The organism is Aeromonas sp. FDAARGOS 1402, from assembly GCF_019046925.1.
GTDB classification, from domain to species: domain Bacteria; phylum Pseudomonadota; class Gammaproteobacteria; order Enterobacterales; family Aeromonadaceae; genus Aeromonas; species Aeromonas caviae.
Genome location: NZ_CP077201.1, coordinates 846774 through 958267, shown reverse-complemented (window position 1 = coordinate 958267; position 111494 = coordinate 846774). Strand labels below are relative to the sequence as shown.

The 111494-nt window shown below is 61.5% G+C and carries 109 protein-coding genes, 11 tRNA genes and 1 pseudogene (2 of these 121 cut by a window edge); 82 read left to right on the top strand and 39 right to left on the bottom strand.

Annotation, left to right across the window (positions count from 1 at the left end):
- The 3 genes from I6L32_RS04600 to I6L32_RS04590 all read left to right on the top strand — a co-directional run.
- Window positions 1-2256, top strand: the 3' portion of a protein-coding gene (locus I6L32_RS04600; protein WP_041211778.1) for a patatin-like phospholipase family protein. It extends 48 nt beyond the left edge of the window; 2256 of the gene's 2304 nt are visible here — the last part of the coding sequence; its start codon lies beyond the left edge, outside the window; the stop codon is at window positions 2254-2256.
- 229 nt (window positions 2257-2485) lie between these two features.
- Complete coding sequence (acnB, locus tag I6L32_RS04595; RefSeq protein ID WP_119197031.1) at window positions 2486-5083, top strand: bifunctional aconitate hydratase 2/2-methylisocitrate dehydratase; 2598 nt, start codon at window positions 2486-2488, stop codon at window positions 5081-5083.
- Window positions 5084-5314: 231 nt separating this feature from the next.
- Window positions 5315-6886, top strand: coding sequence for a cyclic diguanylate phosphodiesterase (locus I6L32_RS04590; protein WP_041211776.1), 1572 nt, complete (start codon window positions 5315-5317; stop codon window positions 6884-6886).
- Here I6L32_RS04590 and I6L32_RS04585 read toward each other — a convergent pair.
- Window positions 6883-7800 (bottom strand): LysR family transcriptional regulator, encoded by a 918-nt coding sequence (locus I6L32_RS04585; RefSeq protein WP_045522142.1) that lies wholly within the window; start codon window positions 7798-7800, stop codon window positions 6883-6885. The two genes, I6L32_RS04590 and I6L32_RS04585, sit on opposite strands and share 4 nt — an antisense overlap.
- A gap of 76 nt (window positions 7801-7876) precedes the next feature.
- Here I6L32_RS04585 and I6L32_RS04580 point away from each other — a divergent pair, with 76 nt between their 5' ends.
- The 4 genes from I6L32_RS04580 (at window position 7877) to mdtD (ending at window position 12667) form a co-directional block, all read left to right on the top strand.
- Window positions 7877-8494 carry a LysE family transporter gene (locus tag I6L32_RS04580; protein WP_045522141.1) on the top strand — a complete coding sequence of 206 codons (618 nt, stop codon included), beginning with the start codon at window positions 7877-7879 and terminating at the stop codon, window positions 8492-8494.
- Window positions 8495-8611: 117 nt separating this feature from the next.
- Window positions 8612-10018 carry a D-arabinono-1,4-lactone oxidase gene (locus I6L32_RS04575; RefSeq protein WP_045522140.1) on the top strand — a complete coding sequence of 469 codons (1407 nt, stop codon included), beginning with the start codon at window positions 8612-8614 and terminating at the stop codon, window positions 10016-10018.
- Window positions 10019-10089: 71 nt separating this feature from the next.
- Window positions 10090-11217, top strand: coding sequence for a GTP-binding protein (locus I6L32_RS04570; RefSeq protein ID WP_029314837.1), 1128 nt, complete (start codon window positions 10090-10092; stop codon window positions 11215-11217).
- Between the two features lie 61 nt (window positions 11218-11278).
- The gene (gene mdtD / locus I6L32_RS04565; RefSeq protein ID WP_010675801.1) at window positions 11279-12667 is read left to right on the top strand and encodes a multidrug transporter subunit MdtD; all 1389 of its coding nucleotides are present in this window, start codon (window positions 11279-11281) and stop codon (window positions 12665-12667) included.
- 9 nt (window positions 12668-12676) lie between these two features.
- Here mdtD and I6L32_RS04560 read toward each other — a convergent pair whose 3' ends face one another.
- From I6L32_RS04560 to folB, 3 genes are all read right to left on the bottom strand, one after another.
- The gene (locus I6L32_RS04560) at window positions 12677-13159 is read right to left on the bottom strand and encodes a YbaK/EbsC family protein (RefSeq protein WP_042864868.1); all 483 of its coding nucleotides are present in this window, start codon (window positions 13157-13159) and stop codon (window positions 12677-12679) included.
- A 117-nt stretch (window positions 13160-13276) separates the two neighbouring features.
- A complete protein-coding gene (gene folK / locus I6L32_RS04555) occupies window positions 13277-13786 on the bottom strand; it encodes a 2-amino-4-hydroxy-6-hydroxymethyldihydropteridine diphosphokinase (protein WP_167826513.1) in 510 nt (169 codons plus the stop codon).
- A complete protein-coding gene (gene folB / locus I6L32_RS04550) occupies window positions 13786-14157 on the bottom strand; it encodes a dihydroneopterin aldolase (RefSeq protein WP_113069559.1) in 372 nt (123 codons plus the stop codon). The genes folK and folB overlap by 1 nt, the downstream gene beginning before the upstream one ends.
- Before the next feature lie 171 nt (window positions 14158-14328).
- On the opposite strand from folB, the gene plsY reads away from it, so the two are divergent.
- From plsY to I6L32_RS23040, 7 genes and pseudogenes are all read left to right on the top strand, one after another.
- Window positions 14329-14991 carry a glycerol-3-phosphate 1-O-acyltransferase PlsY gene (gene plsY / locus I6L32_RS04545; protein WP_053288103.1) on the top strand — a complete coding sequence of 221 codons (663 nt, stop codon included), beginning with the start codon at window positions 14329-14331 and terminating at the stop codon, window positions 14989-14991.
- 47 nt (window positions 14992-15038) lie between these two features.
- Window positions 15039-15114 (top strand) — tRNA-Phe (locus tag I6L32_RS04540).
- A gap of 52 nt (window positions 15115-15166) precedes the next feature.
- A tRNA-Thr gene (locus I6L32_RS04535) sits at window positions 15167-15242 on the top strand.
- A 3-nt stretch (window positions 15243-15245) separates the two neighbouring features.
- Window positions 15246-15321, top strand: a tRNA-Phe gene (locus tag I6L32_RS04530).
- Window positions 15322-15329: 8 nt separating this feature from the next.
- A tRNA-Asn gene (locus I6L32_RS04525) sits at window positions 15330-15405 on the top strand.
- Between the two features lie 98 nt (window positions 15406-15503).
- A pseudogene (locus tag I6L32_RS23045) lies at window positions 15504-15683 on the top strand (IS3 family transposase); the annotation flags it as partial.
- Between the two features lie 395 nt (window positions 15684-16078).
- The gene (locus tag I6L32_RS23040; protein ID WP_223937767.1) at window positions 16079-16447 is read left to right on the top strand and encodes a hypothetical protein; all 369 of its coding nucleotides are present in this window, start codon (window positions 16079-16081) and stop codon (window positions 16445-16447) included.
- A 267-nt stretch (window positions 16448-16714) separates the two neighbouring features.
- Here I6L32_RS23040 and I6L32_RS04515 read toward each other — a convergent pair whose 3' ends face one another.
- Window positions 16715-17194, bottom strand: coding sequence for a MarR family winged helix-turn-helix transcriptional regulator (locus I6L32_RS04515; RefSeq protein WP_010672813.1), 480 nt, complete (start codon window positions 17192-17194; stop codon window positions 16715-16717).
- Between the two features lie 163 nt (window positions 17195-17357).
- Here I6L32_RS04515 and I6L32_RS04510 point away from each other — a divergent pair, with 163 nt between their 5' ends.
- Both I6L32_RS04510 and I6L32_RS04505 read left to right on the top strand, forming a co-directional pair.
- Window positions 17358-17885 carry a hypothetical protein gene (locus I6L32_RS04510; RefSeq protein ID WP_010672814.1) on the top strand — a complete coding sequence of 176 codons (528 nt, stop codon included), beginning with the start codon at window positions 17358-17360 and terminating at the stop codon, window positions 17883-17885.
- Between the two features lie 9 nt (window positions 17886-17894).
- Complete coding sequence (locus I6L32_RS04505) at window positions 17895-19493, top strand: BCCT family transporter (RefSeq protein ID WP_010672815.1); 1599 nt, start codon at window positions 17895-17897, stop codon at window positions 19491-19493.
- Between the two features lie 75 nt (window positions 19494-19568).
- Here I6L32_RS04505 and mutS read toward each other — a convergent pair whose 3' ends face one another.
- Both mutS and I6L32_RS04495 read right to left on the bottom strand, forming a co-directional pair.
- Window positions 19569-22139, bottom strand: coding sequence for a DNA mismatch repair protein MutS (gene mutS, locus I6L32_RS04500; RefSeq protein ID WP_216944750.1), 2571 nt, complete (start codon window positions 22137-22139; stop codon window positions 19569-19571).
- 263 nt (window positions 22140-22402) lie between these two features.
- Window positions 22403-22810 (bottom strand): Spy/CpxP family protein refolding chaperone, encoded by a 408-nt coding sequence (locus tag I6L32_RS04495; RefSeq protein ID WP_052815400.1) that lies wholly within the window; start codon window positions 22808-22810, stop codon window positions 22403-22405.
- Between the two features lie 199 nt (window positions 22811-23009).
- On the opposite strand from I6L32_RS04495, the gene pncC reads away from it, so the two are divergent.
- From pncC to I6L32_RS04435, 12 genes are all read left to right on the top strand, one after another.
- A complete protein-coding gene (pncC, locus tag I6L32_RS04490; protein ID WP_029313644.1) occupies window positions 23010-23501 on the top strand; it encodes a nicotinamide-nucleotide amidase in 492 nt (163 codons plus the stop codon).
- 80 nt (window positions 23502-23581) lie between these two features.
- Window positions 23582-24646: a recombinase RecA gene (gene recA / locus I6L32_RS04485; protein WP_043154135.1), complete on the top strand. Its 1065-nt coding sequence runs from the start codon at window positions 23582-23584 to the stop codon at window positions 24644-24646.
- 41 nt (window positions 24647-24687) lie between these two features.
- Window positions 24688-25194 (top strand): regulatory protein RecX, encoded by a 507-nt coding sequence (locus I6L32_RS04480; RefSeq protein WP_216944749.1) that lies wholly within the window; start codon window positions 24688-24690, stop codon window positions 25192-25194.
- A 279-nt stretch (window positions 25195-25473) separates the two neighbouring features.
- Entirely contained in the window at window positions 25474-28098 is a 2625-nt protein-coding gene (gene alaS / locus I6L32_RS04475) for an alanine--tRNA ligase (RefSeq protein ID WP_041212325.1), read from the top strand.
- A 16-nt stretch (window positions 28099-28114) separates the two neighbouring features.
- Window positions 28115-29362, top strand: coding sequence for an aspartate kinase (locus I6L32_RS04470; protein ID WP_049636521.1), 1248 nt, complete (start codon window positions 28115-28117; stop codon window positions 29360-29362).
- A gap of 93 nt (window positions 29363-29455) precedes the next feature.
- A complete protein-coding gene (gene csrA, locus I6L32_RS04465; RefSeq protein WP_005315760.1) occupies window positions 29456-29644 on the top strand; it encodes a carbon storage regulator CsrA in 189 nt (62 codons plus the stop codon).
- A 212-nt stretch (window positions 29645-29856) separates the two neighbouring features.
- Window positions 29857-29949, top strand: a tRNA-Ser gene (locus I6L32_RS04460).
- Window positions 29950-29953: 4 nt separating this feature from the next.
- Window positions 29954-30030: transfer RNA gene (locus tag I6L32_RS04455), tRNA-Arg, on the top strand.
- Between the two features lie 94 nt (window positions 30031-30124).
- Window positions 30125-30201, top strand: a tRNA-Arg gene (locus I6L32_RS04450).
- Window positions 30202-30226: 25 nt separating this feature from the next.
- Window positions 30227-30303: transfer RNA gene (locus I6L32_RS04445), tRNA-Arg, on the top strand.
- A 27-nt stretch (window positions 30304-30330) separates the two neighbouring features.
- Window positions 30331-30407: transfer RNA gene (locus tag I6L32_RS04440), tRNA-Arg, on the top strand.
- Window positions 30408-30434: 27 nt separating this feature from the next.
- A tRNA-Arg gene (locus I6L32_RS04435) sits at window positions 30435-30511 on the top strand.
- A 330-nt stretch (window positions 30512-30841) separates the two neighbouring features.
- On the opposite strand, the gene pbpG is transcribed toward I6L32_RS04435, so the two are convergent.
- The 6 genes from pbpG to pepA all read right to left on the bottom strand — a co-directional run bounded on the left by pbpG (window position 30842) and on the right by pepA (window position 39044).
- Complete coding sequence (gene pbpG / locus I6L32_RS04430; protein ID WP_041214408.1) at window positions 30842-31669, bottom strand: D-alanyl-D-alanine endopeptidase; 828 nt, start codon at window positions 31667-31669, stop codon at window positions 30842-30844.
- A 136-nt stretch (window positions 31670-31805) separates the two neighbouring features.
- The gene (locus I6L32_RS04425) at window positions 31806-32471 is read right to left on the bottom strand and encodes a DedA family protein (RefSeq protein ID WP_216944748.1); all 666 of its coding nucleotides are present in this window, start codon (window positions 32469-32471) and stop codon (window positions 31806-31808) included.
- A gap of 18 nt (window positions 32472-32489) precedes the next feature.
- Window positions 32490-33782 carry a hemolysin family protein gene (locus I6L32_RS04420; RefSeq protein ID WP_216944747.1) on the bottom strand — a complete coding sequence of 431 codons (1293 nt, stop codon included), beginning with the start codon at window positions 33780-33782 and terminating at the stop codon, window positions 32490-32492.
- A 207-nt stretch (window positions 33783-33989) separates the two neighbouring features.
- Window positions 33990-36842: a valine--tRNA ligase gene (locus I6L32_RS04415; RefSeq protein ID WP_216944746.1), complete on the bottom strand. Its 2853-nt coding sequence runs from the start codon at window positions 36840-36842 to the stop codon at window positions 33990-33992.
- Between the two features lie 65 nt (window positions 36843-36907).
- Window positions 36908-37363, bottom strand: a complete 456-nt coding sequence (locus tag I6L32_RS04410; protein WP_010672959.1) for a DNA polymerase III subunit chi — start codon at window positions 37361-37363, stop codon at window positions 36908-36910.
- Window positions 37364-37532: 169 nt separating this feature from the next.
- On the bottom strand, window positions 37533-39044 hold the full coding sequence (pepA, locus tag I6L32_RS04405; protein ID WP_010672960.1) for a leucyl aminopeptidase: 1512 nt from the start codon (window positions 39042-39044) through the stop codon (window positions 37533-37535).
- 172 nt (window positions 39045-39216) lie between these two features.
- Here pepA and lptF point away from each other — a divergent pair, with 172 nt between their 5' ends.
- Window positions 39217-40329 (top strand): LPS export ABC transporter permease LptF, encoded by a 1113-nt coding sequence (lptF, locus tag I6L32_RS04400; RefSeq protein ID WP_029313726.1) that lies wholly within the window; start codon window positions 39217-39219, stop codon window positions 40327-40329.
- A 25-nt stretch (window positions 40330-40354) separates the two neighbouring features.
- Window positions 40355-41425 (top strand): LPS export ABC transporter permease LptG, encoded by a 1071-nt coding sequence (gene lptG, locus I6L32_RS04395; RefSeq protein ID WP_010672962.1) that lies wholly within the window; start codon window positions 40355-40357, stop codon window positions 41423-41425.
- Window positions 41426-41569: 144 nt separating this feature from the next.
- On the opposite strand, the gene I6L32_RS04390 is transcribed toward lptG, so the two are convergent.
- Window positions 41570-42082: an RDD family protein gene (locus tag I6L32_RS04390; RefSeq protein WP_043154146.1), complete on the bottom strand. Its 513-nt coding sequence runs from the start codon at window positions 42080-42082 to the stop codon at window positions 41570-41572.
- 143 nt (window positions 42083-42225) lie between these two features.
- On the opposite strand from I6L32_RS04390, the gene I6L32_RS04385 reads away from it, so the two are divergent.
- Window positions 42226-42310: transfer RNA gene (locus I6L32_RS04385), tRNA-Leu, on the top strand.
- Between the two features lie 169 nt (window positions 42311-42479).
- Here the strand turns inward: I6L32_RS04385 and I6L32_RS04380 are convergent.
- On the bottom strand, window positions 42480-42848 hold the full coding sequence (locus I6L32_RS04380; RefSeq protein ID WP_128341747.1) for a VOC family protein: 369 nt from the start codon (window positions 42846-42848) through the stop codon (window positions 42480-42482).
- Between the two features lie 533 nt (window positions 42849-43381).
- Here I6L32_RS04380 and amt point away from each other — a divergent pair.
- The 4 genes from amt to I6L32_RS04360 all read left to right on the top strand — a co-directional run bounded on the left by amt (window position 43382) and on the right by I6L32_RS04360 (window position 47342).
- On the top strand, window positions 43382-44809 hold the full coding sequence (gene amt / locus I6L32_RS04375; RefSeq protein WP_010673021.1) for an ammonium transporter: 1428 nt from the start codon (window positions 43382-43384) through the stop codon (window positions 44807-44809).
- Between the two features lie 231 nt (window positions 44810-45040).
- Entirely contained in the window at window positions 45041-46393 is a 1353-nt protein-coding gene (gene rlmD / locus I6L32_RS04370; RefSeq protein WP_049636483.1) for a 23S rRNA (uracil(1939)-C(5))-methyltransferase RlmD, read from the top strand.
- Window positions 46394-46580: 187 nt separating this feature from the next.
- On the top strand, window positions 46581-47090 hold the full coding sequence (locus I6L32_RS04365; protein ID WP_216944745.1) for a GNAT family N-acetyltransferase: 510 nt from the start codon (window positions 46581-46583) through the stop codon (window positions 47088-47090).
- A gap of 81 nt (window positions 47091-47171) precedes the next feature.
- Complete coding sequence (locus I6L32_RS04360; protein WP_185367286.1) at window positions 47172-47342, top strand: DUF5363 family protein; 171 nt, start codon at window positions 47172-47174, stop codon at window positions 47340-47342.
- Here I6L32_RS04360 and tppF read toward each other — a convergent pair.
- Entirely contained in the window at window positions 47311-47925 is a 615-nt protein-coding gene (gene tppF, locus I6L32_RS04355) for a type IVa pilus pseudopilin TppF (protein ID WP_029313748.1), read from the bottom strand. The two genes, I6L32_RS04360 and tppF, sit on opposite strands and share 32 nt — an antisense overlap.
- Before the next feature lie 40 nt (window positions 47926-47965).
- Between tppF and I6L32_RS04350 the strand changes: the two genes are divergently transcribed.
- The 7 genes from I6L32_RS04350 (at window position 47966) to deoD (ending at window position 55184) form a co-directional block, all read left to right on the top strand.
- On the top strand, window positions 47966-48754 hold the full coding sequence (locus I6L32_RS04350; protein WP_216944744.1) for a TatD family hydrolase: 789 nt from the start codon (window positions 47966-47968) through the stop codon (window positions 48752-48754).
- Window positions 48755-48967: 213 nt separating this feature from the next.
- A complete protein-coding gene (locus I6L32_RS04345) occupies window positions 48968-50242 on the top strand; it encodes a NupC/NupG family nucleoside CNT transporter (protein WP_010673026.1) in 1275 nt (424 codons plus the stop codon).
- Between the two features lie 123 nt (window positions 50243-50365).
- Window positions 50366-50536 carry a XapX domain-containing protein gene (locus tag I6L32_RS04340; protein ID WP_010673027.1) on the top strand — a complete coding sequence of 57 codons (171 nt, stop codon included), beginning with the start codon at window positions 50366-50368 and terminating at the stop codon, window positions 50534-50536.
- A 387-nt stretch (window positions 50537-50923) separates the two neighbouring features.
- Window positions 50924-51697, top strand: a complete 774-nt coding sequence (gene deoC / locus I6L32_RS04335; RefSeq protein ID WP_039039946.1) for a deoxyribose-phosphate aldolase — start codon at window positions 50924-50926, stop codon at window positions 51695-51697.
- A gap of 82 nt (window positions 51698-51779) precedes the next feature.
- Window positions 51780-53111: a thymidine phosphorylase gene (gene deoA, locus I6L32_RS04330; protein WP_043153005.1), complete on the top strand. Its 1332-nt coding sequence runs from the start codon at window positions 51780-51782 to the stop codon at window positions 53109-53111.
- Window positions 53112-53125: 14 nt separating this feature from the next.
- Window positions 53126-54334, top strand: a complete 1209-nt coding sequence (locus tag I6L32_RS04325) for a phosphopentomutase (protein ID WP_039039948.1) — start codon at window positions 53126-53128, stop codon at window positions 54332-54334.
- A 133-nt stretch (window positions 54335-54467) separates the two neighbouring features.
- Window positions 54468-55184 (top strand): purine-nucleoside phosphorylase, encoded by a 717-nt coding sequence (gene deoD, locus I6L32_RS04320; protein ID WP_203764115.1) that lies wholly within the window; start codon window positions 54468-54470, stop codon window positions 55182-55184.
- 63 nt (window positions 55185-55247) lie between these two features.
- Here the strand turns inward: deoD and I6L32_RS04315 are convergent, their stop codons facing one another.
- The gene (locus I6L32_RS04315; RefSeq protein WP_216944743.1) at window positions 55248-57494 is read right to left on the bottom strand and encodes a PAS domain S-box protein; all 2247 of its coding nucleotides are present in this window, start codon (window positions 57492-57494) and stop codon (window positions 55248-55250) included.
- Window positions 57495-57559: 65 nt separating this feature from the next.
- Window positions 57560-58168, bottom strand: a complete 609-nt coding sequence (locus tag I6L32_RS04310; RefSeq protein WP_010673032.1) for an AhpA/YtjB family protein — start codon at window positions 58166-58168, stop codon at window positions 57560-57562.
- Window positions 58169-58361: 193 nt separating this feature from the next.
- Between I6L32_RS04310 and serB the strand changes: the two genes are divergently transcribed.
- The gene (serB, locus tag I6L32_RS04305; RefSeq protein ID WP_216944742.1) at window positions 58362-59366 is read left to right on the top strand and encodes a phosphoserine phosphatase SerB; all 1005 of its coding nucleotides are present in this window, start codon (window positions 58362-58364) and stop codon (window positions 59364-59366) included.
- A gap of 28 nt (window positions 59367-59394) precedes the next feature.
- Window positions 59395-60300: an alpha/beta fold hydrolase gene (locus I6L32_RS04300; RefSeq protein ID WP_216944741.1), complete on the top strand. Its 906-nt coding sequence runs from the start codon at window positions 59395-59397 to the stop codon at window positions 60298-60300.
- 57 nt (window positions 60301-60357) lie between these two features.
- On the opposite strand, the gene I6L32_RS04295 is transcribed toward I6L32_RS04300, so the two are convergent.
- The gene (locus I6L32_RS04295) at window positions 60358-62733 is read right to left on the bottom strand and encodes a PilZ domain-containing protein (RefSeq protein WP_216944740.1); all 2376 of its coding nucleotides are present in this window, start codon (window positions 62731-62733) and stop codon (window positions 60358-60360) included.
- A 100-nt stretch (window positions 62734-62833) separates the two neighbouring features.
- Here I6L32_RS04295 and radA point away from each other — a divergent pair, with 100 nt between their 5' ends.
- Entirely contained in the window at window positions 62834-64198 is a 1365-nt protein-coding gene (radA, locus tag I6L32_RS04290) for a DNA repair protein RadA (protein ID WP_010673036.1), read from the top strand.
- 53 nt (window positions 64199-64251) lie between these two features.
- Here the strand turns inward: radA and I6L32_RS04285 are convergent, their stop codons facing one another.
- Window positions 64252-64638, bottom strand: coding sequence for a PilZ domain-containing protein (locus tag I6L32_RS04285; protein ID WP_029313755.1), 387 nt, complete (start codon window positions 64636-64638; stop codon window positions 64252-64254).
- A 102-nt stretch (window positions 64639-64740) separates the two neighbouring features.
- Entirely contained in the window at window positions 64741-65223 is a 483-nt protein-coding gene (gene rsd, locus I6L32_RS04280) for a sigma D regulator (RefSeq protein WP_216944739.1), read from the bottom strand.
- Window positions 65224-65561: 338 nt separating this feature from the next.
- Between rsd and hupA the strand changes: the two genes are divergently transcribed.
- The gene (gene hupA / locus I6L32_RS04275; RefSeq protein WP_005305063.1) at window positions 65562-65834 is read left to right on the top strand and encodes a nucleoid-associated protein HU-alpha; all 273 of its coding nucleotides are present in this window, start codon (window positions 65562-65564) and stop codon (window positions 65832-65834) included.
- Window positions 65835-65947: 113 nt separating this feature from the next.
- Entirely contained in the window at window positions 65948-66373 is a 426-nt protein-coding gene (locus tag I6L32_RS04270) for a hypothetical protein (protein ID WP_029313758.1), read from the top strand.
- 81 nt (window positions 66374-66454) lie between these two features.
- Here the strand turns inward: I6L32_RS04270 and I6L32_RS04265 are convergent, their stop codons facing one another.
- Both I6L32_RS04265 and dusA read right to left on the bottom strand, forming a co-directional pair.
- Window positions 66455-66604 carry a hypothetical protein gene (locus tag I6L32_RS04265; RefSeq protein ID WP_080944170.1) on the bottom strand — a complete coding sequence of 50 codons (150 nt, stop codon included), beginning with the start codon at window positions 66602-66604 and terminating at the stop codon, window positions 66455-66457.
- 2 nt (window positions 66605-66606) lie between these two features.
- Complete coding sequence (gene dusA / locus I6L32_RS04260; RefSeq protein WP_216944738.1) at window positions 66607-67593, bottom strand: tRNA dihydrouridine(20/20a) synthase DusA; 987 nt, start codon at window positions 67591-67593, stop codon at window positions 66607-66609.
- A 136-nt stretch (window positions 67594-67729) separates the two neighbouring features.
- On the opposite strand from dusA, the gene zur reads away from it, so the two are divergent.
- From zur to I6L32_RS04245, 3 genes are read left to right on the top strand one after another with little or no spacing between them, the layout of a single operon-like run.
- Window positions 67730-68188 (top strand): zinc uptake transcriptional repressor Zur, encoded by a 459-nt coding sequence (zur, locus tag I6L32_RS04255; RefSeq protein ID WP_039039955.1) that lies wholly within the window; start codon window positions 67730-67732, stop codon window positions 68186-68188.
- Window positions 68178-68639 (top strand): chemotaxis protein CheX, encoded by a 462-nt coding sequence (locus I6L32_RS04250; RefSeq protein ID WP_010673043.1) that lies wholly within the window; start codon window positions 68178-68180, stop codon window positions 68637-68639. The genes zur and I6L32_RS04250 overlap by 11 nt, the downstream gene beginning before the upstream one ends.
- A 5-nt stretch (window positions 68640-68644) precedes the next feature.
- Window positions 68645-68872 carry a hypothetical protein gene (locus I6L32_RS04245; RefSeq protein ID WP_039039956.1) on the top strand — a complete coding sequence of 76 codons (228 nt, stop codon included), beginning with the start codon at window positions 68645-68647 and terminating at the stop codon, window positions 68870-68872.
- Between the two features lie 89 nt (window positions 68873-68961).
- Here I6L32_RS04245 and brnQ read toward each other — a convergent pair whose 3' ends face one another.
- Together brnQ and I6L32_RS04235 are read right to left on the bottom strand one after the other, a co-directional pair.
- Entirely contained in the window at window positions 68962-70224 is a 1263-nt protein-coding gene (brnQ, locus tag I6L32_RS04240; protein ID WP_254203880.1) for a branched-chain amino acid transport system II carrier protein, read from the bottom strand.
- Window positions 70225-70459: 235 nt separating this feature from the next.
- Window positions 70460-71170 (bottom strand): tRNA1(Val) (adenine(37)-N6)-methyltransferase, encoded by a 711-nt coding sequence (locus I6L32_RS04235; protein ID WP_202040292.1) that lies wholly within the window; start codon window positions 71168-71170, stop codon window positions 70460-70462.
- A gap of 127 nt (window positions 71171-71297) precedes the next feature.
- Here I6L32_RS04235 and srmB point away from each other — a divergent pair, with 127 nt between their 5' ends.
- Complete coding sequence (srmB, locus tag I6L32_RS04230) at window positions 71298-72518, top strand: ATP-dependent RNA helicase SrmB (protein ID WP_041210934.1); 1221 nt, start codon at window positions 71298-71300, stop codon at window positions 72516-72518.
- 187 nt (window positions 72519-72705) lie between these two features.
- Here the strand turns inward: srmB and yaaA are convergent, their stop codons facing one another.
- The 3 genes from yaaA to tapT are packed head-to-tail and all read right to left on the bottom strand — an operon-like array spanning window position 72706 to window position 75679.
- Window positions 72706-73479 carry a peroxide stress protein YaaA gene (gene yaaA / locus I6L32_RS04225; protein ID WP_216944736.1) on the bottom strand — a complete coding sequence of 258 codons (774 nt, stop codon included), beginning with the start codon at window positions 73477-73479 and terminating at the stop codon, window positions 72706-72708.
- Window positions 73480-73511: 32 nt separating this feature from the next.
- Window positions 73512-74621, bottom strand: coding sequence for a PilT/PilU family type 4a pilus ATPase (locus I6L32_RS04220; protein ID WP_216944735.1), 1110 nt, complete (start codon window positions 74619-74621; stop codon window positions 73512-73514).
- A gap of 23 nt (window positions 74622-74644) precedes the next feature.
- Entirely contained in the window at window positions 74645-75679 is a 1035-nt protein-coding gene (gene tapT / locus I6L32_RS04215; RefSeq protein ID WP_010673050.1) for a type IVa pilus ATPase TapT, read from the bottom strand.
- A 39-nt stretch (window positions 75680-75718) separates the two neighbouring features.
- Here tapT and I6L32_RS04210 point away from each other — a divergent pair, with 39 nt between their 5' ends.
- From I6L32_RS04210 to I6L32_RS04190, 5 genes are all read left to right on the top strand, one after another.
- Complete coding sequence (locus I6L32_RS04210) at window positions 75719-76420, top strand: YggS family pyridoxal phosphate-dependent enzyme (protein WP_042014924.1); 702 nt, start codon at window positions 75719-75721, stop codon at window positions 76418-76420.
- 123 nt (window positions 76421-76543) lie between these two features.
- Entirely contained in the window at window positions 76544-77368 is an 825-nt protein-coding gene (proC, locus tag I6L32_RS04205) for a pyrroline-5-carboxylate reductase (protein WP_216944734.1), read from the top strand.
- A gap of 23 nt (window positions 77369-77391) precedes the next feature.
- Window positions 77392-77943, top strand: coding sequence for a YggT family protein (locus tag I6L32_RS04200; protein WP_042014922.1), 552 nt, complete (start codon window positions 77392-77394; stop codon window positions 77941-77943).
- The gene (gene yggU, locus I6L32_RS04195) at window positions 77943-78242 is read left to right on the top strand and encodes a DUF167 family protein YggU (RefSeq protein WP_010673054.1); all 300 of its coding nucleotides are present in this window, start codon (window positions 77943-77945) and stop codon (window positions 78240-78242) included. Before I6L32_RS04200 ends, yggU begins: the two co-directional genes overlap by 1 nt.
- 18 nt (window positions 78243-78260) lie before the next feature.
- Entirely contained in the window at window positions 78261-78680 is a 420-nt protein-coding gene (locus tag I6L32_RS04190) for a DUF4426 domain-containing protein (RefSeq protein WP_029313762.1), read from the top strand.
- Window positions 78681-78755: 75 nt separating this feature from the next.
- Here I6L32_RS04190 and I6L32_RS04185 read toward each other — a convergent pair whose 3' ends face one another.
- The 3 genes from I6L32_RS04185 to I6L32_RS04175 all read right to left on the bottom strand — a co-directional run bounded on the left by I6L32_RS04185 (window position 78756) and on the right by I6L32_RS04175 (window position 80472).
- Window positions 78756-79586, bottom strand: coding sequence for a CPBP family intramembrane glutamic endopeptidase (locus I6L32_RS04185; protein ID WP_216944733.1), 831 nt, complete (start codon window positions 79584-79586; stop codon window positions 78756-78758).
- A gap of 171 nt (window positions 79587-79757) precedes the next feature.
- Entirely contained in the window at window positions 79758-80048 is a 291-nt protein-coding gene (locus I6L32_RS04180) for a hypothetical protein (RefSeq protein ID WP_216944732.1), read from the bottom strand.
- A gap of 49 nt (window positions 80049-80097) precedes the next feature.
- Window positions 80098-80472, bottom strand: a complete 375-nt coding sequence (locus I6L32_RS04175) for a YacL family protein (RefSeq protein ID WP_039039964.1) — start codon at window positions 80470-80472, stop codon at window positions 80098-80100.
- Window positions 80473-80678: 206 nt separating this feature from the next.
- Here I6L32_RS04175 and I6L32_RS04170 point away from each other — a divergent pair, with 206 nt between their 5' ends.
- The 7 genes from I6L32_RS04170 to I6L32_RS04140 all read left to right on the top strand — a co-directional run bounded on the left by I6L32_RS04170 (window position 80679) and on the right by I6L32_RS04140 (window position 88136).
- Window positions 80679-81794: a sugar diacid recognition domain-containing protein gene (locus I6L32_RS04170; RefSeq protein WP_039039965.1), complete on the top strand. Its 1116-nt coding sequence runs from the start codon at window positions 80679-80681 to the stop codon at window positions 81792-81794.
- 119 nt (window positions 81795-81913) lie between these two features.
- Window positions 81914-83176, top strand: a complete 1263-nt coding sequence (locus tag I6L32_RS04165; protein WP_039039966.1) for a GntP family permease — start codon at window positions 81914-81916, stop codon at window positions 83174-83176.
- Between the two features lie 9 nt (window positions 83177-83185).
- Complete coding sequence (locus I6L32_RS04160; RefSeq protein ID WP_216944731.1) at window positions 83186-84319, top strand: glycerate kinase; 1134 nt, start codon at window positions 83186-83188, stop codon at window positions 84317-84319.
- A 260-nt stretch (window positions 84320-84579) separates the two neighbouring features.
- Window positions 84580-85143 (top strand): NnrU family protein, encoded by a 564-nt coding sequence (locus I6L32_RS04155; RefSeq protein WP_042864457.1) that lies wholly within the window; start codon window positions 84580-84582, stop codon window positions 85141-85143.
- Between the two features lie 59 nt (window positions 85144-85202).
- Window positions 85203-85739 (top strand): glutathione peroxidase, encoded by a 537-nt coding sequence (locus I6L32_RS04150; RefSeq protein WP_010673063.1) that lies wholly within the window; start codon window positions 85203-85205, stop codon window positions 85737-85739.
- Window positions 85740-85821: 82 nt separating this feature from the next.
- Window positions 85822-86757, top strand: a complete 936-nt coding sequence (locus tag I6L32_RS04145) for a LysR family transcriptional regulator (RefSeq protein WP_039039969.1) — start codon at window positions 85822-85824, stop codon at window positions 86755-86757.
- A 182-nt stretch (window positions 86758-86939) separates the two neighbouring features.
- Window positions 86940-88136 carry a NupC/NupG family nucleoside CNT transporter gene (locus tag I6L32_RS04140; RefSeq protein WP_216944730.1) on the top strand — a complete coding sequence of 399 codons (1197 nt, stop codon included), beginning with the start codon at window positions 86940-86942 and terminating at the stop codon, window positions 88134-88136.
- Between the two features lie 607 nt (window positions 88137-88743).
- Here the strand turns inward: I6L32_RS04140 and I6L32_RS04135 are convergent.
- Window positions 88744-89238, bottom strand: coding sequence for a methylated-DNA--[protein]-cysteine S-methyltransferase (locus tag I6L32_RS04135; protein ID WP_124813111.1), 495 nt, complete (start codon window positions 89236-89238; stop codon window positions 88744-88746).
- A gap of 26 nt (window positions 89239-89264) precedes the next feature.
- On the bottom strand, window positions 89265-89681 hold the full coding sequence (gene arfB, locus I6L32_RS04130; protein WP_010673067.1) for an alternative ribosome rescue aminoacyl-tRNA hydrolase ArfB: 417 nt from the start codon (window positions 89679-89681) through the stop codon (window positions 89265-89267).
- Window positions 89682-89882: 201 nt separating this feature from the next.
- On the opposite strand from arfB, the gene glnK reads away from it, so the two are divergent.
- From glnK to I6L32_RS04105, 5 genes are all read left to right on the top strand, one after another.
- Window positions 89883-90221, top strand: a complete 339-nt coding sequence (gene glnK / locus I6L32_RS04125; RefSeq protein ID WP_005332325.1) for a P-II family nitrogen regulator — start codon at window positions 89883-89885, stop codon at window positions 90219-90221.
- A 228-nt stretch (window positions 90222-90449) separates the two neighbouring features.
- Window positions 90450-91457 carry a Fe(3+) ABC transporter substrate-binding protein gene (locus I6L32_RS04120; protein WP_039039971.1) on the top strand — a complete coding sequence of 336 codons (1008 nt, stop codon included), beginning with the start codon at window positions 90450-90452 and terminating at the stop codon, window positions 91455-91457.
- A 39-nt stretch (window positions 91458-91496) separates the two neighbouring features.
- Entirely contained in the window at window positions 91497-93122 is a 1626-nt protein-coding gene (locus I6L32_RS04115; RefSeq protein WP_214003128.1) for an iron ABC transporter permease, read from the top strand.
- 40 nt (window positions 93123-93162) lie between these two features.
- Window positions 93163-94197 carry an ABC transporter ATP-binding protein gene (locus I6L32_RS04110; RefSeq protein WP_049636466.1) on the top strand — a complete coding sequence of 345 codons (1035 nt, stop codon included), beginning with the start codon at window positions 93163-93165 and terminating at the stop codon, window positions 94195-94197.
- A gap of 89 nt (window positions 94198-94286) precedes the next feature.
- Window positions 94287-95192, top strand: coding sequence for a Dyp-type peroxidase (locus I6L32_RS04105; RefSeq protein WP_049636465.1), 906 nt, complete (start codon window positions 94287-94289; stop codon window positions 95190-95192).
- Between the two features lie 79 nt (window positions 95193-95271).
- Here the strand turns inward: I6L32_RS04105 and argR are convergent, their stop codons facing one another.
- The gene (gene argR / locus I6L32_RS04100) at window positions 95272-95742 is read right to left on the bottom strand and encodes a transcriptional regulator ArgR (protein WP_005308670.1); all 471 of its coding nucleotides are present in this window, start codon (window positions 95740-95742) and stop codon (window positions 95272-95274) included.
- Window positions 95743-95942: 200 nt separating this feature from the next.
- Between argR and I6L32_RS04095 the strand changes: the two genes are divergently transcribed.
- The 6 genes from I6L32_RS04095 (at window position 95943) to I6L32_RS04070 (ending at window position 100998) form a co-directional block, all read left to right on the top strand.
- A complete protein-coding gene (locus tag I6L32_RS04095; protein WP_041214472.1) occupies window positions 95943-96683 on the top strand; it encodes an ATP-binding cassette domain-containing protein in 741 nt (246 codons plus the stop codon).
- 24 nt (window positions 96684-96707) lie between these two features.
- The gene (locus I6L32_RS04090; protein ID WP_010673073.1) at window positions 96708-97445 is read left to right on the top strand and encodes an arginine ABC transporter substrate-binding protein; all 738 of its coding nucleotides are present in this window, start codon (window positions 96708-96710) and stop codon (window positions 97443-97445) included.
- A 3-nt stretch (window positions 97446-97448) separates the two neighbouring features.
- Window positions 97449-98099 carry an arginine ABC transporter permease ArtQ gene (gene artQ, locus I6L32_RS04085; protein WP_042014905.1) on the top strand — a complete coding sequence of 217 codons (651 nt, stop codon included), beginning with the start codon at window positions 97449-97451 and terminating at the stop codon, window positions 98097-98099.
- A 2-nt stretch (window positions 98100-98101) separates the two neighbouring features.
- The gene (gene artM / locus I6L32_RS04080; protein WP_010673075.1) at window positions 98102-98764 is read left to right on the top strand and encodes an arginine ABC transporter permease ArtM; all 663 of its coding nucleotides are present in this window, start codon (window positions 98102-98104) and stop codon (window positions 98762-98764) included.
- Between the two features lie 242 nt (window positions 98765-99006).
- Complete coding sequence (mdh, locus tag I6L32_RS04075) at window positions 99007-99942, top strand: malate dehydrogenase (protein WP_010673076.1); 936 nt, start codon at window positions 99007-99009, stop codon at window positions 99940-99942.
- Between the two features lie 402 nt (window positions 99943-100344).
- Complete coding sequence (locus I6L32_RS04070; protein WP_223931817.1) at window positions 100345-100998, top strand: tetratricopeptide repeat protein; 654 nt, start codon at window positions 100345-100347, stop codon at window positions 100996-100998.
- Between the two features lie 82 nt (window positions 100999-101080).
- Here I6L32_RS04070 and hmpA read toward each other — a convergent pair whose 3' ends face one another.
- A complete protein-coding gene (gene hmpA / locus I6L32_RS04065; protein ID WP_216944729.1) occupies window positions 101081-102274 on the bottom strand; it encodes an NO-inducible flavohemoprotein in 1194 nt (397 codons plus the stop codon).
- A 111-nt stretch (window positions 102275-102385) separates the two neighbouring features.
- Between hmpA and I6L32_RS04060 the strand changes: the two genes are divergently transcribed.
- Window positions 102386-102853: an Rrf2 family transcriptional regulator gene (locus I6L32_RS04060; protein WP_039039978.1), complete on the top strand. Its 468-nt coding sequence runs from the start codon at window positions 102386-102388 to the stop codon at window positions 102851-102853.
- A 30-nt stretch (window positions 102854-102883) separates the two neighbouring features.
- Here the strand turns inward: I6L32_RS04060 and I6L32_RS04055 are convergent, their stop codons facing one another.
- Both I6L32_RS04055 and ccsA read right to left on the bottom strand, forming a co-directional pair.
- Complete coding sequence (locus I6L32_RS04055; protein ID WP_010673081.1) at window positions 102884-104164, bottom strand: HlyC/CorC family transporter; 1281 nt, start codon at window positions 104162-104164, stop codon at window positions 102884-102886.
- Window positions 104165-104202: 38 nt separating this feature from the next.
- On the bottom strand, window positions 104203-104994 hold the full coding sequence (ccsA, locus tag I6L32_RS04050; RefSeq protein ID WP_039040017.1) for an inner membrane protein YpjD: 792 nt from the start codon (window positions 104992-104994) through the stop codon (window positions 104203-104205).
- Between the two features lie 285 nt (window positions 104995-105279).
- Between ccsA and ffh the strand changes: the two genes are divergently transcribed.
- The 5 genes from ffh (at window position 105280) to rplS (ending at window position 108797) form a co-directional block, all read left to right on the top strand.
- A complete protein-coding gene (gene ffh, locus I6L32_RS04045) occupies window positions 105280-106659 on the top strand; it encodes a signal recognition particle protein (protein ID WP_010673083.1) in 1380 nt (459 codons plus the stop codon).
- Window positions 106660-106838: 179 nt separating this feature from the next.
- A complete protein-coding gene (rpsP, locus tag I6L32_RS04040) occupies window positions 106839-107087 on the top strand; it encodes a 30S ribosomal protein S16 (RefSeq protein ID WP_010673084.1) in 249 nt (82 codons plus the stop codon).
- A gap of 24 nt (window positions 107088-107111) precedes the next feature.
- Window positions 107112-107633 (top strand): ribosome maturation factor RimM, encoded by a 522-nt coding sequence (gene rimM, locus I6L32_RS04035; RefSeq protein ID WP_216944728.1) that lies wholly within the window; start codon window positions 107112-107114, stop codon window positions 107631-107633.
- A 34-nt stretch (window positions 107634-107667) separates the two neighbouring features.
- The gene (gene trmD / locus I6L32_RS04030; protein WP_010673086.1) at window positions 107668-108417 is read left to right on the top strand and encodes a tRNA (guanosine(37)-N1)-methyltransferase TrmD; all 750 of its coding nucleotides are present in this window, start codon (window positions 107668-107670) and stop codon (window positions 108415-108417) included.
- 32 nt (window positions 108418-108449) lie between these two features.
- Window positions 108450-108797 carry a 50S ribosomal protein L19 gene (gene rplS / locus I6L32_RS04025; protein WP_005313505.1) on the top strand — a complete coding sequence of 116 codons (348 nt, stop codon included), beginning with the start codon at window positions 108450-108452 and terminating at the stop codon, window positions 108795-108797.
- A gap of 102 nt (window positions 108798-108899) precedes the next feature.
- Here the strand turns inward: rplS and I6L32_RS04020 are convergent, their stop codons facing one another.
- Window positions 108900-109229: an isoamylase early set domain-containing protein gene (locus I6L32_RS04020; RefSeq protein ID WP_103260846.1), complete on the bottom strand. Its 330-nt coding sequence runs from the start codon at window positions 109227-109229 to the stop codon at window positions 108900-108902.
- An 83-nt stretch (window positions 109230-109312) separates the two neighbouring features.
- Window positions 109313-109987, bottom strand: a complete 675-nt coding sequence (mutH, locus tag I6L32_RS04015) for a DNA mismatch repair endonuclease MutH (RefSeq protein ID WP_216944727.1) — start codon at window positions 109985-109987, stop codon at window positions 109313-109315.
- 731 nt (window positions 109988-110718) lie between these two features.
- On the opposite strand from mutH, the gene rppH reads away from it, so the two are divergent.
- Window positions 110719-111246, top strand: a complete 528-nt coding sequence (gene rppH, locus I6L32_RS04010; RefSeq protein WP_010673089.1) for an RNA pyrophosphohydrolase — start codon at window positions 110719-110721, stop codon at window positions 111244-111246.
- Between the two features lie 13 nt (window positions 111247-111259).
- Window positions 111260-111494: the 5' portion of a phosphoenolpyruvate--protein phosphotransferase gene (gene ptsP, locus I6L32_RS04005; protein WP_041214477.1), read on the top strand. The gene runs 2045 nt beyond the window's last position; only the first 235 of its 2280 coding nucleotides appear in the window; it begins with the start codon at window positions 111260-111262; its stop codon lies beyond the right edge, outside the window.

Here is a 111494-nt window from a genome sequence, read left to right as displayed (position 1 = left end):
GCGACCCTGCCGTTCATGGCGGCGGCCGGAGCCAATGATCCCGCGCCTTCGGCCAGAAACCCGGGGGCAACCAAGATGGAGCGTCCGAGGATCGCCCTGGTACTGAGCGGCGGCGGTGCCAAGGGGTCGGCCCATATCGGGGTGCTCAAGGTGCTGGAGGCAAAGCACATCCCGGTGGACATCATCGTCGGGACCAGCATGGGCTCCTATGTGGCGGGCATGTATGCCATGGGGCTCAGCGCCGAGGAGGTGGAGCGCACGACGCTGGCCATCGACTGGAACAAGGGCTATCAGGACAAGGTGGGGCGCGACGAGCTCTCCCTGCGCAAGAAGCAGCAGACCGAGAAGTACCAGCTGCGCACCGACATCGGGGTCAACGGTGACCAGACCCAGCTGCCGGACGGCTTCTTCCAGGGACAGTCCATGGCCAGCCTGCTGCGCCACGCCACCTCCAACCTGCCGGCGCAAAAGAGCTTCGACAACCTGCCTATCCCCTATCGCGCGGTGGCGACCGACATGGAGACGGTGACCCCCTTCGTGCTGGATCACGGCAGCCTCGCCAAGGCGATGCAGGCCTCCATGTCCATTCCCGGTGCCCTCAAGCCGGTGGACTGGGACGGCCGCATCCTGGCCGATGGTGGCACGGTCAACAACATGCCGGTGGACGTGGCCAAGGCCATGGGGGCCGACGTGGTGATCGCGGTGGACATCAGCGCCAAGCTGCGTACCCGGGAGTCCCTCAAGTCGGGATTGGCCATGATCGATCAGCTCACCACCTACATGACCCAGGTGGGGACCGAAAAGCAGAAGGCGCTGCTCGGCCCCAGGGACATCCTGCTGACCCCCGAGTTCGGCAACATGGGGATCGCCGACTTCGCCCTGATGCCGGAGGGGATCAAGATCGGGGAGGCGGTCGCCAACAGTGCAGCGGCCCGGCTCGATGCGCTCTCTCTCTCGCCCGCCGCCTACGCCGACTATCGCAACGGCAAGCTGAGCCGGCGCGCCGAGCGCAGTGGCCAGCCCGCCTACTACATCGACAAGGTGGAGATCATCAACAAGTCGCGCCTCTCCGACGACACGGTGCGGGCCATGCTGAACGTGCGTCCGGACAAGGTGCAGACCTACGAGAGCCTGGAGGCGGGGATCCGTCGCCTCTACGCCCTGGAGTCGTTCGATCGCATCACCTACGAGGTGGAGGAGCGGGACGGGGAGAACGTGCTGGTGGTGGACGCCAGCGAGAAGAACTGGGGGCCAGGTTATCTCAACTTCCAGCTCGGTTTCTCCGATGACTTCGAGAGCAGCTCCAACTACAACGTCGGCATGTCCTACACCCTGACCAACGTGAACGACTGGGGAGGCGAGTGGCTGACCGAGGCGTCCCTCGGGACCGCCAAGCACCTCAAGACCGACTTCTACACCCCGCTGGAGCCCTCCCAGACCTACTTCGGCGAGACGAGCCTGGCCTACGACAAGACCCAGCGACGCGTCTTCTTCCCGGAAGAGAGCAGGTCCTCGTCCGGGGTCAGCTATCTGGACTCCGAGTACAGCTTCACCAGCGTGGATCTCGCCGTCGGCTGGAATCGCCAGCCCTGGAGTCGCTTCTCCCTTGGGCTGGAGGGCAAGATCGGCAGCGTGGAGATCCAGAACCTCACCAACGCGGATGCCGATGCCTCCGCCTGGGGCCCCTACATCCGCTTCGAGCACGACACCCTCGACAGCCGCTACTTCCCCTATCAGGGGGTCTACTGGGACATCAAGGGGGGCTACTCCTACGTCGATCTCGACCCCGCGGACGCGCCCTCCGAGCAGGCCGAGGGGGTGAATTACCGGCTGGTGATGATCAAGCCCTGGTCCTGGGACAGGCACAGCCTCAACCTGATGCTGGAAGGGGGCGGCTCAAGCTCCCAGGAGACGGTACCGCTGTTCGTGCAGGATCTGGGCGGGCTGTTCCGCATGTCCGGCTTCCAGCATTACCAGTTGAGCGGTCGCTACAGCCTGTTCGGCGGATTGCGCTACATCTACCGGGTGGCGGACAACGATTTCGGTGCCTTCAAGGCGCCCCTGTTCCTCGGGGGCTCCCTCGAGCAAGGGGGGGTCTGGGACAAGGGAGAGGACATCAGCATCGAATCCTCCTATACCTCGGGTTCCCTCTATATGGGGGTGGAGAGTTTCCTCGGTCCCATCTTCCTCGGCTATGGCGTGGCGGAGGGGGGGCACGACATGTTCTATCTGCAATTGGGCACTACGTTCCAATAAGGGCGAAATGCTGCCTTTTTGTTAACTCACCTTGGGTGGGCGGCTTGTCACTCTAAAAAAACCTAATGGGTTTATATGGTTATGCTGGTTTGATGAATAACTGCACAGGGTTTGGATTTTAATTAGTCGTTAAAACTTATATAGTGGGGGGCACCCTACGGGTGTCCCGCAAGGACGATCGCCGCGAGCTTGGGCGAACCCCAAAAAAAAGACCAAAGAGGAATTAGTCGTGCTTGAAACATACCGTAAACACGTCGCAGAACGTGCCGCCGAAGGCGTGGTTGCCAAACCTCTGGACGCAGAGCAGGTCGCCGCCCTGGTTGAGCTGATCAAGAATCCGCCCGCCGGCGAACAGGACTTTCTGAAAGAACTGTTGTCCTCCCGCATTCCCCCGGGTGTTGATGAAGCGGCCTATGTCAAAGCCGGCTTCCTGACCGCCGTCGCCAAGGGCGAGGCCCATTCCCCCATCCTGACTGCCGCCGAAGCCGTCGAGCTGCTCGGTACCATGCAGGGTGGTTACAACATTCAGCCGCTGATCGACCTGCTGGACGATGCGACCCTGGCTCCTCTTGCCGCTAAGGGCCTCTCCCACACCCTGCTGATGTTCGACTCCTTCCACGACGTGGAAGAGAAGGCCAAGGCGGGCAATGCCCACGCCAAGCAGGTGCTGCAATCCTGGGCCGACGCCGAGTGGTTCCTGAACCGCCCGGCCCTGGCCGAGAAGATCACCGTCACCGTGTTCAAGGTGACCGGCGAAACCAACACCGATGATCTGTCGCCGGCGCCGGACGCCTGGTCCCGCCCGGACATTCCGCTGCACGCCCTGGCGATGCTGAAGAACGCCCGTCCCGGCATCACCCCGGACAAGGATGGCGTCATCGGCCCCATCAAGACCATTGATTCCCTGAAAGAGCAGGGCTTCCCGCTGGCTTACGTGGGTGACGTGGTCGGTACCGGCTCTTCCCGTAAATCCGCCACCAACTCCGTGCTCTGGTTCATGGGCGACGACATTCCGTTCGTGCCGAACAAGCGTGCCGGCGGCGTCTGCCTCGGTGGCAAGATTGCCCCCATCTTCTTCAACACCATGGAAGATGCCGGCGCCCTGCCCATCGAAGTGGACGTCTCCAAGCTGGAAATGGGCGATGTCATCGACATCTTCCCCTATGAGGGCAAGATCACCCGCCACGGCACCGACGAGGTGCTGGCCCGGTTCGAACTGAAGACCGAGGTGCTGATCGATGAAGTGCGCGCCGGTGGCCGCATTCCGCTGATCATCGGCCGCGGCCTGACCGACAAGGCCCGCGAAGCGCTGGGTCTGCCGTTCTCCACCGTGTTCCGTCGTCCGCAGCCTGTTGCCGACACCGGCAAGGGCTTCACCCTGGCTCAGAAGATGGTGGGCAAGGCATGTGGCGTGGAGGGCATCCGCCCGGGCACCTACTGCGAACCCAAGATGACCACGGTCGGCTCTCAGGACACCACGGGCCCCATGACCCGCGACGAGCTGAAAGACCTGGCCTGCCTCGGTTTCTCCGCCGATCTGACCATGCAGTCCTTCTGCCACACCGCGGCCTATCCCAAGCCCATCGACGTGCAGACCCACCACACTCTGCCGGACTTCATCATGAACCGCGGCGGTGTGAGCTTGCGTCCGGGTGACGGCGTCATCCACTCCTGGCTGAACCGCATGCTGCTGCCGGATACCGTGGGTACCGGTGGTGACTCCCACACCCGTTTCCCCATCGGTATCTCCTTCCCGGCGGGCTCCGGTCTGGTGGCCTTCGCTGCCGCCACCGGCGTGATGCCGCTGGACATGCCGGAATCCGTGCTGGTGCGCTTCAAGGGCGAGCTGCAGCCGGGCATCACCCTGCGTGACCTGGTCCATGCCATCCCCTACGCCGCCATCCAGAAAGGGCTGCTGACCGTCGAGAAAGCGGGCAAGAAGAACATCTTCTCCGGCCGTATCCTCGAGATCGAAGGTCTGCCAACCCTGAAGGTGGAGCAGGCATTCGAGCTGGCGGACGCCAGCGCCGAGCGCTCTGCCGCTGGTTGCACCATCAAGCTGGATAAAGAGCCGATCATCGAGTATCTGAAGTCCAACATCGTGATGCTGAAGTGGATGCTCTCCGAAGGCTACGGCGACGTGCGCACCATCACCCGCCGCATCAAGGGGATGGAAGAGTGGCTGGCCAACCCGGTACTGATGGAAGCGGACAAGGATGCCGAGTACGCCGAAATCATCGAGATCGATCTGGCCACCATCAAGGAGCCGATCCTGTGTGCGCCGAACGATCCGGACGACGCCCGTCTGCTGAGCGACGTGGCGGGTGACAAGATTGACGAGGTGTTCATCGGTTCCTGCATGACCAACATCGGCCACTTCCGCGCCGCTGGCAAACTGCTCGAGAAGTATCAGGGCGAGCTGCCGACCCGCATGTGGATCGCCCCCCCCACCAAGATGGACAAGGATCAGCTGACCGAAGAGGGCTACTACGGCATCTTTGGTCGGGTCGGTGCTCGCATCGAAATACCCGGCTGTTCCCTCTGTATGGGCAACCAGGCGCGCGTGGCGGAAGGGGCCTCCGTGGTCTCCACCTCCACCCGCAACTTCCCGAACCGTCTGGGCAAGGGTGCCAACGTCTATCTGGCTTCTGCGGAGCTGGCCGCGGTTGCCGCCATCATCGGCAAGATCCCGACCGTGGAAGAGTATCTGCAGTACGCCAAGACCCTGGACGCCACTGCGGCCGACACCTACCGCTACCTGAACTTCAACGAGATCGCCTCCTACACCAAGAAGGCCGATGCGGTGATCCTGCAGCAAGCGGTCTGAGACTCGCCGGTCTGACCACTGAAAATAACAATGCCGCGTCTCGACGCGGCATTTTCCATTTCAGGGGGCTGCGCGATAATGACCCGCCATGCCCAGCAACGGCGTCGTCGATTTGCCTGGTACGCGCGTTGCGCTTTCGTTGTCTGGCCATGATGGCCCCACCGCTTCCTGGTGGGCATTTTTATACCGCGGTACCTGCGAAGCGGGCCCGCGCATTGCGGCGTGGTTGCTATGTTTCTGTTCCGGATTGATCTGGCCCGCATGAAGTGGCGCCTTGGTTGTGCCCTGCTGGTGTTGGCCCTGCCCCTGGTGGTGGGAGGGTGGATGGTGCATGACAGCTACGAGCAGGAGCTGAAAAACGATGCCAGTGCGTCAGCCAGCAAGGCCAGAACCTTGCTGGAGCGCATGCTGGATCAGGCCGAGCGGGCCAACCTCGAGGTATTGCCGCTGGCCGGTCGCTCCTGCAGCGACAACCTGTTGCTGCTGCGCAAGCGGGTGGCGCTGGAGCCGTTCCTGCGCTCCATCAATCTGGTGCGACAGGGGATCATCAACTGCACCTCGCTGTTCGGGCCTGCCAGGGAAGTGGATGACGGCTCCCGCTACACGGATCGCAAGTTGCTGCTGATGAGCGGTAACCTGGTGCGCAAGAATCACCCCTTGCTGGTGGTGCGTCAGGAGCGGGGGCGTGATGCGGCACTGAGCGCCATTGACAGCAGCCAGCTCAGTTTCATGCTCACCCTGAGCAGCGATCCCAGCGAGCTGTTCTTGCAGGTGGGGTCCGCCTGGCTCGATGAGTCCGGCCACTTCCAAAGCGATCCGCCGAAACTGCACAGCAAGTTTGCCCTGATACTCGCCTCCCAGCGTTACCCCTTCACCATCCACGCCGGTTATGCCATGCCGATCTACTGGCGTGCCCTGTGGGAGGCTCGCCATCTGCAGCTGATCTGGCTGGGAGCCAGTTCGCTGGTGCTCTCACTGCTGGTGTGGTGGCTGCTTGGGCGGCCGGGGGCCCTGACGGACGAGCTGAGACGCGGGCTGCGAGCCAGGGAGTTTGTCCCCTATCTGCAACCGCTGATCGCCAGCAAGGGCGGCAAGATGGTGGGAGCCGAGGTACTGATGCGCTGGCAACATGCCACCGAGGGGCTGATCCGCCCCGATCTCTTCATCCCCCAGGCGGAAGAGTCTGGCCTGATCGTGCCCATGACGGTCAACCTGATGAAGACGGTGGCCAAGACACTCCACCCGGTACAGGAGCAGTTGCCCGAGGCATTTCACATCAGCTTCAACATCAGTGCCATCCACTGCCGGGACCTCTCCCTGGTGGCGGAGTGCCGCGACTTCCTCGGCCATTTCGTTCCGGGACGGGTGGTGCTGGTGCTGGAGCTCACGGAGCGGGAGCTGCTGGTGACCAGCCCGCAGACCCTCTCCCTGTTTCGCCAGCTCGACGAGATGGGGGTGCAGCTCGCCATCGATGACTTTGGCACCGGCCACTCCAGCCTCATCTATCTGCAGCAATTCCACGTGGACTATCTCAAGATCGACCGCTCCTTTATCGGCCGTATCGGGACGGAGTCCCTCTCCGAGCACATCGTGGACAACGTCATCGACCTTGGGGGACGGCTGGGGTTGTCCCTGGTGGCCGAAGGGGTAGAGACGGAGCAGCAGGCCGCCTATCTGAGAGGCAAGGGGGTCCAGTATCTGCAGGGATACCTGTTTGCCCGCCCCATGCCGATACGCCAGTTCTGCCGGGAGCTGACGGCGGGAGAGATACAGGTCGCCGCCGGGCGCACCGCCCAGGGCTAGGCCGCGCCCACCAGGCTGTGCAGCCAGTTCACCAGGATGTCGTGGGGGCTGCCGGGTTCGGGAGGGGCGGGGGCGAGCAGGTGATAGCCGGTGCCGTCGGGGACGAAGCCGAGCGGTGCCACCAGCAGGCCGGCCTCGATATCGTCGCACACCTGGCGGTAGGGGCCGATGGCGACTCCCAGCCCGGCGACTGCCGCCTGCAGGCTGAAATAGAAGTGCTCGAAGGTCTGACCCGGCACCTCCTCGTCGGCGGACATGCCTGCGTGCTGCTGCCACTCCAACCAGGCGCCCGGACGGGTCTTGGTGTGCAGACGGGGGGCCGTTGGCCTGAGGGCCTGCACATCCCCCCTGGATTCAAAAAAGTGCGCCACCTTGCCCGGCGGGCAAACAGGGCCGGTCCGCTCCTCGAACAGCAACTGGTTGTAGAGCTCGGCAGGCCAGTGAAAGTCGTTGCGCCGGATGGCGAGATCGATGCCGCTGCCAAAGCTGAGGGCGCCGCCGCCCGCCATCAGGTGTACGTCCAGCTCCGGGTGCAGGGCCTGGAAGGCGGGCCAGCGCGGGATCAGCCAGCGCATCAGGAGGGTGGGTTCGCAGGAGAGCACCAGTGATTGAGGGCGGCTCTGCTGGCGCAGGGCCTGCGCCGTCTGGCGGATGCTGCCCAGCCCCTCTCTGACCGCCTGATAGAACCGTTCACCCGCGTCGGTCAGAAAGACCCGGCGCTGGCGCCGCTCGAACAGCATGACCCCCAGATCCTCCTCGAGCAGTCGTACCGCCCGGCTGATGGCGCCATGGGTGAGGTGCAGTTCGTCGGCGGCGCGGCCGAAATGCTCGGTGCGGGCCGCCACCTCGAAACAGCGCAGGGCGGTGAGGGAGGGAAGCGAGAGGTCTTTTTGTGAGTTTTTTTCACCATTCATGTCAGAAATCATCGTTCGTTATTGGTGTTGTTGGCAAATAAAATAGCCGATATCCCCTCTAATCAGGACTATTTTCATGACCGAACTGTTAGCCGTTGTCGCCATTACTCTCTTTGCCGTCATCAGCCCCGGGCCCGACTTTGCCATGGTGTCGCGTAACAGCCTGCTGCTCTCGCGCCGCACCGGCGTGCTGACGGCGATCGGCATCGCGGCCGGGGTCTGCGTGCACGTGGCCTACACCCTGCTGGGGGTGGGCCTGCTGATCCAGCAATCCCTCTGGCTGTTCAACCTCATCAAGCTGGCAGGGGCCGCCTATCTCATCTTCCTCGGCATCAAGATGCTGCGGGCCAAACCGGCTGCCGATGAAGAGAGCATCTGTCAGCCTGCCCTCTCCAGTCTGGGTGCGCTGCGCACCGGATTTCTGACCAATGTGCTCAATCCCAAGACCACCATCTTCATCGTCAGCCTCTTCATGCAGGTGGTGCAGCCGCAGACGCCGCTGGCGGTCCAGATCGGCTATGGCGCCTTCATCGCGCTGGCGCACGCCCTCTGGTTCGGTGCGGTGGCGCTCTTCTTCTCCACCCCGTCGGTGCGGGCTCGTCTGCTGGCGGTGCGTCACTGGATCGATCGGATCTTTGGCGGTCTGCTGGTGGGATTCGGCATGCTGCTGGCGCTGACCCAACCCTCGCGCTGAGGGGGAGGGGGCGGGTCCCCCTTATCCACCCTCGAACAGCAGGGGCTTGTTTTTCATGCCTTGGCGCGCGCTTTTCGGTAGAATTGCCGCTCATTTTGAAGTCAGATGAGGCGCGGTATGACGGTCAGGTTCCAGGCATTTCACAGCATCAAGGCGATTGGCAATCGGGAGGTGCTGTTCAACTGGTCCAGGACCAACCCGCTCGGCGCCCTGGATCAGGTGTGGCGCCCGCAAAACCGCGACGAGCTGCAGCAACTGCTGCGGGAATACCCGGAGCGCAAGCTGCGCCTCATCGGCTCCGGCCTCTCTTTCGAACCCATCCACAGCGTCTACGCCGAGGGCAGCCAGGCGCTGCTGGTGGACCTGCACCACCTGCGCGGTCAGCTCGACAAGAGTGTCGATACCGTCACCTACCAGGCGGGCACGCCGCTCGATACCGTCTATGGGGATCTCATCGCCATGGATCGCATGCTGCCGGCATCCCCCGGCGTCATCGGCATCCAGACCCTGGGCGGTGCGCTCAGCACCGGCACCCATGGGCAGGGATTGCACCAGTCCGCCCTGTGCGATGCGGTGGCTGCCCTGACCGTGATGCTGGCGAGCGGCGACATCATCCGTGTGGATCGCACCGATCCGCGCTTCGGCGCCTTCGTGATGGGCATGGGGATGCTCGGCATCCTGCTGGATGTGACCCTCAACACTGTGCCCAACCGCATCATGCGCTGCACCAAGTTCACCACCGACTACCCCTTCCTGCTGGAACACAACGAGCGCCTCAACCGGGAGCACGCCTTCGTGAAGAGCTGGTGGTTCGCCTGGACCGGCGAGAGCCACATCTGGCTGGTGGATCCCGCCTCCGATGACGAGGTGGCCCGCTACCGGGCCGGGGGCAGCGAGCCGCTGGTGCTGGAGGGAGACATGGACGAGCGCATGAACCTGGCGCTCAATGCCACCATAGACGCGACCCTGCAGAAGATGGCCAGAGACACCAAGGACGAGGCCAGGGCAGGCGAGCACTTCGAGACGGTGCGCCGCTTCAAGGACGCCTCGGATCTGGTGGGCAACGTCTACCAGATCCTCTGCAAGGGGATCCCGGCGCCCCAGATCAACTGCGAGGTGGCCGTGCCCCTCGAACGCATGGGGGAGGCCCTTGAAATCCTGCAGGCATGGCAGGAGGCGAACCCCGGCGTGCTGCACTACCCCTTCATCCTGCGCTGCACCGGTCCCTCCGTGGCCTGGCTCAGTGCCGCCCATGACAAGTCGGTGTGCTGGATAGGTTTTCTGGTCTATCTGGCGGCAGACGGGACCTTCGTCGGGGGCTCCATGGAGCAGATGCGCGAGTTGCAGCAACTGCTGGTGCCCCTCGGCGGTATTCCCCATTTCGGCAAGCACCTGGCGATGGACCTCTACGACTTCCCGGCCCTGTTGCCGCGCTGGCACGACTTCCTGGCCCTGAAGCGGGAGCTTGACCCCCATGGCCGTTTCGAAAACCGCTGGCTCGGCGACCTGTTCGCCAACCGGTAAGGATCTGACATGACCGATATGCAAGACACTCGCTTACTCATCCTCCTGCCGATCAGAGGGGGGGCATCCCTATGACAGACATGCAAGACACCCGCATCCCCGTGACCCTGCTGACCGGTTTTCTCGGCAGCGGCAAGACCACCTTGCTCAACCACTGGGTCAAGCAGCCCGAGCTCGGGGAGTGCGCCGTGCTCATCAACGAGTTCGGCTCCGTGGGGCTGGATCACCATCTGGTACAGCAGGTGGACGAGCAGGTGGTGCTGCTCGATTCCGGCTGCATCTGCTGCTCGGTGCAGGGCTCCCTGGTGGAGGCGCTGCAGGGGCTTTTCATGAAGGCCATCCAGCGCAAAATCAAACCCTTCAAACGGCTGATCATCGAAACCACTGGTCTGGCCGATCCGGCCCCCGTGCTGTTCACGTTGAGGGAAGAGGGCTTTATCGCCCAGCGCTACCGCTTCGACGGCACCGTCACCGTGGTGGATGCCGGTCATATCGAGCAGCAGCTGGCCGCTCAATATGAGGCGGTCAAACAGGTGGCGCTGGCGGATCTGCTGGTGGTGAGCAAGGGCGATCTGGTGGATGAAGAGACCCTTGCTCGGGTGGAAGCCCAACTGGCGGCCCTCAATCCGGCAGCCCCCATCCAGCGGGTCAGCAATGGGGTGCTCTCACCTGCGGTGCTGGAGAAGCTCGGCGCCTACAACGAGGCGGCGGGGCGCGACGTGCGCCAGTTGCTGGCCTGGCTGCGTACCGAATCCCCGAAACAGGGGCTGGCTTCGCCCATGCAGCCGAAGATGACGCCGTTTGCCGCCAAGGTGGGGACGGCCGCGCCCACCCGCTTCGAGCACGGCAATATCGAAAGTTTCTCCCTGCGCATCGGCGAGCCGCTCAAGCCTTCCCGCCTGCTGGCCGCCATCGATGCGGTGCAGGCGCAATACGGTGATGCCCTGCTGCGTCTCAAGGGGATATTGCAACTGGAGGGGGAGAGCCAGCCAGTGGTGATCCACGGCGTGCACGGCCAGCTCTATCCGTTGCAGGCGCTGGGGGAGTGGCCCGAAGGCAAGGCCCAGTCCCGGCTGGTGTTCATCGTGAAAAGCCAGGACAGGGTAGGCATAGAGCAGTTGTTCCTCTCGACCCTCAAGGCTCCCGAACCCAGCCTGGAAGAGCACCTCAAGGCCATGCTCGGCCAGCCGGATGCCTGATATGCTGATATGACCCGCGCTCGTGCGGGTCTTTTCTTATGTGATGAGGAGAGACAGAACCATGCCTGACAGCTCCCCGATGGTGACGCCCGCCCAGCGCAAATGGCTGCCCTGGCTGACGGCGGTCGGTTTTTTCATGCAGACCCTGGATGGCACCATCCTCAACACTGCCCTGCCCAGCATGGCCGAGGCCCTGGGCGAGAGTCCGCTGCAGATGCAGTCCGTCATCATCGCCTACATGCTGACGGTGGCCCTGCTCATTCCCGCCTCCGGCTGGCTGGCGGACAGATTCGGCACCCGCCGGGTCTATCTGGTCGCCATCCTGCTGTTTACCCTGGGTTCCCTGGCCTGTGCCATCGCCAACACCCTGCCCATGCTGGTGATCGCCCGGGTGTTGCAAGGGGTCGGGGGGGCCTTGCTGATGCCCATCGGGCGTCTGGCGGTGCTGCGGGTCTACAGCAAGCATGAGCTGCTGAGGGTGATGTCGTTCGTCACCATCCCCGGTCTGCTCGGCCCCCTCATCGGCCCGGCCCTGGGGGGCTGGCTGGTGGAGGTGGCGAGCTGGCACTGGGTCTTCCTCATCAACCTGCCGGTGGGCTTGCTCGGCTTCGTGGCGAGCTGGCACTTCATGCCCGACCTTCGCCAGCACACCGCCAGGTTTGACTGGCAGGGGTTTGTGCTGTTCAGTGTCGGCATGGTGCTGGTATCCGTCGGTCTGCAAGGCCTGGGGGAGCACAGCATCTCAACCGGCTGGGCCCTGTTTGCGGTATTGTTCGGTCTGGCCGCCATGGCGAGCTACTGGCTCTATGCCGCCACGGCGGAGCAGCCCTTGTTCAGTCTGGCGCTGTTCAAGACGTCCACCTTCGCCATCGGTATCTGGGGCAATCTGTTTGCCCGCCTCGGCAGCGGCGCCATGCCGTTTCTCACCCCGCTGTTCCTGCAACTGGGGCTCGGCTTCTCCCCGAGCAAGGCGGGGATGACCATGATCCCCACGGTGATCGGCGCCATGCTGACCAAGACGCTGGTGAACAAGCTCATTCCGCGCATCGGTTATCGCCGCATCCTCATCGGCAACACCCTGGCGCTCGGGGCCATGATCGCGAGCTTCTATTTCATCGACAACCAGGTGCCCCACGGCGTACTGCTGGTGTGGCTGGCGGTCTTTGGCGCCATCAACTCCCTGCAATTTTCCGCCATGAACACCCTTACCCTGCAGGATCTCAGCAGCGAGCACGCCAGCAGCGGCAACGGTCTGCTGTCGGTGGTGATGCAGCTCTCCATGAGCCTGGGGGTGGCCATCGCCGCCAGCCTGCTGGGGCTCTTCTCCATCGGCCAGCCCGAGGAGAGTGGCCGCTGGCTGGAGGGGTTCCACCTCACCTATCTGTGCATCGGCCTGATGTCCATGCTGGCGGCGCTGATCTTCGCCCAGCTGGCGCGGGAAAAGCGCTGAGTCCCAGGCTCAGGGGGCGGGCAGGTAGCTCACGTCGCAGGGCAATCGGGCCAGCAGTCCGGCCAGGTGGGTGGTCTCCAGCAGGAAAGTCTGCTCGGGGTGGCCCGGCGTCCAGGTAAAGGCGTGGTGATTCATGAGCACGGGATCCACCAGCAGGGGGATGTCGGCGCGGGGCAGGAAGGGGCAGACGGCTCCCGGCAGGCAGCCAATCTCGGTCTGCATCTCGTCGGCGGTGCAGATGGAGGGTTTGGCACCGAGCGCCGCCTTGACCGCCTTGCTGTCGAGCCGGCCGTCCCTGTGGGTCAGCAGCAGGGCGAAGCGACCATCCTTGAATTTGAGGAAAAGGGTCTTGCTGAACTCGGCCTGCCAGCCGAGGCGAGCCTTGACCCGCTCGTCGGTGGCGTAATCGAGGATGGGTTCGTGCTCGAAGCGCTGGTGGGGCAGGTCGGTGAGCAACTGACGGTTGAAGTCGTGGATGGCATCGAGTGGCATGGGGTTCTCCTGTGATGGCGGTCATCCTGCCACTTGCACCGGCGCAGGCCCAATCACCGTTTCTTATCCGTCATCAGCGGAGTCATCAACAAGGGCCCCCGAGGGTGCCCTTGTCGTTCAGTGATGCTGCAATTCGCCCGCTTTCCAGTGGAAGGGAATGGGGTCAAGGCGCTGAGAGGCTTTGTCGTAACCTGCCCACAGCTCAGCGATGGTGCGACCATCGATGGGATGGCGGAATGTGGGAGCCAGCTCCGCCAGCGGCCAGAGCACGAAGGCGTTGGTGAGGATCTCGCCGCGGGGCAGCACCAGCGGTGTCTCGCAGACCAGCTCGCCGTAGAGCAGCAGATCGAGATCCAGGGTGCGCGGGGCGAACTTCTTGGCATCCGGCTCGCGGCCGTGAGCGAACTCCATGGCGCGCAGCCGCTGGCACAGGGTCGCCAGGGGCAGCTCGGTATCGGCACCCACCACCAGGTTGTAGAAGGGGCGGCCGTTGAAGCCCACTGCCTCGCTCTCGAATACCCGGGAGACCTGCAACTCGCCGAATTCGGCGTGCAGGGCATCGAGGCCGGCGCGGATATGGCGTTCCCGAGCGATGTTGGATCCCAGACTGATATAGATGCGGGTCATCAGCTGGCGCTCGCAGCCGGCGTGCGATGGCGCAGGATCTCGACCCCGACGCCTGCCGCATTGGGCACGGCACCCGGTTTGGTCAGGGTCACCTTGACCCACTGTACCCGCTCGTCTTCCAGCACCAGGGCGGCGACCTGCTCGGCCATGGTCTCGACCAGCTCCACTATCTTGCCCTGGGCGTGATCACAGATCTTGCGAGAGAGGGTGGCGTAATCCAGCGCCAGATTGATATCGTCAGTTGCGGCGGCTGGGCGGTTGTCAAACCCCATCTCGAGGTCGAAACAGAGCTTCTGGCGAATGCCTTTCTCCCACTCATATACCCCTATGGTGGTCAAAACCTCGAGTCCGCGAATAAACACCTTGTCCATGACAGTACTTCTTCTTTACTCTTGATGGGCTGTGAAAACAGCGCAGGGATGCAGGCCCGGCAAGCAGATTGCCGCTGGCGGCCGGTTTGGGCGACACGCTTTCGGGCAAGCCCGGGCCTGGGAATGTGGCCCGCATCATACCCCATTCATATCGTGGTAAAAACGACCAAGATGACGGCCCTGACGATTTTGATGATTATTCTGGCCTATCTGGGCGGCTCGCTGTCCAGTGCCGTGCTGGTTTCCCGCATCACGGGTCTGCCGGATCCCCGTGACCATGGTTCCCACAACCCGGGGGCGACCAATGTGTTGCGCCTCGGCGGCCGGATGGCGGCGCTGATCGTACTGCTTCTCGACGTGCTCAAGGGGATGGCCCCCGTCTACCTCGCCTGGTATCTGCAGATCAAGCCCGTCTACCTCGGCTTTATCGGGGTGGCCGCCTGTCTGGGCCACATGTACCCCCTCTTCTTCCACTTCCGTGGCGGCAAGGGCGTCGCCACCGCCCTCGGTACCATGCTGCCCATCGGCTTTGCCATGGGCGGCGCCGTCATCACCACCTGGCTGCTGGTGCTGCTGGTGAGCGGCTATTCGTCACTGGCGTCCATCGTGACCGTGTTGCTGACCCCGCTCTTTACCTATCTGCTCAAACCGGAATACACGTTGCCGGTCTCTCTGCTCTCCTGTCTCATCCTGATCCGTCATCACGAGAACATTACCCGCCTGCTCAAGGGGGAGGAGTCCCGCCTCTGGGGGCGCCGGGGAGCGGTCCCGCCAACAGAAGTGATGAAAATGGATGATGCTGCGCAAAAAAGAGACGAACGAGACGAAAAGTGAAATTTCCCGTTGACCACCTGCCCTAAAATCCGTTTAATAGCGCCCACGCCCAGATAGCTCAGTCGGTAGAGCAGGGGATTGAAAATCCCCGTGTCGGCGGTTCGATTCCGTCTCTGGGCACCATATTTTGGTGCCATGAAATAAAAACGTGTTCATGCACAATGATTTGAAGTGTGCCGGCTTAGCTCAGTAGGTAGAGCAACTGACTTGTAATCAGTAGGTCACCAGTTCGATTCCGGTAGCCGGCACCATTTGCCCAGATAGCTCAGTCGGTAGAGCAGGGGATTGAAAATCCCCGTGTCGGCGGTTCGATTCCGTCTCTGGGCACCACGAATAATTCCTCCTTAGCTCAGTCGGTAGAGCGACGGACTGTTAATCCGCAGGTCGCTGGTTCGAGCCCAGCAGGAGGAGCCAATTAAAAAGCCCAGCAGCAATGCTGGGCTTTTTCTTTTCCCATTGTCCCCGTCCTGAATATGGCTTATACCTTCTTCCCCGAATAGATGGAGATCTCGATGGGACAAGGTGTGAAACGCACACAGCGCGATTACTCACTGAGGTTTAAATTGTCCCTGGTCGAGCAGATTGAAAAAGGTGAACTCACCTACCAGTAGACACAATTCCAATATGGCATTCAGGGCAATTCGACCATTCTGGTATGGTTGCATAAGCATGGTCTGCAGGGTTGGAGCCAGGGAGCATCGATTAGAGCTGGCAGGATCACATCATGCCTGATCCCGGCAACCAAATGTCTGAACAGCGTATCAAGGAGCTCGAGTAGCTGGCGCTGATGAGCCTGGAGGCTCAGTTCTTTGAAGGCGCCTCAATCGTAAAAAACGACCTGGTAAGCTCTCTCGCAGCGGTATGTCGAAAAGCTGACCATCTTCAGTGCTTGCTGGTTCCTCGGAATAAACCGTTAGGCTGACTACAATCGCAATCGGGTCGCCGACCTGCGTCATGCACAAGGGCAGCAGGTAGTGAGCTTTGTGCGCAAAGTTCACTACGGGTGGGCATCCACAAGTAGCATTATCTGCTGCAGGGCCAAGACGATGCTGGGCTGACGGTCTGGTGGGACAGACTGTTTAGGATATTGGCCGAGCACCGTCTGTTGGTGCAGCCCAAACGGGCCTATCACAAGACGCTCCACAGTTTTCAGCGTTTCTATCGCCATCCCAACTTGCTCAAACCCGGCCCGGTGAAAATCACTGCGGTGGCGCCAGGGCAGGTCTTGGTTGCCGACATCACTTACCTGCCGGCAAAGAGCGGGCCACTCTACCTGAGCCTGGTGACGGATGCCTTCTCGCGTAAGATAGCGGGGCATCACGTGCACGAAGGGATGCATGCTGAGTTGGTTGTGATGGCGCAGAGCACTGAAGCAACGGCGTGGCAGCGGGGAGTTTATCCATCACTCGGACGGCAGGGTGCAGTATTGCTCAGGCTTGAATCAGACGCTGTATGAACGGTACGGAGTACAGTACTCGATGACTGATGGGTATGACTGTTATCAGAATGCGCTGGCAGAGCGGGTGAACGGGATACTGAAAGGAGAGTTGCTGTAGCAAAGCCCGTAGGACCTGGTGTAGACGAGGAAGATGGTGCATAAGGTGGTGGGTAGTTATAACCTAGAATGATCGCATTAGGCCTCGCAATGCAGAATCCCCGATGCGGTACATCGGGTTCTGAGTGCCAGAAGTTAACTGAAAACATGTAAACGGACTTCAGGATTTCAGGCCCGCTCTTCGGTCAGGGGGCTGACACTCAGCACGGGGGCGGCATCGATGCCGTCGGCATTCATCATGGCGGAGATGCGTTGCAGGGATGAGAGCAACAACCCTTGCTCCCAGTTCTCCAGCGCCTGAAAACGTTGAATGAAACTCTCCTGCAAGGGGGTCGGAGCCTGGGCAAGCAGGGCGCGTCCCGCGTCAGTGAGCGTTGCATGCACCTTGCGTTTGTCGGTTTCGCTGCGAATGCGCTGTACCAGCTGGCGGCTCTCCAGCCGGTCCATGATGGTGGTGGCGGTGGCCTGGCTCATGTTGGTGTGATCCGCCAACTGGCGCATGGAGATCTGGCCAAGCTCGTCGATGCCCTTGAGCAGCAGGAGTTGAGGCGAGGTCAGGCCGGCCTCCTTGATCAAGCGCTTGGAGTGCATGTCGATGGCACGGATGATCTGGCGCAGGGCGATCAGCACTTCATCATGTTTTTCCATGGGGTCTGGGTCATCGCAGGGCTGTGGAGAGGCGCGAAATTCTCCGCCTAATCCATAACAAGGTCAATATGGTTTTTGATGTAATGGTTTTAGCTCTAATGAATATTGTGTTAGGTTATCGGACAATTGCCCCATTCCAACCCGATATTTGAGGAGTGAAATCATGCATGACGACCTGGATATCAAGTCCCTGGTTGCCGACCTGCGTGTGGTCAGAGTTCGCTATGAACTGCCGGACACCGCAGCATTTGTGCGTTATCAACCTGCCTATGACGAGGACCCCAACAACCTCAAGGTACACCACTACGATGGTGAGCTGCCGCTCTCTTGCAGCAACACAGGTTCTTTCAGCCTAAAGGAGTTGGTCAATGAGTTGCGCTATGCCTATGTGCTGGTTCACCTCTTCCCCGACGAGAGTGCCATGAACTTCTATCTGGCGGGTCTGGACAATGGGCTGGCACAGCTGGAGTTCATCGGTGGCTCCTATGACTTCAACCGCCTCTGGATCACCAGCGGTGTCTCCAATCTGGGGGTGCCCATGGCTATCTTCCTCGGCAAACGCCACGCAGTGAACGGTCAGCCGTCGGTGACCCTGGTGGATCACCGTGAGCAGGTGGCAGGTCGTCTGGCCTATCGCGCCATCGGCGGTGCCGGCGATCACGTGGGTGAAGACTTTTTCAACAACGACTAAGGAGGCCCGATGCGAGCAACCAAAGGGCTTTTGAAAGGCCTCAATCCCACCATGGCCATGACGGCCCTGACCGTCGTGACCCTCTTCCTGCTGTTCGGCGTCTTTGATCCGGATACCGCAGGCACCTGGTTTACCGGGGCCAAGGACACCATCATTGCTGGCTTCAAGTGGTATTACATCCTGGTGGTCGCCCTGTTCCTGTTCTTCGCCGTCTACCTGATGTTCAGCCGCTTTGGCAGCATCCGGCTGGGCGACGACGACCAGGTACCGGAGTTTGGCTACTTTGCCTGGTTCTCCATGCTGTTCAGCGCAGGCATGGGCATAGGCCTGGTGTTCTGGAGTATCGCCGAGCCCATGTATCACCTGCAGGGCAACCCCTTCATCACCGAAGGTATGACGCCGGAAGCGGCCCAGATCGCCATGCGCCTCACCTTCTTCCACTGGGGTCTGCACCCCTGGGCCATCTATGTGATCGTCGGCCTGTCGCTGGCCTTCTTCAGCTACCGGCGCAAGTTGCCGCTGGCCATCCGCTCCGTGCTCTACCCCATTCTTGGCGATCGCATCTACGGCTTCTGGGGCCATGCCGCCGACGTGCTGGCGGTGTTCGGTACCGTGTTCGGGGTGGCGACCTCCCTTGGGCTGGGAGTTTCCCAGATGAACACCGGCCTCAATCAGATGTTCGGCATGGGCGTGTCACAAGCGAACCAGCTCTGGCTCATCGGTGGCATCAGCCTGATTGCCACCCTGTCGGCCATCTCCGGCGTCGGGCGCGGGGTGAAGATCCTCTCCGAACTCAATATCTGGCTGAGCGTGTTCGTGCTGGGCCTCTTCCTGGTGCTGGGGCCAACCACCTACATCCTCAACGCCTATGTGCAGAACATCGGTGATTACCTGCAGAACATCGTCAAGCTGAGCTTCTGGACCAATACGGAAGCCAACGGCACCTCGGCCTGGCAGTCCAGCTGGACCGCGTTCTACTGGGGCTGGTGGATTGCGTGGGCCCCCTTTGTCGGCATGTTCATCGCGCGCATCTCCAAGGGCCGCACGATCCGTGAATTCGTGCTCGGTGTTCTGCTGGTGCCCTCCCTGCTCGGCATGCTCTGGCTCACCGTGTTTGGCGGGACTGCCATGAACCTGGAGCTGTTCGGTGGCGGCGGCGTAGTGGAAGCGGTCAATCAGGATGTCACCATGGCGCTCTACAAGACGGTGGAACTGCTGCACTGGGAGACCTTCGGCTGGATTGCCAAGGGTGTGCTGACCCTGCTTATCTGCACCTACTTCATCACCTCCAGCGACTCGGGCACGCTCGTGATTACGACGCTGCTCTCCATCGGCGACCAGGATCCCCCGGTGCTGCACCGCGCCATCTGGGGACTGGGGCAGGGGCTGGTCGCGGCCATTCTGCTGGTCTCCGGCGGGCTTGCCGCCCTGCAGGCCGCCAGCATCATCGCCGCGCTGCCCTTCTCGGTCATCATGCTGGCCATGTGCTATTCCCTGATGCAGGGGCTCAAACAGGAGAGCCAGCACCAGTTCGAATACAGGCAGAAGCTCAAGCGCCATCCGGGGTCGGTCAATCTGAGCCTGATGGATCGCATCGGTCCGGGCTGATGACATGACAGGTTCGGTCAAACGAAAGGGGAACCTCGCGGTTCCCCTTTTTCATGCCTGTTCGGCGGTCGTTAGCTACAGCATCTGCTTGAGTCGATAGAGCAGGTCAAGGGCCTGTCGCGGGGTCAGCTCGTCCGGGCGTACTGCTGCCAGCTCCTCCACCACAGGATGGGGTTGCGGGGCGAGAGTGACCGGAGCCGGACGGCTTTCGCCGGCGGCCACCGGAGTGGCACTCTCCAGCTCGTGCAGCTTGTGGCGGGCCTGGTGGATCACCGATTTCGGCACCCCGGCCAGCGCCGCTACCTGCAGGCCGTAGGAGCGGTTGGCCGCACCTTCCTGCACCGCGTGCATGAAGGCGATGGTGTCGCCGTGCTCCACCGCATCCAGGTGGACGTTGGCTAGCCCGCTCATCAGCTCGGGCAGGCGGGTCAGCTCGAAGTAGTGGGTGGCGAACAGGGTGTAGGCGCCAATCTTGCTTGCCAGCTGCTCGGCGCAGGCCCAGGCCAGGGAGAGGCCGTCGTAGGTGCTGGTGCCGCGGCCAATTTCGTCCATCAGCACCAGACTGCGGGCGGTGGCGTTGTTGAGGATATTGGCAGTCTCGGTCATCTCCACCATAAAGGTGGAGCGGCCGGAGGCGAGATCATCCGACGCCCCGATGCGGGTGAAGATGCGGTCGATGGGGCCGATGCGGGCGCTGTCGGCGGGCACGAATGCGCCGATATGGGCCAGCAGCACGATGAGGGCGGTCTGGCGCATGTAAGTGGATTTACCGCCCATGTTGGGGCCGGTGATGATCAGCATCCGCCGCTCCCGCTCCAGCCGGATGGGGTTGGCGATAAAGGGATCTGTCATCACCTGCTCCACCACCGGATGGCGGCCCGCTTCGATCAGGATCTGATCCTCATCGATAAGCGTCGGGCAGCGGTAGTCGAGGGTCTCTGCCCGCTCGGCCAGGTTGGCCAGCACGTCCAGCTCCGCCAGTGCGGCAGCAGACTCCTGCAGATCGCCGAGGTGCGGCAGCAGGGCGTCGAGCAGCTCTTCGTAGAGACGCTTTTCCAGCGCCAGGGCCTGGGCCTGGGCGGTGAGCACTTTGTCCTCGTACTTCTTCAGCTCATCGATGATGTAGCGCTCGTTGTTTTTCAGCGTCTGGCGGCGGATGTAGTGGGCCGGCACCAGGTGGCTGTTGGCGCGGCTCACCTCGATGTAGAAGCCGTGCACCTTGTTGTAGCCCACCTTGAGGGTGTTGATGCCGGTGAGCGCCTTCTCCCGCTCCTCGATGCGGGCCAGGCTGGCGGTGGCGCCATTGGCCAGATCCCGCAGCTCGTCCAGATCAGTGTTGAACCCTTCACGGATGACGCCGCCATCGCGGATGAGCACCGGCGGCACCTCCATCACGGCACGCTCCAGCAGATCGAACAGTTCGGGGAAGGTGCTCGCCCGCTCGCGCAGTTGCTGCACCGCCTCGTGCTCGCTCTCCGCCAGCAGCCGCTGCAACTCGGGCAGCTGAGCGAAAGCCTGCCGCAACCGGGTCAGATCGCGCGGGCGGGCCGAGCGCAGGGCGAGACGCGCCAGCACCCGCTCCACGTCACCGACCTGGCGCAGCAATCCGCCCAACTCGTCATAGAGGTTCTGCTCGATGAGCTCCTTGATGGTGCTCTGGCGACCTTTGAGGATCACCCGGTCGCGGATCGGCTGATGGATCCAGCGCTTGAGCAGCCGGCTGCCCATCGGCGTGGCGGTGCAATCGAGCACGGCGGAGAGGGTGTTGTCGTGGCCGCCAGCCAGATTCTGGGTCAGCTCCAGATTGCGGCGGGTGGCGGCATCCATGATGACCGCATGATCGGGCTGCTCCAGGCGCACGCTGCGAATGTGGGGCAGGGCGGTGCGCTGGGTGTCTTTCACGTACTGCATCAGGCAGCCGGCGGCGCACAGGGCGGTCTCGCTCTGCTCGACCCCAAAGCCCACCAGATCCTGGGTGCCGAACTGCTGGCACAAGAGCTTGCGGGCGGTGCCGAGCTCGAACTCCCACTCCGGGCGGCGACGCAGACCGCGGCGACCCTCGACATGGTGCAGGAAGGCGAACGATTCGGGGTAGAGCAGCTCCGCCGGATTGGTGCGTTGCAGCTCCGCCAGCAGGGTCTCTTCTTTCTCGAACTGGTTGATGAAGAAGCGACCGGAGCCGATGTCCATGGTGCCGTAACCGAAGCGGCGGCCATCGTGGTAGACGGCGGCGATCAGGTTGTCCTGCCGTTCGCTGAGCAGCGCCTCGTCGGAGACGGTACCCGGGGTGATGATGCGAATGACCTTGCGCTCCACCGGCCCCTTGCTGGTAGCGGGATCCCCCACCTGCTCGCAGATGGCGGCCGATTCGCCGAGCTGTACCAGCTTGGCGAGATACCCCTCGATGGCGTGATAGGGCACCCCGGCCATCGGGATGGGGCTGCCGGCCGACTGGCCGCGCTTGGTCAGGGAGATGTCGAGCAGCTGGGAGGCCTTGCGGGCGTCGTCGTAGAAGAGCTCGTAGAAGTCACCCATGCGATAGAACAGCAGGATCTCCGGGTTTTCGGCCTTGAGAGTCAGATACTGCTGCATCATGGGGGTGTGGGCGCTCAAGTTGGCGCCTGGCGCTTGGTATTGTGCTGTCATGTGCTATTCCAGAAGGTGCTCTTGCGGGCAAACGTCTGCCGTCATGGGTCTGAATCTGGGGGCCATTCTACATGCTCGAGGCAAGATGGTGAGGAGGAATCTCCGTCTTGGGGGCAAAGCCGGCATCCCGTCGCGGATCTGTGCATCCGGATGATGCTGACCAGAGTGGCCTGGGGGGAGCCTGGCCGAAAAGAGGCATGGGGGAGGAGAAATAGCATCCCCGCACGGATGCGGGGATGGGAGAGACGGGGAGAGTGTCGCCCTTAGTACATGGCCTCGCCGCCACTCAGCATCTCGTGCAGCTTGGCTTTCTGCTCGGGCGTCAGCACCCGGCTCACCTCGAAGAGGTAGTGGGCGCGATGGTAGCGGGCCTCGGCCTGTACGTCGCTGATGGTCTGCAACTGCTTCCTCGCCGCCACTTCATCCCATTTGCCGGACTTGATCATGTTGACGATGACGTCCTGGCCGATGGCATCGAGCTTGATTGAGCCCAGCTCCCTGGTGGCCTGCTCGCGCAGCCCCTTGATCTGCTCCACCTGGGCGCTGGAGAGGTTCAGCTCCTGGGCCAGGGTGGTCTCGCTCTGCAGCTCGGCGGTGCCCTCGGTGGCAAAGGCATGGGTGGCGATACACATTGCGAGGGCTGTCATGGCGACGTTGAACGGATGCATCATCCGGCTTTCTCCTTGGTCTGATGGGATGGAAACCGCATGCATGGCGGTGTTGGAACATGATAACGAGCAGCCATGTACTGGAGCTTAAGCGACGACAACTTGCTGACGCAGTGGCCCCGGGGTCGGTTGCCCGAGGAGCGGGGCAACTGCATAATGAGCGCCATATTTCGCCTGGAAGAGGCCGGAAGAGGACGCGATGATGGGACTTGAGGCAGAGATCTCCCGCTTATCCCGGGAATTGGGCGAGGCACTGCTGGCCAGAGGCTGGCTGGCCGCCACGGCGGAATCCTGCACCGGCGGCGGGGTTGCCACTGCCATCACGGATACTGCCGGCAGCTCGGCCTGGTTCGATCGCGGTTTCGTGACCTACACCAACGAAGCCAAACAGCAGATGCTCGGCGTCAGCATCGATAGCCTGTTGCGCCACGGTGCCGTCAGCGAACCCGTGGTGCTGGAGATGACCCGGGGCTGCCTGGCTCGCTCCGATGCGGGTATCTGCGTGGCCATCAGCGGTATCGCCGGGCCTGGTGGTGGCAGCGAGGAGAAACCGGTCGGCACTGTCTGGTTTGCCTGGGCAGATCGTACCGGTCGTCACCACTCCCTGCTCGCCCGTTTCGATGGGGATCGCCATCAGGTGCGCCAGCAGGCGGTCAGACAGGCCTTGTCCGGACTCCTGGCACTGCTCAAATAAATTGGGCTTGATACTGTATGCATAAACAGTATACTTAGCCCAACTTCACTTCTTACTCACGATTCCCAGCGGAGATTGGCATGGATCAGAACAAACAGAAGGCACTGGCGGCTGCGCTGGGCCAGATCGAAAAGCAGTTTGGCAAAGGCTCCATCATGCGTCTGGGCGACAGCAAGACCATGGATATCGAAGCCATCTCCACCGGCTCTCTCTCTCTGGACGTGGCGCTGGGGATCGGTGGTCTGCCGTGCGGTCGTATCGTCGAGATCTACGGTCCGGAATCGTCCGGTAAAACTACGCTGACCCTGCAGGTGATCGCCGAAGCCCAGAAGAAGGGCAAGACCTGTGCCTTCGTCGATGCGGAGCACGCACTGGATCCTATCTATGCCGCCAAGCTGGGCGTCAACGTCGACGACCTGCTCATCTCCCAGCCGGATACCGGTGAACAGGCACTGGAGATTTGCGACATGCTGGTGCGCTCCAATGCCGTCGACGTCATCATCGTCGACTCCGTGGCGGCCTTGACCCCGAAAGCGGAAATCGAAGGGGAGATGGGTGACTCCCACGTCGGCCTGCAGGCTCGTCTGATGTCCCAGGCGCTGCGTAAATTGACCGCCAACATCAAGAACGCCAACTGCCTGTGCATCTTCATCAACCAGATCCGGATGAAGATCGGTGTCATGTTCGGCAGCCCGGAGACCACCACCGGTGGTAACGCTTTGAAGTTCTACGCTTCCGTGCGCCTGGACATCCGTCGTACCGGCGCCATCAAGGAGGGTGACGAAGTGGTCGGTAACGAGACCCGCGTCAAGGTAGTGAAGAACAAGGTGGCGCCACCCTTCAAGCAAGCTGAATTCCAGATCTTCTATGGTGCCGGCATCTCCAAGGAGGGCGAGCTGGTGGACCTGGGCGTCAAGCACAAGCTGATCGACAAGGCGGGTGCCTGGTACAGCTACAACGGCGAGAAGATCGGCCAGGGTAAAGCCAACGTGATGAAGCTCTTCTCCGAAAACAAGGCACTGGCTGCCGAGGTGGAAGTGAAGCTGCGCGAGCTGCTGCTCTCCGGCGCCGCGCCGGTGGAGGAGAAGGCCACGGCTGCCGAATACGCCGAGTTTGAAGCCGAAAACGAACAAGAGTTCGAATAAGGAATGAGGAAAGGCCGGGTTGATACCCGGCCTTGTTGTTTATGGTGGATGAATCAGTGAACGAGCCGGGCGAGCCCGTCGAATTGACCTTTGAAGAGCAGGTCGCCGCCGCCCGCACCTTTGCCATGCGCAGTCTTGCCCGCCGCGAAAGTGCGGAATCCGAGCTGGCCAGACGCCTGCGTCAGAAGGGATTCGAGGAGGAGGTGGTCGCCGTTGTACTCGACCATTGCCGTAGCTATGACTGGGTCAATGACGATCGTTACGGTGCCATGGCTGTGCGGGCCGGTGCGGCCAAAGGCCATGGTCCGCTCAGGATCCGCTTCGACCTGCGTCGCAAGGGGCTGGATGACACCCAGATCGAGGCGGCCCTCGATCAACCCGAGCTCGACTGGTTCGAACTGGCGCTTGCGTTGTTATCGCGTCGGGCAAAGGCGACCGACTTTGCCGACTTCAAACTGCGCATGAAGTGGCTCAAATATCTGATGGGGCGTGGTTTTACCCAGGAGCAAGCCCGTTACGCCCTCTCAGCCATGCAAGGTGAGCAATAGTGGCGCGCCGAGGCTGGACCTATGGGCAGGATTTCCCTTGGTGTGCGGTGCGGTTGGTGGGGAATATCAGCCCTTCGCCGGGTCTGTCAATGGTGGCCCTGTGGTCGAGCGAGGCATCCCGAAGCCCCCCTGTTGCGACGTGCTTGCGGGTGTTGCTGCCAAACGCTGGCCCCTTGGGGGCTATTTCACCCGCCAAGGGTCCCCACGTTTTACTTTACCCTGCAGAAAACTTACATTAATGCGGTTAAAAGTCCGTATTCGAATCAAGCAGGATTTTCCATGTACATGTCCACGTCAGAGATTCGCGCTGCGTTTCTCGAGTATTTCCGCACCCAGGGACACCAGGTTGTCTCTTCCAGCTCGCTGGTACCGCACAACGATCCGACCCTGCTGTTCACCAACGCAGGGATGAACCAGTTCAAGGACGTGTTCCTTGGCGCCGACAAGCGTGCCTATCACCGTGCCACCACGGCCCAGCGTTGCGTGCGGGCTGGCGGCAAGCACAATGACCTGGAAAACGTCGGCTATACCGCCCGTCACCATACCTTCTTCGAGATGCTGGGCAACTTCAGCTTCGGTGACTACTTCAAACAGGACGCCATCCGGTTTGCATGGGAATTCCTGACCGGTACCCTCAAGCTGCCCAAAGAGCGCCTGCTGGTGACCGTCTACGCGACTGATGACGAAGCCTTCGACATCTGGGAAAAAGAGGTCGGCGTGCCGGCCGATCGCATCGTGCGCATCGGTGACAACAAGGGTGCTCCTTATGCATCCGACAACTTCTGGGCCATGGGCGATACCGGCCCATGCGGTCCCTGCACCGAGATCTTCTACGACCACGGCGATCACATCTGGGGTGGCCCTCCCGGTTCACCGGAAGAGGATGGCGACCGCTTCATCGAGATCTGGAACGTGGTCTTCATGCAGTTCAACCGTCAGGCTGACGGCACCATGGAGCCGCTGCCCCGTCCGTCCGTGGATACCGGCATGGGTCTGGAGCGTATCTCCGCCATCATGCAGGGGGTGCACTCCAACTATGAGATCGACATCTTCCAGGCGTTGATCAAGAAGGCGGCCGAGATTGTCGGCACCACGGATCTGAGCAACCAGTCCCTGCGCGTCATTGCGGACCACATCCGTTCCTGCGCCTTCCTGGTGGCTGACGGTGTCATGCCCTCCAATGAAGGTCGCGGCTACGTGCTGCGCCGCATCATCCGCCGCGCCGTGCGTCACGGCCGCAAGCTGGGTGCTACCGACGTCTTCTTCTATAAGCTGGCTGCCGAGCTGGCCGTACAGATGAAGGATGTGGCGGCGGAACTGATCGCCCAGCTGCCGCTGGTCGAGCGAGTGTTGCGCATCGAGGAGGAGCAGTTCGTCCGCACGCTGGACAGAGGTCTGCTGCTGCTGGAAGACGCCCTGGCCAACCTCGGTGATGCCAAGGTGATCCCGGGTGAAGTGGTGTTCAAGCTCTATGACACATACGGCTTCCCGGCCGACCTGACCGCCGACGTGGTGCGCGAGCGCGAGATCGGCATCGACGAAGAGGGCTTCAAGGCTGAGATGGAGAAGCAGCGCGCCCGTGCGAAAGAGGCTTCCAGTTTCGGTGTGAACTACAACGACGTGCTGAAGCTCGATTTCGAGACCCCCTTTACCGGTTACAAGCAACTGAGCCAGAACACCCAGGTGGTCGGTATCTACAAGGATGGTGTCGAGGTCAATGGCCTCATCGCCGGTGAAGAGGCAGTGATCGTGCTGGCGGAGACCCCCTTCTATGCGGAGTCCGGCGGTCAGGTGGGTGACAGCGGCATCCTCAAGGTGGATGACGGCATCTTCGCCGTCACCGACACCCAGAAAGCGGGCAAGGCGATCATCCACAAGGGCTATCTGGAACTGGGTACCCTGGAGAAGGGAGCCGAGGTCGAGGCCGTGGTCGATGGCGACCGTCGTCAGGCCATCGCCCTTAACCACTCCGTGACTCACCTGTTGCACGCGGCCTTGCGCCAGGCGCTGGGTGAGCACGTGACCCAGAAAGGATCCCTGGTGGGCGCCGAGCGCATGCGCTTCGACTTCTCCCACTTCGAAGGGCTGACCATGGCGACCATTCGCCGAATCGAGGAGCTCGTCAACGCCCAGATCCGTGCCAACCACGAGGTGGCGACCCAGCTGATGGGGCTGGAAGAGGCCAAGTCAGCCGGTGCCATGGCGCTGTTTGGCGAGAAATATGAAGACGATGTGCGCGTGGTACGCATGGGTGACTACTCCACCGAGCTGTGCGGCGGTACTCACGCCAAGCGCACCGGTGACATCGGCTTCTTCAAGATCATTGCCGAGAGCGGCATCGCGGCTGGCGTGCGTCGTATCGAAGCGGTCACCGGCAAGAGCGCCATCGATCTGATGCACCAACTGGGTGAACAGATCGAAGAGGCCGCCGCGCTGGTGAAGGGCGATCAGTTCTCCATCGCCGACAAGGTGCGCCAGGTACTGGACAAGGCCAAGATGATGGAGCGCGAGCTGGAACAGCTCAAGGCCAAGCTGGCGGCGCAGGCGGGTAACGACCTGCTGAGCCAGGTCATCGACATCAATGGCCAGAAGGTGCTGGTTGCCGCCCTGGAAGGGGTCGACCCCAAATCCCTGCGCGGCATGCTGGACGAGCTGAAGAATCAGATGAAATCCGGTGTCGTGCTGCTGGCAACCAGCAGTGATGGCAAGGTCAACTTGATCGCGGGCGTGACCAATGACCTGACCGGCAAGGTCAAAGCTGGTGAGCTGGTCAATCTGGTGGCCCAGCAGGTGGGTGGCAAGGGCGGTGGTCGTCCCGACATGGCACAGGCGGGTGGTACCCAGCCTGAGGCGGTGCCGGCGGCGCTGCAATCCGTTCACTCCTGGCTGGAAGAGCGCCTGTAAGCGGGCGAGGTGATCTGTGGCACTCTATGTACAGAAGTACGGTGGCACCTCGGTCGGCACGCTGGAGCGGATCGAGGCAGTTGCTGAGCGGGTTCAACTGACCCGTGCCCAGGGACATGACGTGGTGGTGGTGGTCTCCGCCATGTCGGGCGAAACCAACCGGTTGCTGGGCATGGCCCAGCATCTGGACCAGGATGCCAACCGGCGCGAGATGGATGTGCTGATCTCCACCGGTGAGCAGGTCACCATTGCACTGCTGGCGATTGCGCTCAACAAGCGCGGTTGCCCCGCAGTCTCGATGACCGGTGATCAGGTCCGCATCCACACCGACTCCGCCTATGGCAAGGCGCGCATCACCCGTATCGACACCGAGCAGGTGGAAGCCGCACTCGGTGCCGGCAAGGTGGTGGTGATTGCCGGTTTCCAGGGGCGCGATGAGCACAATGCCATCACGACCCTGGGTCGAGGGGGTTCGGATACCACCGCGGTGGCCGTGGCTGCGGCCATCAAGGCCGATGAGTGCCAGATCTTTACCGATGTGGACGGGGTGTATACCACGGATCCGCGCATCGAGCCCAAGGCGCGTCGCCTCGATACCATCACCTTCGAGGAGATGCTCGAGATGGCGAGTCTCGGAGCCAAGGTGTTGCAGATCCGTTCGGTCGAGTTCGCGGGCAAGTACCGCGTGCCGCTAAGGGTGCTGTCGAGTTTCGTCGACGGAGAGGGAACCTTAATCACATATGGAGGTGAGAGGATGGAAGCACCCCTGGTATCCGGCATTGCGTTCAATCGCAACGAGGCCAGCCTGACCATTCTGGGTGTGCCGGACAGGCCGACCGTGGCCGCGCAGATCCTGAATCCGATCAGCGACGCCAACATAGATGTCGACATGATAGTGCAGAACACCATGGGGGATGGCACCGCCGATTTCACCTTCACGGTGAATCGCGATGATTATCGCCGGGCCCGCGCCTTGCTGGAGGAGACCGCCAGCGAGCTGGGGGCCGCCTGCGTGCAGGGCAACGGAGAGATCGCCAAGGTCTCCATCGTCGGGGTCGGCATGTGGAATCATCCTGGTGTAGCGCGCACCATGTTCAAGGTATTGGGTGAGGAAGGGATCAACATGCAGCTGATCTCCACCTCTGAAATCAAGATATCCGTGGTGATTGACGAGAAGTACCTGGAGCTGGCCGTGCGTTCGTTGCACTCGGCGTTCGGGTTGGATCAAGAGCCTCATGAGCAGCCCTTGGGAAACAATCCCTGATTGATTTAGTTTCAACCATTTACCATATCGGTATCTTTGTAAGATAATGGCGCATATCGATATAAATACAAAACAGGATACAGGAGCAAGCGAATGCTTATTTTGACTCGTCGTGTAGGGGAAACCCTGATGATTGGTGACGAAGTAACCGTTACCGTACTGGGCGTAAAAGGGAACCAGGTTCGTATCGGTGTGAATGCACCGAAAGAGGTTTCCGTACACCGCGAAGAGATCTACATGCGGATACAGGCCGAGAAAGTCCCGGGCCAACCGAATTTCTAAGCCATTTCATGGCTGCCTGAAGGCGACATCCCGGATGTCGCCTTTTGTTTTTCAGGGGCCTGCAAATCGGCCTGCAGAGCGCGTAACTACTGGGTAAGTGTCGATATTGCTTGAATATTCCACTCTTTGGCCAAATGCTGAGCGAACGCTCTGTTTTCTCCAAAAAAGTGTTTGACTAAAAATCCCTGTGAAGTATTATCAGCCCCGCAAACGGAGAGGTGGCCGAGAGGCTGAAGGCGCTCCCCTGCTAAGGGAGTATGCGGCTTATACCCGCATCGGGGGTTCGAATCCCCCCTTCTCCGCCATTTTGCGCCCGTAGCTCAGCTGGATAGAGTACCTGGCTACGAACCAGGTGGTCAGAGGTTCGAATCCTCTCGGGCGCACCATATTTGACTCTTGGAGTCATGTGTTGACCATCAGCAAGTCGGCACTAAAGAAGGCTTACTGTTGAGTAAGCTTTTTTTATCGTTTGAAAACAGGGCGCCCGTAGCTCAGCTGGATAGAGTACCTGGCTACGAACCAGGTGGTCAGAGGTTCGAATCCTCTCGGGCGCACCATTTCAAGCAATACAATGATTTATGAGCGCCCGTAGCTCAGCTGGATAGAGTACCTGGCTACGAACCAGGTGGTCAGAGGTTCGAATCCTCTCGGGCGCACCATGTTTAAAGCAGTGCAACAATTTATGAGCGCCCGTAGCTCAGCTGGATAGAGTACCTGGCTACGAACCAGGTGGTCAGAGGTTCGAATCCTCTCGGGCGCACCATATTTCAAGCAGTGCAACAAGTTGTGAGCGCCCGTAGCTCAGCTGGATAGAGTACCTGGCTACGAACCAGGTGGTCAGAGGTTCGAATCCTCTCGGGCGCACCATACAGACAGCCTCGACGTCAGTCGGGGCTGTTTTTTTATGGGCGATTTCCTCCTCCCCATCATGGGGTTGTCTCTCTCGTGTTCTTCTCCCTGACGCCCCCACGGGGGACGGTTCCCCCTGGCTGCACGTGCCCCCGGGTCACCACTCTCCACGTATCTTGCCTGGCAGGCTGCTGACGCATCCCGTGGCCGTGCCTGTGGCGACCTTGGGTGCCCTTACCATAACGCACTATGCTGTGCGGGGCTGGCGCCCTCTGGCGGCCTGCTGAGGCGTTTGGCGGGCAATAAAAAAGGATGCCGCGGCATCCTTTCATGTCTTCGTGGAGAGAATCAGCTTTTCAGCCACTTGCGGATGCGGTTGGCATCCCCGACAGGGGTGCGTTTGCCCACCGAGTTGAGCAGTACGATGGCGAGCTCCTGACGATCCGGTTTGGCACGCATCAGCAGGCAGCGGCCCGCTTCGTCGGTATAGCCTGTCTTGGAGAGGCGCACATCCCAGTCCGGGTTCTTCACCAGGGGGTTGGTGTTGTTGAACATCAGGCTATAGGCCGGCTTGCGAAAGCGCATCTCCCTGCTGGTGTCCTGGGTGAATTCACGGATCAGCGGCTGTCGATAGGCCGCAGAGAGGAGCTTGGCCAGATCCTGGGCGGTGGAGACGTTGCGGGTGGAGAGACCGGTGGAGTCATAGTAGCGGGTATTGCGCATGCCGAGCTGTCTGGCCTTGTTGTTCATGGCGCGGATGAAGGCTTGGCGACCCCCCGGGTAGTGGCGGGCAAGCGCCGAGGCCATGCGGTTCTCGGAGGACATCAGCGCCAGATGCAGGGCGTCGCGGCGGCTGACCTGGGTGCCCATGCGCACCCGTGAATAGGTGTGCTTGATGTTGTCCCTGTCGTTCTGATCGATGGTCAGGGTCTGATTGAGGTTCTGGCGGGCATCCAGCACCACCAGCGCCGTCATCAGCTTGGTGAGGGAGGCGATGGGGCGCACCCGGGTGGGGTTTTTCTGATACAGGGTCTTGCCGGTGTTGACGTCCATCACCAGGGCACTGCCCGATTTGAGCTGCAGCTTGGCCGGGTCGGGAGTCGCCAGGGCTGTCTGCGAACCCAGCAGTCCCATCAATCCACCTACCAGCGCGATTGCGCGAATCCAACACCCCATACAACCAACTCCATCCACAGCGAAAAAAGGCGCTAGATTCACTCATTTTTGCCCCTGCTTTACAAGAGCGAGCAGGGGGAATTCGCCACTATTTTCCATAAAAAAGGGCCGCCTGTGGGCGACCCTGTGGCTTGTCTCACTCTCTGGAGACGCCGGGCTTGCGTCTGCTCCACCAGCGCCAGACCAGAGCGACGAGGCCGCCCACCAGCAGCACGACCGGCAGGTAGAGAATGACGCTGAGAAATTGGGACTCATACTGCGCGGCCAGCTTGGTGTGGCTCAGGTAGTAACCCAGCCCGACCAGGGGGCAGATCCACATGATGGAGCTGATCAGGTTGACCACCAGGAAGCGCCCCTGGGGGATCTCGTTGGCGCCGACGATATAGGGGTAGGCGGTACGCACAAAGGCGATGTAGCGGGCGGTGATCAGGGTGATGATGCCGTACTTGTTGAGCAGGTAGTGCACCTTCTCCTTGTGCTTGTCATCGAGGTGGGACATCAGCCTGTGATACATCCGGGTGTGGCCGAGGAAACGCCCCTGCATGTAGCCAAGCCAGGTACCGACGAAGGTCGCCATGATCAGCAGCGGGACCACCGCCATCGGCAACACCCCCTGATAGATCAGCACGCCGGTCAGGATCAGCAGGGTATCCCCTGGCAGGAAGGCGGTGGGGATAAAGCCATTCTCGAGCACCAGGAAGGTCAGCAGGACGACATAGACCATGAAGACCATCTTGGGATCAGAGAGTGTCGCCAGATCCTGATGCATAAAGGCGTGAGCCAGGTGGTAAAACTGCTCCATACATGCAAACTCCGCAGGTTAGCTGGGTTGGTCGGTCAAGGGCATGGCAAGTACCTTGTCGATGCGCAGGCCGTCCATATCCACGATTTCCAGTTGCCACTGTTCCAGGGTGACCAGGTCTCCGGTCTGGGGAAGGCGGCCAAGGAGCAGCATGATAAGCCCTCCAAGGGTGTGATAGTGATGTTTTTCTTCTTCCGGCAGACGAACCAGCTCCAGACAGTCCTTCAATTCTGGCAGTGGAATGAGGCCGTCGAGCAGCCAGCTGCCGTCGGCGCGCTGGAAGGCCCAGTTGTCCTCCCCATCTTCCTGCTGGAAGTCGCCGGCCAGGGTTTCCAGCAGATCCTGCTGGGTGACCAGCCCCTGCAGCTCGCCATATTCGTCCACCACCAGCACCATGTGCTCGGAGTGGGTACGGAAGTGGTTGAGCAGCTCCAGGCCATTGAGGGTCTCCGGCAGCAGGCTGCCGTCCTGGGTCAGCGCCGCCAGATCGATGGGCTCTCCCTTGATGTAGGCGTGCAGCACCTTGCTGACGTTGAGGATGCCGACGAGATCCGACAGGCTGCCGTCACAGACTGGGAAGAAGCTGTGGCGATACTCCACCAGACGTTGGAGGTTCACTTCCAGCGGCAGTGACAGGTCCAGATAGCGGATGTCGCTGCGCGGCACCATCAGGGAGGCCAGGCTGCGTTCGTCGAGGCGGAACACGTTGCGCAACATAGTGTGCTCATGGTCCTCGATCACCCCCGCTTCGGAGCCCTCCACCAGCATGGCGTGGATCTCCTCCTGAGTGACGTTGTTGTTGCTGCGCTGATCGACCCGCAGCAGCCGCAGGCTGGCGTTGGTGGAGGCGGAGAGCAACCAGACGAAGGGACGGGTCAGGGTCGCCAGCCAGAGCATGGGGCGGGCTACCAGACAGGCGATGCGCTCGGCGCTGAGCTGTCCGAGGCGTTTGGGCACGAGCTCCCCTACCACGATGGAGAGATAGGTGACCAGCACGACCACGATGACGGTGGCGAGCAGGCTGCTGCTCTTGGGGGAGAGCCCCCACTCCTGCAGCCAGAGGGCGAAGGGCTGGGCCAGCAGGGACTCGCCATAGATACCGTTGAGCAGGCCGATGCTGGTGATGCCGATCTGTACGGCGGAGAGGAAATGGGTCGGATCTTCCCCGAGCTTGAGAGCGATGGCGGCGGAGCGGCTCCCTTCGCTCGCCATTTTGGCGAGGCGTGCCTTGCGTGCCGTCACGATGGCGATTTCCGACATGGCGAAGACGCCATTGAGCAAAATCAATCCAAACAGGATCAATATTTCCATACTGCAGCAGCACTCCCGATAGAAAAGACCGCTGGCAGTGTAATGAATTTGCGGGCTCTGCGCTTGTGAAAGGAGGTGATTTGGCTCGTGAATTTTTGAATATCGCCCCGGCGGGAGGGATAAAACTGCGGGGCAGGAGAGGGAGAACTGAACCCCTGACATGAAAAAGCCCCCGATAAACGGGGGCTTGTCATGTTGCGCTGTGGCTTAGAGCGCGGCGATCTCGGCCTGCTGGGCTTCCAGCTTGGTCAGCTGGAGACGGTAATCTTCCAGCTTCTCGCGCTCCTTGATGATGACCGCTTCCGGCGCCTTGGCGACGAAGGCTTCGTTGCCGAGCTTGCCTTCGATGCGGCCGCACTCGCCCACCAGACGGGCCACCTCTTTGGCCAGACGGGCCAGCTCGGCATCCTTGTCGATGAGACCGGCCATGGGGATCATCAGCTCGGTGGCACCGATCAATTTCTTGACCGACAGCGGGGCGGTTTCACCCGCCGCCAGTACGCGGATGGATTCCAGACGGGCCAGCGACTTGAGGAAGGCCTCGTTGTCAGCGGCGCGCTGGGTATCCTTGGCATCGCACTGGAGCAGCACGTTGAGGGGCACGCTCGGCGCCACGTTCATCTCGGCGCGGATGTTGCGTATGCTGACGATGAACTCCTTCACCCACTCCTGATCCGCCATCGCGGCTTCGTCCACCTTGGCGGCGTCGAACTCAGGGAAAGCCTGAATCATGATGGTGTCGGCGTGCACGCCGGCCAGCGGGGCGACCGATTTCCAGATGGTTTCGGTGATGAACGGGATGATCGGGTGTGCCAGGCGCAGCAGGGTCTCGAGGACACTGACGAGGGTGTGGCGGGCAGCGCGCTGCTCGGCCTCGGAACCCTTGGTCAGTACCGGCTTGGTCAGCTCCAGATACCAGTCACAGAACTGGTTCCAGATAAATTCGTACAAGACGCCTGCCGCGATGTCGAAGCGGTAGGTATCGAGGGCGGTGCGGAAGTCACGGATGGCCACTTGCAGCTGGGACTGGATCCAGCGATCCGCCAGGCTGAACTGCATCTCGCCACCGGCAAAGCCGCAATCCTGATCTTCGGTGTTCATCAGCACATAGCGGGAGGCGTTCCACAGCTTGTTGCAGAAGTTGTTGTAGCCATCCAGGCGCTTCATGTCCCAGTTGATGTCACGACCGGTGGAGGCGAGCGCCGCCAGGGTGAAGCGCAGGGCGTCGGTGCCGTGGGCATCGATCCCTTCCGGGAACTGCTTGGCGGTGCGCTTGGCGATCTTCTCGGCCATCTGCGGCTGCATCATGTTGCCGGTGCGCTTCTCCAGCAGGTCTTCCAGGGAGATGCCGTCGATCATGTCGAGGGGGTCCAGCACGTTGCCCTTGGACTTGGACATCTTCTGGCCTTCTTCGTCACGGATGAGGCCGGTGATGTAGACGGTCTTGAACGGAACTTGCGGCTGGCCGTTCTCGTCCTTGATGAAGTGCATGGTCATCATGATCATCCGGGCAATCCAGAAGAAGATGATGTCGAAGCCGCTCATCAACACGTCGGTCGGGTGGAAGGTCTTGAGCGCCTCGGTGTTGTTCGGCCAGCCCAGGGTGGAGAAGGTCCACAGGGCGGAGCTGAACCAGGTGTCGAGCACGTCTTCGTCCTGACGCAGCACGGTCACGGACGGGATGCTGTGCTTGGCGCGCACTTCCTCTTCGTTGCGGCCCACGTAGACGTTGCCGGCATCGTCATACCATGCCGGGATGCGGTGACCCCACCACAGCTGACGGGAGACGCACCAGTCCTGAATGTCGCGCATCCAGGAGAAGTACATGTTTTCGTACTGCTTCGGCACGAACTGGATGCGGCCATCTTCCACCGCCTCGATGGCGGTCTTGGCCATGGGGGCCACGCGCACGTACCACTGATCGGTCAGCATGGGCTCGATGGGCACGCCGCCGCGATCGCCGTAAGGCTGTTGCAGCACATGATCCTTGATCTCGGCCAGGAGGCCCAGCTCGTCCAGCTTGGCGACGATGGCCTTGCGGGCGGCGAAGCGCTCCATCCCGGCGAACTCGGTCGGCAGGGCGGCGTCATAGGCGGTGCTCGGGTTGCCATTGGTATCGACCACTTCGGCCTCGGCACGCACGTGGGCGTCCAGGGTGAAGATGTTGATCATCGGCAGGTTGTGGCGCTTGCCCACTTCGTTGTCGTTGAAGTCGTGGGCCGGGGTGATCTTCACGCAGCCGGTGCCCTTCTCCATGTCGGCGTGTTCGTCGGCAACGATGGGGATCAGACGGTTCACCAGCGGCAGCAGGATGTGCTGGCCGATCAGCGCCTTGTAGCGGGGGTCTTCCGGGTTCACGGCCACGGCGGTATCGCCCAGCATGGTTTCCGGACGGGTGGTGGCGACGATCAGGTAATCCTTGCCTTCGGCGGTCTTGGCACCGTTGGCCAGCGGGTAGCGAAGGTGCCATATGTGGCCCTTGATCTCGCGGTTTTCCACTTCCAGGTCGGAGATGGCGGTGTTGAGCTTGGGATCCCAGTTCACCAGACGCTTGCCGCGGTACATCAGGCCGTCTTCGTACAGGCGCACGAACACTTCCTGGACGGCGGCGGAAAGGCCCTCATCCATGGTGAAGCGCTCGCGCTCCCAGTCCACGGAGTCACCCAGACGGCGCATCTGACGGGTGATGGTGCCGCCGGACTCTTCCTTCCACTGCCAGATCTTGTCGATGAAGGCTTCCCGGCCGTAATCGTGGCGGGTCTTGCCCTCTTCGGCGGCGATCTTGCGCTCAACCACCATCTGGGTGGCGATACCGGCGTGGTCGGTACCCGCCTGCCACAGGGTGTTCTTGCCCTGCATGCGGTTGTAGCGGATCAGGGTGTCCATCAGGGTCTGCTGGAAGGCGTGGCCCATGTGCAGGCTGCCGGTGACGTTCGGCGGCGGGATCATGATGCAGAAGGAGTCTTTGCTGGTGTCGCCGTGGGGCTTGAAGTAACCCTGGGCTTCCCAGTGCTGGTAGAGCGCCTGTTCGATGGCGTTGTGATTAAAAGTCTTTTCCATGGTCTCGCCGTATTCTGGATGGATGGATTCTGGTGTTGATTCGTCGTGGATCGAGGGTGGTACAGTCAGGGCTGCGCCGGATCCGGTGCGGCAAGGACGGGCTGATCCCTCATCTCGAGGGTATGGCCCGCCTGGCGATAGTGCTTGTAGCGCTCGCGGGCTTGCTGCTTTTGCGTTTCGTCAGTGGGGACAAAATCTACCACTTGAGCGAAGTGTCCTGCAAACAAAGGTGTCTGCCGGGCCAGGTTGATGAGGCAGGCATAGCGCCGCCGTGGCGGCTGATGGCCTATCTCCACCGGGGCCTGACCGCTCTCCCCCTGCAACTGGTGCGGCACGAAGCGATCGGGCGGCAACTGCCACAACAGCTCGTCCAGACGCAGGGCCTGGGCCTCGTCCTCGCACAGCAGATAGAGGTGGCCTGCGCTCCAGCCATCGGCCGCAAGTTGGCAGGCGAGGCGCTCGACGGCGGAGGCATCCGCATCATCGGGCTGGCTCATCAGGTAAAAGGTCACTTGGCTCATCAGGTCGGTCCCGTTTGGCTGTGACGGACAGCGATTGGCCGTCTTCGGGAGCCGCGTCTGGCACGGACTTCCCGGATTCTCTCAATGAAACAAGGAAGAGGCAGGCCTCTTCCTTGTGATACAGGGTAACGCCTTCTCGCATCGCTTTTCGAGTCGATGGGGAAGGGGATCACTCCTTGTCTTCGACGTCCGCCACGCCGGCCCGGTTGAGCAGGAACTGGGTCAGCAGGGGCACAGGACGGCCGGTGGAGCCCTTCTCCTTGCCGCTCTTCCAGGCGGTCCCTGCGATATCCAGGTGGGCCCAGTTGTACTTCTTGGTGAAGCGCGACAGGAAGGCGGCGGCAGTGATGGTACCGGCCGGACGGCCACCGATGTTGGCCATGTCCGCGAACGGGCTTTCCAGCTGCTCCTGATACTCGTCGAACAGGGGCAGGCGCCAGGCGCGATCGCCGGCCTGTTCGGAGGCGTTGAGCAGCTCGTGGGCCAGGGGGTTGTGGTTCGCCAAGAGGCCAGAGGTATGGTGGCCAAGGGCGATGATGCAGGCACCGGTCAGGGTCGCCACGTCGATCACGGTCTCGGGATCGTAGCGGTCCACATAGGTGAGGGCATCGCACAACACCAGGCGGCCTTCGGCGTCGGTGTTGAGCACCTCGACGGTCTGGCCGGACATGGTAGTGAGGATGTCACCAGGGCGGTAGGCGTTGCCCCCCGGCATGTTCTCGCAGCCCGCCAGCACGCCGATGACGTTGATGGGCAGCTGCAACTGGGCCAGGGCGTGCATGGTGCCGAGCACGGAGGCGGCGCCACCCATGTCGTACTTCATCTCGTCCATGCCGTCTGCCGGCTTGATGGAGATGCCGCCGGAGTCGAAGGTCAGCCCCTTGCCCACCAGCACGATGGGCTTGGCGTCGGCGTTGCCCTTGTATTCGATGATGGCCATCATGGCTTCGTTCTCGGAGCCGCGGGCCACTGCCAGGTAGGAGTTCATGCCGAGCTCGGCCATCTCCTGCTCCCCCACCACCCTGGTGGTGATGTTGTCATAGGCATCCGCCAGACGGCGGGCCTGGGAGGCAAGGTAGGCGGGATTGCAGACGTTGGGCGGCATGTTCGCCACGTCGCGGCAGATGCGCACCCCTTTCGCCACGGCCAGGCCGTGATTGATGGCGCGCTCGCCTATGGTCAGTTCCCGACGCGTCGGCACGTTGAAGACCAGCTTGCGCAGCGGACGGCGCGGTTCGGCCTTGTTGGTCTTGAACTGATCGAAGCTATAGAGGCCCGCCTTGGTGGTTTCAACCGCCTGACGCACCTTCCAGTAGGTATCCCGACCCTTGACGTGCAGCTCGGTCAGGAAGCAGACCGCTTCCATGGAGCCGGTTTCGTTCAGGGTGGTGATGGTCTTGTTGATGATCTGCTTGTACTGGCGCTCGTCGAGTTCGCGCTCCTTGCCGCACCCGACCAGCAGTACGCGCTCGCTGAGCACGCCCGGTACTTGATGCAGCAGCAGCATCTGGCCCGGTTTCCCTTCCAGGTCGCCACGGCGCAGCAGCGAGCTGAGGTAGCCGTCGCTGATCTTGTCCAGCTGTTCGGCAACCGGAGAGAGGCGGCGGGGCTCAAAAACGCCGACCACGACGCAGGCACTGCGTTGCTTCTCAGGACTGCCACTCTTTACACTGAACTCCATGGAATCTCCTACATCCTAAAGACAAAAGGCACCATTTATTGAATAATGCGGTGCTTGTTGGGGTATCAGAGGCGGAGCGAACAGTCACAGGCTCCGCAGTTCAAACTGGTAAAAATCCAATATAGGGCCCTATTTTTCAGGCATTCGACTAAAAACACAAGTTTACTTGGGAATGACTGTGATCGTTTTCCGATATTTGTTCAGGGAGACCCTGAAAACCCAGCTAGCGGTGCTGTTCGTGCTGCTGCTTATCTTCGTCAGCCAGCAATTTATCCAGATCATTGGCGATGCCGCCGATGGTGAGGTGCCGACGCGCTTGGTATCCACCCTCCTGCTGCTCAACCTGCCGAATATGGCGTTGTTGATGCTGCCTATCAGTCTGTTTTTAGCCATTCTGTTTGCTCACGGCCGTTTGTACGCTGAAAGCGAAATGACGGTGATGCACGCGGTGGGTTTCAGTCACCGTTTCATCATGGGCAGCGCCCTGGTGCTGGCCTTACTGACCGCCGCCGTCGCGGCGTTCAACACCGGCTGGGTCGCCCCCCAGGCCAAGGAGCGGGAGTACCAGGTGATCGACGAGTTCAAGGCCGATCCCGGTATCTCTTTCCTGCAGGCCGGCCGCTTCATGGAGCTCGACAAGGGGCGCCTGGTGGCCTACATCCAGGATCTGAACGACAAGGGGTCGGAGTTGCAGAAAATCTTCGTGCTGCAACGGGCCGAGGGTGGCTCACCCCCGTCAGTGGTGGTGGCCAACGAGGGGCAGGTGACCGCCGACAGCAACGGCTTGCAGTGGCTGACCCTGAAGGATGGCTCGCGCTACGAGGGACATTTCACCGGCAAGCAGTTCCAGGTCTCGGAGTTCCGTGAATACAGCCTGGTGATCCGCCAGCAGGAGATGGAGCGATCCAACCGCAAGGCGGCGGCCAAGCCGACCCTGGCATTGCTCGGTACCCAGGACAACCAGCTGATGGCCGAATTGCAGTGGCGCCTGTCGCTGCCCCTCTCCATCCTGGTGCTCACCTTCCTGGTGGTGCCGATGGCGCGGGTCAATCCCCGTCAAGGGCGTTACGCCAAGCTGCTGCCGGCCATCCTGCTCTATCTCTCCTATTTCCTGCTGCTCAGTGCCGCCCGGTCGGCCATCGACAGCGGGCGTCTGCCCCACTGGCCCGGGATGTTCCTGGTGCCCTTGGTCTATCTGCTGCTGATAGGGTTGCCTCTCAACCTGCAGGGCACCAGCTGGTGGAACGGGGTCAAAGGGCAATTGTTCAAGAGAAAGTCAGCATGATGCTGCAACCTGGGAGTCTCTGCTGATGTTCGGCATTCTCGATAGATACATAGGCAGGGTCATCTTCATGTCGATCCTGCTGTGCGAGCTGACCCTGGTCGGGCTGGCCGCGCTCATCAAGTACGTGGAGCAGTTGAAGGCGGTCGGGGAAGGCAACTACGACATGCTCAACGCCCTCTACTACGTGCTGCTCTCCATGCCCAAGGAGGCGGTGCTCTTCTTCCCCCTGGCGGCCCTGCTCGGTGGCCTCATCGGTCTGGGCCAGCTCGCGACCAGCTCCGAGCTGGTGGTGATGCAGGCGGCGGGTCGCTCCAAGATCAGCATCGTCATGGCGGCGCTCAAGACCGCCATTCCCCTGATGCTGCTGGTGGGGCTGATGGGCGAGTACGTCGCACCGGCCGCCAAGCGGATGGCGGATGACATCAAGGCGGGGGCCATGTCGGAAGGGCGGCTCACGGTCTCGGCCTACGGGGTATGGGCACGGGATGGCAACAACTTCGTCAACATCAACGGGGTGCGCAACGATGGCGCCCTGACCGGCATCACCCTCTACCGCTTTACTCCGTCCCGCAACCTGATCGACGTGGTGCAGGCGAAGGAGGGGGTGTTCGAGGATCACCACTGGCTGCTGAAGCAGGTGCACATCACCCGGTTTGACGATCCCACCCGGATCCAGGACGAAGAGCATGCCCAGATGGCCTGGCAATCCGAGCTGACCCCCAAGCAGCTCGGGGTGGTCAGCATCGATCCCGAGAACCTGCCCATCTCGGGGCTGCGGGACTACATCGGTTATCTGGATGCCAACAAGCAGGATGCCGGACGCTACAAGCTGGAGATGTGGCGCAAGCTGCTCTCACCGCTCTCCGTGGTGGCCATGATACTGCTCGCCTCCTCCTTCATCTTCGGCCCGCTGCGCTCGGTGAGCATGGGGGCGCGGATGCTGATGGGGATCATGACCGGCTTCGCGGTCTATGTGAGCGACAGGGTGTTCGGCCCGGTCAGCCTGGTCTATGCGGTCCCGCCCATCCTCGCGGCCATCGCACCCAGCCTGCTGTTTGGCGGCATCTCCTTCTATATCCTGAGCCGCAAGCAGTAGCGGCCTGAAGGGCGGCGGGCTGCTGACAACAGGCGGCCATTGCTCTCGATGCACCGTTTCCGTCAAGGTTCTGGGCTGCAAGCAGTCAGTTCTGGTCAACAAAAAGGGCACCTCGGGGTGCCCTTTTTCGTTGCCGTCTTGGGATCAGCGATTGAGCTGCTCCAGGTTTTCCGTCTTGCCGAGCACCACCACCTCGCACTCGGCCCAGATGTCCTGGAAGGCGCGGGGGCGGGCGCGATTGAACACACACAGCAGGTTGCCCAGGCCAAAGGCCGAGGTGGCGAGCCGGATCAGGGCCTGGGTGACGCGAATGTTGCTGCCGTCCAGGTTCTGGATGCGCAGGCGCCAGGCCCGCATGCCGATGGTCTGGCCGGCACGGACCCAGAACCAGGTGTAGAAACCGCAGATGACGAAGGCCAGCCAGGCGCTGTAGAGGGGGCTGGTGAGCAGCCAGGCGGCATCCTTGCCCTCGGGGACGCTCGCCATGCCGGTGGCCAGCAGCAGGTGGGCCACCCCCATGCCGATGAAGCCGGCGATGATCAGCAGGGCAATCACCACCAGATAGTCATAGAGCAGGGCGCCGAGACGGCGCAGCAGACCGGCGGACGGATGCCGGGGAGCAGGCTGGAGAGGGGTGGGGGTCTTACGCTTGGCCATGATGATTATTCCATTAATATGATGCGGGCATTCTATGTAACTGGCCTGGCATCGGCAAGGCGTTGAATAAATGAGCAAACAACGGTGGGGGCAAGAAAAACACCTTGCATGGCCAAGCGCCATTCGTATAATCCCTCGCAGCTGCCCGGGTGGCGAAATCGGTAGACGCAGCGGATTCAAAATCCGCCGTAGCAATACGTGTCGGTTCGAGTCCGACCCCGGGCACCATCAGATTCCATGACAAAAGGCCATCCTCGCGGATGGCCTTTTGTTTTTCCGGGCGGTGCGAAGAGGTGTACCCTCAGACCCTCAGACCCTCAGACCCTCAGACCCTCAGACCCTCAGACCCTCAGACCCACAGGCTCTCAGGCCATCAGCCTCTCGGACTGCCATCCCCTCAGTCGATATTCTGTGCGATGCGCCACAGCACGCCGGCGGGATCGTACAGACAGAACTCCTTCATGCGCCACGGCTGGGTGACGAGCTCTGTGACCCGGACACCGTAGCGGGCGGCGATCTGGCTCGCCTCCACTTGGGCCCGCCAGGCGGCCACGTCCTCCACCAGGAGGTGCATCATGAGCTGCTCGGCCAGCCCCGGGGGGTTGCCATCCTGCAGCAGGAAGCTTGCGTTGCCGAGATGAAAATAGGCTACGCCGTCGCCATCGGAGGCCAGGGTAAAGCCGAGATCCTGATAGAACTGCTTTGACAGCGGGAAATCCCGGGCAGGCACGAACGCCTTGATTTCGGTCACGTTGAGATTGGGCATGGGCTCCTCGCGGCGCTGGGAACAGGGGAAGATGGCTTGCCAGTATGACCGGGCATTTCGGGGCAGACCAGACGAATGGTGCGAGTTTGCACTCTTAAAGTGCTTGTGCCCCTCGGGTGGGGGGATATTGGTCGTCAGCCTCATTTGATTTCACCATGGTATGGCCCATTTCATTTATTTCATAAATACCTTAGCGGGATAGATAAGCCTGCCAGGGTGACATCACCACGGGTTCGCCCCGTCATTGTGAAGCGATTGGGTCATCCTGGTGCATTTTCCCGGCAATGCACAGCCAAAGTGCGATTTTCCCCCTGTAACCGGGCATCGTGCGCCAAGATGGTGCGTGTTGAATGTGATAAAAACATAACGCCATGAAATAAAAGGATTATTTTTCTTGGCCTGCTTTATGCTTTCCCCATGTCATGTCGCCATGATGTCTCCGTGAGCCACACAGGTGCGGTGGGCAGGTGGCCAGGTTGGAAATGCATATCAGGAAATGGACCCGGATGCCGGGACGACAAGGAGAGGGCTGTATGTTCAAGAGACTCGTAATGACTGGCCTGCTGGCGCTGGCCGCCACCATGGCCGCCCCGGGCTGGGCCGAAGAGGTGGCCGCGCAGGCCGATGTGGTACAGGCGGCCGCGACCGTGACCATCAACAAGGGGGACAATACCTGGCTGATGGTGGCGGCGGCCCTGGTGATCCTGATGTCCGTGCCGGGCCTCGCCCTCTTCTACGGCGGCCTGGTGCGCGCCAAGAACATGCTGAGCGTGCTGATGCAGGTGTTCACCCTGTTCTGCCTCATCACCGTCCTCTGGGTGGTCTACGGCTACTCCCTGGCCTTCACCGAGGGCGGCGCCTTCTACGGTTCCTTCGACAAGGTGCTGCTGATGGGGGTGACGCCGGATTCCATCGCCGCCACCTTCAGCAAGGGGGTCGGGATCAGCGAGTTCATCTACGTGGTGTTCCAGGGCGCCTTTGCCGCCATCACCTGCGGGCTCATCGTCGGCGGCTTTGCCGAGCGGATGAAGTTCTCGGCGGTGCTGCTGTTCGCGGTGATCTGGTTCACCTTCGCCTATATCCCGATGGCGCACATGGTGTGGTACTGGGCGGGTCCGGATGCCTACACGGATGCGGCCGCCGCCGAAGCGGCCGGTGCCACCGCAGGCTATCTGTTCCAGCACGGCGCTCTGGACTTCGCCGGCGGCACAGTGGTGCACATCAACGCCGCGGTGGCCGGTCTGGTTGGGGCCTTCATGGTGGGCAAACGGGTTGGCTATGGCCGTGACCCCATGACCCCCCACAGCCTGACCATGACCATGATCGGTGCCGCCTTGCTGTGGTTCGGCTGGTTCGGCTTCAACGCTGGTTCCTCCCTCGAAGCCAACGGCACGGCGGCCCTGGCCTTCGCCAACACCTGGATCGCACCGGCCGCTGCCGCCCTCTCCTGGACCTTCGCCGAGTGGGCGATGAAGGGCCGTCCCTCCCTGCTTGGCGCTGTCTCCGGTGCGGTGGCGGGCCTGGTCGCCATCACCCCTGCCGCCGGTTTCGTCGGTGTGGGGGGCGCCCTCATCATCGGCCTGCTCAGCGGTGTGGCCGGTTTGTGGGGCGTGCACGGTCTCAAGCGTCTGCTGGGGGCCGATGACAGCCTGGACGTGTTCGGCCTGCACGGGGTGTGCGGGATCCTGGGTGCCGTGCTGACTGGGGTGTTCGCCAGCCCGGATCTGGGCGGCACCGGGGTGTGGGACTATGTGACCAACCAGGTGGCCGAGGGGTACTCCATCCTGGCCCAGGTCAAGGTACAGGTCATCGGCGTGGGGGTGACCGTGGTCTGGACCGCCCTGGTCTCGGCCGTGGCCTACAAGCTGGTGGACCTGCTGATCGGTCTGCGGGTGAAGGAAGATGCCGAGCGCGAAGGGCTGGACGTGACCAGCCACGGCGAGAAAGCCTACAGCCATTGATCCTGCTGCCATGAATGTCATACCGCCGGCCCCGTCCGGCGGTTTTTTTATTGGGGCGGACTGGCCAGGCTGCCCGGACCGGGCCGCTGGTGGCCGGGGTCGCTATTTGTGTTTGCAGGGTCTTTTATGCCTGCATTTTGGGCGGATCTCCGCTAAACTCTGCCACCCTTTATTCGGGGTCGCCGGGTCTGCCCCGTCGTCACCCTCTCTTTCATGCCTTCGGAGCCGCTCATGCCGTTAGTGGGACACCAACATCAGATCGATATTCTGGAACTGACCGACAAGGGGGATGGCAAGGGTCGCCTGTTCGATCGCCCCCTGTTTGTCGAGGGTCTGCTGCCCGGTGAGCAGGCGCTGGTCGAGTTGACCGAGGTCAAACCGAACTACCTGCACGGCAAGCTGGTCGAGCTGACCCAGCCGTCCGCCGACAGGGTGCCGGATTTTTGCCCCAATACCGAGTGCGGTGGCTGCCAGGTGCGCCCGCTGTCCTATCCGGCCCAGCTTGCCCTCAAGCAGAGCCTGGTGCAGAGCGCACTGGAACAGGTCGGGCTGGGTGAGGCCGTGGTCAACCCCATCCTCGGCATGGAGACGCCGTTTGCCTACCGCAACAAGGCCCAGTACGCGGTGCGTGGCAGCGAGGCGGGCGCCGAGATCGGCTTCTACCGCAAGCACTCCCATGACCTCATCACCGCCGATGATTGCGCGGTGCAGGACTCGCTGCACGTGGAGCTCAATGCCCGGGTACGCAACTGGATGCGCGAGCACGACATCGCGGCCTATGACGAGGTGGCCCACACCGGCTGCGTGCGCAACCTGATGACCCGCAAGGGCTTCAAGAGCGGCGAGCTGATGGTGGTGCTGGTGACCCTGGGCGAAGCGCTGCCGTTCGAAGCCGAGCTGCTGGCGGCCCTGGCGGATCTGCCGGTCACCACCCTGGTGCAGAACATCAACGAGGTGCGTACCAACCGCATCCTGGGTGACAAGAACCGGGTGCTGCTGGGCAGCGGGGTGATCCGCGACAAGATCCACGAGCTCGAATTCGAGATCTCGCCCCTCTCCTTCTTCCAGAACAACCCGAGCCAGACCGACGTGCTCTACTCCAAGGCGCTGGAGTATTGCGAGCTGACCGGCAGCGAGACGGTGTTCGACATCTATTGCGGTATCGGCACCATCTCCCTGTTCCTGGCCGGCAAGGCCGCCAAGGTGGTGGGGATCGAGTCGGTGGAGAGCGCCATCAACGATGCCCGTCGCAATGCGGCCCTCAACGGCATCGAGCAGACCGAGTTCCACGTGGGCAAGGCGGAGCAGCTGATGCCTGCCCTGCATGCCGACGGGGTGAGCGCCGATGTGGTGGTGATGGATCCGCCCCGCAAGGGCTGTGACAAGGCGGTATTGCAGACCCTGGTGGCCATGGCGCCGCGCCGTCTGGTCTATGTCTCCTGCAACCCCCAGACCCTGGCCCGGGATCTCGCCTGGCTGGTCAAGCAGGGCTTCGTGCTGGACGAGGTGCAGCCGGTGGACATGTTCCCGCACTCCATGCACGTGGAAGCCGTTGCTCGCCTGAGCCTGCCAGCGAAGGCCTGATCGTCGCTCGGGCTCTTCCCCTCGCGCGATGCAGGTGGAAGTGGTTGCTCGCCTGAGCCTGCCAGCGAAAGCCTGATCGGGCCGAGGGCGTGGCGTTAGCCAGATGGCTCTGATAGAAACGACTCCTGAGGGAGTCGTTTTTTTATGGTCGTGGTCGGCAGGACTACCAGGCAGGGAGAGCAGGCTGATGATTCGTATGGCAGGGGTGGAGGATGCGGCGGCGCTGGACAGCTTCTTCGGGCAACTGGACAGGGAGACCCGCTTCATGCTGTATGAAGCGGGAGAGCGCCCCTCGGACATCGCGGGGCAGCGCAGGCGGCTCGAGGCCATGGCCGCGGCCCCCAATCAGGCCATGTGGTTGCTGGAGCTGGCGGGGGAGGTGCAAGGGGTTGCCGCGCTCCTTGGAGGCGGCCTGGCACGCAACCGCCACTGCGCCCTGGTGGTGATGGGGCTGCGTTCGAGGGCGCGCGGGCAGGGATGGGGTGAACGGTTGCTGCGCACCCTGATCGCGACCGCGAGGGATCTCGGTATCCACCGGCTGGAGCTGGGAGTGATGGCCCACAACGAGGTGGCCCACGCCTTGTATCGCAAGTGCGGGTTCGTGGAGGAGGGGGTGAGACGGCAGGCCTATCGGCTGGACGAGGGCTATGTGGACGAGATTGCCATGGGGCTGTTGCTGCCGCTGGACAGGCCATGACGCCGCTGGCCCCGAGATGCTGGTCTGGGGCGCTGGATTGGGGCAGGCTTGTGGGGAAACCATCAAGACAAGGAGGCGCCCATGAAGGGGATATTGCTGCGTTGGCTGGCTCGCTACGATGCCTGGTGCCAGGAGTGGGGACTCACACCGGAGAACCGGCGCTGCTGCGCGCCGGTACGCCATGATGAAGACGAGAAGCGCCCGGACAAGGGCGACGACCTCACTGGAACTGGCGGGTCACGGCGCCAGTGACGCTGTTGTAGTCGAACGATAGCCCGTCGGGGTATGCCGGGAAGCGGCCAACGGAGCTGCGCAGGGTATAGCGGCAGTTGTCGTGACGAAGGGCGCCGTCAGCCTGAGCGTCTGCCGGGATGAGCCGGGAGATGTAGTCACTGTCTGAATCCTGGTGCAACTCATCGGCCACCGTCAGATCGGTATCGAGCAGGGCGCCAAACAGGCTCTCGCAGTCGTCCCGGCTGCTGACGGAGATCTGATCGCTGTCGCCACCGGGGAAGACGGTATCGGGCCCCTGACCTCCCTGGTCCTCCTTGGTGCCAACCGGCCAGCCATGGCTGTTGATGTCGAGATCCTGCCTGCCCATGCCGCTAAAGTTGTAGAGTGCCAGAGGCTCCCCCTTCACCTTGACCGCCCAGCCGGCGTGGGCCAGCCGGGCGGCACTGGCAAAGCTGCCCGCCGTGGCCGAGACGCTGCTCTTGAGCCCGTCGTCCTGGATGTTGATGAAGCGGGGCAGGGCGGTCACGGCCAGGATCCCCAGCACGATGATGACCAGCACCAGTTCTATCAGGGTAAAGCCTCGGGAAACGTGTGTTGGCATGGAATGAACCCATTGAGTACGACAGACAGGTAAGCGCGACATGGAATTGATAGACACCCACTGCCACCTCGATTTTCCGGTCTTTGACGCCGATAGGGAGGCGCTGCTAACCCGGTGGCGTCAGCTGGGGGTGGGCGAGTATATCATCCCCGCCGTGGGAGAGGAAAACTGGGGGCGGGTGATGGTGCTGGCCGGGCGCCATGACGACATCCGTTATGGTCTGGGGATCCATCCCTGGTATGTGGGCAAGCAGCCCCGGGATGTACTGACCCGGCTGGAGACCCTGCTGGCGAGTCGGCCCCGTGGGCTGGTGGCCGTGGGGGAGTGCGGGCTGGATCTGCGCTCCCATGTGCCGCAGGAGGGGCAGGTCGAGATGTTCGAGGCGCAGGTGCGGCTGGCCATGGCGCATGAGCTGCCGCTTATCGTCCACTCGGTGCGTGCCAACGACACGGTCGCCAAGATCCTGCGGCGCTTCACACCGCCACAAGGGGGCGTCATTCACGCCTTCAGCGGCTCCCTGCATCAGGCGGAGGTGTTCTGGCAACTGGGTTTCAGGCTGGGGATCGGGGGGGTCATCAGCTATGAGCGGGCCAACAAGACCCGGGAGGCGATACGCCAGATGCCGCTGGAGGCCTTGCTGCTGGAAACCGACGCTCCCGACATGCCGCTGCAAGGCCAGCAGGGGGTGGTGAACACGCCGGCCAGCCTGCCGACCATAGCCCGCTTGTTGGCACAATTGCGGCAGCAACCGCTGGAGGATGTTATTTCGGTGTTACATGACTCCACCCGGCGGCTGTTCCCCCCAGGAAATCATGAAATTAACATTTGATTATCAAATGATGACCGAGTGATAAAAAACAGGGCCCATAAAAATCGTTTGCGGTCTAATTAAACGATGTTCAGGCCGTTTGTGGCTTATAAAATGTGACCAGTATTCTATTTTGTCGCACCGTAATTAGTATAATGCGCACCCTTGATTAGCGGCTTCAATACACAAATCGTTAACAAGCTGGCAGGTGCTACTAAAGAGGAAGTGTTAATAATGAATCTGATAATGGGTCTGGTAGGGATGGCGACGCTCATCCTTATTGCGGTGCTGTTCTCCAGCAACCGCAAGGCAATCAAAATTCGTACCGTAGGTGGCGCCTTTGCCATCCAGGCCGGTCTGGGGGCCTTCGTGCTCTACGTACCGGTCGGTCGTGACATCCTGGTGGGCGTGTCCGACGCCGTCTCCAGCGTCATCGGTTATGGCCAGAACGGCATCGAATTCCTGTTCGGTGGTCTGGTTGGCAACAAGATGTTCGAAGTGTTCGGTGGCGGTGGCTTCGTCTTCGCCTTCCGCGTCCTGCCCGTCATCATCTTCTTCTCTTCCCTGATCGCGGTACTCTACTACCTCGGCATCATGCAGTGGGTGATCAAGCTGCTGGGCGGCGGTCTGCAGAAGGTGCTGGGCACCTCCCGTACCGAATCCCTCTCCGCCACTGCCAACATCTTCGTCGGTCAGACCGAAGCCCCGCTGGTGGTACGTCCCTTCATTTCCAAGATGACTGACTCCGAGCTGTTCGCCGTCATGTGTGGTGGTCTGGCTTCCGTTGCCGGCTCCGTGCTGGCCGGTTACGCCTCCATGGGCGTCAAGATGGAATACCTGATCGCCGCCTCCTTCATGGCTGCCCCGGGTGGTCTGTTGTTCGCCAAGTTGCTGGTACCGGAAACCGAGACCCCGAGCTACGACGAGAACACCGCAGAAGGTGAGCTGGACGACAAGCCGGCCAACGTGATCGACGCTGCTGCCGCCGGTGCCTCCGCCGGTCTGCAACTGGCCCTGAACGTGGGTGCCATGCTGCTGGCCTTCATCGGCCTCATCGCCATGATCAACGGCATCTTCTCCGGTGTGGGCGGCTGGTTCGGTTACCCGCAACTCTCCCTGGAGCTGCTGCTGGGCTGGCTGTTCTCCCCGCTGGCCTTCCTGATCGGCGTGCCCTGGAGCGAAGCGGTCGTGGCCGGTTCCTTCATCGGTCAGAAGCTGGTGGTCAACGAGTTCGTGGCTTACCTGAATTTTGCCCCCTACCTGAAGGATGAAGTGCTGATCAACGGTGTGGCCATGTCCGAGCACACCAAGGCGATCATCTCCTTCGCCCTGTGCGGCTTCGCCAACCTGTCCTCCGTCGCCATCCTGCTGGGTGGTCTGGGCTCCATGGCACCGAACCGTCGCGGCACCATCGCCAAGTTCGGTCTGAAGGCCGTGCTGGCAGGTTCCCTGTCCAACCTGATGTCTGCGACCATCGCAGGCTTCTTCCTGGCGCTGTCCGGCATGTAACATCGCCTGACTGACAGGATAAAGACGAACGCCACAGCGATTTGCTGTGGCGTTCTCGTTTGGGGTGGTGACAACCGTTTTCCTATCAAGACTAATAATAAAGTGAGTCAAATCGGAGGTTCTATGAATGAAGTGCTACTGGCTATGGCGGCCGGCTTTATCGTTGGGGTGTTGTTTTCTTTCCTCAAGTTGCCGATACCGGCGCCGCCCGTCCTCTCCGGCGTCATGGGGATCGTGGGGGTCTATCTGGGGGGCATTGCCTACTCCTGGATCCTGACCCGCTTCTTCTCTTAAGCGCCTTCCAGCGCTGGATTTGCCGGGTGTGAGGTACCTCTGAAATTGGCAACTCCGGCTTGCAAACACGGGGTATCTCGGCTGAAATAGGCGATGCCAGCAGGGTGCTGGCATTGACTAATGCCCGGTGAATCCGGGTGTTGGCGGTCAAATGGAATTGATTGGGAAGTCGGGTCTGCGTAGTCGGCCTTTCTCAAGTCTTCATGGAACCAAGTCCGCACTTTTGTAAGAAAGTGACAGGGCTCTTGCCTTATTTGCAGCCGTATTGCCTGTGCATTTGCGCTGCAATTCCATATCCCGTTGCTCCGGGAACGTCTCTGCCGACCCTTGGTGTTCGGTGAAGCCGCTCGCGGGTGATGGGGCTTAACAAGACTTTGGAGACATAGCATGACTGATCTGAAAGTGGCCGCCCAACGCGCCCTGAACCTGATGGACCTGACCACCCTGAACGATGACGACACCGATCAGAAGGTGATCGACCTGTGCCACAAGGCCAAGTCTCCGGCCGGCCTGACCGCCGCCGTCTGCATCTACCCCCGTTTCATCCCCATCGCGCGCAAGACCCTGCGTGACATCGGCGCAGCCGACGTGCGCATCGCGACCGTGACCAACTTCCCCCACGGCAACGACGACATCGAGATCGCCGTGGCCGAGACCCGCGCCGCCGTGGCCTACGGTGCCGACGAGGTGGACGTGGTCTTCCCGTACCGCGCCTTCATGGCCGGCAATGAACAGGTCGGCTTCGATCTGGTCAAAGCATGTAAGGAAGCCTGCGGCGCCAAGGTACTGCTGAAAGTGATCATCGAGACCGGCGAGTTGAAGGAAGAGGCGCTGATCCGTCGCGCCTCCGAGATCTCCATCGACGCCGGTGCCGATTTCATCAAGACCTCCACCGGCAAGGTGCCGGTGAACGCGACCCCGGAAGCGGCCCGCATCATGATGGAAGTGATCAAGGCCAAGAACCCGAAAGTGGGCTTCAAGCCGGCCGGTGGCGTGAAAGACGCCGCCGTGGCGGGTCAGTACCTGGCCATGGCCGAAGAGATCCTGGGCAAGGACTGGGTATCCGCCCGCACCTTCCGCTTCGGCGCCTCCAGCCTGCTGGCCAGCCTGCTGGCGACCCTGGGGCATGGCGACAAGCCTGCCAATACCAGCGGTTACTAAGCGGTGGCAGGGGGCGGTGCGCCGCCCCCTTCCGGATCTGGTTCGGTCTGTGTTCGTGCGTGATGCACGGAGGGAATGAAAGATGTTTTTGCCTCAAGAAATTATTCGCAAGAAGCGCAACGGTGAAGCGCTCAGTACCCAAGAGATTCAATTCTTCGTCCAAGGCATAACCAACAACACCATCGGTGAGGGGCAGATCGCGGCCCTGGCCATGGCGGTCTACTTCAAGGACATGACCATGGATGAGCGGGTTGCCCTGACCTGCGCCATGCGCGACTCCGGCATGGTGCTGACCTGGGACCACCTCAACCTGGGCGGCCCCATCGTCGACAAGCACTCCACCGGCGGTGTGGGTGACGTGGTCTCCCTGATGCTGGGCCCCATGGTCGCTGCGTGCGGCGGTTTCGTGCCCATGATCTCCGGCCGTGGTCTCGGCCACACCGGCGGTACCCTGGACAAGCTGGATGCCATCCCCGGCTACCAGACCTCAGTCGACAACGACCGCTTCCTGAAAGTGGTGAAAGAGGCGGGGGTTGCCATCATCGGCCAGACCGGCGATCTCGCCCCGGCGGACAAGCGTATCTACGCGGTACGGGATATCACCGCCACCGTCGAGTCCATTGCCATGATCACCGGCTCCATCCTCTCCAAGAAGCTTGCCTCCGGGCTGGAAGCCCTGGTGATGGACGTGAAGGTGGGCTCCGGCGCCTTCATGCCGACCTTTGAAGCCTCTGAAGAGCTTGCCAAGAGCATCGTCGCCGTGGCCAACGGTGCCGGCTGCCGCACCTCTGCACTCCTGACCGACATGAACCAGGTGCTGGCCTCCAGCGCCGGCAACGCCGTGGAAGTGCGCGAAGCGGTGCGCTACCTGACCGGTGAGTATCGCAACCCGCGCATCCACGAAGTGACCATGGCCCTGTGCGCCGAGATGCTGATCTCCGCCGGTCTTGCCAGCGATGACGGCGATGCCCGCACCAAGCTGCAAGCGGTGCTGGACAATGGCAAGGCAGCCGAGATCTTCGGGCGCATGGTGACCGGCCTCGGTGGTCCCGCCGACTTCATGGAGCGCTACGACGCCTACCTGCCCAAAGCCGCCATCGTGCGCCCCGTCTACGCGGCCCACAGCGGATTCGTCACCGCGATGGATACCCGTGAACTGGGCCTGGCCGTGGTGGCCATGGGGGGCGGTCGCCGCGCCGCCGCCGACAAACTCGATTATGCGGTCGGTCTGACCGACTTTATCCGCCTGGGTCAGAGCGTCGATGCTGACAAGCCGCTCGCCCTGATCCACGCTCAGACAGAAGCTCAATTTGCCGAGGCTGCCCGCATGGTGCAGGCTGCCGTGAAGATCGGCGACACCCGACCAGAGGCGCTGCCCGAGGTTTACCGTCGCATCGGTCTGGCTGATTTGTAACAAGGGGAAGTCCCATGAAACGTACCTTTATTCTGATGATGGACTCTTTCGGTATTGGTGCTGCCGCCGATGCCGACAAGTTCGGCGACGTGGGGGCCAATACCCTTGGCCATATCGCCAAGGCGTGCGCCGCCGGTGAGATCGAGGGCCGTGGCGCTCTCAACCTGCCAAACCTCAGCAAGCTGGGTCTGGGCCACGCGGGCGAACTCGCCAGCGGCACCTTCCCGGCCGGACTGAACAAGGATGTCGAGGTGATCGGTGCCTACGGCTTTGCCCAGGAGCTCTCCTCCGGCAAGGACACCCCGTCCGGTCACTGGGAGATTGCCGGCGTGCCCGTCTTGTTCGAGTGGGGTTATTTCCACGACCATCACAACAGCTTCCCGCAGGAGCTGCTGGATGCCATTGTCGAGAAGGCCGGTCTGCCCGGGTATCTGGGCAACTGCCACGCCTCCGGTACCCAGGTGCTGGACGATCTGGGCGAAGAGCACATGCGCACCGGCAAGCCGATCCTCTACACCTCTGCTGACTCCGTGTTCCAGATTGCCTGCCACGAAGAGACCTATGGCCTCGAGAAGCTCTATGAGCTGTGCCACATAGTGCGCGAGCTGCTGGAGCCCTACAACATCGGCCGCGTCATCGCGCGTCCGTTCGTGGGCAGCGGCAAGGGCAACTTCAAGCGCACCGGCAACCGCCACGACTACTCCGTGCTGCCGCCGGCACCGACCGTGCTGGACTACATGAAGGAAGCGGGCGGTCAGGTGGTCTCCATCGGCAAGATCGCCGACATCTATGCCCAGCAGGGCATCACCAAGCAGGTGAAGGGGACCGGTCTGACCGAGCTGTGGGACAGGACTCTGGAAGAGGTCAAAGCGGCCGGTGATCAGACGATCGTCTTCACCAACTTCGTCGACTTCGACTCCTCCTACGGTCACCGCCGTGACGTCAAGGGCTACGCCGATGCGCTGGAGTACTTCGACTCCCGCCTGCCGGAGCTGTTCGACCTGCTGCAGGATGGCGACGTGGTGGTGCTGACCGCCGACCACGGCTGTGACCCGACCTGGAGCGGTACCGACCACACCCGCGAATACATCCCGGTGCTGTTCTACGGCAAGCCGGTCAAGGCGGGCTCCGTCGGTCGTCGCGAGACCTTCGCCGACATCGGCCAGAGCATCGCGGCCTACCACGGCCTGCCCAAGCTGCAATACGGTACCAGCTTCCTGTGATGGTGACCCCGGGCCGGTTCGCCTGCCCGGGGTGCCACAGGGCCCCGGTTTCCTGTAATGTACCGCCGCCGCGCAGGCAGCGGACAATCCATAAAGACAATAAAACTCAACCTAGTGTGAAGGAATAAAGAGAATGGCAACTCCTCATATCAATGCGAAAGATGGCGCCTTTGCTGATACCGTGCTGATGCCGGGCGACCCCCTGCGTGCCAAGTACATCGCCGAAACCTTCCTGGAGAACGTCGAGCTGGTGTGCGACGTGCGCAACATGTTCGGTTTCACCGGCACCTACAAGGGTCGTCGCATCTCCGTCATGGGTCACGGCATGGGCATCCCGTCCTGCTCCATCTACGCAAAAGAGCTGATCACCGACTACGGCGTGAAGACCCTGATCCGCGTGGGCTCCTGCGGTGCCGTGCGTGAAGACGTGAAACTGCGTGACGTGGTGATCGGCATGGGTGCCTGCACCGACTCCAAAGTGAACCGTCTGCGCTTCAAGGACCACGACTTCGCCGCCATCGCCGACTTCGACCTGGTGGCCAATGCCGTTCAGGCCGCCAAGAACAAGGGTGTGGCCGTGCGCGTGGGCAACATCTTCTCCGCCGATCTGTTCTACACCCCGGACCCCTCCATGTTCGACGTCATGGAAAAATACGGCATCCTGGGTGTCGAGATGGAAGCCGCCGGTATCTATGGCGTGGCCGCCGAGTACGGTGCCAAGGCGCTGACCATCTGCACCGTCTCCGACCATATCCGTACTGGTGAGCAGACCACCTCCGAAGAGCGTCAGCTGACCTTCAACGACATGATCGAAATCGCGCTGGACTCCGTCCTGCTGGGTGACAACTGATCCCCCTCGCGCATAAAAAACGGCGGCCCTCGGGCCGCCGTTTTGCATTTTTGCGAAGCTCGGTCAGAGATCGAGGGCGAAGCGCCCCTTGCCCGACTGCTTGGCCTGGTACATGGCGGCATCGGCCCGGTGCAGCAGATCATCGATGTGACAATACTGGCCCGAATGACAGAGGGCACCCCCTATGCTGCCGGCAAGGGGCAGCCGGTGACCGGCCACGTCCCCGGGAACCGCCATGGCCGCCAGCAGTCGCTCGCACAGGGCAGGCAGCTCCTGCGCGGGTTGGCGCAGGGCAGGCAGTATGATGGTGAACTCGTCGCCGGCCAGGCGCGCCACCATGTCCCCCGGGCGCACCTCGGTACTCAGCACCTGGGCAAAGCGCTGCAACAGGGCGTCGCCGACGTGGTGTCCCAGCCTGTCGTTGATCCCCTTGAAGCCGTCGAGATCGAGGAACAGCAGCCCCAGGGGTTCGGCATTCTGGCGCACCCGCTCCAGCTCCCGGGAGAGGCGCAGGGTAAAGGCGCGCCGGTTGGACAGGCCGGTGAGGGGGTCGTGAGCAGCCTCGTGTTCCAGCTGACTTTGCAGCGCCTTGAACTCGGTGATGTCGCTGCCGAGGATGTAGACCCCGGGCTCGTCGCCCCGGCTCGGGATCATGGTGATCCTGAGGTCACGCTGACCTATGGGCAGATCGAAGCGGCGCTCGAAACTCACCTGTTCACCGGCGAGGGCCTTTGCCACATAGGCCATGGCCCTGCCGTGGGCCTCCTCGCCGATGACGTCCCGCACGCTCATTTCCCGCATCTGTTCGGTATCGAGCCCGAAGTAGCGGCAATAGGCCTGGTTGGCGAAGAGGTAACGCCCCTCGGGTGACACCATGCTGATGGTGACCGGCAGGCCATCGGTGATGGCCCGCAGTCGGGCACGGCCACGCTCGATCTCCGCGAGCACCTGGCGGCGGGCGGAGATGTCATGCAGGAAGAGGGCGAGGCGCACCTTGCCGTCGAACTGGTAACGCTCGGCGATCACCTCGACCGGGATGTGCCGGCCTGCGCGGGTGATGATGTCGCACTCCAGCCGCCGTGGCGGACTCTGCGGGTTGCCTGACAGACTCAGCAGGGGGTGATCGGCGCCGAGCAGCCCGAAGAGGGGACGGCCCAGCATCTCGTCGGCGTGCCAGCCGAGCAGGGTGGTGGAGGCCGGGTTCCAGCCTGTGATGATGAAATCGGCATCGAGCTCGAGGAAGGCATTGCTGGTGTGCTCCAGCATGTGCTGCAAGCGGCGCTGCTCCTGCCACAGCTGCTGCTGCATGGCACCGCGCTCGCGCATCTCCTGATGCAACTGCTCCACCGTGCGGGAGAGCTCACTGGTCCGTGACTGCACCTGCTGCTCGAGCCCTTGCTGCAGCCGCACGAGTTCGGCTTCGGCCTGTTTGCGCTCGGTGAGGTCGGCGAACACGGCGATCATGTGGGGGGCCATGGTGCGGCTCTGGCAGAGGGTCACGCTGAGCTGGACCCAGCACTGGGTGCCATCGGCCCGGATCATCCGCTTCTCCAGTCGGTAATCCTGCCGTTGCCCCGCGATCAGGGCATCGAACAGGGGCTGCTCCCGCTGCAGATCTTCGGGATGGGTCATGGCGAGCCAGGTCCGGCTCAGCATCTCGTGCTCGCTGTAACCGAGCAGCCGCTCCAGCCCCGGGTTGGCTCTCAGCCATTTCCCCTCGAGGGAGGAGAGGGCCATGCCCACCGACGACTGGTTGAAGGTGAGGGTGAAGAGATGCTCCTTGTCTTCCAGCACCTGGTTGAGGGTGCGCACCTGGTGGCGCCGCTCCAGATCGTGCAGGGTGTTCTCCACCAGGCGGCCGAAGTCGTCGAGATCCCGGCAGGCATCTTCGTCGAGATGGCGCGGCACATGGTCCACCAGGCAGAGGGTGCCGAGCACCACGCCATCGAGGGCGCGCAGGGGTCGGCCGGCGTAGAAGACCACGCCGGGATCATCGGTCACCAGCGGATTGTCGGCAAAGCGGAGATCCCGTCTGGCATCCGGTACCTGCATGATGTCGGGGCGCAAAATGGCATGACCGCAGAAGGAGTGCTCCCGGTTGATCTCGCACATATCGACCCCCGTGCGGGCGAGAAACCACTGCCTGTTCACGCCGGTCAGGGAGACCATGGCGATGGGGAGTGCGAAATGCCGGGTGATGAGCCGGGTGAGGCGATCAAGCTGATCGATGGGCTCGTGGTCGAGCAGGCCGAGGATGCGCAGTCGTTCCAGTCGACTGTGTTCATCCCGAGGCAAGGGGGGGGCAATCATGTGGCTCTCCTGCCAGTGATCTTGCCAGTGTTATATACAAGCCGGAGGATGTGATCCACTCCCGCTTATTGCGGAGCGGCGGGTTTGCTCTGTTTCTTGTGCTTGCGCACCCGCATGTAGTTGCGACGCACCCCGTAGGAGATGAGCAGGCCGGCCAGCAGCATCACCAGCAACATCAGGCGCTGTTTCTCTTGGTTGACCTTGAGATGGGTATCTTGTGCGGCCAGCAGTTTCTGCTCTTCCAGGGTGATCCTCAGATAGCCCAGGGTCAGGTTTCCGTCCTGGATCTCCTGGACAAACTGGATGCGCCCCTTGCCCTGCTCCGGCAGGGATTTGTTGTCGCTGCCGATGGGCAGCAGGCTGTCCAGCGGCAGGGCGTTGTCCGACTGGGCGAGGGGAATGCCGCGGGCGTCGTAGAGGGTGACATCCAGAATGTCAGGCTCGGCGGCCAGATCCTGCGCCAGTCTCTCCAGTTCGCTCTCCTTGTCCTCCTTGATCCAGCGGCGCATGTCCCGGGCGGCATAGGCGACCAGCGCCTGTGCCCTGTCCCGTGCCGCCGCGTGCAGGGCGGCCTGGCTCTCTCCCTGCATGTGGATGAGCAGCACCAGCACCCAGAGACCGAGCAGGACTCCCGCCGCCAGGCTGACAACACGTTTGATGGGAAGATGACGCACAGAACCGGGCCTCTGGTAATGGATGAGCGGGGCTGGCTGGTGCCCCGGTGCCGCGAAGCGGGAAACAGGGTGGTCTGTTTCCATGTCTGCCCGCACCGCAGGCGGGATCTTGGCGCTTGCCTGTACAAAAAGCAATACGCTACTCTGGGCCCGCATGATGAACCCCATGATTTCCAAGGAAGGCGTCTCTCTTATGTTGTTGTCCCAACTTCCCCGCTCCCTGCACGACTGGTCCGGGGCCCTGAGCTGTGCCCCCTGCTGGCAGCTCACCAACGAAGCCCTGCTGCCCGCGGCCAACGCCCACGACAGCGCTTGGATTGTCCTGTTTGGCAAGGGGCTGGAGGCCGGTCATCTGGCCCGCCTGGCCCAGCAGCTGGATGCCCTGGGGCTTGAGTCAAGCCTCTATCCCGCAGGGGAGCAGGCCGGTATTCCGCTGCTGCTGCTTGGCACCAACCGCTTCTCCCCCGAGCTGGTGCAGGCGCTCAAAGCCCAGGAGTGGGACATCGACCTGTGTCATCTGGCCGCCCTGCCGACCCTGAGTGAGCCCGGTCTGCTGGTGATGGACATGGATTCCACCGCGATCAGGATAGAGTGCATCGACGAAATCGCGCGGCTGGCCGGGGTCGGTGAGCAGGTGGCGGCCGTTACCGCGGCAGCCATGCAGGGCAAGCTGGAGTTTGCCGACAGTCTGCGTGCCCGGGTGGCGCTGCTGGAAGGGGCGCCTGTCACCATCCTCGACGAGGTGGCGGCCGACATGCCCTGGATGCCGGGCCTGCCACTCATGGTCGATACCCTCAAGCAGGCTGGCTGGAAGGTGGCGATCGCCTCCGGTGGCTTCACCCGCTTTGCCGGCGAGTTACAGCGTGCCCTGGGTCTGGATGCCATTTTCGCCAACGAGCTGGCGGTGGAAGGGGGCTTGCTGACCGGCAAGGTGAGCGGCCCCATCGTCGATGCCGCCGCCAAGGCCGAGGCACTGCAACTGCTGGCCTCGGAGTACGGGGTGGCTGCATCCCAGACGGTCGCGGTCGGCGATGGTGCCAACGATCTCAAGATGATGGGGGTGGCGGGGCTTGGCATTGCCATTCATGCCAAACCCCTGGTTCGTGCCCAGGCGGCGGCGACCCTCAATCACCACGATCTGGAAGGGGTGCTCTGCCTGCTCGGCGCCCTGGCCTGTCGCGACCGACGCTGGTGCTGATCCCGCTCAAGGAGGAGTCGATCACGAGATGGAACTGTTACAGCAATCCCTGTTTGTCCCCTGCGGTGAGCATCGACTCCATGTGCGCCATATCCAGCCCGGTGTCGCGGTGCATGCCGACCCCATCCTGATGGTGCACGGGGCCATCGAGAACGGCCGCATCTTCTACACCGAATCGGGCAAGGGGCTTGCCTGCTTTCTGGCTCGCCACGGGTATCAGGTCTATGTGGCGGATCTGCGTGGTCGGGGTCTGAGCACACCGACCATCGCCGAGCGGGCCGGCCACGGCCAGCATGAGCTGATCACCGAGGATCTGCCCGCCCTGCAGCGCTGGGTATCGGCCCGCCATGCCGGTGCCCGGGTGCACTGGATGGCCCACTCCTGGGGCGGCGTCATCATGGCCTCGACCCTGGTGCGCTTCCCCGAGCTGGCGGAGCAGGTTGCCAGCCTGGTGTTCTTCGGCACCAAGCGGGGGGTCTCGGTGCAGAACCCGGAGCGCTGGTTGAAGGTGGATCTGATCTGGAACAGGCTCGCCCCCTGGCTGGCACGCCGCCAGGGGTTTCTGGCCGCCCGCCGGTTGAAGATAGGGGCCGATGATGAGCCCCTGCGCTACCTGCAGGAGACCATCCCCTGGGTCAAGTGCGGGCCCTGGTTGGACCCCTTTGACGGTTTCGCCTATGACGAGGCGGCGAGCCGGGTCAACTGGCCCCCGCTCTGGATGATCTCCGCCAAGGCGGACAAGGTTCTTGGCCACCCCGTCGACGTGCGCCGCTTCAGCGACGAGATGGGCTCGGTCGCCCGCCACACCCGCCTTGGGCGGGACAACGGCAACCGGCTCGATTACGACCACATCAACATGTTGACGGCCCCCCAGGCACAGGAGGATCACTTCCCCGACATCCTCGCCTGGCTGCGCAACCCCCAGGCTGCCTGATAGACAAAAAAACGGGCACTTGCGTGCCCGTTTTTTGTTGTCTCCCGGCCCTGCTGGCTAGCGGGGCCCGGATGGTATGCCAAGGCGGAACAGGGTCGCCTCGGTGGTATCGGTCAGTTCACCCACGCCTACGACACTCCAGAGCTCCTCTTCCAGCTTCTTGGCCTTGTGAATGGCGAACTTGGCGATGTAGTCCAGTTCACCCGCGATGAAGCTGGTGTCCGGGCGGCCGGTGCGCGAAATACCCACCAGTACCGAATAGAACTCTCCCTGTTGCCGGGCCAGCTCGATGAAACGGCGCTTTTGATCCGGTGAGCTGAAGCTGCTGGCCAGGTGGCTGCGAAACAGGGGTGTTCCCCCCTGGGAGTGGAGGGCGGCGATGTAGACCTCCTCCTCTTCCGGCTTGTCTTCCCGCTCGATGGCGCGCAGGGGATTGAGCAGCAGGGTCTTGAGCAGTACCCCCTGGAACAGGGGATACAGGTTCAACTGCTGATCCTGCTCGGCACAGATGCGCAGCAGACGGGAAAGGCTGCGTGGCTGTGGCGAGAGGCCGGCCGCGGCCAGTTTCGGGGCGGCCTTGAGTTTGTTCACATAGACGGGGGTGTTGAACAGGTGGTGGGTGTAGAGGTTGCGCAGCGCCCTGGCCATGCCGCGATAGCGATTGAATTCCCGGGTGGTCTTGAGCTTGTTCTGGTTGCTTTCGATCAGCAGGCTGAAGAACTGGTGGCCGGTATGGCGCTCGGCCGTCCCCTCGATGCACAGATGCAGCACGGTTCTGCTCAGGTTGAGGCTGACCAGCCGATAGGGCAGGCGTTGCAGGTCCATGTTCCTGGCGAGCTCCTGCAAGCGGGGCAGAGCCACCGTGATGATGTCTCCCTTCTCCCCGTCGAACGGCTCCTCCAGCTCGATTTGCATGCCGTGGGCCGAGATGTCTCGGGTCCAGCCGACCCAGGATCGCTCCTTGTGATGCAAGACGATGGCCGTCTTGTGCATGTAGCGCGCCTCCTTGCGCAGTTGCACATAGTGCAGCGTCTCTATCTCGAAGGGGGCGGCATGGATGTCATGGCCAAAGCGCTGCAAGGCGTTGGCGTTGAGCGGATCCTGACCCGTCTCTCGCTGGAACTCGTCGCGCTGGTTGTCCAGGTTTATCTCCTGCAGCATGCCCACGTATCCGAGCTGGGCCAGGCGCTCGCGCAGCAGCCTGTCCTGCAACGGGCTCGCCCCGCCCTGGGGGTTGTCGAGGTCGGCCTCCCGCAGGGTGCAGGCTTCCATGCTGAACTTGTATACCCGCCAGCTGGGGCGGCGGGCGCCGATCTGGAAGAAGAGCGCGGTCAGTCCGCTCTGTTCCAGCTCCTCCCGGGTCGCGGAGAAGAAGTAGAGGTGGCTGCGTACCGCATGGGTAAAGCTGTAGATCAACGTCTCGCGCAGCCCCTCTTTGCCTGGAAGCAACGAGGGCATGCGGGCCGCAGTGAAGAGGCTGGCGAGCATGTCGCGGTTCTTGGCGTCGCGCCAGTATTCGAGAATGTGCTGGTTGTTCTCGGTGCGCAGGGCGATCTCGAGGGCGGGGACGCTGCCCTTGCCGAAATAGAGGGGCATGCCGGTCATGCGCGGCAGATAGAACTGTTCATACCCCTTGATGACGGCGGCGGAGAGCAGGTAGTCGACGCTGACGCGATAGCGGCTGCGGTTGCGCTCGATGAAGTCGCGCAGGAACTCGTCGAACACCGGATGCTCGCCGTTCTTGAGCAGCCTTAGCCAGAATTTGTCCTCTTTTCTCTCCTCCCCCAGGATCTGGTAGCTGACCGGGTCACGCAGCAGGGGATGGGGATGATCGCGTTCCAGTCCGGTGAAAAAGACGGCTATCAGGTCGCCTGTCTGGTAGTCGGGCAGATAGGGCACGGATACCCGGATGCCGCCGAGGGAGATGTCGGAGCTCTTGGCGAGGATCTTCTCGCCGTTGGCGAGTTGGAGCACCATGGGAGAGCTGAAGTGCATGCGCTCTTCCTGTCGCCCGTAATGGCTGGCGAAGGGGATGGCGCTGACATCGAACGGACGAAACGGGCTGATGGGCAGCGCCAGATTGTCGCTGCGCCCCTGGTTGAGTTTGTACCAGGCTTGCAGCGCCTCGTAGACCCCCAGGGTGTAGCTGTCCCGGTAGAGGTAGCACTGGGATTGAAACAGCTCGATGGCCTCGGCGGGCATGAAGTGGGTCACCCCGTCGAACTCATGCACCTGACAGAGGGCGCCCAGCTCGTTGCGCATGTCGATGACGCGCCGACAGGGGGTGCACTTGCGTTTGAGTTCCATCTTCAGCAGGAACCGGCTGTTGGTATTTTCGTTCTGGGTCAGACGGTTGAAGATTTCGTCGAAGTCCTTTTCCCGGAGCAGGGGGACAAGTTGTTCTATCAGATGTAGTGGTTGTTCTGAATCCATGTATTCCTGCCGCGGAAAGTCACTTTTCCGATTCTGGGTTTGATCTGCCGGTCGCAAACAAGTATATCAAGCAGGAATTCATCCTGTCCCCGAGTTATCCATGGCCAAAAACAAAACCGCCTATGTTTGTTCCGAATGTGGAGCCGACTTCACCCGCTGGCAAGGCCAGTGCAGCGAGTGCAAGGAGTGGAACACCATCACCGAGGTGCGACTGGGGGTGACGACACCCGGCAAGAGCGCTCGCTATACCGGTTATGCGGGCGCCGTCGGCAGCCAGGTGCAGACCCTGGCAGAGATCGCCACCACGGAGATCCCCCGTTTCAGCTCGGGCTTCAAGGAGCTGGACCGCGTACTCGGTGGCGGCGTGGTCCCTGGTTCGGCCATTCTCATCGGCGGCAACCCCGGGGCCGGCAAGTCGACCCTGTTGCTGCAGACCATGTGCGGCCTGGCGCAGCGCATGAAGACCCTCTATGTGACCGGTGAGGAGTCACTGCAACAGGTGGCGATGCGGGCCGGTCGGCTGGGTCTGCCCACGGACAAGCTGCGCATGTTGTCCGAGACCAGTGTCGAGCAGATCTGCCTCATCGCCCAGCAGGAGCAACCTCAGATCATGGTCATCGACTCCATCCAGGTGATGCACGTGGCGGATGTGCAGTCCGCGCCGGGGTCCGTCTCCCAGGTGCGGGAGTCGGCGGCGCTGCTGACACGCTATGCCAAGCAGAATCATGTGGCCATCTTCATGGTGGGCCACGTCACCAAGGACGGCACTTTGGCGGGCCCCAAGGTGCTGGAGCACTGCATCGACTGCTCCGTGCTGCTGGATGGCGGGCACGACTCGCGTTTTCGCACCCTGCGCTCCCACAAGAACCGCTTCGGTGCGGTCAACGAACTGGGGGTCTTCGCCATGACCGGGCAGGGAATGAAGGAAGTGAGCAACCCTTCCGCGATTTTCCTCAGCCGCGGGGAGGAGCAGGCTCCGGGCTCCATCGTCATGGTGATCTGGGAAGGCACGCGCCCCCTGCTGGTGGAGTTGCAGGCCCTGGTGGATTACTCCCAGCTCTCCAATCCGCGCCGGGTAGCGGTGGGGATGGACCACAACCGTCTCGCCATGCTGCTGGCGGTGCTGCATCGTCACGGCGGGTTGCAGATGGCGGATCAGGATGTGTTCATCAACGTGGTGGGTGGCGTCAAAGTCGAGGAGACCAGCGCGGATCTGGCGCTGCTGCTGGCCATGGTGTCGAGCTTCCGGGATCAGGCCCTGCCCAAGGATCTGGTGGTCTTTGGCGAGGTGGGACTCTCCGGCGAGATACGGCCCGTACCCTCGGGTCAGGAACGACTGCAGGAGGCGGCCAAGCACGGCTTCCGCCGAGCCATTGTCCCGCATGCCAATGCGCCCAAACATCCCATCGAGGGGATGGAGGTGGTGCCGGTGAAGAAACTCTCCGATGCCCTCGAGGCCCTGTAACCGACCATGAAAAAGGAGCGTATGGACGCTCCTTTGTTTTTCTGCCCGCCCGCTCAGGATTCGGGGGGGACGTGGTCTCGGTGCTCTTGCAGCAACTGCTCCAGCTCGCGATGGAGCAGTTGCTCCTCTCCGATGTTCAGCTCGATCATCCGCTTGAGGTGAGTGGCGCTGTCGATGTCGATGTGGTGGCAGTAAAACCCCAGCTTCTTGCTGGCTTCGTGGGTCAGCTCGACCTGCATCTTGATCTCGATGTCGCTGCCCCCGAGCACGAAGCAGATTTCGTACTCCTTGTCCTCGCTGGCGACCCAATCCTCGGGTCTGAGCAGCAGGGCTCCCTGCAGGGAGACATCGACCAGCTGGGTGCGCCACTGGTGTTCACCCTGGGTGAGCTTGGCGGCGGTCAAATAGAAAATCCGAGTAAAGTGGCGGCGCTCGGCCATGGTCGTCTCCGGTCTGCGTGCGAGCAAGATGCTCATCCTTCATGTTGCAGAGTGTAATCCAGCTGGCACGCCAGGATATTGAACTGGCTCCGATATTGAATATCAGACCTGCTGATGGCTGAGGGATTCCACCACCTGCAGCGCCTTGACCAGCCGATCCTCCTGTTTGAACCTGTCTTCCAGCACGGGGCCGAGTTGGTTCAGATCCTCGTCCAGTTGCAGCAACTGGGCTTCGTCGGCGTTGCTGTACTTGTCGTTGAACTCCAGCGCGAATTCGGTACAGGCACGGATATTGGGGTAGATGCGCTTGGCCAGCTCCAGTTTGTCGCCGCTGGCTTGCTCAAAGGCGGTGACGACGTGGTTGTAGATCTCGAAATGGCCTGCGCTGACGTAGTCGACCAGTTGTTCGCAAAAACGTTGCAGTTCTACATGGCCTGGGAGGGTGCGTTGCTTGCACTTGGCGGGCATGAGGCCTGCCAGTCGCATGTACTCGACCAGCAACGCCTGTCTGGCATCCAGCCAGTCATCTATTGCTCTGTGCTTGCCTGCCAGTGCGCGCTTGGTTTTTTCCAGTTCAGTTAACATAGTCCCTCCATGGGCATGGCATGCGGCACTCGCGTCGCACGCCTCCGGTCATTCTCATCGACTGACGACACTCCTATAACTAGGGAAAATCCAGTTGACCGTCAATAGGAGTGTAGGGATATTGTTACATCAGGCGGGGATTTGCATGCCTCTCCCCACCGGTACTTCGCATCCTGTCGCCCATCCAGGGGACAAGGGGGCGATATATGTGACTATTTCCGCAGATCTTGATGAAAACCCCAGCATTCAAGCCAATCCGGCTGATAAAGCCTTTGCCTGAGTGTTTTTTTTTGAATAGAGTGGCCCGGTGCTAAATGCCCGATCATAAAGGAAATGTTATGAACAAAGCTCAACTTGTCGATGCAATTGCCGCCAAAGCAGACCTGAGCAAAGCTCAGGCCAAAGTCGCTCTGGAAGAGATCATCAATGGTATTACCCAGAGCCTGAAAGAGGGCGATGCCGTTCAGTTGGTGGGTTTTGGTACCTTCAAGGTCAACCATCGCGCGGGCCGTACCGGTCGCAACCCGCAAACCGGTAAAGAGATCCAGATTGCAGCTGCCAATGTGCCGTCCTTCGTGGCTGGCAAGGCGCTGAAAGACGCCGTCAAATAAGGTCGTCTTGTAATCAAATGAAACCCGGCTTGTGCCGGGTTTTTTCTTGCCATCTTCGTCAAAATTTGTTTCAGATACACTCAGGATATGGCATGCGCTGTAGCGAGGTGGATATGGAACAGAAAAATGCCATTCGGCAGGTAGCCGTCCCCTGGGCTCCCTCTCGTCAACTCCCTCCCGGCCTGGTCGTGGCCGAACTGCATCAGGATATCTGGAGCGACACCCTGACCGTCATGCTGGGGCGTGCTCGCAGCATCGATCTGCCTCCGTTGCCCCTGTGCCGGGTGAGTTTTCGCCACATCTTCGCGGTGCGGGTGATGGAGGATTGCGATCTGGCGGAGGGGCGTGATAGCCACGTCATCGAGGAGCAGATCCAGCTCATTACCCCGTCCCGTTTCGCCAGCTGGTTCCATCAGGAATCCGATGGACTGCACCTGGATGAAGATTTGCAGCACTACCGCATCTCGACCTGGGATTACTGCGCCGATGTGCTGACCTCTTCTCCCCCTGAACTCCAGTTCATGGTTCAGGAGGAGTAAGCCAGACTGTCGGGTCGCCTCCGTGGTGACAAAAAAGCCGGCGCAGGGGCGCCGGCTTTTTTTGTTCGGGAGAGGTGGCGTTCAGCCCAGGATCTGGTCCCGGTGCAGCCCCAGCACGATCAGCAGCCCGATGAAATAGAAGGCGCTGAGCTTGATGCCGAGAATGGTGAGCAGGCCGGCGCACAGACGCACCAGGGCCTTGTGCAGCCAGGATCCGGTGAAGCGGTACATGATCACTCCACCGCGTCGGCCGGCGCGAACTCCGGCACCTTGGCCATGGCGTCCAGCACCACTTGAATGTCGGCCCCCGGTTTGCAGGCATTCTCGCTCAGATGGCGACGCCAGGCGCGCGCCCCCTGCATGTTCTGGAACAACCCCAGCATGTGGCGGGTCATGTGGGAGAGGTAGTTGCCCTTGGCCAGCTCCTGTTCGATGTAGGGCAGCATCATCCGCACCACCTCGTGGCGGCTTGGCACGGCATGGTTCTCGCCGAACACCAGATTGTCCACCTGGGCCAGAATGTAGGGGTTCTGGTAGGCTTCGCGGCCCATCATGACCCCGTCGAGGTGCTGCAGATGTTCAAGAGTCTGTTCCAGACTGGTCACCCCGCCGTTGATGGCAATGGTCAGATCCGGGTAATCCTGCTTGACCTGGTAGACGCGAGGATAATCGAGGGGCGGGATCTCGCGGTTCTCTTTCGGGCTCAGGCCGCTCAGCCAGGCCTTGCGGGCGTGGACGATGAAGGTATCGCAACCGGCGTCCCGTACCTGCTCGATGAAGGCCTGCAAGAACTCGTAGGAGTCTTGATCGTCGATGCCGATACGGGTCTTCACGGTGACCGGAATGTCGACCACGTCGCGCATCGCCTTGATGCAATCGGCCACCAGCGCGGGTTCGCCCATGAGGCAGGCGCCGAAGCGGCCGTTTTGCACCCGATCGGAAGGGCAGCCGACGTTGAGGTTGACCTCGTCATAGCCGCGCTCCTCGGCGAGCCTGGCGCAGCGGGCCAGGTCTGCCGGGTTGCTGCCACCCAGTTGCAGGGCGAGAGGGTGTTCCTGCTCGCTGTAGCCCAGATAGTCGCCCTTGCCGTGGATGATGGCGCCCGTGGTCACCATCTCGGTATAGAGCAGGGTCTGGCGGGTCATCAGACGGTGGAAATAACGGCAATGCCGATCGGTCCAGTCCAGCATGGGGGCGATGGAAAAGCGCTGCGCCTGCATAAAAATCATCCGGGTTGGCCAAACAAGGGGCGGGATTCTATCACAACGTGAGACAGCCCCAGAAAATGAATTTTGTCGCCGCGCACTGGGGGCCCTGTGATAGTATCCGGCTAATTGACAGGGTATCTGCGTGAACATGAATCAAGACCAACTTCTACAACGAGCGGAACGCCTCTGCGAGCAGCGAGGGATCCGTTTCACCCCGACACGGCGCCAGGTGTTCCGGCTGCTTGCCGCCCACGGCAATGCCATCAGTGCCTATGATTTGCTGGCCCAGTTGCAGCAGACCGAGGCTCATGCCAAACCGCCTACCGTCTATCGGGCGCTCGACTTCCTGCTCGAACAGGGCTTTGCCCACAAGGTGGAGTCGCTCAACGCCTTCATCTTCTGCTGCCACTTCGACCATGCCCACCCGATGCAACTGCTGATCTGCGATCGTTGCGGTGAGGTAGTGGAGCTGCACGATCCCGCCATCGATGGCGCCTTTTCCGAGCAGGCTCATCAGCATGGTTTTACTATTACCAACAAGACCATAGAAGCCCATGGTCAATGTGCCCGCTGTTCCGCTACCGTAGGAAGTCAAGATGAAGGCTGATTTTGTAAACCCGTTCCTGCTCTCCCTGCTCAACGTGCTCTCCACCATGGCACAGCTGGAACTCAAACCGGGCGCGCCCAAGCGCAAGACGGACGAGCTGGCTCGGGGAGATGTCTCCGGCCTGATTGGCATGGTGGGTCCGCAGACCCGGGGTTCCCTCTCCATCAGCTTCGAGAAGGGACTGGCATTGGAGATCATGCGTCGCATGCTGGGGGAGGCGCCGGCCACCATCAACGAGGAAGTGACCGACATGGTGGGCGAGATCACCAACATGGTGACGGGCGGCGCCAAACGCATGCTGGGGGAGAAGGGCTATGAGTTCGACATGGCGACCCCGGTCATCGTCTCCGGTCCCAATCACACCATCACTCACCGGGCCGACGGCGCCAAGATCATGATGCCGTTCGAATCGGAGTATGGCCGTGCCACCATCGAGATCTGCTTCGAGTAATCGCCATGTGGAAGATGCTGAAATGGAGTGTCATCGGTGGGGTGGTGCTGCTTATCCTGTCGGATATCGAGATCAGCACCTCTCTCTACAAGTACGAAGACAACCGCGTGGAGATCAACTTCCCGCGCTGGCAGGCTGACCAGCCCTGGGGCACCCTGCGCTGGCATGCGGGCCGATTTGAGCATCACTGGTACGGTCTTGCAGGCAAACCCAAGCCCGCAACCGTCCTCTGAAGAGCGCTCTCCACAACGGATGAACCAGATTGCACCAACAAAAAAGAGGCCAGCGAATGCTGGCCTCTTTATTTGGTCAAGATCTGTTATCAGGCCGCTTCTGCAGCCAGCTTGCCATTGCCACGCACCATGACACCGAGGCCACAGGCCAGCAGGGTCGGCAGCAACCAGGCCAGGCCCTTGTCAAACAGCGGCAGGAAGGCGAAAGCATCCATCTTCATGCCGGCGGCGCCCAGGCCGTCCAGGCAGCCGAACAGGAAGGCGACCAGCAGCACGGAGCGGAACACCAGACGGGGGCGACCGAAGTAACCCTTCAGGAAGGTGACCAGTACCAGCGCCACGGCAACCGGGTAGATGGCGACCAGCACCGGAATGGAGAGGCTGATGAGCTGGCTCAGGCCCACGTTGGCCACGATGCCGCAGATGACACCCAGCAGCACGACCAGCTTCTTGTAGCTCATGCCGGTCAGGTTGTGGAAGAAGTCGGAGCAGGCGGAGATGAGGCCGACGGCCGTGGTGAAGCAGGCCAGGGTGATGATGGCAGCCAGGATGAACTGACCCGGTTGGCCGAACAGGCTCAGCACGTAGGCGTTGACGATGGCACCGCCGTTGCTCACGTCGGTGGCGACGCCGGCAGCGGTGTTGCCCAGCTGGAACAGGGAGACATAGACCACGGAGAGACCGATGGCGGAGATGATGCCCGCGATGGCCAGGTACTTGAACTGGCTCTGGTAGTCATGGATGCCTTTCTGGCGCAGCAGGTCGACGATCAGGGCGCCGAACATCAGGGACGCCAGGGTGTCCATGGTGTTGTAGCCTTCCAGAATGCCCTTCACGAAGGGGGTGCTCTGGTAGTCACCGGATGCGGCAGGCATGCTTCCTTGCGGTGCGACGAAGACACCGATGGCCAGGGTCAGCAGCAGCAGCATCAGCAGCGGGGTCAGGTACTTGCCGATGGCATCCATCAGCTTGCCCTGGTTGAGTGAGACCAGGATGGCCACGCCGAAGAACAGTACTGTATAGGCAGCCAGACCGGATGGTCCCATGTCGCCAAGGAAGGGCTTGAGGCCCATCTCGTAGGCCACCAGGCCGGTACGGGGGGCGGCGAAGGCCGGGCCGATGATGATGTAGATGGCGACGGCCAGTGCGGTGGCCACGCCGGTCGGCAGCAGCTTGGTCATGCCGGCCCAGCCGTTGCCAGCCTTGGCGACGGCGATGATGGTGATGAGGGGCAGGCCCACGGCGGTGACCAGGAAGCCCAGCATGGCCAGGGAGAGGTGCTCACCCGCCATGAAGCCGGCCAGGGGCGGGAAGATGATGTTGCCTGCGCCCAGATAGAACGCAAAGGTCATGAAGCCCAATCCGAGTACATCGGACAATGTGAGTGATTTCGTCAAGTTCAACCTCGTCTGTCTTGTAAACTATTGCTTGTTATAGTTTTTTATTTGTCAGTGACCGGCACTTTCCGGGGGTAAAAAAAAGAGCCCCGCTGGTTTTTTCATCGCGACCAGTGGTTTGAACTGGTCTTGAGCGGGCGCTCATTTAGCAGTCAGCATAATGATGTGAAAAAATAGTTCAAGGCAAAATTTACATCTTCAAATAGAAGGGGCTGGTTAGTTGGATATATCTGTCGGAATAGCCTCCTGTGGCAGAATGGATCACAATTTCCCCCCTCTCACACTTGTTTAATCCTCTGCCAAGCAGCAATAAAACACGATTTGCCTCTTTCCCCTCTCTGGTGGTAACAGCCAGATAACAACGCTCATACAGATCATAACTCGACGAAATGCATAAAATTTCATCCGCCATCGCCGTGGGCAGCACCAGGGCCAGTTGCCCGGTACGGCTCAGCAGGCGATCGCTGGCGGCCAGCAATCCCCTGGGGTCGAGCCCCCCGGTATGACGGGCCAGAGCCCTGGCCGGATCGCGGAGTGTCTGGCCTGCCGGGAAATAGGGCGGGTTGGAGACGATGAGATCGTAAGGGGGGGCGAGGTGATCCTGAATGGCGCTCTCTATGATGGTGACCCGCTCACGCCAAGGGGAGGCCGCCACATTCTCCTGGGCCTGCACGGCTGCATCCTTATCCAGCTCCACCCCGTCTATGTGGCAGTCGTTCGTGCTGCGCTGGGCCAGCATCAGGGCGATGAGGCCGCTGCCGGTGCCGATGTCCAGCACCCGGCGGGCGCTGTCGACCGGCGCCCAGGCTCCCAGCAGAATGCCGTCCGTACCGACCTTCATGGCGCAGCGGTCGTGATCGATGTGAAATTGCTTGAACGTGAAACCGTTGTTGCGCCCCATTCGGCCCTCCTCCTGTACCTGCCCGCGGAAAATGGCCGGCGATTATAGCGGCTAAGCCACAGTCACCATAGGAGCCGGCGGCATAATCGCCTATAATCTGCCGCTTCCTTAATGACCGAGTATTGCCATGAGCCAGTCCTTTGATGATTTCGACCTGAATCCAGCCCTCAGTCGGGCCTTGGCCGAGATGGGATTCACCCGCCCCACCACCATCCAGCAGATGGTGCTGGAGCCAGCCCTGGACGGCCGCGATATTCTGGCCTCTGCGCCGACCGGAACCGGCAAGACCGCCGCCTTCCTGCTGCCCGCGATGCAGCACCTGCTGGACTTCCCGCGCCGCAAGCCGGGTCCGTGCCGCATGTTGATCCTGACTCCGACCCGCGAACTCGCGCTGCAGGTGAGTGCTCACGCCAAGGCCCTGGCGGTGCACACCCATCTCAGCATCGAGACCATCATCGGTGGTGTCAGCCATGAAGAGCAGCTGCCTGCCCTGACCAAGACCACCGACATCGTGGTGGCCACCCCTGGCCGTCTGCTCGAGTACATCGAGAAAGAGGAGTTCGAGAGCCACGACATCGAGGTGCTGGTGCTGGATGAAGCGGACCGGATGCTGGACATGGGCTTCATCAAGGACGTGAACCGCATCGTGGAAGAGGCGCGCTACCGCAAGCACACCATGCTCTTCTCCGCCACCCTGGAAGGGGCCGGCCTCGAGAAGTTTGCGAGCGAGATCCTCAAAGACCCGGTTGAGCTGCACGCCGAGCCGCCCCGCAGCGAGCGCCGCCCCATCACCCAGTGGATCCACCTGGCCGATGATGCCGCCCACAAGCTGGCTCTGCTGGTGCACATCCTGAAAAACCCGGAGACCCAGAAGGCCATCATCTTCGTCAAGACCCGTGAGCGACTGGCGGAGCTTTCCGGCCAGTTGCAGGCGGCAGGCGTGCCCTGCGCCTGGATCCGTGGCGAGATGGAGCAGGCCAAGCGCATCGAGTCTATCCGCAAGTTCCATGAAGGGGAGGTGCCCTTCCTCATCGCCACCGACGTGGCCGCCCGCGGCATCGACCTGCCGAACGTCAGTCATGTCATCAACTACGACATGCCCTACGGTGCGGATGTCTATGTGCACCGCATCGGTCGTACCGGTCGTGCCGGCAACCGTGGCTGCGCCATCAGCCTGGTGGAAGCTCACGACATGGCCATGGTCGCCAAGATCGAACGCTACACCGAGGAGCGCCTCAAGCGCCGGGTGATCGATGAGCTGCGCCCCAGACACAAGGAAGCGCGGGTGCCGGTGAAGAAGAAAAAGCCGAAGGATGCCAAGAAGTCGGCAAAGAAGAAAAAGAAGTAATACCCCTGAGCACAGTTGAAACGGCCATCCCAGGATGGCCGTTTTGCTGTCTGCTGCCTGGGGAGTGGCCTGAGATAGGCGCAGAAAAAAGCCGACGCAAGGACGTCGGCCAACAAAAAGTGCTTACAACAGAGGATTCACAGAGTCAGACCCGAGGATCTCCGACTTGGTTCCCTTGAATGTGTAATTAATTTTCAGCGCGCTTGAACATCAGGGTATTGGCGTCGGACTCTTCCGGTACAAAGTAGTAACCGTCGGCATCGAAACCGGTCAGCTGTTCCACCCGGGTGAGCCGATGCTTGATGATGTGGCGTGCCATCATGCCGCGGGCCTTCTTGGCGTAGAAGCTGATGATCTTGAACTGGCCGTTCTTCTCATCCTTGAACACCGGGGTGATGATGCGCCCCTGCAGGGCTTTCGGGCGCACCGACTTGAAATACTCGTCGGAGGCGAGGTTGATCAGCACGTCGTCCCCCTGGGCCGCCAGCGCCTTGTTCAGGTGCGCAGTGATGATGTCGCCCCAGAATTGGTAGAGATCCTTGCCGCGCGGGTTGTCGAGGCGGATCCCCATCTCCAGGCGGTAGGGCATCATGAGGTCAAGCGGCCGCAGCACGCCATAAAGGCCGGAGAGCATGCGCAGGTGGGCCTGGGCGAAGTCGAGGTCGGCCTCGCTGAAATCTTCTACGGCCAGACCGGTGTAGACGTCCCCCTTGAAGGCCAGCAGCGCCTGGCGGGCGTTGGCCGGCGTGAAGTCAGGCTGCCACTCGGCAAAGCGGGCGGCGTTGAGGCCGGCGAGCTTGTCGCTGATCTTCATCAGGCTGGCGATCTGGTCCGGGCTCAGTTGACGAGCCCGGGTGATCAGTGCTGCGGAGTGGTCCAGCAGTTCGGGTTGGGTGAAATGGGAGGTCACCAGGGGTGACTCGTAATCCAGCGTCTTGGCCGGGGAAACCACAATCAGCATAACTGTCCTTTACTAGCGATGACGCACGCCCCTCAATCATCCAGGGTCACGTTGTCGAGAGTGCCTGCGCCCAGCTGCTCGCGACCCGACAGCTTGATGAGCAGTCGCAGGTCGTTGGCGGAGTCGGCATGGGCAAGGGCCTCACTGTAGCCAATTTGGCCGGCGCAGAACAGGGTGAACAGCGCCTGATCGAAGGTCTGCATGCCGAGCTCGCCGGATTTGGTCATCACCTCCTTGAGTCTGTGCATCTCTCCCTTGCGGATGATGTCGGTGACGAGCGGGGTGTTGAGCAGGATCTCGAAGGCGGCGACCCGGCGCTGCCCATGAGCGGAGGGGAGCAGCTGCTGGGCGACGATGGCGCGCAGGTTGAAGGAGAGATCGAACAGGAACTGGCGGTGCTTCTCCTGGGGGACCAGATGTAGGATGCGATCCAGCGCCTGGTTGGCATTGTTGGCGTGCAAGGTGGCGAGGCAGAGGTGCCCCGTCTCGGCGAACTGGATGGCGAACTCCATGGTCTCCTGGGAGCGGATTTCACCGATGAGGATGACATCCGGGGCCTGGCGCAGGGAGTTTTTGAGGGCGACATCGAAGGATGCGGTGTCGATCCCCACCTCCCGCTGGGTCACCAGACAGCGATCGTGCTGATGGACGAACTCCACCGGATCCTCCACCGTCAGGATGTGGCCGTCACCGTGCTGGTTGCGAAAGCCTATCATGGCCGCCTGGGTGGTGGACTTGCCGGCGCCAGTGGCGCCGACGAAGAGCACCAGCCCGCGTTTGGCCATGGCGACCTCCTGCAGGATGGGAGGCAGCACCAGCTCGTCAAAGGTGGGGATGCGGGTCTCGATGCGGCGCAGCACCATGCCCGGCATATCCTGTTGCCAGAAGGCGCTGACCCGAAAGCGCCCCAGCGAGCCTCGCTGGATGGCGTAGTTGGCCTCGCGGGTGTGCAGGAAGCGCTCGAAGTGGGTCTCGTCCAGGCTCTCCCTGATCAGCGCCAGCGCCGTCGTCTTGTCGAGGGGGGCTGGTCCGAGCGACACCAGACGCCCGTTGACCTTGAGGGTCGGGGGGGCATCGACCGTGATGAAGAGATCCGAGCCCTTTTGTTCAACCAGTGCGGCGAGCAGAACATCCATGTTCATGGCGACTCCTTGGGTGTGCGAGCTTAAATGGTATTGGGATCGACCGCCTTGGCCTTGGCATCGAGGGAGGCGACGACCCCCCGGTTGACCAGCTGCTTGAGGCTCTGGTCCATGGTCTGCATGCCGTGGGTCATCCCGGTCTGGATGACGGAATAGAGCTGGGCCACCTTGTCTTCCCGGATGAGGTTTCGCACCGCCGGGATCCCCAGCATGATCTCGTGGGCCGCCACCCGGCCGCCACCGATACGCTTGAGCAGGGTCTGGGAGATGACCGCCCGCAGGGATTCGGAGAGCATGGATCGCACCATGTCCTTCTCCGAGCCGGGGAAGACGTCGATGATACGGTCGATGGTCTTGGCGGCCGAGGAGGTGTGCAGGGTGCCAAACACCAAGTGACCGGTTTCAGCGGCGGTCATGGCGAGACGGATGGTTTCGAGGTCCCGCATTTCACCTACCAGGATGATATCCGGGTCTTCCCGCAAGGCCGAGCGCAGGGCGTTGCTGAAGCTCTTGGTGTCGCGGTGTACTTCCCGCTGGTTCACCAGGCAGCGCTTGTTCTCGTGCACGAATTCGATGGGGTCCTCGATGGTGAGGATGTGGTGGTGGAAGTTGTCATTGATGTAATCGACCATGGCGGCCAGGGTGGTGGATTTGCCCGAGCCGGTGGGCCCAGTCACCAGCACCAGGCCGCGAGGGTACTCCGCTATCTTGCGAAATATCTCCGGCGCCCCCAGATCGTCCAGGGTCAGAACGGTGCTCGGGATGGTACGAAACACGGCGCCCGAGCCGCGCGCCTGCTGGAAGGCGTTGACCCGAAAGCGTGCCATGCCGGGTACTTCGAAGGAGAAGTCCACCTCGAAGTTCTCCTCCAGCTCCTTGCGCTGGTGGTCATTCATGATGTCGTAAATGAGAGCATGGACTTCCCGGTGATCCAGGGCGGGCAAATTGATCTTGCGAACCTCCCCATCAACCCTGATCATCGGGGGGACCCCGGCCGAGAGGTGTAGATCCGAGGCCTTATGCTTTACACTGAATGCCAATAACTCTGTGATATCCATAGATTTGTTATTCTCCCATCACAAGATTACGAACGAAATATGAGCCAGATTGCCCAGCACCTGCTTCAGGTAAAGGAACGTATTGTAGAGGCTGCCCGGCGTGTTGGCCGCAGCCCAGATCACATCCAGTTGCTTGCTGTCAGCAAAACCAAGCCGCTGGGGGACATTCAGGCTGCCTATGCCGCCGGCCAGCGGCGCTTTGGCGAATCCTACGCCCAGGAGGCCGCACTCAAGATTGATGCCTTGCGCGAGCAGAACGCCTGTACAGACATAGAGTGGCACTTTATCGGCCCGCTGCAATCGAACAAGTCCAAGCTGGTGGCGGAGCGGTTCGACTGGGTTCAAAGTGTCGATCGCGACAAGCTCATCGAACGCCTCAACAACCAGAGACCGAGTGGGCTCGCGCCGCTAAATATCTGTCTGCAAATCAATATTAGCGGAGAGAGCAGCAAATCCGGTACGTCGGAGCAAGAGATTTTCCGCCTGGCCTCCCTGGTGGCCCAAAGCGAGCGGCTGCGGTTGCGCGGCCTGATGGCCATCCCCGAGCATACCTGCGACGAGGGGGTGCTGGCGGCCCAGATGGCGCGCATGCAGGCTCTGTTCACCGAACTTGCGCAACAATACCCGAGCGTCGACACCCTTTCGATGGGGATGACCGAGGATCTCGAGCCGGCCATTGCCCACGGCAGCACCATGGTGCGGGTCGGGACCGCCATCTTCGGGGCCCGTGACTATTCATGAGCAAGAGCCGGGGCGAAAAACACCCCGGTCGTGCTTTTTTTCAGGTAAACAGGCGCGTGTGATGCTGTCAGCCCGCACAGGCTGGGTAGGCATCCGCTGCGATGTCAGTAACAGGAGTGTTTGATGCAGCAGAGAACCCTCGCCTTCATCGGGGCAGGCAACATGAGCCGCAGTATCATTGCCGGCCTCATCCAGGCGGGTTACCTGGCAGAGCGTATCATCGCCGCCAATCCCAGCCGCCCCAAGCTGGACGAACTGGCCAGCCAGTTCGGCATCCGTATCACCCAGGACAACACCGAGGCGGCCCGCGAGGCCGAGGTGATCGTGCTGGCGGTCAAGCCCCAGCTGATGGCGGGCATGCTGACGACGCTGGTGGCCGAGCTTGGCTCGCTGGATGGCAAGTTGCTCATCTCCATCGCCGCCGGCATTCGCGTCGCGCGCTTGCAGGAGATGGCAGGCGGTCACGATCGCATCATTCGCACCATGCCCAACACCCCCTCCTTGCTGGGGCTGGGGATGACCGGGCTCTATGCACCGCCCGCCATCGGGCAGGCCGATCGGGCGGTGGCCGAACAGATGATGCAATCCGTGGGCAAGACCCTCTGGGTGGATGAGGAGGCCGGCATCAACGGCGTTATCGCGGCGGCGGGCAGTGCCCCGGCCTACTTCTTCCTGTTCATGCAAGCGATTGCCGAGGAGGCCGAGGCCATGGGCTTTACGCCGGAGCAGGCCCGCCTGCTGGTGCAGCAAACCGCCCTGGGGGCGGCCGCCATGGTGGAGCAGAATCCCGAGCTGTCGCTGCAGACCCTGCGCGAGCAGGTGACCAGCAAGGGCGGGACCACGGCCGAGGCCGTCAAGACATTCCAGGAGCAGGGGCTGATGCCGCTGACCGCAAGAGCCATGCAGGCGGCCGTTACCCGGGCCGGCGAAATGGAAACCCTTTTCTGAATCCCTTTTAGCAAGGAGCCCGGATGAACACGGCTTACTTTTTGATTAACACTGTCTTTGATCTCTACCTCATGGTGGTGCTGCTGCGGGTCTGGCTCCAGTGGGCGCGGGCCGACTTCTACAACCCCATGAGCCAGATGGTGGTCAAGCTGACCAACCCGCTGGTGGTGCCCCTGCGCCGCGTCATCCCGGGTTTTGGCGGGCTGGACATGGCCTCTGTGCTGCTGGCGCTGCTGATCGCCGTTGGCAAATTGGTCCTGCTCAAGAGCATGAATGTGCTGCAGGCGGACTGGCTCACTCTCTGTCTGTTTGCGACGCTCACCGTGTTGAAGAAGGCGGGTTCCATGATCTTCTGGATCCTGCTTATCCGCGCCATCCTGAGCTGGGTCAGCCAGGGTCGCAACCCCATTGAATACGTGATGCACCAGCTCACTGAACCCTTCCTGGCCCCCATTCGCCGCATCCTGCCTGCACTGGGCGGGCTGGATCTCTCCGTGCTGGTCGCCTTCATCGCGCTGCAGGCCATCAACTACCTGATGGGGGATCTGTTCGGCCAGTTGTGGTGGATGATCTGATGCCCGCCGTCCTGCTGGAAGGGGACGAGCTGGTGTTGCATCTGATGATCCAACCCAAGGCGAGCCGGGATCAGATCATCGGATTGCACGGTGACGAGTTGAAAGTGGCCATCACGGCACCGCCGGTGGATGGTCAGGCCAACAGTCACCTGATCAAGTACCTGGCCAAGCAGTGCAAGGTGGCCAAGGGGCAGGTTCGCATCCTGCGGGGGGAGCTGGGTCGGCACAAGACGGTCGCCATCGACGCGCCAAAACAGATCCCCGCCGAGATTGCCGCTCTGCTCGATAATCAGGGTTGATACGAGAGGGATGACATCATGAAAACAGCCTGGATGAGTTGCCTGCTGGCACTCCTGATGACGCTGCCGCTGCGGGCTGAGCAGATGCAGGAGCTGGGCCCCTGGAAAGTGCACTACAGCGCGTTCAACTCCAGCTTCCTCACCCCCGAGGTAGCCAGGACCTATGGCCTGGAGCGCAGCCGCTATAACGGCATCGTCAATATCGCGGTGCAGAACAAGCAGGGGGTGGCCCAGGCGGTGGGGATCAGCGGCGAAGCCCGCAATCTGACCGGCACCCTTCGCACCCTGAATTTTCAGGAGGTGAAAGAGGGGAATGCCATCTATTACCTGGCAGTGCTGCCCTATCGCAATGAGGACACCTACCAGTTCACCCTGAAGATCATGGGGGAGGGGCAGCAGCAGACGCTGACCTTCCAGCAGACCTTCTACGTCGACTAGATTGCAGGGTGAATGCAGATGCCCTGCCCCCACGGGGGCGGGGCATTTTTTTGCCCGGTGAACCGGTACTCTACGTCAGTGGCTGGCCAGGGGATAGGTAAACAGGGCCAGGTGGGCGAAGTTGAACAGGAAGTGGAGCAGGATGGCGACACTGAGGCGCCCGCTCAGCTGGAACGCCAGGCCATAGCAGGCCCCCGCCAGCGCGGCGAACAACACCAGCAACGGGCCACCGGCAAGATGGGCTGCGCCGAACAGCAGGCTGGCGACCAGGAGACCTGCCCAGGGCGTGCTTCGGCTTGCCACCCCTTGCTGGATGCATCCCCGGAACAGCGCTTCTTCCGCCACGCAGGTGAACAGCAGGTTGTTGAACGCGAACAGCCACCACCAGTGGGGCAGTCCCGCTTCGGGTTTGAGGGCGCCCAGTTGCCAGGCGGTGATGAGCAGGGCCGCGAGCGGCAGGATGAGCAGGGCCAGCGGCCGCCAGCGCATCGTTCCACCCGGGCCGAGCAGGCCGGGGATGGCCAGCAGCAGGGCGAAGAAAATGAGCGGCTTGTCCAGATTGAGGTAGAGGGTGAAGGGCACGCTGGCCGGGCCCGCCTGTACCTTGCCGAGCACCCTGAGATTGTCAAAGCCGGGCACCAGATGCAGCGTCAGGGCGAGGGACCACAGCAGTACCAGCGTCAGTGCGACGCCGCGCCAGGGTGGGGGCAGGGTGGGGGTACGCCAGGCCAGCAGCAGACCGGCGAGGCTGACAAGAGCGGCGAGGGGCGCGAGTCGCTCAAGCCAGAGGGCGGTGAGCAGGGCAAGTCCCAACAGGAGCATGCCGGGCCTGGTCCGGCGGGCGAGGCAGCAGAGTACGGCCAGCCCCAGGACGAGCCAGATGAGGATATCGGGGAGTGGTAACATCGAGTCTCCTTGTATGAATGAAGGGCGCACCTTAACGATCCCCATGGTCTGGTTCAAGGAAAAGGGGGTGGCCGAGACTGGCCGGCAGAAGACGCGCAATGAAAAGCCGGAGCTGGGCTCCGGCTTGGACGGCGGCAAGATGCCACCGAGAGAGGCGATGGCCTTCCCGTATCAGCGACCGGACTCGGCGATGACCCGGGCGATGATGTCGGCTCGTTTGCTGGCTTCCAGCTCGCCCAGGGCGATGAGACCGGCCTTGAAGATGACGTTCTTCGGCAGACTGACGTCATCCAGGGTGGTGATGGCCTCGACGTGCATGCCGTTCAGGCGGCTGGCATCGCGCGGGCTCAGGTTGACCTGGGTGTTCAGCACCTGCTTGCCCTTCTTCTTGGGCTGGGCGGCTTTCTTCGGTTGATCCAGCTCGTCTTCCGGCAGTTCGTCATCAAAATCGTAAATGGACATAGTCAATCCTGTTGGGTTGCAAGGGGCATGCTCGCCCGAATGGGGGTAATCAGCCCATATCCTCGTTGCGGATAAAGGCGCGCCAGGAGCCGAGTACCTGGGCAAAATCTTCCAGCCCGCACATGGCCAGCTGTTCATCATCGTAGTAGGCGAGATCGTCGAGATCCTCGTCCTGCTCGATATTGAGGACATTGGCCTTCACCTCGGCTTCCTCGTGGGTCAGCAGCAGGGAGTAGTCGCCCCCCAGCAGCCGGTATTCGGTGCGGGCCCGGCTGGAGAGCTGGTCGATGATGGCGAACAGCTCGTCGAGCTTCTCCTCGTCCTTGCCCACCTCGTCGATCAACCACTGGCCGATGGCTTCATGGCCCATGGAGAACCGGGCGCGATAGCCACCGAACGGGTCGCGGCGAAATTCATAATCCATAGCGGAGTCCATATCGGAGGGTGAAACCACCACGGCGCAAAGCGGCATGATGCCGGATCCTTGATCCATGGTGGGGCACTGATAGCGTAAAGTGGCCTATTCTAGCGATCCCCCCCGCGCTTGTCTTGATGATGTGGGATCTTTAACGGGTGATCCCGGTGATGGCGCACGCCGGGGACCCTGTCAACGAATGGTATGGAGAGGCAATGCAGCTCAACGACGCGCTCGCGCATCAGATAGTCAGCCGGGCGATGAAGATCCTCTCGTTCTCGGTCAACGTCATGGATGAACGGGGACTCATCATTGCGTCCGGCAATCCGGAGCGGCTGCACCAGCGCCACGAGGGGGCCGTGCTGGCCCTGACCGAGAACCGGGTGGTGGAGATAAGCGAGGCCACCGCCCGGGAGCTCAAGGGGGTGAGGCCCGGCATCAACCTGCCCATCGCCTATCAGGGGGAGCTGCTCGGTGTCATCGGCATCTCTGGGGATCCGGACATCGTGCGTGCTTACGCCGAGCTGGTGCGCATGACCGCCGAGCTCATCCTGGAACAGGCGGCGCTCACCGAGCAGTTGCAGTGGGACAAGCGCCACAAGGAGGAGCTGGTGTTGCAGCTCATTCGCGGCGAAGGGCGGGCCGATCAATTGCAACAGGTGGCCCGCTTCCTCGAGCTGGATCTCGCCCAGCCCCGGGTGGTGGCCGTGCTGGCGCTGGAGGAGGCCGAGCCCGCCCAGGTGAGGGAGCTGGTTCACCTGCTGGAAAACCCGGAGCGGGACAACCTGGTGGCCATCAACGGCCTGGACGAGATAGTGGTGCTCAAACCCGCCCAGCTCAGCGACGGCGTCTGGCAGTCGGCGCAGGAGCGCAGCCGGATCCGGCAGCTGCTCTCCCGTATTCCCCATTTCAAGGTTCGCATCGGGGTGGGTGATTACTTCGCCGGCATCCCCGGGCTGGCGCTCTCCTACCAGACGGCGCGAGACACCTTGCGCCGTGGCATGCGCCAGTCGCCCCGCAAGCAGGTCTATTTCTTCGAGGATTACCGGCTCTCAGTGCTGCTCGGCACCCTGGCGGACTCCTGGCAGGCGGATCAGCTACGGGCTCCGCTGCAAAAGCTGGCGCAGGAGGACACAAAGGGAACGCTGCAAAAGACGCTGCGCCAATATTTCTTGCAGGATTGTGATCTGCATCCCTGTGCCGAAGCCCTGTTCATTCACCCCAACACCCTGCGTTATCGACTGACCCGGATAGAGCAGATAACCGGCTTGAATTTCAACAAGTTAGATGACAAGTTTCTGCTCTATCTCGGGCTCAGTCTCGATAGCTGATTTGTCTTTTCCAACAAAAATACAAGGCCGGTAAATGCTTTTTTTGGTTTTATGGCCAAAGCATTCCAGGCGGGGATCCCCATAATGGCGCCACTCATTACAACAACAAGGTGCCCGTCATGATCCCAGTCTCCGCGCTCGGCGCGCTCGCCGCGCTTTCCATCGCCATCTTCCTCATCCTGAAGAAGGTGCCGCCCGCTTACGGCATGATTGTCGGTGCCCTGGCCGGTGGCCTGATCGGTGGCGCCGACCTGACCCAGACCGTCGCCCTGATGATCGGCGGCGCCCAGGGGATCACCACGGCGGTGATGCGGATCCTGGCGGCGGGTGTGCTGGCCGGGGTGCTCATCGAATCGGGCGCAGCCACCACCATCGCCGAGACCATCGTCAAGAAACTCGGCGAAACCCGCGCCCTGCTGGCCCTGGCGCTGGCCACCCTGATCCTGACCGCGGTCGGCGTCTTCGTGGACGTGGCCGTCATCACGGTCGCCCCCATTGCGCTGGCCATCGCCCGCCGTGCCGATCTCTCCAAGGCGGCCATCCTGCTGGCGATGATAGGCGGTGGCAAGGCGGGCAACGTCATGTCTCCCAACCCCAACGCCATTGCGGCAGCCGATGCCTTCCACCTGCCTCTCACCTCGGTGATGGCGGCGGGCATCATTCCCGGCCTGTTCGGTCTGGTGATGGCCTACTGGCTCGCCAAGCGCCTCAACAACCGGGGCAGCAAGGTGGCCGCCGACGAGGTGGTGAGCTTTGACGGTGCCAAGTTGCCCGGCTTTGCCGCCGCCATCAGTGCGCCCCTGGTCGCCATCCTGCTGCTGGCCCTGCGTCCCATCGCCGGCATCGTGGTGGACCCGCTCATTGCGCTGCCTCTCGGCGGCCTGGTGGGGGCCCTGATGATGGGCAAGTTCACCAAGGTGAACCAGTTTGCCGTCTCGGGCCTGGCCCGCATGGCGCCGGTGGCCATCATGCTGCTGGGGACGGGTACCCTGGCGGGCATCATCGCCAACTCCGGCCTGAAAGATGTGCTCATCAGCGGCCTGACCGCTTCCGGTCTGCCCTCCTATCTGCTGGCCCCCATCTCCGGAGCCCTGATGTCGCTGGCGACCGCCTCGACCACGGCCGGGACCGTGGTGGCCTCCAACGTGTTCAGCGCCACTCTGATTGAACTGGGGATCAGCAGCCTGGCAGGGGCCGCCATGATCCACGCCGGTGCCACCGTGTTTGACCACATGCCCCACGGCTCCTTCTTCCATGCCACTGGCGGCAGCGTCCACATGGGCGTCGGCGAGCGACTCAAGCTCATCCCCTACGAAACCGCAGTCGGTCTGACCATCGCCGTTGTCTCCACCCTGATGTTTGGCGTGTTTGGCCTCGCCTAAGGAACTGATATGAAAATTGTGATCGCCCCCGATTCATTCAAGGAGAGCCTGAGCGCCATGGCGGTGGCCGATGCCATCGAGGCCGGTTTCAAGCAGGTGCTGCCGGATGCCACCTACGTCAAGCTGCCCATGGCCGATGGCGGCGAGGGGACGGTGCAGTCTCTGGTGGATGCCACCGGTGGTCGCATCCTGCCGGTCGAGGTGACCGCCCCCCTCGGCAACAGGGTGCAGGGCTTCGTGGGCCTGCTGGGGGATGGCAAACGGGCCGTGATCGAGATGGCGGCGGCCTCCGGCCTGCATCTGGTGGCGCCCGAGCAGCGCAATCCGCGGCTCACCTCGAGCGTCGGCACCGGGGAGCTGATCCTGGCCGCGCTGGAGATGGGGGTGAACCACCTCATCCTCGGCATCGGCGGCAGCGCCACCAATGACGGCGGCGCCGGCATGATCCAGGCCCTCGGCGGCAAGCTCCTGAAGGCGGATGGCAGCCCCATCGCATTGGGCGGCGCTGGTCTGGCCGAGCTTTCCACCATTGACCTGAGCGGGCTGGACTCCCGTCTGGCCGGGCTCACCATCGAGGTGGCCTGCGACGTGGACAATCCGCTGTGCGGCCCGAAAGGGGCGTCCGCCGTGTTCGGTCCACAGAAGGGGGCAACTCCCGAGATGGTGGCCGAGCTGGATGCCAATCTGGCCCGTTACGCGGGCTGTATCGAGCAGGCGCTTGGCAAGCAGGTGAAGGAGATCCCGGGAACGGGGGCCGCAGGCGGCATGGGGGCAGCCCTGGTGGGGCTGCTCGGCGCCGAGCTCAAACCCGGCATCCGGATCGTCATCGAGGCGCTGAACCTGGCCGAGGCGGTGGCCGATGCGGATCTGGTCATCACCGGCGAGGGCCGCATCGACAGCCAGACCATCCATGGCAAGACGCCCATCGGGGTAGCTCGCTGTGCCAAGCAGTTCGGCAAGCCGGTGATCGGCATCGCCGGATGCCTCACCGATGACTGCGGCGTGGTGCACGAGCATGGGCTGGATGCGGTGTTCGCCGTGGTCAATCGGGCCATGTCCCTGCCGGAGGCGCTGGCCACCGCCACCACCAACCTGCAGCTCACGGCCCGCAACGTGGCGGCTCTCTACCTGCTGCGCAAATGACCCTCTCTCCTGGCCGATGCGGTGCATCGGCCTGACCCTGCCCCGTGCAGCAGAGTGAGCGGCCCGGCGTGGCACCTCTGACGCACTTGCCGATCCCTGGGTCGGCTTTTTTATTATCCTGCTGTCTTTCATATGGTTTTTGTATTCTGACAAGGGGCTTTGCGGCATAGTGATCTCCCGACAGTGAGGGAGCCACGAGAAACAAGGCCCGCCTGAGGGAGGGCTTCCCATTCCGGGGGGCAATATGCGAGGTGCGAGCCATGATCCTGCTGACCCTGGGGGTGGTGTTGTTCACCCTGACTCATCTTTACCCCTGTTTCGCGGCACAGCACCGCGCCCGTCTGCGGGAGCGGCTGGGGGAGAACCGCTACAAGGGGCTCTTCTCGCTGCTGGTGTTCGTCGCCATCGGCTGCATCCTCGCAGGCTGGCGCAGTGCCAGTCCCATGCCCCTCTATTTTCTGCCTGTCTGGGGGCCCACCCTGGTGATGGGGATCATGCCGATCGCCCTTGTCCTGCTGTGTGCGGGGCAGGGGGCGAACCATTTCCGTCGTTGGCTGGTGCACCCCCAGCTGCTCGGGGTGCTGCTCTGGTCGGGGGCCCATCTGGCGGTGAACAGCGAGGCGCGCTCCCTGGTGCTGTTTGGCGGGCTCGGTCTCTGGGCTCTCATCAGCATCGTCTGGATTTCGATGCGGGAGTGGGGCCGTCACCCCCGTGCCGCCGCCACCTGGCAGGGGACGGGGATCAGTCTGGGGGCGGGGCTGGCCCTCACGGCTCTGCTTATCTTCTGGGGACACGGCTGGCTGACCGGGATCCCCCTGCACTGATCCCTGAACCAGATTCCGGGGTCTTGCGTATGATGGACAAAACAATGGGAGTCACGTCGATGAAATGGTTCACCCTGCTGCTGATGCTCGGCTCGGGCGCGGTCTCTGCCGCCTGCCCCGATTACTTCAACGTGGAGATGCGGGAGCTCAACAGCACCCAGCGCCACAACCTCTGCCAGTTGACCGAGGGCAAGGTGGTGCTGGTGGTCAACACCGCCTCATACTGCGGTTACAGCGGTCAGTTCCGGGATCTGGAAGCCCTCTATCAGGGCTACAAGGAGAAGGGACTGATGGTGCTGGGCTTCCCTTCCAACGATTTCTGGCAGGAGGCGGGCAACGAGAACAAGACCGCCGAGGTGTGCCGCCGGGACTACGGGGTGACCTTCCCCATGTTCAATCGGGTGGCGGTGCGGGGTTCGGATGCGGTGCCGCTGTTCAAGGGGCTGGCCGCTGCTGCCGACGGTGATGCGCCCAACTGGAACTTCCACAAGTACCTGGTCGGGCGGGACGGCAAGCTGATTGCGAGCTATGGCGCCAACCAGAATCCGTCGGATGATCCTCTCAAACAGCAGATCATCGATGCCCTGGGGCACTGACCCTACCCCATGGCGGGCCACTCTGGAATAATGCGGCCCCGCCATCCACTCCGGTGACACCGTGCTGCAACGTCTTCCCCAAATGGTGATCTTCGATGCCCTGGTTCGTGAACAGGGCATCTCGGCGGCTGCGCGCCGCCTCGGGGTTTCCAAATCCCACATCAGCAAGCAACTCGCCCTGCTGGAAACCGCGCTCGGCGCCCAGCTGGTACAGCGCACTACTCGCCGTTTCGGGCTCACCGAACTGGGTCTGGAGTATGCCCGCCACTGCCGCGCTCTGGTGGCGGTGGCGCTGGAGGCGGAATCCATGGTGGCGGAGCGCCGTGGCAAGGTGAGCGGCGTGCTCCATCTGGGGGTTGGTCAATCCTTCGGGCGATTGCACGTGATCCCGCGCCTCAAGGCGTTTCAGGCACGTTATCCGGATCTGGAGCTGGAGGTGTCCCTGTTCGATCACCGCACCAATCTGGTGGATGAGGGGCTGGATCTCTGGATCACCACCTACGAGGACAAACCCGAGTCCCTGGTCGGGCAGCGACTGGCAGACATCGGCTTCGTGCTGGTGGCCTCGCCGGATTATCTGCTGAGTCACGGCACGCCACTGCACCCCAGGGATCTGGCCCATCACAATTGCATCACCTACCAGAGCCGGGAGCGGCGCTACCACGAGTGGTCATTTCGCCAGGGCAAGGAGCGCCAGACGGTGCAGGTGGCGGGCAACTATCGGGTGGATCTGGCGGAAGCGGTGCGGGACGCCGCCCTGGCCGGGCTCGGCATCGCCTATGTGGCCAACTACCTGCTGGACAAGGAGCTGCAATCTGGTCAGCTCATCCCTCTGCTGCCCCAGTGGCAACCGAACCAGAAGATGGCGGTGCACGCCGTCTATGCCAGGCGAGAGCATCTGGATCCCAAGATCCGCCTCTTCATCGACTTCCTCAAGGAGAGCTTCGGACCCGGGCCCTACTGGGCGCAGCGACTCGCACCCTGGCTCGGGGGGAAATTGTCCGGCACCGAGGAATAATCGTTTCCATACAAGAACACTGGCGTGAGTGCGGTTTCAAAGTTGTGTCAAATCAGTCAGTTGGCGCAACCGATATCGTGCAAACGTTTTTGCTAACAGGGTTGTAACCCTGCAGGGTTGCGGCGGTGAGGGGAGGGGAGCAGAATCCGCGCCCATCTTCAGCCTCACTGGATGGAATCCCCATGATTGCCCTGCTTGGTATCCTGAGCATCCTGGCCTTGGCCGCACTCTGCTCTGATAATCGTCGTCGTATCCCGTTGCGAACAGTGGGCTTTGCCCTCTGCCTGCAAGTGCTCTTCGCCGCCCTGGTGCTCTGGCTGCCCGCCGGTCAACAGGTCTTGAACGGTGTCAGCGAGAGCGTCAGCAGCGTCATCGGCTACGGCCAGGAGGGGATTGCCTTCCTGTTCGGGGATCTGGCCAAGTTCAAGCTGGGCTTCATCTTCGCCTTCAACGTGCTGCCGGTGATCATCTTCTTCTCCGCGCTGATCGCCATCCTCTATCACATCGGCCTGATGCCCAAAGTGATCGCCCTGCTCGGCGGCGGCCTGCAGAAATTGCTGGGCACCGGCCGTGCCGAGAGCCTCTCTGCCACCGCCAACATCTTTGTCGGCATGGTGGAAGCGCCGCTGGTGGTCAAACCCTATCTCTCCAGGATGTCCGATTCCCAGTTCTTTGCGGTGATGAGCTGCGGGCTGGCCTCGGTAGCTGGCGGCACCCTGGTGGGCTACGCCAGCATCGGGGTCGAGCTGAAATACCTGATTGCGGCGGCCTTCATGTCCGCCCCTGCCGGGCTTGCCATGGCCAAGATCCTGGTGCCGCCCGCCGCGCAAGAGGAAGATCACCACGAAGACGTGGAGATCCCCCGCGCCACCAACGTCATTGAAGCGGCCGCCGATGGCGCCATGGCGGGTCTCAACATCGCCGTCGCCGTGGGGGCGACCCTGCTGGCCTTCGTCGGCGTGATCGCCCTGCTCAACGGCCTGCTGGGCTGGGCCAGCGACCTGGTGGGGCTGGAGCTGAGCTTCCAGATCATCCTGGGCTGGCTGTTTGCCCCCGTCTCCTGGCTCATCGGCGTCCCCTGGGATCAGGCCCAGGCGGCTGGGGCGCTTATCGGCACCAAGATCGTCATCAACGAGTTCGTCGCCTTCATTGCCCTGGTGCAGGATCAGACCTTGAACGAGTCGAGCAAGGCCATCGTCACCTTCGCCCTGTGCGGTTTCGCCAACATCTCTTCCATGGCGATCCTCATCGGCGGCCTGGGGGCCATGGTGCCGGAGCGCAAGTCCTTCATCGCCCGCTACGGCATGCGCGCCATCCTGGCGGGGGTGCTGGCAAACCTGATGAGCGCCTCCCTGGCAGGCTTGTTCCTCGCCCTCTGATAGACCCTGGAAGTCAGCACCTTCCGGTCATTGCCCGCTTCGGCGGGCTTTTTTGCACCCGCTTGCAGGCAAAAAAAAGCGCCTCTGGGGAGGCGCGGGGAAAAGACAGATTGGAAGCGTCACATGGGTGCCACCTGAATGAGGGATGAGCCGTCCCATCCAAGTGTGAAGCCATGATGCCTGATGCTCTCTGAAGCGCTTCTGAGGCGATTCTTCATACTGTGTTCATTTTCAAAATTCTGCGTTAATGTGATTTTTAAATGTTTGATGCTGAAATAAAATAAATAATCAGTGATTTATTTTGTTTTGCGACTCAAAGGAAAGATGAATCGGGGCGGTGGGTATGCTCCTGCCATGGGGCGGATACGGCGGCAGATTATCCCGGTGACGGCTCAATGCATCACGTAACCATGCTGTCAGATGGCAAACAACCAGCATGTGATTGGGGTGTTGCCCGTCATGGGCAGTGCAACGCCGCCTGCGGTCTGCTGTTGGGACCAGCAACTCGTATGTGATGGAGATGCCGCTCGTCAGAGGATCCGCGCGAGTGGCCTGTGGTCTGTGGTGCCTGCACCCGCAACCCGCATTTGACAGGAGGCGCGCCCTTTCATGGGGTCAGCGCGAAGTGGTCTGCGGTCTCCTGCTCCAGTGCCAGCAACCAGCGCTTGATGGGGATGCCTCCCCCGTAGCCGGTCAGTTCACCGCTGCGCCCTATGACCCTGTGGCAGGGCACTATGATGCTGAGGGGATTGCGGCCGTTGGCGGCGCCCACCGCCCGCACGGCCCTGGGGTTGCCGATGGCCTCTGCAATCTGGAGGTAGCTGACGGTCTCGCCGTAGGGAATGTCGCACAACGCCCGCCACACGGCCTGCTGGAATGGTGTGCCCGTGGCGGCCAGGGGGAGATCGAAGCGCCGCAGTCGGCCGGCAAAGTAGGCGGCAAACTGCTCGACGAAGGGGGCCAGGGCGGCATCATCCCGCTGCCACTCCGGTTGCGGCAGGACGGGGCGCTCCCCTTGCATGAATTCCACGTGGCGCAGCCCGGCCCCATCGATGGCGATGAGCAAGGGCCCCTTGGCACATTCACAAAAGCTGTACTGCATTCTCTTGTCCTCGGGCTTGTGGCAGGTCACTCCAACACGGGCTTGCCGCGGGTGGATTTGATCTCTCCCTTGCGTTTCTTGGCATCGACCCGCTTGCGTTGGGAGCTGCGGGTCGGCTTGGTGGCGTGGCGGGCCTTGGGGCGCCACGCGGCTTTTTTCAGCAGCTCGGTCAGGCGGCTCATGGCCTCCTTGCGATTCATGTCCTGGCTGCGATGGGTCTCGACCCTGATCTGGATGAAGCCGTCGTGAACCCGGCTGTCGCTGAGCCGCTCCAGTCCCTCCTTGTAGAGCGGCGGCAGGCTGGGGGAGTCGCGATAATCGAAGCGCAGCCAGACGGCGGAGTCGGTCTTGTTGACGTGCTGCCCGCCATTGCCCTGGGCCCGCATGGTCTGGAATTGCAGTTCATGCCAGGGGATGATCACGCTGTTGGAGATGACTAACATGGGGTGATGCTCTCATTTGGTGCATCAAGGGAGTCTGGTGCAGCTTGGTGCCTCATTATGGGGCGAGATGCGCTTCCTTGGTGATCCTGAGCCTTTCTGGCTCAGAGTGTCATATCTATCTATATGAAAATAAACGATAAAAATACTTGGCACAAGAATTGATGACCCATTCGTGACATACCATGGATTGGGAGCAACCAGATGAAGCTGATTACTGCGATTATCAAACCTTTCAAGTTGGACGACGTGCGCGAGGCCATCGCCAACCTGGGGGTGGAAGGCCTGACCGTCTCCGAAGTGAAGGGTTTTGGTCGCCAGAAGGGGCACACCGAATTATATCGGGGGGCCGAGTACCAGGTCGACTTTCTGCCGAAGGTGAAGCTGGAGATCGCCACCGCAGACGAGAACGTCGAAGGGGTGATCGAGGCCATCTGCAAGGCGGCCTATACCGGCAAGATCGGTGACGGCAAGATTTTCGTCTATGACCTGCTGCAAGCGGTGCGTATTCGTACTGGTGAGAGCGACGACGAGGCGCTCTGAGTACGCTCCTTTGCCCGGCCGGGTCGGGCAAAGGTCCGGGCAGGTTCTGCCGACAGTGTAAATGGGTGGTCGTCGAAAGACCGGATGGGATTCCATCCGGTCTTTTTGTTTGGCCGCTGATTAAATAGATCGTTCCAACCCAGCAAACCGCCTTGATCCTCTCCTCCTGATTCATGCAGAATGCAAACGAAAATGGTTATCACTCTTTACGCAGACAAGGAACGGATGATGAAAATGAAGATGTTGGCACTGGCTTTCTCCACGCTTGTCGCCCAGTCGGCGTTCGCCGCCCAGGAGGTAAACGTCTATTCGAACCGTCAGGATGAGCTGATCAAGCCCATCATCCAGCAGTTCGAGAAGGAGACCGGGATCAAGGTCAATGTGGTGTTTGCCAAAGAGGGGCTGAACGAGCGTCTGGAACGGGAAGGCAAGCTCTCTCCGGCCGATCTGATGCTGACCGTGGACATCAGCCGTCTGACCGAGCTGGTGGACAAGGACCTGGTGCAGCCGGTGGACAGCAAGACGCTGCAGGAGAACATCCCCTCCATCTATCGCGATCCGGACAACCGCTGGTTCGCCCTGACCACCCGGGTGCGTGCCATCTACTCCAGCAAGGAGCGTCTTGGCAAGCTCGACACCATCCGCTACGAAGATCTGGTCAAGCCTGAATTCAAAGGAAAAATTTGTACCCGTAGCGGCAAGCACGAGTACAATGTGGCGCTGGTTTCGTCCATGATTGCCCATCACGGCATGGCGGATACCAAGACCTGGCTGGAAGGGGTCAAGGCCAACCTGGCGCGCAAGCCCCAGGGCAACGACCGTGATCAGGTCAAGGCGATCAAGGACGGCATCTGTGATGTCTCCCTGGGCAACAGCTACTACCTGGGTGCCATGTTGAAGGACCCGGCGCAGAAGTCCTGGGCCGACGCGGTGGAAATCAACTTCCCGAACCAGGGTGATCGCGGTGCCCACGTCAACGTGAGCGGCGTGGCCATGACCAAGTATGCCAAGAACAAGGACGCAGCACAGAAGCTGATGGAGTTCCTCTCCGGGGATACCGCCCAGCACATGTATGCGGATGTGAATGCCGAGTACCCGGTCAAGGCGGGGGTCGAGCCTTCTGCCATGGTCAAGTCCTGGGGCACGTTCAAGTCTGACCCCATGCCGGTCAGCGATTATGCCAAGCACCGCAAGGACGCCTTGCAACTGCTGGATGAAGTGAAATTCGACTTGTAATCAGATGGGGCCAACGGCCCCATCAACTTCTGTGGACTCATGAAACATTTTGGATGGATTGCCGGCAGCTGGGCCACCGCCCTGCTGCTGGGTTTGCCGGTACTCGCCCTGGTCTTCTCCGCCTTCTCGGCTGATGGGGAACTGTTTGCCCACCTCGCCGATACCGTACTGCCCGACTATCTGCGAAACACGTCCGGTCTGGTGCTGGGGGTGGTCTGCCTCAGCCTGCTGTTCGGGGTGCCCACCGCCTGGCTGGTGGCCATGTGCGAGGTGCCGGGGCGCCGCGCCCTGCAATGGGCGCTGATGCTGCCCATGGCGATGCCTTCCTATATCGTTGCCTACGTCTATACCGACCTGCTCGACTACTCGGGCCCGCTGCAGGCGGGGCTGCGTGCCCTGTTTGGCTGGCAGGGACCGGCCGACTACTGGTTCCCGGCCATTCGCTCCCTCGGGGGCGCCGCCTGGGTGCTGGCGCTGGTGCTCTTCCCCTATGTCTATCTGCTGGCACGGGCCTCCTTCCTGGAGCAGTCGGTCAGCCTCATTCACTCCAGCCGTCTGCTCGGCTGCACCCCCTGGCAGAGCTTTCGCCGCCTGAGCCTCCCCCTGGCCCGCCCGGCCATCATGGTGGGGGCATCTCTGGTCGCGATGGAAACTCTGGCGGACTTTGCCACCGTCCACTTCTTTGCCATCAACACCCTGACCACCGCCATCTACGACACCTGGCTCGGCTACGGCAGCCTGGCGACCGCCGCCAAGCTCTCCTGTCTGATGCTGCTGGCGGTGGTGCTGCTCATCGCGCTGGAACGCCGCTCCCGCCAGCGCCAGCAGGTGTTCCAGAAGTCCATGGGCTTCGAGCAGCCCCTGCGTTACCCACTCAGGGGCCTGAGGGGCGTGCTGGCCGGGCTCTGGTGCTGGGGCCTGGTGCTGGCGGGGTTCGCCCTGCCGTTCGTCATCCTGTTCGATTACGGGGTGCGTTACTTCGCGCTGTCGTGGACGCCCGAATTCGTGCGCTTTGCGGGCAACAGCCTCGCCATCTCGGCCCTGACCGCCCTGCTGGCCATGGCCATTGCCCTGCTGCTCGGCTTCTTCCGTCGCCTCGATGGGGGGACTCGCAGCCTGCTGCCCCTGCGCCTCGCCGCCATGGGCTATGCCATGCCGGGGACCGTGCTGGCCATCGGCGTGCTGGTGCCGCTCACGGCCCTTGATTTTGGCATCAACGATCTGGCCGAGTGGCTCGGGATGCCGGGCCCCGGTCTGCTCCTGACCGGCACCCTCACCGCCATCGTGTTCGGCTATCTGGTGCGCTTCGTGGCCATCGCCATCGGGTCGGTGGAGAGCAGCATGAGCAAGATCTCCCCCAGCCTCGACATGGCGGCCCGCTCTCTGGGGCAGGGGGCGGGCGGCATGCTGCGTCGCATTCACCTGCCGCTGGTACGGCGCGGCCTCTTTGCCGGCGCCATGCTGGTGTTCATCGAATCCATGAAGGAGCTGCCCGCCGCCCTGCTGCTGCGGCCGTTCAACTTCGAAACCCTGGCGACCCACGTCTATCAGTTCGTCTCGGACGAGATGCTGGAGCGGGGGGCGCTCGGTGCCATCGTCATCGTGCTGGTGGGGCTGATTCCCCTGCTGTGGATCAACCGTACCCTGGATGGTCCAGGCCATTGAGCGGCCCCGTCCGGCATCACTACGCGAGAGGAAAAGAACCTTGTCCTGCCTGAATATCGAGAAGGTCAGCTGTCACTACAATGGCCGCCCCGTGCTGGAGCAGCTCTCCCTGCAGGTGGCCGACAACGAGATAGTCTGTCTGCTGGGGGCCAGCGGCTGTGGCAAGACCACGCTGCTCAAGGCGGTGGCCGGTCTGCTGCCCCTGGCCCAGGGGGAGATCCGGCTGGGAGAGACCCTGCTCGATGCTCCCGGCGTGAGTGTGCCGCCGGAGGCCCGCCATATCGGCATGATCTTCCAGGATTACGCTCTCTTTCCTCACCTGACGGTGGCCGAGAACGTCGGCTTCGGCCTGACCGGGCAGGATCGCGGCAGCCGCCAGCAGCAGGTGGAAGAGGCGCTGGCGCTGGTCAATCTGCAGGGGTTGGGGGAGCGCTATCCCCATCAGCTCTCCGGCGGCCAGCAGCAGCGGGTGGCCATCGCCCGCGCCCTGGTGTGCAAGCCGCGCCTGATGCTGCTGGACGAGCCCTTCTCCAACATCGACACCCAGGTGCGGATGAAGCTGATCCTCGAGATCCGCGCCCTGCTCAAACAGCAGGGCATTGGTGCCATCTTCGTCAGCCACAGCAAGGAAGAGGCCTTCGCCTTCGCCGATCGGCTGGCCCTGTTTCGCGCCGGTCGCATCGAGCAAGTGGGGGAGCCGGAGCAGCTCTATCGCCGACCCGGGAACCGCTTCGTGGCGGAGTTTCTCGGCGGGGTCAATTATCTGGCGGCCGAGGTGGTGGACAGCCACTGCGTGCAGACCCTCCTTGGGACCATCTGCGGTCAGGAGCCCCATGGCCGCGCGGTGGGGGCGCGGTTGCAGCTCATGCTCAGACCCCAGCAACTGGCGCTGACGGCGGCGGATGACGGTGAGCTCCGGGTGCGTGAGCAACAGTTCCTGGGCCATCACTGCCGGGTACTGGTGGAGTGTGGCGGCCAGCAACTGGAAGCCAGCATCGGTGAGCCTCTGGAAGGGGAGCGCGCGCGGGTGACCGTGGCGCCTCATGCCCTGGTGTTGTTTGACCCCTTGCCCTGAGTGCGTGGTATTGTCGTGAAATCAATGAACTGGAAGCGCGCTGGTTTATAATCGCGCCACGCCCATAGCCAACGCACTTGGAGAGAGACATGAAAGCCCAAGCCGGGATCTGCGCAGAGCCGAATCTGCACGCCCTCTATCTGATGTTCAATCGCACCGGTGACGCCGCTGCCCTGACCTCCCGCCTGGCCAGCCTGCCAGCACTCTGGGAGGCGGTGAGCGCCGACTTCCCCGATGCGGCCTTCAGCGGTCTGGTCGCCGTCGGGGCCGACGCCTGGGATGATCTCTATCCTGTCGCCCGGCCGCCCCAGTTCCGCGGTTTCATGGCGCAATCCGCCAACGGTCAGGAGGCCCCCAATACCCCGTTCGATCTCTTCGTACAATTGCGTGCTGATCGGGTGGACGTGCTGCATCATGCCGGTCATCGCGTCATGGCCCTGCTGGCCGGGCTTGTTGAATTGGCCGAGGAAGTCCGTGGTTTTCGCAACCAGGATTGCCGGGATCTGACCGGTTTCGTCGACGGCACCGAGAACCCGCAGGATGAGCACCGCGCCGAGGTGGCGTTGCTGGACGGCGGCGAGTTCGCCGGTGGCTCCTATATCCACGTGCAGCGCTGGGTCCACGCCATGAGCGACTGGGAGAAGCTGGCCCTGAAGGAGCAGGAAGACATCATAGGTCGCACCAAGGTCGACAACATCGAATACGAGTCCGCCGACAAGCCGCTCACTTCCCACATCAAGCGGGTCAACCTCAAGACCCCGAAGGGGGAGTCCATGGAGATCCTGCGCCAGAGCATGCCCTGGGGCACCATGAGCGAGCAGGGGCTCTACTTCATCTCCTGCTGCCGCACGCCGCTGCACTTCAACGCCATGCTGGCCAGTATGTACAAGGGGGAGGGGAGCCACTTCGATCACCTGCTGCGCTTCACCCGGGCGGTGACCGGCGCGGCCTTCTTCGCCCCTTCCGTCGATTTTCTGGTGGCCGAGGGCAAATAAGCCCGGCCTACCGACCGCTCAAAACAAAAAATCCCGGCCAAGGCCGGGATTTTTGTGCGGATCGCCCAAGGCGACCGGATCAGGGCGTCTGCTCGAACAGCTCGAGGGCGGAGAGGTAGAGCTCCTCGATGTCGGTATCGCTGGTCGGGGTGATGAAGATGGTGTCATCACCGGCGATGGTGCCGAGGATCCCTTCGGCCTTGCCGAGGGAGTCAAGCAGGCGGGCGATCAGCTGGGCTGCGCCGGGGCTGGTGTGGATCACCACCAGAGCGCCGTTGTGGTCGACATCCAGCACCAGGTTCTTGAGGGGGCTGGAGGTGGTGGGCACGCCCAGTTCCACCGGCAGACAGTAGACCATCTCCATCTTGGCATTGCGGGTGCGAACGGCGCCGAAGCGGCTCAGCATGCGCGAGACCTTGGACTGGTTGATGTTCTCGAAGCCCATCTCTTGCAGGGCAGTCACTATCTCTGCCTGGGAGCCGAAACGCTCCTCTTTCAGCAAGGCTTTAAAGGCCTTGGCCAGTTTTTCTTGCTTGTCGTTATGTTTCATCTTGGACTCACGAATGAGGGGAGTGACCGCCTGTCACGCTCAGGCGGCAGATACGAACAGCGCTGCTATTTTGCATTCATATGCCTGTTTTGGCAAGGAAGCGGCGCTTGTTCTGCATATTGATTCAAATATAGCTTGCATCAACTTATGCTGACGCTAGAATCAGGACGAAATTTTGAAAACTTATTCAATTGGGCTGTATGGGTATCGAATTAATCGGCATCGAAAAATCCTGGCACAAGGTGCCGGTACTGCAGCAGGTGAGCTTTCGGACTGCTCCCGGCGAGACCTTGGTATTGCTGGGCCCGAGCGGGGCAGGCAAGAGCTCTCTGCTGCGCATGATGAACTTGCTGGACACGCCGGATGCCGGTGTGTTGCGCATCGCAGACAGTGAATTTTCTTTCCCGTCCAGCCTCTCTACTGCCGAATTCAACCGTCAGGCACAGGCGCTGCGCCGCAAGGTGGGCATGGTGTTCCAGCAGTACAATCTGTGGCCGCACCTCACCGTGATGGAGAATCTGATTGAAGCGCCCGTCAAGGTGCTCGGCATGAGCCGCGAGGCGGCCATCGAGAAAGGGGCCTATCTGCTGGCCCAGCTGCAACTGGCCGACAAACGGGACGCCTGGCCCGCACGGCTTTCCGGTGGCCAGCAGCAGCGGGTCGCCATTGCCCGGACCCTGATGATGGATCCCCAGGTGCTGCTGTTTGACGAACCGACGGCTGCCCTGGATCCCGAAATTACCAAAGAGGTGGCGGAGATCATCCGCACCCTGAGCCAGACCGGCATCACCCAGGTAGTGGTGACCCACGAGGTGGAGTTCGCCCGCAAGGTGGCCAGTCAGGTGATCTATCTGGAGAAGGGGCGGATCATCGAATCTGGCACCGCCGCCATCTTCCAGTCCCCGCAAACCAGCCGGTTTGCCGAATTCTTGATGCATTGATATTGAGTCGATAAGGAAGCTGTCATGAAAAAGAGTCTGTTGCTGATCGCCGCCATGGGTCTGCTGAGCACTTCTGTGCTGGCCAAAGAGATCAAGTTCGCCACCGAGGCAACCTATGCGCCGTTCGAATACCTGGATGACAAGAACGAGTTCCAGGGGTTTGACATCGATCTGGCCCGCGCTGTCTGCGAGCAGGCCAAGCTGGAGTGCAGCTTCCACAACCAGGCCTTCGACAGCCTGATCCCCAGCCTCAAGTTCCGTCGCTATGATGCCGTCATCGCCGCCATGGACGTGACCCCGGAGCGGGCTGCCCAGGTCGACTTCTCCGATATCTATTACGAGAACTCCGCGGTGTTCGTCGCCAAGAAAGAGACCTTCAAGGGGCCGGACGATCTGGTGGACAAGACAGTCGGCGTGCAGAACGGCACCTCTCACCAGTCCTATCTGGTGGACAACTGGGTGAGCAAGGGTCTGCTGACCGTGCCCTACGCCAGCTACCAGAGCGCCTTCCTCGACATGATGAATGGCCGCACTGACGGCGTGTTTGCCGATACGGCGGTGGCCGCGGACTGGCTCAAGCAGCACAAGGAATACGCCGTGGTCGGTACCCCGGTGACCGACGCCAAGTACTTCGGTACCGGTTTTGGCATCGCGGTGGCCAAGGGCAACCAGGAGCTGCTGACCCAGCTGAACAAGGGGCTGGCCGAGATCAAGGCCAACGGCACCTATCAGAAGATCTATGACAAGTACTTCGCGCAGTAAGCCATGTTGAGCCTGTTGTTGGATGCAGCCTGGATGACCCTCGGGCTGGCCCTGGCATCCCTGGTCGGTGGCATGGTGCTGGCACTGGCATTCAGTGCGGCTGAGTTGAGCAAGCAGCGTGCGTTGGTGTGGCCCGTGGCCACCCTGACCACCTTGATCCGTGGTCTGCCCGAGTTGCTGGTGGTGCTCTTCATCTACTTCGGCTCGACCCAGGTGCTGTTCCTCATCACCGGGGAGTATGTGGAGTTCAGCCCGTTCGCCTGCGGTGTGCTGGCGCTCTCCCTGCTGTTTGCGAGCTACGCCACCCAGACCCTGCGTGCCGCCCTCAATGCGGTGCCCCCTGGGCAGCGGCTGGCGGCGCAGGCGCTCGGCCTGGGCAAGGGGCACACCTTCTTTCGCATCGTGCTGCCCCAGGCCTGGCGTCACGCCCTGCCCGGGCTCGGCAACCAGTGGCTGGTGCTGTTGAAAGACACCGCCCTGGTCTCTCTCATCGGGGTGAACGAGATGATGCGTCAGGCACAGATGGCTTCGGCCAGCACCTATCAACCCTTCACCTGGTACGCCGCTGCCGCCCTCATCTATCTGGCCATCAGTCTGGTGAGTGAATTCGGCTTGAAGCAGGCGTCCCGCTATACCCGCCGTTACGGAGGCTGACCATGCAGGATTACCTGATGACCCTGCTGGGAGGGCTGGCGATCACCCTGCAGCTCACCGCGTTCAGCTTGTTGCTGGGCGTGCTGATGGCGGCCGGCATGACCTGGGTGCTGGAGCGTCGCATTCCGGTGGCGACCCAGCTGGTGCAGCTCTGGGTACTGGTCTTTACCGGTACGCCGCTGCTCATCCAGATCTTTCTCATTTACTACGGGCCTGGCCAGTTTGAATGGCTCAAGGCGGGGCCGCTCTGGCCGCTGCTCAAGCAACCCTGGTTCTGCGCCGTGCTGGCGCTCGGTTTCAATACCGCAGCCTACTCCACCCGGTTGTTCAAGGGGGCGCTCGACGCCATCCCCGCCGGTGAGGTGGAGGCCTGCCGTGCGCTCGGCTTCTCGGCCGGACAGACCCTGTGGATGAAGACCCGCCATGCCGCCCGTCGGCTGGTCCCCGCCTATTCCAACGAGGTGATCCTGGTGCTCAAGGGGAGTTCGCTCGCCAGTACCATCACCATCATGGACATCATGGGGCTGGCCCAGCGTCTCAATGCCCAGACCTATGACACTCTGGCGGTGTTCACTGTGGCCGGAGCGCTCTATCTGACCATGAATGGATTGTTAACAATTGGTTTCCGCTGGTGTGAGCGTCGAGCACTGGCTTTCCAGTCCTGAAGCAGTCACATTTACCTCTTAATGGTGAGGGGAGCACAGGAAATCTGTGTCTTTCCTCCCATTTATCGCATATTCCTCTCCGCTTTCATCGCCGCTTGTTCCCTGGCTCACAGAACCCGTGATTACAACTGTTATCAGATTGTTTTTTAGGAGGGGATCCTTTAAGGTGAGGCGCACAATAAGAATCAGCGTTAACCCAACTAGAAACAACCTTAAACCTACGCTTAGACATGGAGTTGATCATGAAAGTTGCCGTTCTGGGTGCCGCCGGTGGCATCGGCCAAGCCCTCGCTCTGCTGTTGAAAAACCGCCTGCCTGCCGGTTCCGAACTGAGCCTGTATGACATTGCCCCGGTCACTCCGGGCGTGGCGGCGGACCTGAGCCACATCCCGACTGACGTGAAAGTAAAAGGTTTCTGCGGTGAAGATCCGAGCCCGGCTCTGGTCGGCGCCGATGTCGTGCTGATCTCTGCCGGCGTGGCGCGCAAGCCCGGCATGGACCGTTCCGACCTGTTCAACATCAACGCCGGTATCGTCAAGAACCTGGTGGAAAAGTGTGCCGCTTCCTGCCCGAAAGCACTGATCGGCATCATCACCAACCCGGTCAACACCACGGTCGCCATCGCCGCCGAAGTGCTGAAGAAAGCCGGTGTCTATGACAAGCGTCGCCTGTTCGGCGTGACCACCCTGGATGTGATCCGTGGCGAGACCTTCGTGGCCGAAGCCAAGGGCCTGAACGTTGACAAGGTGCGCGTCAACGTCATCGGCGGTCACAGTGGCGTGACCATTCTGCCGCTGCTCTCCCAGGTTGAAGGCGCCAGCTTCACCGCTGAGGAAGTGGCTGCCATGACCAAGCGCATCCAGAATGCCGGTACCGAAGTGGTGGAAGCCAAGGCCGGTGGCGGTTCCGCCACTCTCTCCATGGGTCAGGCAGCCTGCCGTTTCGGTCTGTCGCTCATCAAGGGTCTGCAAGGGGAAGCCAACGTCATCGAGTGTGCCTATGTGGAAGGCAACGGAGAGCACGCCACCTTCTTCGCGCAGCCGGTGCTGCTCGGCAAGAACGGTGTCGAAACCGTGCTGGACTACGGCAAGCTGAGCGCCTTCGAGCAGGAAGCGATGGACAGCATGCTGGCCACCCTGAAGGCCGACATCCAGCTGGGCGTCGACTTCGTCAAGTAAGTTGCTACGTCGACCGCAAGGGGAGCCCAGGCTCCCCTTTGTCATTTTCGGGGTTGGGTGTAGCGGGCTAAGGAGATGGCTCTGGCTGCCGATAACAGAAGGCAGCAGGAGATCCCTATGATAAAACCAAGAACCCTCATCGCCATTATCGGTGTGTGCAGCTTCCCTTTGCAGGGTGCGGAGCCCACCTCGGCCGCTGCGCAACCCCAGTCGACGGCGGTCACGGCCGCTCCCGTCCCGACGCCCTCGGCGGCCTTGCCATCGACCGCCCCGGTCCCAACACCGGTTGCGGAGCCCTCGGCCAGTCCGGCCACAGCACCGACGCCCTCGGCGGCCTTGCCATCGACCGCCCCGGTCCCAGCACCGGTTGCGGAGTCCTCGGCCAGTGTGGCCACAGCTCCCATGCCGTCAACCGCGGTGCCGGCCGCTGCCGCCCCCGTGGCATCTGCCCCGGCCCCGGCGCCGCTGCCCAGGGCGACGACGCAGGCATCCGCTGCTGCGGGAGAGTTGCAGGCCGTGCCGCTCTATCGCCAGGACGAACTGCTCAACTGGATAGAGCAGGGGCGCCATCTGGCCCGGGTGAAGCAGGACAGGTGCCAGCTCACCCAGGATATCGAGGCGCGGGCCTCGGTGATGAAGATCCCTGCCTATCAGTTCCTCTGGGGGGACATGCTGGCGTGGGGGGTTTGCACCAAGCCGGATGCCCAGATCGGAGTGCAGTACATGTGGGAGGCCGCCAACCAGGGGCTGGCGCCGGCGCTGGAACAGCTTGGCCGCTATTACTGGAAGGGGATCCTGGTTCAGAAGGATCTGGTGCGGGCCGAGACCCTGATGCGGGAAGCCGCGAGCCTCGGCTTCTTACGGGCACAGATGGAGTGGGTGGAGATGTTGCTGCAGGGCATGGGGAGTCCGCTGGATTACGAGGAGGCGTATCACTGGCTGCACGGCGCCGTCATCGGTGACAAGGCCATGCACCAGAAGGCGGCGAGCCTGCTCAGCCGGCTCGGCAACCGGATGCCCGCCAATGCCATCGCCCGTGCCAAGGCGATGCACTGAGTCCTGATAGTCCGCTTTGATATTACAAGGCCCACGAAGCTGTGCTTGTGGGCCTTGTGCATTCTCCCGGTCAGGGGAGGGATCAGAGGCCCTGATGGGGGCCGAAGACCTCGTAGTGCATCCGCCCGGCAGGCACGCCCACATTCTCCAACTGAGCTTTGACTGCCTTCATGAACGGGACAGGGCCGCAGAAATAGTAGTGGGCGTCGGCCGGAATGAGGTCGGTGACCTGCTCCAGTGCCAGAGTGCCGCTGAAGTCGTAATCCTCTCCTTTGACATCCTGCTCCCCCGGCTCCCGATACCAGATCCGGCTCTCCAGTTTCCCGTATTGCCTGCTCTTTGCCCGGATTTCGTCCCTGAACGCGTGGTGGGCGCCATGTTCGCAGGCGTGAAGCCAGCGAATATCCATATCCGGGCCCTCGGCCAGCAAGTGGTTGAGCATGCTCAGCATGGGGGTGAGGCCGACCCCGGCGGAGATCAGCACCACGGGCGTGTCTATCTCCTCTTGCAGGAAGAAGTCGCCGGCCGGCGGCATGATGTCGACCGTGTCACCGATGTGAAGATGATCATGCAACAGGTTGGAGGCCTGACCCCTGGGTTCGCGCTTGACGCTGATGCGGTAGTCGCGGCCATTGGGGGCGTCCGAGAGGGAGTACTGGCGGATCTCCTGATGCTCGAGGGCGGGATGAACCAGCTTGATACTGAGATATTGCCCCGGTTTGAAACGCAACACGGGGTTGCCATCGAGGGGGGCCAGGACGAAAGAGGTGATGAGTTCACTCTCCTGACGCTTCTCCTTGATGATGAAAGGGCGGGTTCCCTGCCAACCACCGTCCTGGCTTGCCTTTTCCCGATAGAGCTCGCTCTCCCGGCCGATAAAGATGTCGGCCAGCACACCGTACGCCTTGCCCCAGGCGGTAAGGACCTCCTCCGTGACAGCGTTGCCACCCATTTCTTTGAGCGTGGCCAAGAGATGACTACCCACAATGTGATATTGTTCCGGCTGGATCAGGAAACCCGTGTGTTTGTGGGCGATGCGTTCAACGGCTCCGGCCAGGGCCCCCAGATTGTCAATGTTCCTGGCATAGGCCGCCACCGCACTGAACAGTGCCAAGGGCTGTCCCCCGCTACGCTGGTGAGCCAGGTTGAAGAGATCCTTCAACTCGGGATTGTGGCTGAACATGCGCTGATAAAAGTGCCGTGTGAGGTCAGGGCCCGCCGATTCGAGCAAAGGAATGGTGCTCTTGATGACGGCGATGGTGGCTTGGTCTAACATAGGAGGTCCTTTCTAATTGAACATCTGGAATGTCACTTATTAAGTTGCATCCTAAATGTTTAATTGATCTGGATCAATCATCAATTCTTCGCGCTAGGCGCTACAGGCACTATGAGACTAACGAGCTATACCGATTTTGGATTGAGAGCCCTGCTCTATCTGGCCACCCTGCCGGAGGGGGAACTGTCGAGCGTGGCCAAGGTATCCGCCTTGTACGACGTATCCCGCAACCACATGGTGAAGGTGGTGAACCAGTTGGTAAAACTGGGCTATCTGCAGTCACAACGCGGCAAGAATGGTGGCATCCGCATGGCGCGCTCCCCTGACGAGATCAATATCGGGCAAGTGATCCGGGCGTTGGAAGGCAATCTGGACGGGATCGACTGCAGCTCCCCGGTCTGCCATATCGTCTCCGTCTGTCTGCTCAAGAGTGCCTTGAAGGAGGCGATGAACGCCTTCCTCGCGGTGATGGATGGTTATACGCTGCAGGATTTGCTGGCAAACCGTGACGAGTTGCAGCAGGTGTTCGGTGAGCTCATCCCCACTCTGGTGCTGGAGCCGGATGACGAGAGCGAGTGAAACAAAAAGGCTGCCATTGGCAGCCTTTTTTCAATCCTCGTACCCTGAATCGTCCCGGTACAGGTGCGGCATGATCCTCGCCATCTTCACCATGTTGTTCTCCACTTCGAGGATCTCGATGGGATAGCCCGCCAGCCTGACACTGATGTTGGGTTGGGGGATCTCCTCAAGGTACTCCAGGATGGCGCCATTGAGGGTCCGTGGGCCGTCCATGGGCAGGTGCCAGTCCATCTCCTTGTTCAGCTCGCGGATGCTGGCGGAGCCTTCGACCAGGAAGGAGCCGTCCGGCTGGGGATGGATCTCGTCACTCGGGGTCGGTGTCATGGAGGTGGTGAAGTCACCGACAATCTCTTCCAGGATGTCGTCCAGGGTGATCAGCCCCTGAATATCGCCATATTCGTCGACGATAAGGCCAATTCGCTCCTTGTTGCGCTGGAACTTGGCCAACTGCACGTTGAGGGGGGTCCCCTGGGGGATGAAATAGATGGGGTCGACTTCCCGCAGCAGGCTGGACTTGCTGAACTGATCCCGGGCGACCAGTCTCAGGGCATCCCGTGAGTGCAGGAAGCCGACGACGTCATCAATGTTGTCGCGATAGAGCAGGATCTTGGTGTGGGCGCAGTGGGCCAGCTGGCGCAGTATGATCTTCCAGTCGTCATTGATGTCGATGGCGGAGATCTCGCTGCGCGGGACCATGATGTTCTCCACCGTCATCTTGTCGAGATCCAGGATGCTTATCAGCATCTCCTGGTGGTGCTTGGGAATGAGATTGCCCGCCTCGTTGACGATGGTGCGCAGCTCTTCGGAATTGAGGGAATCATCCTTGTTGTGCTCGAGACGCAAGAGTTTCAGCAGCAGGTTCGTGATGCTGTTGATGAGCCAGACAAGGGGGGCGAACGGCACCATCAGCCCCTTGAGGATCCAAGAGGCAGGGTAGGCTATCCGCTCGGGGAACATGGCCGCCAGTGTCTTGGGGGTGACTTCCCCGAATACCAGTACCACCAGGGTCAGCCCGAAGGTGGCAATGGCGACGCCGAGATCCCCGAACAGCCGGATGCAGACGATGGTCGCGATGGCGGAGGCCAGGATGTTGACCAGATTGTTGCCGATGAGAATGAGGCCAAGCAGGCGGTCCGGCCTGGCCAGCAGCTTCTCGACCCGGCGGGCAGCCTTGTGCTTGGTCTGGGCCAGATGCCGCAGCTTGTAGCGGTTGAGCGACATCAGACCTGTTTCGGAACTGGAGAAGAAGGCTGACAAAAGGATCAAGATAACGAGAACAATCAGCAATGTACTCGTTGAGATACTGTCCAAGAAGGGCTCCTGTAAGGATGGTTGGGAATGTTCGTATGTCAGCTAAGCAGCACTTCCTTGACGAAGCGGCTGCCAAAATAGGCCAGTGTCAGGATGAAGCTGCCGATGAGGCTCAGCATGATGACCTTGCGGCCGCGCCAGCCACGGGTATGGTGACCCCAGAGCAGCAGAGCGTAGACGCACCAGGCCAGGATAGAGAGGATGGCCTTGTGGGACTTGCCCTGGGCAAACATGTCTTCCAGGAAGAACAGGCCGGATGCGATGGAGAGAGTCAGCAGCAGCAGACCTGCGGAAATGAGCTGAAACAGACGCTTCTCCACCGTCATCAGGGGTGGCATAGCTGGCAGGTGACTGATCTTTCTGGATTTCAGTTGCCTGTCCAGGCAGGCAAGCTGGAGGGCAAACAAGCAGGCGATCATCAGTACCGAATAGGCCATCAGCGCGAGGCCTATGTGCAGCAGCAACTGGGGGTGCGCTTCCAGATGGGTGATGTAGCGCCCGGGAATGAGCGCGCTGGCTGCCAGCAGCAGGGCTGAAAAACTGTAGACGACGGGCAGCAGGATCCAGCCGTTGAAGCGTCGGGTGACGCAGGTCATAAAGCAACTGATGATAAGGCTGACCAGGGACGCCACGTTCAACATGCTGAGATTCTGGCCGGAATGGGTGGCCAGCACTTCGCTGCCCACCGCCATGCCATGGGCGGTCAGGGCCAGGCCGACACAGGCGAACAGCGATACTTGCCCGACGGGCTTGGCGCTGAGCAGCAGGTGCAGTGAGGCGATGATGGCCAGCAGGTAAAACGCCAGGGCCAGAACAGAGATCACGATCATAACCAGGTCGTTGTCAAACAAGCTTTATGGATAAGAGGGGCAGTATACCTTGCACAAGATATGCTCGCCAGTTGTGCCAGAGGCTAACTGCCCACATATAAGTAGGCGTTGATGGTCACCGTGCGGCGAATAATCGTCCTCCGGCGTTGACTGGGGTATACTGCCCTCCATTTGTTGACCTGCCCGTTCGATGGCAGGCCGCCGCGGCAAGCGGCGAGTAATCGTCCCTAGAGTGCTGACCGGGGTATAATGCCCCCAGTGTCACGCCAAGAACCGGAAAGCGTCATGTTTGAGAATTTGACTGAACGACTCTCGCGCACCCTGCGCAACGTCAGCGGCCGCGGCCGTCTGACCGAAGAGAATATCAAGGATACCCTGCGCGAAGTCCGCATGGCGTTGCTCGAGGCGGACGTCGCCTTGCCGGTGGTGCGCGATTTTGTGGCGCGCGTCAAGGAACGAGCCGTGGGCCAGGAAGTGGCCAAATCCCTTAGCCCGGGCCAGGCCTTCATCAAGATAGTCCATGGCGAACTGGTCACCGTGATGGGGGAGGCCAACGAGCAGCTCAACCTGGCTGCCCAGCCGCCTGCCATCATCCTGATGGCAGGTCTTCAGGGTGCCGGTAAGACCACTACGGTCGGCAAACTGGCCAAACTGCTCAAGGAGCGCAGCAAGAAGAAGGTGCTGGTGGTCAGTGCGGACGTCTACCGTCCGGCGGCGATCAAGCAGCTTGAGACCCTTGCGGGCGACATCGGTGTCGACTTCTTCCCGAGTGATGCCAGCCAGAAACCGATCGCCATTGCCACTGCCGCCATCGATCAGGCGCGCAAGAAGTTCTATGACGTGGTGATCGTCGATACTGCCGGTCGTCTGCACGTCGATGGCGAAATGATGGCGGAGATCCAGGATCTGCACGCCACCATCAAGCCGGTCGAAACCCTGTTCGTGGTGGATGCCATGACAGGTCAGGATGCCGCCAATACCGCCAAGGCCTTCAACGAGGCGCTGCCGCTCACCGGTGTGATCCTTACCAAGGCAGACGGTGATGCCCGCGGTGGTGCCGCACTGTCGGTGCGTCACATCACCGGCAAACCGGTCAAGTTCATCGGTATGGGCGAGAAGACCGACGCGCTGGAGCCGTTCCATCCGGATCGTCTCGCCTCCCGCATCCTCGGCATGGGGGATGTGCTCTCTCTCATCGAAGAGGTGGAGCGCAACGTCGACAAGGAGAAAGCCGCCAAGCTGGCCAGCAAGGTCAAGAGCGGCAAGGGCTTCGACCTGGAAGACTTCCGTGAGCAGCTGGCCCAGATGCGCAACATGGGTGGCATGATGGGGATGCTCGACAAGCTGCCCGGCATGTCCGGCCTGCCGGACAACATCAAGGATCAGATGGATGACAAGCTCACCGTGCGGATGGAGGCCATCATCAGCTCCATGACGCCGAAAGAGCGTGCCCATCCCGATCTCATCAAGGGCTCCCGCAAGCGCCGCATCGCTGCGGGCTCCGGCATGCAGGTCCAGGATGTGAACAAGCTGCTCAAGCAGTTCACCGAGATGCAGCGCATGATGAAGAAGATGTCCGGCAAGGGCGGCATGCGCAAGATGATGGGCCAGATGAAGAACATGCTGCCCCCCGGATTCGGTGGTGGCGGTCGCGGTCCGTTCTGATTTTCCTGCTGGTCAGGCAGAAAGGCTCACCCTGGTGAGCCTTTTTCATGCCAATCCCTGCGCAAAAAATAGCTGGCTTGGTTGCAATTATTACGAATCCAAGTAGAATTACGCGGCTTATTTTAAGCTAGGGTCTGCGTATTTGCAGGCCTTGTTCATTAGATGTTTATGAGGACGATATGGTAACCATTCGTTTACAACGTGGTGGCGCGAAAAAGCGTCCGTTCTACCAGGTAGTAGTTGCTGACAGCCGTAACGCCCGTGACGGTCGTTTCATCGAGCGCGTCGGTTTCTTCAACCCGGTTGCTGCTGGTAACGCTGAAAAGCTGAACCTGGACCTGGCTCGTATCGAGCATTGGGTTGCTACTGGTGCCGCTGTTTCTGACCGCGTTGCCAAGCTGATCAAAGACGCTGCCAAAGCTGCTTAATCAGCCAAACGGTAGGGAGTTAAGGTGGACAAACCTGTAGTTCTGGGCACCCTGGGGACCGTTTACGGGATCAAGGGCTGGCTTAAAGTGAACTCCTTCACCGATGTTGCCGAAGCGATTTTCGATTACAACCCCTGGCTGATCAATCAGAACGGGGCGTGGCGTGAAATCCGGGTGTCATCCTGGAAGCGTCACAACAAGGGTCTGATCTGCAAACTCGATGGTATCGATGTGCGTGAGGATGCCCTGGCATTGACCAACGTCGAGATTGGCGTCCCCGCCGATCTGTTGCCTGCGTTGCCCGAAGGGGAGTTCTACTGGCGTGACCTCATTGGTTGCACCGTGGTAACCACCAAGGGATACGACCTGGGCAAGGTGACCGAATTGATGGAAACCGGCTCCAACGATGTGTTGGTGGTTGAGGCCAATGTAAAAGATGCCTTTGGTGCAAAGGAGCGGTTGATACCGTTCCTGGAAGAGCAGGTGATCAAGAATATTGATCTGACTGCTCGAACAATCGAAGTTGATTGGGATCCTGGTTTCTAGTTTCCCGCGCTAACACGGGTGCCGGAGGTTTCTTATGTGGATTGGGGTCATTAGCCTCTTCCCGGAAATGTTCCGAGCCATTACCGAGCACGGGGTAACGGGTCGGGCCGTCAAGAGTGGCCTGCTGCAGATTGAGTGCTGGAACCCTCGGGACTTCACCCACGACAAACACCGTACGGTCGATGATCGTCCTTATGGTGGTGGGCCCGGCATGTTGATGATGGTTCAGCCGCTGCGTGATGCCATTCATGCAGCCAAGCAAGCGGCGGGAGACGGGGCGAAAGTCATCTATCTCTCTCCTCAGGGACGCAAGCTGACTCAAGCGGGCGTGACCGAGTTGGCGACGAATCAGAAACTGATTCTGGTCGCCGGTCGATACGAAGGTATCGATGAGCGCGTGATACAAACCGAAGTCGACGAAGAGTGGTCTATCGGGGATTACGTGTTAAGTGGTGGCGAGTTGCCTGCCATGACCCTGATCGATGCGGTTTCGCGTCTGGTCCCGGGGGTCTTGGGTGATCAGGCCAGTGCCGAGCAGGACTCCTTCACGGATGGGCTGCTGGATCATCCCCACTATACTCGGCCGGAGGTGTTGGATGGGCTGACGGTGCCCGAGGCGCTGACAAGCGGCAATCACGAAGTGATTCGGCGCTGGCGACTCAAGCAATCGCTCGGACGAACCTGGCAGAGAAGGCCGGAACTTATTAACAACCTAGCTCTGACTGACGAGCAAGAATCACTTCTTGCCGAGTATGTCCGCGAAGTGCGTGACAGCGTTAAGTAGAGTTTTCAGTTTATCCTAGGTAAGGAAAGACAATGAGCAAGATTATTCAGCAGCTTGAACAAGAGCAACTGCGTACCGACATCCCGGCTTTTGCCCAGGGCGACACCGTACGTGTTCAAGTTCGTGTTAAAGAAGGTGGTAAAGAGCGTCTGCAGGCTTTCGAAGGCATCGTGATTGCCAAGCGTAACCGCGGTCTGCACTCTGCTTTCACCGTTCGCAAGATCTCCAACGGCGAAGGTGTTGAGCGTGTATTCCAGACTCACTCTCCGCTGATCCACAGTGTAGAACTGAAGCGTCGTGGTGATGTTCGCCGCGCCAAACTGTACTACCTGCGCAACCTGTCCGGCAAAGCTGCTCGTATCAAAGAGAAGCTCAACTAATTCGATTCGAATTGGTGTCGGTATGTCGGCGAAAAGCTCGACAGGTAGTGAAAAGGCTCGCCAATGGCGAGCCTTTTTTGTATCCGTGTGCGGGGTATTGGCTCAACTGGGCTGGCTGACCCGCACCACCGAGTTGTCACGCCCGAAGGGGCCAGGCACATAGTCGTCCGCCTCCCAGTCGTTGTCATAAAGGGTTTCACCATCGGGTTGCACTAGCTGATAGCAATACTCGAAATGGCTGGGGCCATCGGTCGGCAGGTTGAGTGTCGCCTTGAACTCCCCGTTTTTCATCCTCTTCAGTTCAATGGGCTGCCACTGGCTGAATTCACCCAGCAGCAAGACCTGCTCGGCATCACCGGCGGCCTCCTTTTCGACGGCAAAGGTCACCTTGACCTCGGGACGCGATTTGAGGAATTGCTTGTTGATCGGCATATGGACTCCTTGTCACTGGCTGCGAAGAAAGTAGCGCTGGTTATTTTTATATCACTTTATGACAAGGATGTTGATAAACAGGATCAAAGGGGGAGGGCAAAATGGCGCTGCAGGAGTTGATGGGTGAACTCGATCTTGAGGTAGAAGCCCCGTGGTAGCGTCATGATGGGTTGGCCATTGCGGCCGATGGCGCGGGTCAGCGCCTTGCGGTTGGCCGCCTTGGGGCGCAGCTGCAATACCTGGCCGTGGCGCGCGCTGATCTGCTCCACTTCCCCCAGCACTATCATGTCCATCAGCTCTTCCCAGTCCTGGCGCAGCAGTCCTTCTTCCTCTTCATTCGGGCTCCATAGCAGCGGCATGCCGACGCGACGGTCGCCGACAGGGATGTCGCGGCTGCCTTCCACCGGGATCCAGAGCACCCGCGACAGCTTGTTGCGCACGTTCGACTCCTCCCAGCGCTGGCCGCTGACCCCGATGAGGGGGGCCACGCAGACAAAGGTGGTTTCCAGCGGGCGCCCTTGAGGATCGACGGGGATCGTCTTGAGCTCGATACCGAGATCCGGAAAATCCTGCTCGGGACGGCTACCTGCACTGGCCCCCAGCTGCCACTCGATCAACTGCCCTGTCCAGCCCTTGTCACGCCTAAGATCCCGCGGTACGGGGATGCCCGCCGTTGCGGCAAGCTGGGCCAGAGTGAAGCCCGCCATGGCGTAGGCTCGACTGAGCAGCTCTTGTTCTGACTGGGGATTGGCGGGCATGAGGGCTCCTCTGGAGATAATAGACATCGCAATACGGATCCTTGCATGGTGTCGCTGATTTTGTAACCGATCCTCGCCCGACTATACACAGGGAGACATGGGCGACAGAATTCAACATATCTAAATGATTTTAAAGGGTTTTACTTTATTTATCCAGTATGTTGGCCCACCGGCTCCCCGCATAAACGAGTTGTCCAAGGGTTTGTGCGAGCTGTTGCACACAGTTATCCACAGAAATCTTGGATAACTGGCGTAAAGTGGTGAAAGGAAGCGTGGCACCAGAAATAAATGTGAGAGTACGCCGATTTTCAGCGCCATTTCGGTGCAGATAATGCGCCATATCTGTGGATAAATCCGTCTTGGTGGATCTTTGAGCAGTCGAACTTGTTCACAATTGACAGGCTGGATCCTCTTAGGCAAAAGACATGGATCTTGATCCAGCAATCAAACTATAACCTTATGTATTTAAATGTATATTTTGTTTTTAAGTGAATCGGGTATGATATGCTTCCGTGCAATGCCACAGTATAAAACTACTGTATATACCTGCTTGATCACAGGTTTATGCACAGTCTGGGTGGGCAACTTGCCTAGCATGAACCTTCAATTTGTTTATAACTTTGCTTGAAATGCCAAGTTATTCATGAATGGAAGATGACAGTCCCTGTTTGCCGCCACGGGGTGAATGTGGAACAATCTCGTTATAGATTCAGCCTTTATAAGGTGATCACGTGATAGATGGTGACGGATTTCGTCCCAATGTCGGCATCGTGATCTGTAACCGTGACGGACAAGTATTGTGGGCTAAGCGCTATGGGCAGCACTCCTGGCAGTTTCCGCAGGGGGGGGTTGATGATGGTGAATCGCCGGAACAGGCCATGTATCGTGAGCTGTATGAGGAGATAGGCCTCAAGCAGGACGATGTGACCATACTGGCGACCAGTCGCAACTGGCTGAAGTATCGCTTACCCAAACGACTCGTCCGCTGGGACAGTTCACCGGTCTGTATTGGCCAGAAGCAGAAATGGTTTTTGTTGCAGCTCGATCCTGGCAAAGAGTCCAGGATCCAGTTTGGCTGTCATGGTCACCCGGAATTTGATGATTGGCGTTGGGTCAGCTTCTGGTACCCGGTTCGTCAGGTCGTCTCTTTCAAGCGGGAGGTTTACCGCCGGGTGATGAAGGAGTTTGCCCCGCTGGCCATGCCAGTCCCCGTGGTGCAGGCTAACCGAAAAGATGGGCGGCGCAACCGCTCGCGTTAAGGAGCACAACTAGTTGCTGACGGAACTCAGACGCATCGTGGAAAGCATGGCCGAGGCCAACACCCTCGAACAGGCCTTGCAAGCATTGGTGAGCCAGACCCGGCTCGCCATGACGGTGGACTGCTGCTCCGTCTATGTGGCCGAGCCGGACATGCGCCGCTATCGACTGGCTGCGACCGATGGTCTGGCCGAATCGGCCGTGGGCAAGGCCACCCTGCCGTTCGAGCAGGGTATCGTCGGCCTGGTGG

Excerpts from the sequence above, each read along its gene's own strand:
- I6L32_RS04590 (WP_041211776.1), top strand. The coding sequence starts at position 5,315 with ATGTTTCTGTTCCGGATTGATCTGGCCCGCATGAAGTGGCGCCTTGGT.
- I6L32_RS04585 (WP_045522142.1), bottom strand. The coding sequence starts at position 7,800 with ATGAATGGTGAAAAAAACTCACAAAAAGACCTCTCGCTTCCCTCCCTC.
- I6L32_RS04580 (WP_045522141.1), top strand. The coding sequence starts at position 7,877 with ATGACCGAACTGTTAGCCGTTGTCGCCATTACTCTCTTTGCCGTCATC.
- I6L32_RS04575 (WP_045522140.1), top strand. The coding sequence starts at position 8,612 with ATGACGGTCAGGTTCCAGGCATTTCACAGCATCAAGGCGATTGGCAAT.
- I6L32_RS04570 (WP_029314837.1), top strand. The coding sequence starts at position 10,090 with ATGACAGACATGCAAGACACCCGCATCCCCGTGACCCTGCTGACCGGT.
- mdtD (WP_010675801.1), top strand. The coding sequence starts at position 11,279 with ATGCCTGACAGCTCCCCGATGGTGACGCCCGCCCAGCGCAAATGGCTG.
- I6L32_RS04560 (WP_042864868.1), bottom strand. The coding sequence starts at position 13,159 with ATGCCACTCGATGCCATCCACGACTTCAACCGTCAGTTGCTCACCGAC.
- folK (WP_167826513.1), bottom strand. The coding sequence starts at position 13,786 with ATGACCCGCATCTATATCAGTCTGGGATCCAACATCGCTCGGGAACGC.
- folB (WP_113069559.1), bottom strand. The coding sequence starts at position 14,157 with ATGGACAAGGTGTTTATTCGCGGACTCGAGGTTTTGACCACCATAGGG.
- plsY (WP_053288103.1), top strand. The coding sequence starts at position 14,329 with ATGACGGCCCTGACGATTTTGATGATTATTCTGGCCTATCTGGGCGGC.
- I6L32_RS04515 (WP_010672813.1), bottom strand. The coding sequence starts at position 17,194 with ATGGAAAAACATGATGAAGTGCTGATCGCCCTGCGCCAGATCATCCGT.
- I6L32_RS04510 (WP_010672814.1), top strand. The coding sequence starts at position 17,358 with ATGCATGACGACCTGGATATCAAGTCCCTGGTTGCCGACCTGCGTGTG.
- I6L32_RS04505 (WP_010672815.1), top strand. The coding sequence starts at position 17,895 with ATGCGAGCAACCAAAGGGCTTTTGAAAGGCCTCAATCCCACCATGGCC.
- mutS (WP_216944750.1), bottom strand. The coding sequence starts at position 22,139 with ATGACAGCACAATACCAAGCGCCAGGCGCCAACTTGAGCGCCCACACC.
- I6L32_RS04495 (WP_052815400.1), bottom strand. The coding sequence starts at position 22,810 with ATGATGCATCCGTTCAACGTCGCCATGACAGCCCTCGCAATGTGTATC.
- pncC (WP_029313644.1), top strand. The coding sequence starts at position 23,010 with ATGGGACTTGAGGCAGAGATCTCCCGCTTATCCCGGGAATTGGGCGAG.
- recA (WP_043154135.1), top strand. The coding sequence starts at position 23,582 with ATGGATCAGAACAAACAGAAGGCACTGGCGGCTGCGCTGGGCCAGATC.
- I6L32_RS04480 (WP_216944749.1), top strand. The coding sequence starts at position 24,688 with ATGGTGGATGAATCAGTGAACGAGCCGGGCGAGCCCGTCGAATTGACC.
- alaS (WP_041212325.1), top strand. The coding sequence starts at position 25,474 with ATGTACATGTCCACGTCAGAGATTCGCGCTGCGTTTCTCGAGTATTTC.
- csrA (WP_005315760.1), top strand. The coding sequence starts at position 29,456 with ATGCTTATTTTGACTCGTCGTGTAGGGGAAACCCTGATGATTGGTGAC.
- pbpG (WP_041214408.1), bottom strand. The coding sequence starts at position 31,669 with ATGGGGTGTTGGATTCGCGCAATCGCGCTGGTAGGTGGATTGATGGGA.
- I6L32_RS04425 (WP_216944748.1), bottom strand. The coding sequence starts at position 32,471 with ATGGAGCAGTTTTACCACCTGGCTCACGCCTTTATGCATCAGGATCTG.
- I6L32_RS04420 (WP_216944747.1), bottom strand. The coding sequence starts at position 33,782 with ATGGAAATATTGATCCTGTTTGGATTGATTTTGCTCAATGGCGTCTTC.
- I6L32_RS04415 (WP_216944746.1), bottom strand. The coding sequence starts at position 36,842 with ATGGAAAAGACTTTTAATCACAACGCCATCGAACAGGCGCTCTACCAG.
- I6L32_RS04410 (WP_010672959.1), bottom strand. The coding sequence starts at position 37,363 with ATGAGCCAAGTGACCTTTTACCTGATGAGCCAGCCCGATGATGCGGAT.
- pepA (WP_010672960.1), bottom strand. The coding sequence starts at position 39,044 with ATGGAGTTCAGTGTAAAGAGTGGCAGTCCTGAGAAGCAACGCAGTGCC.
- lptF (WP_029313726.1), top strand. The coding sequence starts at position 39,217 with ATGACTGTGATCGTTTTCCGATATTTGTTCAGGGAGACCCTGAAAACC.
- lptG (WP_010672962.1), top strand. The coding sequence starts at position 40,355 with ATGTTCGGCATTCTCGATAGATACATAGGCAGGGTCATCTTCATGTCG.
- I6L32_RS04390 (WP_043154146.1), bottom strand. The coding sequence starts at position 42,082 with ATGGCCAAGCGTAAGACCCCCACCCCTCTCCAGCCTGCTCCCCGGCAT.
- I6L32_RS04380 (WP_128341747.1), bottom strand. The coding sequence starts at position 42,848 with ATGCCCAATCTCAACGTGACCGAAATCAAGGCGTTCGTGCCTGCCCGG.
- amt (WP_010673021.1), top strand. The coding sequence starts at position 43,382 with ATGTTCAAGAGACTCGTAATGACTGGCCTGCTGGCGCTGGCCGCCACC.
- rlmD (WP_049636483.1), top strand. The coding sequence starts at position 45,041 with ATGCCGTTAGTGGGACACCAACATCAGATCGATATTCTGGAACTGACC.
- I6L32_RS04365 (WP_216944745.1), top strand. The coding sequence starts at position 46,581 with ATGATTCGTATGGCAGGGGTGGAGGATGCGGCGGCGCTGGACAGCTTC.
- I6L32_RS04360 (WP_185367286.1), top strand. The coding sequence starts at position 47,172 with ATGAAGGGGATATTGCTGCGTTGGCTGGCTCGCTACGATGCCTGGTGC.
- tppF (WP_029313748.1), bottom strand. The coding sequence starts at position 47,925 with ATGCCAACACACGTTTCCCGAGGCTTTACCCTGATAGAACTGGTGCTG.
- I6L32_RS04350 (WP_216944744.1), top strand. The coding sequence starts at position 47,966 with ATGGAATTGATAGACACCCACTGCCACCTCGATTTTCCGGTCTTTGAC.
- I6L32_RS04345 (WP_010673026.1), top strand. The coding sequence starts at position 48,968 with ATGAATCTGATAATGGGTCTGGTAGGGATGGCGACGCTCATCCTTATT.
- I6L32_RS04340 (WP_010673027.1), top strand. The coding sequence starts at position 50,366 with ATGAATGAAGTGCTACTGGCTATGGCGGCCGGCTTTATCGTTGGGGTG.
- deoC (WP_039039946.1), top strand. The coding sequence starts at position 50,924 with ATGACTGATCTGAAAGTGGCCGCCCAACGCGCCCTGAACCTGATGGAC.
- deoA (WP_043153005.1), top strand. The coding sequence starts at position 51,780 with ATGTTTTTGCCTCAAGAAATTATTCGCAAGAAGCGCAACGGTGAAGCG.
- I6L32_RS04325 (WP_039039948.1), top strand. The coding sequence starts at position 53,126 with ATGAAACGTACCTTTATTCTGATGATGGACTCTTTCGGTATTGGTGCT.
- deoD (WP_203764115.1), top strand. The coding sequence starts at position 54,468 with ATGGCAACTCCTCATATCAATGCGAAAGATGGCGCCTTTGCTGATACC.
- I6L32_RS04315 (WP_216944743.1), bottom strand. The coding sequence starts at position 57,494 with ATGATTGCCCCCCCCTTGCCTCGGGATGAACACAGTCGACTGGAACGA.
- serB (WP_216944742.1), top strand. The coding sequence starts at position 58,362 with ATGTTGTTGTCCCAACTTCCCCGCTCCCTGCACGACTGGTCCGGGGCC.
- I6L32_RS04300 (WP_216944741.1), top strand. The coding sequence starts at position 59,395 with ATGGAACTGTTACAGCAATCCCTGTTTGTCCCCTGCGGTGAGCATCGA.
- I6L32_RS04295 (WP_216944740.1), bottom strand. The coding sequence starts at position 62,733 with ATGGATTCAGAACAACCACTACATCTGATAGAACAACTTGTCCCCCTG.
- radA (WP_010673036.1), top strand. The coding sequence starts at position 62,834 with ATGGCCAAAAACAAAACCGCCTATGTTTGTTCCGAATGTGGAGCCGAC.
- I6L32_RS04285 (WP_029313755.1), bottom strand. The coding sequence starts at position 64,638 with ATGGCCGAGCGCCGCCACTTTACTCGGATTTTCTATTTGACCGCCGCC.
- rsd (WP_216944739.1), bottom strand. The coding sequence starts at position 65,223 with ATGTTAACTGAACTGGAAAAAACCAAGCGCGCACTGGCAGGCAAGCAC.
- hupA (WP_005305063.1), top strand. The coding sequence starts at position 65,562 with ATGAACAAAGCTCAACTTGTCGATGCAATTGCCGCCAAAGCAGACCTG.
- I6L32_RS04270 (WP_029313758.1), top strand. The coding sequence starts at position 65,948 with ATGGAACAGAAAAATGCCATTCGGCAGGTAGCCGTCCCCTGGGCTCCC.
- I6L32_RS04265 (WP_080944170.1), bottom strand. The coding sequence starts at position 66,604 with ATGTACCGCTTCACCGGATCCTGGCTGCACAAGGCCCTGGTGCGTCTG.
- dusA (WP_216944738.1), bottom strand. The coding sequence starts at position 67,593 with ATGCAGGCGCAGCGCTTTTCCATCGCCCCCATGCTGGACTGGACCGAT.
- zur (WP_039039955.1), top strand. The coding sequence starts at position 67,730 with ATGAATCAAGACCAACTTCTACAACGAGCGGAACGCCTCTGCGAGCAG.
- I6L32_RS04250 (WP_010673043.1), top strand. The coding sequence starts at position 68,178 with ATGAAGGCTGATTTTGTAAACCCGTTCCTGCTCTCCCTGCTCAACGTG.
- I6L32_RS04245 (WP_039039956.1), top strand. The coding sequence starts at position 68,645 with ATGTGGAAGATGCTGAAATGGAGTGTCATCGGTGGGGTGGTGCTGCTT.
- brnQ (WP_254203880.1), bottom strand. The coding sequence starts at position 70,224 with ATGACCTTTGCGTTCTATCTGGGCGCAGGCAACATCATCTTCCCGCCC.
- I6L32_RS04235 (WP_202040292.1), bottom strand. The coding sequence starts at position 71,170 with ATGGGGCGCAACAACGGTTTCACGTTCAAGCAATTTCACATCGATCAC.
- srmB (WP_041210934.1), top strand. The coding sequence starts at position 71,298 with ATGAGCCAGTCCTTTGATGATTTCGACCTGAATCCAGCCCTCAGTCGG.
- yaaA (WP_216944736.1), bottom strand. The coding sequence starts at position 73,479 with ATGCTGATTGTGGTTTCCCCGGCCAAGACGCTGGATTACGAGTCACCC.
- I6L32_RS04220 (WP_216944735.1), bottom strand. The coding sequence starts at position 74,621 with ATGAACATGGATGTTCTGCTCGCCGCACTGGTTGAACAAAAGGGCTCG.
- tapT (WP_010673050.1), bottom strand. The coding sequence starts at position 75,679 with ATGGATATCACAGAGTTATTGGCATTCAGTGTAAAGCATAAGGCCTCG.
- I6L32_RS04210 (WP_042014924.1), top strand. The coding sequence starts at position 75,719 with ATGAGCCAGATTGCCCAGCACCTGCTTCAGGTAAAGGAACGTATTGTA.
- proC (WP_216944734.1), top strand. The coding sequence starts at position 76,544 with ATGCAGCAGAGAACCCTCGCCTTCATCGGGGCAGGCAACATGAGCCGC.
- I6L32_RS04200 (WP_042014922.1), top strand. The coding sequence starts at position 77,392 with ATGAACACGGCTTACTTTTTGATTAACACTGTCTTTGATCTCTACCTC.
- yggU (WP_010673054.1), top strand. The coding sequence starts at position 77,943 with ATGCCCGCCGTCCTGCTGGAAGGGGACGAGCTGGTGTTGCATCTGATG.
- I6L32_RS04190 (WP_029313762.1), top strand. The coding sequence starts at position 78,261 with ATGAAAACAGCCTGGATGAGTTGCCTGCTGGCACTCCTGATGACGCTG.
- I6L32_RS04185 (WP_216944733.1), bottom strand. The coding sequence starts at position 79,586 with ATGTTACCACTCCCCGATATCCTCATCTGGCTCGTCCTGGGGCTGGCC.
- I6L32_RS04180 (WP_216944732.1), bottom strand. The coding sequence starts at position 80,048 with ATGTCCATTTACGATTTTGATGACGAACTGCCGGAAGACGAGCTGGAT.
- I6L32_RS04175 (WP_039039964.1), bottom strand. The coding sequence starts at position 80,472 with ATGGATTATGAATTTCGCCGCGACCCGTTCGGTGGCTATCGCGCCCGG.
- I6L32_RS04170 (WP_039039965.1), top strand. The coding sequence starts at position 80,679 with ATGCAGCTCAACGACGCGCTCGCGCATCAGATAGTCAGCCGGGCGATG.
- I6L32_RS04165 (WP_039039966.1), top strand. The coding sequence starts at position 81,914 with ATGATCCCAGTCTCCGCGCTCGGCGCGCTCGCCGCGCTTTCCATCGCC.
- I6L32_RS04160 (WP_216944731.1), top strand. The coding sequence starts at position 83,186 with ATGAAAATTGTGATCGCCCCCGATTCATTCAAGGAGAGCCTGAGCGCC.
- I6L32_RS04155 (WP_042864457.1), top strand. The coding sequence starts at position 84,580 with ATGATCCTGCTGACCCTGGGGGTGGTGTTGTTCACCCTGACTCATCTT.
- I6L32_RS04150 (WP_010673063.1), top strand. The coding sequence starts at position 85,203 with ATGAAATGGTTCACCCTGCTGCTGATGCTCGGCTCGGGCGCGGTCTCT.
- I6L32_RS04145 (WP_039039969.1), top strand. The coding sequence starts at position 85,822 with ATGGTGATCTTCGATGCCCTGGTTCGTGAACAGGGCATCTCGGCGGCT.
- I6L32_RS04140 (WP_216944730.1), top strand. The coding sequence starts at position 86,940 with ATGATTGCCCTGCTTGGTATCCTGAGCATCCTGGCCTTGGCCGCACTC.
- I6L32_RS04135 (WP_124813111.1), bottom strand. The coding sequence starts at position 89,238 with ATGCAGTACAGCTTTTGTGAATGTGCCAAGGGGCCCTTGCTCATCGCC.
- arfB (WP_010673067.1), bottom strand. The coding sequence starts at position 89,681 with ATGTTAGTCATCTCCAACAGCGTGATCATCCCCTGGCATGAACTGCAA.
- glnK (WP_005332325.1), top strand. The coding sequence starts at position 89,883 with ATGAAGCTGATTACTGCGATTATCAAACCTTTCAAGTTGGACGACGTG.
- I6L32_RS04120 (WP_039039971.1), top strand. The coding sequence starts at position 90,450 with ATGAAAATGAAGATGTTGGCACTGGCTTTCTCCACGCTTGTCGCCCAG.
- I6L32_RS04115 (WP_214003128.1), top strand. The coding sequence starts at position 91,497 with ATGAAACATTTTGGATGGATTGCCGGCAGCTGGGCCACCGCCCTGCTG.
- I6L32_RS04105 (WP_049636465.1), top strand. The coding sequence starts at position 94,287 with ATGAAAGCCCAAGCCGGGATCTGCGCAGAGCCGAATCTGCACGCCCTC.
- argR (WP_005308670.1), bottom strand. The coding sequence starts at position 95,742 with ATGAAACATAACGACAAGCAAGAAAAACTGGCCAAGGCCTTTAAAGCC.
- I6L32_RS04095 (WP_041214472.1), top strand. The coding sequence starts at position 95,943 with ATGGGTATCGAATTAATCGGCATCGAAAAATCCTGGCACAAGGTGCCG.
- I6L32_RS04090 (WP_010673073.1), top strand. The coding sequence starts at position 96,708 with ATGAAAAAGAGTCTGTTGCTGATCGCCGCCATGGGTCTGCTGAGCACT.
- artQ (WP_042014905.1), top strand. The coding sequence starts at position 97,449 with ATGTTGAGCCTGTTGTTGGATGCAGCCTGGATGACCCTCGGGCTGGCC.
- artM (WP_010673075.1), top strand. The coding sequence starts at position 98,102 with ATGCAGGATTACCTGATGACCCTGCTGGGAGGGCTGGCGATCACCCTG.
- mdh (WP_010673076.1), top strand. The coding sequence starts at position 99,007 with ATGAAAGTTGCCGTTCTGGGTGCCGCCGGTGGCATCGGCCAAGCCCTC.
- I6L32_RS04070 (WP_223931817.1), top strand. The coding sequence starts at position 100,345 with ATGCCGTCAACCGCGGTGCCGGCCGCTGCCGCCCCCGTGGCATCTGCC.
- hmpA (WP_216944729.1), bottom strand. The coding sequence starts at position 102,274 with ATGTTAGACCAAGCCACCATCGCCGTCATCAAGAGCACCATTCCTTTG.
- I6L32_RS04060 (WP_039039978.1), top strand. The coding sequence starts at position 102,386 with ATGAGACTAACGAGCTATACCGATTTTGGATTGAGAGCCCTGCTCTAT.
- ccsA (WP_039040017.1), bottom strand. The coding sequence starts at position 104,994 with ATGATCGTGATCTCTGTTCTGGCCCTGGCGTTTTACCTGCTGGCCATC.
- ffh (WP_010673083.1), top strand. The coding sequence starts at position 105,280 with ATGTTTGAGAATTTGACTGAACGACTCTCGCGCACCCTGCGCAACGTC.
- rpsP (WP_010673084.1), top strand. The coding sequence starts at position 106,839 with ATGGTAACCATTCGTTTACAACGTGGTGGCGCGAAAAAGCGTCCGTTC.
- trmD (WP_010673086.1), top strand. The coding sequence starts at position 107,668 with ATGTGGATTGGGGTCATTAGCCTCTTCCCGGAAATGTTCCGAGCCATT.
- rplS (WP_005313505.1), top strand. The coding sequence starts at position 108,450 with ATGAGCAAGATTATTCAGCAGCTTGAACAAGAGCAACTGCGTACCGAC.
- I6L32_RS04020 (WP_103260846.1), bottom strand. The coding sequence starts at position 109,229 with ATGCCGATCAACAAGCAATTCCTCAAATCGCGTCCCGAGGTCAAGGTG.
- mutH (WP_216944727.1), bottom strand. The coding sequence starts at position 109,987 with ATGCCCGCCAATCCCCAGTCAGAACAAGAGCTGCTCAGTCGAGCCTAC.